The 115343-nt window shown below is 51.9% G+C and carries 97 protein-coding genes, 2 tRNA genes and 3 rRNA genes (2 of these 102 running past the window's edge); 73 read left to right on the top strand and 29 right to left on the bottom strand.

Annotated features, from left to right (window positions below; translation table 11 throughout):
* The 9 genes from ATY27_RS16135 to acpS form a co-directional block, all read left to right on the top strand.
* On the top strand, positions 1–812 hold the 3' portion of the coding sequence (locus ATY27_RS16135) for a MucB/RseB C-terminal domain-containing protein (protein ID WP_244151340.1). The gene continues 145 nt to the left of window position 1, outside the view; only the last 812 of its 957 coding nucleotides appear in the window; its start codon lies off the left edge, out of view; it ends in the stop codon at positions 810–812.
* A 99-nt stretch (positions 813–911) separates the two neighbouring features.
* Positions 912–1445, top strand: a complete 534-nt coding sequence (locus ATY27_RS16130) for a SoxR reducing system RseC family protein (protein WP_208931627.1) — start codon at positions 912–914, stop codon at positions 1443–1445.
* Positions 1446–1572: 127 nt separating this feature from the next.
* Positions 1573–3372 (top strand): translation elongation factor 4, encoded by a 1800-nt coding sequence (lepA, locus tag ATY27_RS16125; RefSeq protein WP_208931626.1) that lies wholly within the window; start codon positions 1573–1575, stop codon positions 3370–3372.
* A gap of 137 nt (positions 3373–3509) precedes the next feature.
* Positions 3510–4373, top strand: coding sequence for a signal peptidase I (lepB, locus tag ATY27_RS16120; protein ID WP_208931625.1), 864 nt, complete (start codon positions 3510–3512; stop codon positions 4371–4373).
* 8 nt (positions 4374–4381) lie between these two features.
* Positions 4382–5053: a ribonuclease III gene (gene rnc, locus ATY27_RS16115; protein WP_208931624.1), complete on the top strand. Its 672-nt coding sequence runs from the start codon at positions 4382–4384 to the stop codon at positions 5051–5053.
* The gene (era, locus tag ATY27_RS16110) at positions 5046–5963 is read left to right on the top strand and encodes a GTPase Era (protein ID WP_208931623.1); all 918 of its coding nucleotides are present in this window, start codon (positions 5046–5048) and stop codon (positions 5961–5963) included. The genes rnc and era overlap by 8 nt, the downstream gene beginning before the upstream one ends.
* Positions 5963–6667 carry a DNA repair protein RecO C-terminal domain-containing protein gene (locus tag ATY27_RS16105; protein ID WP_208931622.1) on the top strand — a complete coding sequence of 235 codons (705 nt, stop codon included), beginning with the start codon at positions 5963–5965 and terminating at the stop codon, positions 6665–6667. Before era ends, ATY27_RS16105 begins: the two co-directional genes overlap by 1 nt.
* Positions 6668–6705: 38 nt before the next feature.
* Complete coding sequence (gene pdxJ, locus ATY27_RS16100) at positions 6706–7437, top strand: pyridoxine 5'-phosphate synthase (protein WP_208931621.1); 732 nt, start codon at positions 6706–6708, stop codon at positions 7435–7437.
* Complete coding sequence (gene acpS, locus ATY27_RS16095; RefSeq protein WP_208931620.1) at positions 7437–7814, top strand: holo-ACP synthase; 378 nt, start codon at positions 7437–7439, stop codon at positions 7812–7814. Before pdxJ ends, acpS begins: the two co-directional genes overlap by 1 nt.
* 40 nt (positions 7815–7854) lie before the next feature.
* Here the strand turns inward: acpS and barA are convergent, their stop codons facing one another.
* Positions 7855–10665: a two-component sensor histidine kinase BarA gene (gene barA / locus ATY27_RS16090; RefSeq protein WP_208931619.1), complete on the bottom strand. Its 2811-nt coding sequence runs from the start codon at positions 10663–10665 to the stop codon at positions 7855–7857.
* A gap of 123 nt (positions 10666–10788) precedes the next feature.
* Here barA and rlmD point away from each other — a divergent pair, with 123 nt between their 5' ends.
* The 3 genes from rlmD (at position 10789) to mazG (ending at position 15228) form a co-directional block, all read left to right on the top strand.
* Positions 10789–12111: a 23S rRNA (uracil(1939)-C(5))-methyltransferase RlmD gene (gene rlmD / locus ATY27_RS16085; RefSeq protein WP_208931618.1), complete on the top strand. Its 1323-nt coding sequence runs from the start codon at positions 10789–10791 to the stop codon at positions 12109–12111.
* Positions 12112–12136: 25 nt separating this feature from the next.
* A complete protein-coding gene (gene relA, locus ATY27_RS16080; protein ID WP_208931617.1) occupies positions 12137–14326 on the top strand; it encodes a GTP diphosphokinase in 2190 nt (729 codons plus the stop codon).
* Between the two features lie 80 nt (positions 14327–14406).
* The gene (gene mazG, locus ATY27_RS16075; protein ID WP_208931616.1) at positions 14407–15228 is read left to right on the top strand and encodes a nucleoside triphosphate pyrophosphohydrolase; all 822 of its coding nucleotides are present in this window, start codon (positions 14407–14409) and stop codon (positions 15226–15228) included.
* Between the two features lie 22 nt (positions 15229–15250).
* On the opposite strand, the gene ATY27_RS16070 is transcribed toward mazG, so the two are convergent.
* A complete protein-coding gene (locus tag ATY27_RS16070; RefSeq protein ID WP_208931615.1) occupies positions 15251–16453 on the bottom strand; it encodes a nuclear transport factor 2 family protein in 1203 nt (400 codons plus the stop codon).
* A 69-nt stretch (positions 16454–16522) separates the two neighbouring features.
* Complete coding sequence (locus tag ATY27_RS16065) at positions 16523–17596, bottom strand: AraC family transcriptional regulator (protein ID WP_208931614.1); 1074 nt, start codon at positions 17594–17596, stop codon at positions 16523–16525.
* 240 nt (positions 17597–17836) lie between these two features.
* Between ATY27_RS16065 and ATY27_RS16060 the strand changes: the two genes are divergently transcribed.
* The 16 genes from ATY27_RS16060 (at position 17837) to ATY27_RS15985 (ending at position 34261) form a co-directional block, all read left to right on the top strand.
* Positions 17837–19477 carry a CTP synthase gene (locus ATY27_RS16060; protein ID WP_208931613.1) on the top strand — a complete coding sequence of 547 codons (1641 nt, stop codon included), beginning with the start codon at positions 17837–17839 and terminating at the stop codon, positions 19475–19477.
* A 56-nt stretch (positions 19478–19533) separates the two neighbouring features.
* A complete protein-coding gene (gene eno, locus ATY27_RS16055; protein ID WP_208931612.1) occupies positions 19534–20826 on the top strand; it encodes a phosphopyruvate hydratase in 1293 nt (430 codons plus the stop codon).
* A 164-nt stretch (positions 20827–20990) separates the two neighbouring features.
* On the top strand, positions 20991–21668 hold the full coding sequence (locus ATY27_RS16050; protein ID WP_244151339.1) for a hypothetical protein: 678 nt from the start codon (positions 20991–20993) through the stop codon (positions 21666–21668).
* A gap of 68 nt (positions 21669–21736) precedes the next feature.
* Positions 21737–22021, top strand: a complete 285-nt coding sequence (ftsB, locus tag ATY27_RS16045; protein ID WP_208931610.1) for a cell division protein FtsB — start codon at positions 21737–21739, stop codon at positions 22019–22021.
* On the top strand, positions 22018–22710 hold the full coding sequence (gene ispD, locus ATY27_RS16040) for a 2-C-methyl-D-erythritol 4-phosphate cytidylyltransferase (RefSeq protein WP_208931609.1): 693 nt from the start codon (positions 22018–22020) through the stop codon (positions 22708–22710). Before ftsB ends, ispD begins: the two co-directional genes overlap by 4 nt.
* Positions 22707–23192 (top strand): 2-C-methyl-D-erythritol 2,4-cyclodiphosphate synthase, encoded by a 486-nt coding sequence (gene ispF / locus ATY27_RS16035; RefSeq protein ID WP_208931608.1) that lies wholly within the window; start codon positions 22707–22709, stop codon positions 23190–23192. Before ispD ends, ispF begins: the two co-directional genes overlap by 4 nt.
* The gene (locus tag ATY27_RS16030; RefSeq protein ID WP_208931607.1) at positions 23189–24253 is read left to right on the top strand and encodes a tRNA pseudouridine(13) synthase TruD; all 1065 of its coding nucleotides are present in this window, start codon (positions 23189–23191) and stop codon (positions 24251–24253) included. Before ispF ends, ATY27_RS16030 begins: the two co-directional genes overlap by 4 nt.
* Positions 24254–25006: a 5'/3'-nucleotidase SurE gene (gene surE, locus ATY27_RS16025; protein WP_208931606.1), complete on the top strand. Its 753-nt coding sequence runs from the start codon at positions 24254–24256 to the stop codon at positions 25004–25006.
* Positions 25006–25662, top strand: a complete 657-nt coding sequence (locus ATY27_RS16020; protein ID WP_208931605.1) for a protein-L-isoaspartate(D-aspartate) O-methyltransferase — start codon at positions 25006–25008, stop codon at positions 25660–25662. The genes surE and ATY27_RS16020 overlap by 1 nt, the downstream gene beginning before the upstream one ends.
* Positions 25663–25683: 21 nt before the next feature.
* Positions 25684–26262 (top strand): YqaA family protein, encoded by a 579-nt coding sequence (locus ATY27_RS16015; protein WP_208931604.1) that lies wholly within the window; start codon positions 25684–25686, stop codon positions 26260–26262.
* The gene (locus tag ATY27_RS16010) at positions 26255–27139 is read left to right on the top strand and encodes a peptidoglycan DD-metalloendopeptidase family protein (RefSeq protein ID WP_244151338.1); all 885 of its coding nucleotides are present in this window, start codon (positions 26255–26257) and stop codon (positions 27137–27139) included. The genes ATY27_RS16015 and ATY27_RS16010 overlap by 8 nt, the downstream gene beginning before the upstream one ends.
* A 77-nt stretch (positions 27140–27216) precedes the next feature.
* On the top strand, positions 27217–28215 hold the full coding sequence (rpoS, locus tag ATY27_RS16005) for an RNA polymerase sigma factor RpoS (protein WP_208931603.1): 999 nt from the start codon (positions 27217–27219) through the stop codon (positions 28213–28215).
* Between the two features lie 271 nt (positions 28216–28486).
* Positions 28487–29935 carry a circularly permuted type 2 ATP-grasp protein gene (locus ATY27_RS16000; protein ID WP_208933522.1) on the top strand — a complete coding sequence of 483 codons (1449 nt, stop codon included), beginning with the start codon at positions 28487–28489 and terminating at the stop codon, positions 29933–29935.
* 3 nt (positions 29936–29938) lie between these two features.
* A complete protein-coding gene (locus ATY27_RS15995; RefSeq protein ID WP_208931602.1) occupies positions 29939–30907 on the top strand; it encodes an alpha-E domain-containing protein in 969 nt (322 codons plus the stop codon).
* Between the two features lie 23 nt (positions 30908–30930).
* On the top strand, positions 30931–33360 hold the full coding sequence (locus ATY27_RS15990; RefSeq protein ID WP_208931601.1) for a circularly permuted type 2 ATP-grasp protein: 2430 nt from the start codon (positions 30931–30933) through the stop codon (positions 33358–33360).
* A gap of 34 nt (positions 33361–33394) precedes the next feature.
* The gene (locus ATY27_RS15985) at positions 33395–34261 is read left to right on the top strand and encodes a transglutaminase family protein (RefSeq protein WP_208931600.1); all 867 of its coding nucleotides are present in this window, start codon (positions 33395–33397) and stop codon (positions 34259–34261) included.
* Positions 34262–34293: 32 nt separating this feature from the next.
* Here the strand turns inward: ATY27_RS15985 and mutS are convergent, their stop codons facing one another.
* Positions 34294–36870, bottom strand: coding sequence for a DNA mismatch repair protein MutS (mutS, locus tag ATY27_RS15980; RefSeq protein WP_208931599.1), 2577 nt, complete (start codon positions 36868–36870; stop codon positions 34294–34296).
* Between the two features lie 34 nt (positions 36871–36904).
* Between mutS and ATY27_RS15975 the strand changes: the two genes are divergently transcribed.
* From ATY27_RS15975 to rrf, 10 genes are all read left to right on the top strand, one after another.
* Complete coding sequence (locus ATY27_RS15975; protein ID WP_208931598.1) at positions 36905–37417, top strand: CinA family protein; 513 nt, start codon at positions 36905–36907, stop codon at positions 37415–37417.
* A 43-nt stretch (positions 37418–37460) separates the two neighbouring features.
* Positions 37461–38519: a recombinase RecA gene (gene recA / locus ATY27_RS15970; protein ID WP_208931597.1), complete on the top strand. Its 1059-nt coding sequence runs from the start codon at positions 37461–37463 to the stop codon at positions 38517–38519.
* A gap of 253 nt (positions 38520–38772) precedes the next feature.
* On the top strand, positions 38773–39705 hold the full coding sequence (metA, locus tag ATY27_RS15965) for a homoserine O-succinyltransferase (protein ID WP_208931596.1): 933 nt from the start codon (positions 38773–38775) through the stop codon (positions 39703–39705).
* Positions 39702–40769 carry a homocysteine S-methyltransferase family protein gene (locus tag ATY27_RS20065; protein WP_347876411.1) on the top strand — a complete coding sequence of 356 codons (1068 nt, stop codon included), beginning with the start codon at positions 39702–39704 and terminating at the stop codon, positions 40767–40769. The genes metA and ATY27_RS20065 overlap by 4 nt, the downstream gene beginning before the upstream one ends.
* Complete coding sequence (gene metH / locus ATY27_RS15960) at positions 40769–43396, top strand: methionine synthase (protein WP_347876410.1); 2628 nt, start codon at positions 40769–40771, stop codon at positions 43394–43396. The genes ATY27_RS20065 and metH overlap by 1 nt, the downstream gene beginning before the upstream one ends.
* Before the next feature lie 608 nt (positions 43397–44004).
* Positions 44005–45529: ribosomal RNA gene (locus tag ATY27_RS15955) — 16S ribosomal RNA — on the top strand.
* A gap of 86 nt (positions 45530–45615) precedes the next feature.
* Positions 45616–45692: transfer RNA gene (locus ATY27_RS15950), tRNA-Ile, on the top strand.
* A gap of 13 nt (positions 45693–45705) precedes the next feature.
* Positions 45706–45781: transfer RNA gene (locus tag ATY27_RS15945), tRNA-Ala, on the top strand.
* 212 nt (positions 45782–45993) lie between these two features.
* A 23S ribosomal RNA gene (locus tag ATY27_RS15940) occupies positions 45994–48876 on the top strand.
* Between the two features lie 85 nt (positions 48877–48961).
* Positions 48962–49076 (top strand): 5S ribosomal RNA (gene rrf / locus ATY27_RS15935).
* The 16S, 23S and 5S rRNA genes sit together here with 2 tRNA genes alongside, the layout of an rRNA operon.
* Positions 49077–49709: 633 nt before the next feature.
* Here the strand turns inward: rrf and ATY27_RS15930 are convergent.
* Positions 49710–50537 (bottom strand): MipA/OmpV family protein, encoded by an 828-nt coding sequence (locus ATY27_RS15930; RefSeq protein WP_208931595.1) that lies wholly within the window; start codon positions 50535–50537, stop codon positions 49710–49712.
* Between the two features lie 630 nt (positions 50538–51167).
* Here ATY27_RS15930 and ATY27_RS15925 point away from each other — a divergent pair.
* Entirely contained in the window at positions 51168–52562 is a 1395-nt protein-coding gene (locus ATY27_RS15925) for an alpha/beta fold hydrolase (protein ID WP_208931594.1), read from the top strand.
* Here the strand turns inward: ATY27_RS15925 and ATY27_RS15920 are convergent.
* Together ATY27_RS15920 and ATY27_RS15915 are read right to left on the bottom strand one after the other, a co-directional pair.
* Positions 52513–53184: a transglycosylase SLT domain-containing protein gene (locus ATY27_RS15920; protein WP_208931593.1), complete on the bottom strand. Its 672-nt coding sequence runs from the start codon at positions 53182–53184 to the stop codon at positions 52513–52515. The two genes, ATY27_RS15925 and ATY27_RS15920, sit on opposite strands and share 50 nt — an antisense overlap.
* A 23-nt stretch (positions 53185–53207) precedes the next feature.
* Entirely contained in the window at positions 53208–54335 is a 1128-nt protein-coding gene (locus ATY27_RS15915; RefSeq protein ID WP_208931592.1) for a hypothetical protein, read from the bottom strand.
* A gap of 198 nt (positions 54336–54533) precedes the next feature.
* On the opposite strand from ATY27_RS15915, the gene ATY27_RS15910 reads away from it, so the two are divergent.
* Entirely contained in the window at positions 54534–55556 is a 1023-nt protein-coding gene (locus tag ATY27_RS15910; RefSeq protein ID WP_244151337.1) for a cation diffusion facilitator family transporter, read from the top strand.
* Positions 55557–55631: 75 nt separating this feature from the next.
* Here ATY27_RS15910 and yfbR read toward each other — a convergent pair whose 3' ends face one another.
* Together yfbR and ATY27_RS15900 are read right to left on the bottom strand one after the other, a co-directional pair.
* Positions 55632–56240, bottom strand: coding sequence for a 5'-deoxynucleotidase (gene yfbR, locus ATY27_RS15905; protein WP_208931591.1), 609 nt, complete (start codon positions 56238–56240; stop codon positions 55632–55634).
* A gap of 25 nt (positions 56241–56265) precedes the next feature.
* Positions 56266–57483 (bottom strand): pyridoxal phosphate-dependent aminotransferase, encoded by a 1218-nt coding sequence (locus tag ATY27_RS15900; RefSeq protein WP_208931590.1) that lies wholly within the window; start codon positions 57481–57483, stop codon positions 56266–56268.
* A 131-nt stretch (positions 57484–57614) separates the two neighbouring features.
* Between ATY27_RS15900 and ATY27_RS15895 the strand changes: the two genes are divergently transcribed.
* The 4 genes from ATY27_RS15895 to ATY27_RS15880 all read left to right on the top strand — a co-directional run bounded on the left by ATY27_RS15895 (position 57615) and on the right by ATY27_RS15880 (position 60313).
* Positions 57615–58043, top strand: a complete 429-nt coding sequence (locus ATY27_RS15895) for a lecithin retinol acyltransferase family protein (protein ID WP_244151336.1) — start codon at positions 57615–57617, stop codon at positions 58041–58043.
* 198 nt (positions 58044–58241) lie between these two features.
* Positions 58242–59114, top strand: coding sequence for a glucosaminidase domain-containing protein (locus tag ATY27_RS15890; RefSeq protein WP_208931588.1), 873 nt, complete (start codon positions 58242–58244; stop codon positions 59112–59114).
* Between the two features lies 1 nt (position 59115).
* Positions 59116–59775: a DUF2987 domain-containing protein gene (locus ATY27_RS15885; protein WP_208931587.1), complete on the top strand. Its 660-nt coding sequence runs from the start codon at positions 59116–59118 to the stop codon at positions 59773–59775.
* Between the two features lie 4 nt (positions 59776–59779).
* Positions 59780–60313: a DTW domain-containing protein gene (locus tag ATY27_RS15880; protein ID WP_208931586.1), complete on the top strand. Its 534-nt coding sequence runs from the start codon at positions 59780–59782 to the stop codon at positions 60311–60313.
* Between the two features lie 22 nt (positions 60314–60335).
* Here ATY27_RS15880 and ATY27_RS15875 read toward each other — a convergent pair whose 3' ends face one another.
* The 4 genes from ATY27_RS15875 to ATY27_RS15860 all read right to left on the bottom strand — a co-directional run bounded on the left by ATY27_RS15875 (position 60336) and on the right by ATY27_RS15860 (position 65000).
* A complete protein-coding gene (locus tag ATY27_RS15875) occupies positions 60336–61673 on the bottom strand; it encodes an O-antigen ligase family protein (RefSeq protein WP_208931585.1) in 1338 nt (445 codons plus the stop codon).
* Positions 61674–61753: 80 nt separating this feature from the next.
* Positions 61754–62218 carry a hypothetical protein gene (locus ATY27_RS15870; RefSeq protein ID WP_208931584.1) on the bottom strand — a complete coding sequence of 155 codons (465 nt, stop codon included), beginning with the start codon at positions 62216–62218 and terminating at the stop codon, positions 61754–61756.
* A 37-nt stretch (positions 62219–62255) separates the two neighbouring features.
* Positions 62256–64346 carry an EAL domain-containing protein gene (locus tag ATY27_RS15865; protein ID WP_208931583.1) on the bottom strand — a complete coding sequence of 697 codons (2091 nt, stop codon included), beginning with the start codon at positions 64344–64346 and terminating at the stop codon, positions 62256–62258.
* 81 nt (positions 64347–64427) lie between these two features.
* Positions 64428–65000 carry a transglutaminase-like cysteine peptidase gene (locus ATY27_RS15860; RefSeq protein WP_244151335.1) on the bottom strand — a complete coding sequence of 191 codons (573 nt, stop codon included), beginning with the start codon at positions 64998–65000 and terminating at the stop codon, positions 64428–64430.
* 466 nt (positions 65001–65466) lie between these two features.
* Between ATY27_RS15860 and galU the strand changes: the two genes are divergently transcribed.
* The 11 genes from galU (at position 65467) to ATY27_RS15805 (ending at position 76431) form a co-directional block, all read left to right on the top strand.
* The gene (galU, locus tag ATY27_RS15855) at positions 65467–66405 is read left to right on the top strand and encodes a UTP--glucose-1-phosphate uridylyltransferase GalU (RefSeq protein ID WP_208931582.1); all 939 of its coding nucleotides are present in this window, start codon (positions 65467–65469) and stop codon (positions 66403–66405) included.
* Positions 66406–66408: 3 nt separating this feature from the next.
* A complete protein-coding gene (locus ATY27_RS15850; RefSeq protein WP_208931581.1) occupies positions 66409–67749 on the top strand; it encodes a UDP-glucose/GDP-mannose dehydrogenase family protein in 1341 nt (446 codons plus the stop codon).
* A 103-nt stretch (positions 67750–67852) separates the two neighbouring features.
* Positions 67853–68875, top strand: a complete 1023-nt coding sequence (locus ATY27_RS15845) for an NAD-dependent epimerase (RefSeq protein ID WP_208931580.1) — start codon at positions 67853–67855, stop codon at positions 68873–68875.
* Positions 68876–68919: 44 nt separating this feature from the next.
* On the top strand, positions 68920–70101 hold the full coding sequence (locus ATY27_RS15840; RefSeq protein ID WP_208931579.1) for a hypothetical protein: 1182 nt from the start codon (positions 68920–68922) through the stop codon (positions 70099–70101).
* Complete coding sequence (locus tag ATY27_RS15835) at positions 70098–71261, top strand: hypothetical protein (protein WP_208931578.1); 1164 nt, start codon at positions 70098–70100, stop codon at positions 71259–71261. Before ATY27_RS15840 ends, ATY27_RS15835 begins: the two co-directional genes overlap by 4 nt.
* Before the next feature lie 6 nt (positions 71262–71267).
* Positions 71268–71699 (top strand): serine O-acetyltransferase, encoded by a 432-nt coding sequence (locus ATY27_RS15830; RefSeq protein WP_208931577.1) that lies wholly within the window; start codon positions 71268–71270, stop codon positions 71697–71699.
* Positions 71700–71704: 5 nt separating this feature from the next.
* Positions 71705–72895, top strand: coding sequence for a phenylacetate--CoA ligase family protein (locus ATY27_RS15825; RefSeq protein WP_208931576.1), 1191 nt, complete (start codon positions 71705–71707; stop codon positions 72893–72895).
* Positions 72882–73955, top strand: coding sequence for a glycosyltransferase family 4 protein (locus ATY27_RS15820; RefSeq protein WP_208931575.1), 1074 nt, complete (start codon positions 72882–72884; stop codon positions 73953–73955). Before ATY27_RS15825 ends, ATY27_RS15820 begins: the two co-directional genes overlap by 14 nt.
* The gene (locus ATY27_RS15815) at positions 73948–75171 is read left to right on the top strand and encodes a hypothetical protein (protein ID WP_208931574.1); all 1224 of its coding nucleotides are present in this window, start codon (positions 73948–73950) and stop codon (positions 75169–75171) included. The genes ATY27_RS15820 and ATY27_RS15815 overlap by 8 nt, the downstream gene beginning before the upstream one ends.
* A gap of 4 nt (positions 75172–75175) precedes the next feature.
* A complete protein-coding gene (locus ATY27_RS15810) occupies positions 75176–75907 on the top strand; it encodes a WecB/TagA/CpsF family glycosyltransferase (protein WP_279614564.1) in 732 nt (243 codons plus the stop codon).
* Between the two features lie 134 nt (positions 75908–76041).
* Positions 76042–76431: a hypothetical protein gene (locus ATY27_RS15805; RefSeq protein WP_208931572.1), complete on the top strand. Its 390-nt coding sequence runs from the start codon at positions 76042–76044 to the stop codon at positions 76429–76431.
* 36 nt (positions 76432–76467) lie between these two features.
* Here ATY27_RS15805 and ATY27_RS15800 read toward each other — a convergent pair whose 3' ends face one another.
* Positions 76468–77502, bottom strand: coding sequence for an acyltransferase family protein (locus ATY27_RS15800; protein WP_208931571.1), 1035 nt, complete (start codon positions 77500–77502; stop codon positions 76468–76470).
* A gap of 142 nt (positions 77503–77644) precedes the next feature.
* Here ATY27_RS15800 and ATY27_RS15795 point away from each other — a divergent pair, with 142 nt between their 5' ends.
* Positions 77645–78895, top strand: a complete 1251-nt coding sequence (locus ATY27_RS15795) for a hypothetical protein (RefSeq protein ID WP_208931570.1) — start codon at positions 77645–77647, stop codon at positions 78893–78895.
* A gap of 37 nt (positions 78896–78932) precedes the next feature.
* A complete protein-coding gene (locus tag ATY27_RS15790) occupies positions 78933–82109 on the top strand; it encodes a glycosyltransferase (RefSeq protein ID WP_208931569.1) in 3177 nt (1058 codons plus the stop codon).
* A gap of 88 nt (positions 82110–82197) precedes the next feature.
* Here the strand turns inward: ATY27_RS15790 and ATY27_RS15785 are convergent, their stop codons facing one another.
* A complete protein-coding gene (locus tag ATY27_RS15785) occupies positions 82198–82992 on the bottom strand; it encodes a DUF642 domain-containing protein (protein WP_208933520.1) in 795 nt (264 codons plus the stop codon).
* A 228-nt stretch (positions 82993–83220) separates the two neighbouring features.
* Positions 83221–84123: a hypothetical protein gene (locus ATY27_RS15780; protein ID WP_208931568.1), complete on the bottom strand. Its 903-nt coding sequence runs from the start codon at positions 84121–84123 to the stop codon at positions 83221–83223.
* A 188-nt stretch (positions 84124–84311) separates the two neighbouring features.
* Between ATY27_RS15780 and ATY27_RS15775 the strand changes: the two genes are divergently transcribed.
* The 12 genes from ATY27_RS15775 (at position 84312) to ATY27_RS15720 (ending at position 97384) form a co-directional block, all read left to right on the top strand.
* The gene (locus ATY27_RS15775; RefSeq protein WP_208931567.1) at positions 84312–85712 is read left to right on the top strand and encodes an undecaprenyl-phosphate glucose phosphotransferase; all 1401 of its coding nucleotides are present in this window, start codon (positions 84312–84314) and stop codon (positions 85710–85712) included.
* 16 nt (positions 85713–85728) lie between these two features.
* The gene (locus tag ATY27_RS15770) at positions 85729–86955 is read left to right on the top strand and encodes an outer membrane beta-barrel protein (protein ID WP_208931566.1); all 1227 of its coding nucleotides are present in this window, start codon (positions 85729–85731) and stop codon (positions 86953–86955) included.
* A 10-nt stretch (positions 86956–86965) separates the two neighbouring features.
* Entirely contained in the window at positions 86966–87532 is a 567-nt protein-coding gene (locus tag ATY27_RS15765) for a polysaccharide biosynthesis/export family protein (RefSeq protein ID WP_244151334.1), read from the top strand.
* Positions 87532–89712, top strand: a complete 2181-nt coding sequence (locus ATY27_RS15760; protein WP_208931565.1) for a polysaccharide biosynthesis tyrosine autokinase — start codon at positions 87532–87534, stop codon at positions 89710–89712. Before ATY27_RS15765 ends, ATY27_RS15760 begins: the two co-directional genes overlap by 1 nt.
* Complete coding sequence (locus tag ATY27_RS15755) at positions 89709–90446, top strand: CpsB/CapC family capsule biosynthesis tyrosine phosphatase (protein ID WP_208931564.1); 738 nt, start codon at positions 89709–89711, stop codon at positions 90444–90446. Before ATY27_RS15760 ends, ATY27_RS15755 begins: the two co-directional genes overlap by 4 nt.
* Entirely contained in the window at positions 90443–91144 is a 702-nt protein-coding gene (locus ATY27_RS15750) for a hypothetical protein (RefSeq protein ID WP_208931563.1), read from the top strand. Before ATY27_RS15755 ends, ATY27_RS15750 begins: the two co-directional genes overlap by 4 nt.
* 10 nt (positions 91145–91154) lie before the next feature.
* Positions 91155–91919 (top strand): WecB/TagA/CpsF family glycosyltransferase, encoded by a 765-nt coding sequence (locus tag ATY27_RS15745; RefSeq protein WP_208931562.1) that lies wholly within the window; start codon positions 91155–91157, stop codon positions 91917–91919.
* 22 nt (positions 91920–91941) lie between these two features.
* The gene (gene gmd, locus ATY27_RS15740) at positions 91942–93042 is read left to right on the top strand and encodes a GDP-mannose 4,6-dehydratase (protein WP_208931561.1); all 1101 of its coding nucleotides are present in this window, start codon (positions 91942–91944) and stop codon (positions 93040–93042) included.
* A complete protein-coding gene (locus ATY27_RS15735; RefSeq protein ID WP_208931560.1) occupies positions 93032–94060 on the top strand; it encodes a GDP-L-fucose synthase in 1029 nt (342 codons plus the stop codon). The genes gmd and ATY27_RS15735 overlap by 11 nt, the downstream gene beginning before the upstream one ends.
* Positions 94061–94174: 114 nt before the next feature.
* Positions 94175–95593 carry a mannose-1-phosphate guanylyltransferase/mannose-6-phosphate isomerase gene (locus ATY27_RS15730; protein ID WP_208931559.1) on the top strand — a complete coding sequence of 473 codons (1419 nt, stop codon included), beginning with the start codon at positions 94175–94177 and terminating at the stop codon, positions 95591–95593.
* Position 95594: 1 nt separating this feature from the next.
* The gene (locus tag ATY27_RS15725; protein WP_208931558.1) at positions 95595–96965 is read left to right on the top strand and encodes a phosphomannomutase; all 1371 of its coding nucleotides are present in this window, start codon (positions 95595–95597) and stop codon (positions 96963–96965) included.
* A gap of 5 nt (positions 96966–96970) precedes the next feature.
* Entirely contained in the window at positions 96971–97384 is a 414-nt protein-coding gene (locus tag ATY27_RS15720) for a 3-phosphoshikimate 1-carboxyvinyltransferase (protein ID WP_244151333.1), read from the top strand.
* A 59-nt stretch (positions 97385–97443) separates the two neighbouring features.
* Here the strand turns inward: ATY27_RS15720 and ttcA are convergent, their stop codons facing one another.
* The 11 genes from ttcA to ccoN form a co-directional block, all read right to left on the bottom strand.
* Complete coding sequence (gene ttcA, locus ATY27_RS15715) at positions 97444–98379, bottom strand: tRNA 2-thiocytidine(32) synthetase TtcA (protein ID WP_208931557.1); 936 nt, start codon at positions 98377–98379, stop codon at positions 97444–97446.
* Positions 98380–98476: 97 nt separating this feature from the next.
* On the bottom strand, positions 98477–99397 hold the full coding sequence (gene uspE / locus ATY27_RS15710) for a universal stress protein UspE (protein ID WP_244151332.1): 921 nt from the start codon (positions 99395–99397) through the stop codon (positions 98477–98479).
* 161 nt (positions 99398–99558) lie between these two features.
* On the bottom strand, positions 99559–100278 hold the full coding sequence (gene fnr / locus ATY27_RS15705) for a fumarate/nitrate reduction transcriptional regulator Fnr (protein WP_208931556.1): 720 nt from the start codon (positions 100276–100278) through the stop codon (positions 99559–99561).
* A 36-nt stretch (positions 100279–100314) separates the two neighbouring features.
* Positions 100315–100986, bottom strand: coding sequence for a sulfite exporter TauE/SafE family protein (locus ATY27_RS15700; RefSeq protein WP_208931555.1), 672 nt, complete (start codon positions 100984–100986; stop codon positions 100315–100317).
* Positions 100976–101167 (bottom strand): cbb3-type cytochrome oxidase assembly protein CcoS, encoded by a 192-nt coding sequence (ccoS, locus tag ATY27_RS15695; protein WP_208931554.1) that lies wholly within the window; start codon positions 101165–101167, stop codon positions 100976–100978. The genes ATY27_RS15700 and ccoS overlap by 11 nt, the downstream gene beginning before the upstream one ends.
* Positions 101164–103557: a heavy metal translocating P-type ATPase gene (locus ATY27_RS15690; RefSeq protein WP_208931553.1), complete on the bottom strand. Its 2394-nt coding sequence runs from the start codon at positions 103555–103557 to the stop codon at positions 101164–101166. The genes ccoS and ATY27_RS15690 overlap by 4 nt, the downstream gene beginning before the upstream one ends.
* 16 nt (positions 103558–103573) lie before the next feature.
* The gene (locus tag ATY27_RS15685; protein WP_208931552.1) at positions 103574–104050 is read right to left on the bottom strand and encodes a FixH family protein; all 477 of its coding nucleotides are present in this window, start codon (positions 104048–104050) and stop codon (positions 103574–103576) included.
* 82 nt (positions 104051–104132) lie between these two features.
* Positions 104133–105107, bottom strand: a complete 975-nt coding sequence (gene ccoP / locus ATY27_RS15680; RefSeq protein ID WP_208931551.1) for a cytochrome-c oxidase, cbb3-type subunit III — start codon at positions 105105–105107, stop codon at positions 104133–104135.
* The gene (locus ATY27_RS15675; protein WP_031564280.1) at positions 105100–105279 is read right to left on the bottom strand and encodes a CcoQ/FixQ family Cbb3-type cytochrome c oxidase assembly chaperone; all 180 of its coding nucleotides are present in this window, start codon (positions 105277–105279) and stop codon (positions 105100–105102) included. Before ATY27_RS15675 ends, ccoP begins: the two co-directional genes overlap by 8 nt.
* Positions 105280–105284: 5 nt before the next feature.
* Positions 105285–105926: a cytochrome-c oxidase, cbb3-type subunit II gene (gene ccoO / locus ATY27_RS15670; RefSeq protein WP_208931550.1), complete on the bottom strand. Its 642-nt coding sequence runs from the start codon at positions 105924–105926 to the stop codon at positions 105285–105287.
* Positions 105927–105936: 10 nt separating this feature from the next.
* A complete protein-coding gene (gene ccoN / locus ATY27_RS15665) occupies positions 105937–107364 on the bottom strand; it encodes a cytochrome-c oxidase, cbb3-type subunit I (RefSeq protein ID WP_208931549.1) in 1428 nt (475 codons plus the stop codon).
* 288 nt (positions 107365–107652) lie between these two features.
* Between ccoN and ATY27_RS15660 the strand changes: the two genes are divergently transcribed.
* Positions 107653–108063, top strand: a complete 411-nt coding sequence (locus tag ATY27_RS15660) for a hypothetical protein (RefSeq protein ID WP_208931548.1) — start codon at positions 107653–107655, stop codon at positions 108061–108063.
* Between the two features lie 17 nt (positions 108064–108080).
* On the opposite strand, the gene ATY27_RS15655 is transcribed toward ATY27_RS15660, so the two are convergent.
* Both ATY27_RS15655 and gap read right to left on the bottom strand, forming a co-directional pair.
* Entirely contained in the window at positions 108081–108902 is an 822-nt protein-coding gene (locus tag ATY27_RS15655) for a D-hexose-6-phosphate mutarotase (RefSeq protein WP_208931547.1), read from the bottom strand.
* A gap of 212 nt (positions 108903–109114) precedes the next feature.
* Entirely contained in the window at positions 109115–110122 is a 1008-nt protein-coding gene (gene gap / locus ATY27_RS15650; protein ID WP_208931546.1) for a type I glyceraldehyde-3-phosphate dehydrogenase, read from the bottom strand.
* Between the two features lie 231 nt (positions 110123–110353).
* Here gap and malQ point away from each other — a divergent pair, with 231 nt between their 5' ends.
* The 3 genes from malQ to glgX all read left to right on the top strand — a co-directional run.
* Positions 110354–112555 (top strand): 4-alpha-glucanotransferase, encoded by a 2202-nt coding sequence (malQ, locus tag ATY27_RS15645; RefSeq protein ID WP_208931545.1) that lies wholly within the window; start codon positions 110354–110356, stop codon positions 112553–112555.
* Positions 112556–112630: 75 nt separating this feature from the next.
* On the top strand, positions 112631–114790 hold the full coding sequence (glgB, locus tag ATY27_RS15640) for a 1,4-alpha-glucan branching protein GlgB (RefSeq protein ID WP_208931544.1): 2160 nt from the start codon (positions 112631–112633) through the stop codon (positions 114788–114790).
* A gap of 12 nt (positions 114791–114802) precedes the next feature.
* Positions 114803–115343, top strand: partial view of a glycogen debranching protein GlgX gene (glgX, locus tag ATY27_RS15635; protein WP_208931543.1) — the 5' portion only. The gene runs 1574 nt beyond the window's last position; the window shows 541 of its 2115 coding nt (coding positions 1–541); its start codon is at positions 114803–114805; its stop codon lies beyond the right edge, outside the window.

Here is a 115343-nt window from a genome sequence, read left to right as displayed (position 1 = left end):
AGGTTCGGCCGAACCAACTGATCACTTACCGCTGGTTACATGGTCTGCATGAACAATCTGGTGCCTTGTCTGTGCCACTTGAACTGGAGCGGTTATTGCTGCAAGACGGCGTCGGTACCGATACGTTCCGCCGCGGCGACAAAGTCTATTACGCCGCGCCGGATGCGCCGGTCATAGTCACGCAAAACGACTCGATCAAAGAACTGCCGGCGATATTGTTTGAACCTCTGGCCGTGATCAAACAGCTTTATGACATAGTGCCAGGCAGCAGTGTACCGCTGTCGGGGCGTACCGCGCAGTTATTACGCCTCAGCGCACGGGATGCCAGCCGCTACAGCTATTGGTTGTGGCAGGATGCTGAAACCGGCTTTCCGCTGCGGGTCGATACCGTCGACGAGCAAAATGAAGTGCTGGACCGTTGGATGGTGGTGCACCTGCAATTAAAAACCAGCTTGCCACCTGAACTGCAAAGCCTGATCAGCGCACAGCTGCCGGAACAACCTCACGCACTGGTCAGCCGCCCGGCGCCACAGGATCAGTTTAAATTAAACTGGATCCCACCCGGTTATCAGTTATTGGCTGAGCAGGCGCCGATCAGCACGCGCAGTGTGCCGGTGCTGGCGAACTGGCTGCTCAGTGATGGCTTGCATCAAATCTCCGTGTTTGTGCAGCCCACCGCACGGTTACCACAGCAACAGCTGCGCGACGGCGCTGTGACCATTCTGGTGACGACGCAACAAAATCTTGATGTGACAGTGATTGGACCATTACGACCAGAACTGGCGGCGAAGCTGGCTGCGTCTGTCGAATAATCATCTATGACTGCAATGCTATGGCTTTATTGGCCATAGCATTGAGTTCAGCCTGTCACTGCTCTAAAATCGACAGCCTATCCTGCGCCGGTGTAAGTCATGACAAATTCCCCAGAAGACAAATCCTGCCACAGTCCGCAGCAAAACGATGAGTCGGCGTCACAACGGCTGATAGTCAAAGCAACCGTTGTACGTCAGGATGCGGGCGGTGTCTGGCTGTCGACACCGGTCTCAACCAGCTGCAGCGGTTGTCAGCAACAAGACAGTTGCAGCAGTGGTCTGGTGGCAAAAGCGTTGCCCGTACGTCAGCAACAGTTGTTTTTAGCGCAGAGCCCCGACTTATTACCCGGACAGCAAGTGGAGATCTGTGTAGAGCCTGGCGCTGTATTAAGGTCGGCGTTGATGGTGTATCTGCTGCCTCTCAGTGTTTTTATCGCTGCACTGGCGCTTGGACATCTGCAGTCGTGGCACGAACTGCTGCAGCTTGGCTGTGCTGTGGTCAGCACAGCGCTGACATTGTGGTGCGTCCGGCGGGTTGAGCTGGGGCGTGCTGATCAACTCAGTGTGCAGTTAGTGCGGGTCCTGCCAGACATCAGTGTATTGCAACAGCCGGCAGACGGCGCGCCGGCTTGAAGAACACAGTGCAAGCATTTGGGAATTAGAGTACAATTCGCGGCAATTTTAATCTGCCGCAAGGGGCAGCGGCATTGTCGCCTGCCATATCTCTTGCTGCTTTACAGCTCAGTTTTGATTGGAAAAAATGTCTAAAATATCTCATATCCGTAACTTCTCGGTCATTGCACACATCGACCATGGTAAATCGACTTTATCAGATCGGCTGATCCAATTCTGCGGCGGTCTGTCTGACCGTGAAATGCAGGAGCAGGTGCTGGATTCCATGGACCTGGAACGTGAGCGTGGCATCACGATCAAAGCGCAAAGCGTGACGCTGAATTACAAAGCCAAAGATGGCGAAACTTATCAGCTGAACTTTATCGATACACCGGGTCACGTCGACTTCACTTATGAAGTCAGCCGCTCGCTGGCCGCCTGTGAAGGCGCCTTACTGGTTGTAGACGCCGGTCAGGGCGTAGAAGCGCAGACAGTCGCGAACTGCTACACCGCGCTGGAAATGAATCTTGAAGTATTACCAGTCCTGAACAAAATCGACTTACCGCAGGCTGAGCCTGAGCGCGTGGCCGAAGAAATTGAAGATATTATTGGCATTGAAGCCATCGGCGCTGTGCAATGTTCAGCCAAAACCGGCCTCGGTATTGAAGATGTGCTGGAAACTATTGTCAAAGGCATTCCATGCCCGGAAGGCGATGTGGACGCGCCAACGCAGGCGTTGATCATCGATTCCTGGTTTGACCCGTACCAGGGCGTAGTCTCACTGGTCCGCGTCAAACACGGTAAAATTCAGGCCAAAGACAAAATCAAAATTATGTCGAGTGGTGCTGTGTATGAAGTCGACAAAGTCGGTATCTTCACGCCAAAAGCCACCAATACCGGCATTCTGAGCACCGGCGAAGTCGGGTTTATCATTGCCGGTATCAAAGAAATCAAAGGTGCACCGGTTGGCGACACGCTGACGCTGGCGAAAAACGCCGCGACAGAGCCGTTACCTGGCTTTAAACGCATCAAGCCACAGGTTTATGCCGGCGTGTTCCCGGTATCATCAGACGATTACGAAGATTTCCGTGACGCTTTGGAAAAACTCAGCTTAAACGACTCTTCATTGTTTTATGAACCAGAAAGTTCCGGCGCCCTAGGCTTTGGTTTTCGCATTGGTTTCCTTGGCATGTTGCACATGGAGATCATCCAGGAACGACTGGAACGCGAATACGATCTGGATTTGATCACGACTGCGCCAACAGTAGTGTACGAAGTGCTGACCAAAGGCGGTGAGCTGGTGATGGTCGACAATCCAAGCGACCTGCCACCGGTTGGCAACATCGATGAAATTCGCGAGCCGATCGTCGAAGCACACATTCTGGTGCCACAGGAATACCTGGGTAACGTGATTAACCTGTGTATCGAAAAACGCGGCGTACAGATGAATATGACGTACCACGGTCGTCAGGTTGCGGTGGTTTATGAACTGCCGATGGCCGAAGTAGTGATGGATTTCTTCGACCGGTTAAAATCAACCAGTCGTGGTTATGCCTCGCTGGATTACGCTTTCAAGCGTTTCCAGGTATCTGATATGTCACGGGTTGATATCTTGATCAACGGCGAGCGCGTCGATGCACTGGCGATTATCAGTCACCGTGATTTTGCTCAGGGCCGTGGCCGTGAGCTGGCGGAAAAACTGAAAGAGCTGATCCCACGGCAGATGTTTGATATCGCTATCCAGGCCGCGATTGGCGCGCACGTCATTGCCCGGACCACGGTTAAACAATTGCGGAAAAACGTACTGGCCAAGTGTTATGGCGGCGATATCAGCCGGAAGAAAAAGCTGTTACAGAAACAGAAAGACGGTAAAAAGCGGATGAAGCAAGTAGGGAACGTGGAAGTTCCACAAGAAGCCTTCCTCGCTATTCTGAAAGTCGGGAAATAAGCAGCCCAGCCCGGAGCCAGCCCAGGCCGCGCTCCGGGTCTTACAGCTGGTAACAATAAAGTCCATCACGGCGCTCGCCAGCGCCCTGCAATTTTCAGTAAGCTCAGAACGTTTTCTGAACGAGGAACCTTAATCTCATGGCTGGATATTTTGCAATTCTGTTAGTAGTCCTGACGCTGGTGTCAGGTCTGATTTGGTTAATTGACACGTTGTTGTTCAAACCAAAACGTGAAAAAGATGCACCGCTGCCTTATGCCGCGGAAACCGCGCGGGATATTTTCCCGTTAATTGCCATCATCACTATTTTCCGTTCATTCATTTACGAACCATTCCAAATTCCATCCGGTTCGATGATGCCGACGTTATTGGTTGGCGATTTTATTCTGGTCGAAAAGTTTTCTTATGACGTCAAAGATCCGGTCTGGCGCAGTACTTTGCTGGAAACCGGTAAACCTGAACATGGTGATATTGCTGTGTTTAAATATCCGGAAGATCCAACTTCAGATTTTATCAAACGGGTCATTGGTCTGCCGGGCGACAAAATTATTTATAAAAACAAGCAGCTGTTTATCCAGCGCGCTTGTGACAAAGCCAGCAACCAGCCGTGCCCGACGGTAGAACCGCTGCGGCAGGAATTTAACAATGAAGGTGAGTTTTTCTTAGGACCATACCCGCTGAAACGCTTTACCGAGCAGAATCTGACGAAGTCCTATGACATCCTGCAAAATGCGATGTTGCCGGAACCGATCCATAATTACTACCGTCAGCCAGGCGTGGCGAGTAACGAATTTGTCGTCCCGGATGGCCATTATTTCGTCATGGGCGATAATCGTGATAACAGCCGTGACAGTCGGTATTGGGGTTTTGTACCGGAGCAGAATCTGGTCGGCAAAGCGGTGTTTATCTGGATGAGTTTTGAATTCAGTGAAGATCCGAATCACTGGTTACCCAGCTGGGTACCGGTTGGCGTGCGGTTTGAACGCCTTGGCACTATTGAATAAGGTCGGGAATGTTACCTCCTTTAAGTAAACTTGAGAAAAAGCTCGGTTATCAGTTCAGCAACAGCGCTCTGCTCGAGCAGGCGCTGACGCACCGCAGTTGTAAAGGCCAGCACAATGAGCGGCTGGAGTTTCTTGGCGATGCCATATTAGGTTTGGTCATCGCTGAGGCGTTGTTTCAGAATTTCCCGAAAACCCGTGAAGGCGATTTAACCCGGATGCGGGCGTCGTTGGTCAAAGGCGTGACGCTGGCTGAGATCGCGAAAGAAATGGAAATTGCCCAGCATTTGCGGCTTGGCCCCGGCGAGCTGAAAAGCGGTGGTTCGCGGCGTGAGTCAATCCAGGCTGATGCGGTGGAAGCCGTGTTAGGGGCGATTTACCTCGATGCCGGTGTCGAAGCCTGTAAAGAACGGATTCTGCATTGGTTCGGCAGCCGGTTACACAGCATCGAACCCGGCGTACAAAAAGATTCAAAAACCTTGTTGCAGGAATACCTGCAAGGCCGGCGTCTGGCGCTGCCGCAGTATGATGTGGTGGCGGTGGAAGGCGATGCCCATGATCAGACCTTTACAGTGCGCTGCACTGTGGCCGGACGTGAGGCGGTGCAAGCCAGCGGCAGTTCAAGACGCAAAGCCGAGCAGGATTGTGCTCAGGCCATCCTGGAGCAATTAAAACATGAATGATCTGTTACAAGAAACCGCTGGCGATACCTTCGCCGGCCTGGTCGCCATTGTTGGCCGGCCAAATGTGGGTAAATCGACATTGCTCAATCAGTTGATTGGCCAGAAAGTCAGTATCACGTCGAAAAAACCACAAACCACCCGCCACCGTATTGTCGGTATTGATACCGTTGGCAAATATCAGACGGTGTATGTCGACACACCAGGTCTGCACAGTGAAGAAAAACGTGCCATTAACCGTCTGATGAATAAAGCGGCTGCCACCTCGATTCTGGATGTCGAGCTGGTGGTGTTCGTGGTGGAAGGGACGCGCTGGACCGACGATGATCAGATGGTATTAAACCGTTTAATTGTGGCGAAAAAGCCGGTGATCCTGGCAGTGAATAAAGTCGATTTATACAAAGACAAAGAAGAGCTGTTGCCACATCTGCAATGGCTTGGCACACAACTGCAATTTCTGGAAATTGTGCCGTTGTCGGCAGAAAAAGGCACTAACGTCAGTAAATTGCGCGAGATCGTGCACACGCAGTTGCCACCTTGTGAGTTCTTTTTCCCGGAAGACTATATTACGGACCGCTCGCAACGTTTTATGGCCTCGGAAATCGTCCGCGAAAAACTGATGCGTTTTCTTGGTGATGAATTACCGTATTCGGTCACGGTGGAAATTGAACGTTTTAAGTGGGAAGAAAAACACTACCACATTGCAGCGTTGATCCTGGTTGAGCGGGACACGCAAAAACGCATGGTGATCGGCAAAGGCGGCGAGCGCATTAAAACCATTGCATCTGAAGCCCGTAAAGACATGGAAGACTTGTTTGAGCAGCCGGTGTTTTTACAAATGTGGGTCAAAGTGAAATCCGGCTGGGCCGACGATGAACGCGCGTTGCGTAGTCTCGGTTACGGCGAAGATTAATGGCAGAAGGCGCAGTCTCAGCATATTTGCTGCACAGTACTGCGTTCCAGGACCAGAAACTGATCCTGGATTTATTGCTACCGAATCAAGGCAGAGTGCGGGCAGTTGCCCGCCGGCCAGCAAAAAAACACAGCGGCCGCAGCACATGGCCGCTGTTTTGTTTGTGCTGGGTTGAACTCAGTGGTCAGGGCGAATTACGCACAGTACGCCGCATTGAAGAGCAACAGGCCGCACTGGCATTGCAAGGCGAATGGCTGTTCAGTGCTTTGTACCTGAATGAACTGATTTGCCGGTTGTTTCCTGCCAATGCGCAGGCCGATGCGTTATTCGAGATTTATCAGCACAGTGTGCAAGCACTGTGGCAGTTGCAACTGCAAGGCAATGGTCAAACCGCCAGGCCTTTGTTGGAGCAGTTGCTGCGTGAAGCTGAACTGGCATTGTTGCAGGAACTGGGCATTCCGGTGGATTGCAGCGTCGATGCCGAAGGGACGCCACTGCAACACGATGGCTGTTATCAGTGGCAGCATGAATATGGGTTTGTCGCGGCGCTGCAAGGCTGGTCCGGCGCCGATTTGCTGGCCATCAGCCAAGCCGACTGGCAGAGCAGCAGTCTGCGCTGCGCTAAACAATTAAACCGCCAGCTGTTGCGACCATTATTGGGTCAGGCACCGTTGCACAGCCGACAATTATTCCGTCAGGATTAACGCATTTAAACCACGCCTGCAGGCGTCAGGGAGATCTCATGCAACCAATTTATTTAGGCGTTAACATCGATCACGTCGCCACCGTCCGTCAGGCGCGCGGCAGTCAATATCCGGAGCCGGTGCATGCGGCATTATTGGCAGAACAATATGGTGCCGATGGTATCACCGTGCATTTACGCGAAGATCGCCGGCATATTCAGGATCGGGATGTGTTTTTATTGCGCCAGACCATCCAGACCCGGCTGAATTTTGAAATGGGCCTGACCGATGAAATGCTGCGCATTGCGCTCGAACTGAAACCACACTTTTGTTGTCTGGTGCCGGAAAAACGCCAGGAACTGACGACTGAAGGTGGTCTTGAGATCGCCGGTCAGTTTGACCGCATCAAAACTGCTGTTGATGAGCTCAGCAACAACAATATTCTGGTGTCGTTATTCATTGACGCTGACCAGCGTCAGATTGAAGCCGCTGCCCGCAGTGGCGCGCCTTATATCGAAATTCATACCGGCGCTTACGCCGACGCCACGTGCCCGAAACAGCAGAAAGCCGAGCTGGAACGCATCCGTGTGGCAGCTGAATATGCGGCATCATTGGGGTTAATCGTTAACGCCGGTCACGGCCTGCATGTGCACAATGTGCAGCCGATTGCAGCGATCCCGCAAATGCATGAGCTGAATATTGGCCATGCCTTAATTGCGCAGGCGATTTTTACTGGTCTGGGTCCGGCGGTGGCAGAGATGAAACGCCTGATGGTGGAGGCGCGCCGCTAATGGCGATCCTCGGTCTTGGTACTGATATTGTTGAGATTAGCCGGATTGAGCAAAGTCTGGCGCGCTCGCCGCGGCTGATTGAGCGGGTGCTGACGGCGGACGAGCAGGTCATTTACCAGGCTCATGCGCAGCCGGCCCGCTATTTTGCCAAACGCTTTGCCGCCAAAGAAGCGGCGGCGAAAGCGCTCGGGACCGGCATCGGCCGTGGAATTTCTTTTCAGCATTTTAATATCCGCAATGACGAGTTTGGTCGTCCGATGCTGGAATTACAGGGCGCGGCGGCTGAGTTAGCGGCGAAATTGGGCCTGCGTCAGACCTGGTTGTCAATCAGTGACGAGCAGGCCTTTGCCATGGCCACAGTGATTTTCGAATCCTGAGGCTGTGTTTTACAGGGCTCTGTTTTACTACAACCCTGTTTTATTGTGACCACTGCAGTGATTCGGCCAGTAAATCCTGCAACTGATCAGTCAGATCAAAGAGTTCCGGCTCCAGCTGTAACAGGCTGGCGCCGGTTTTTAACTGGGTTTCAATGGTTTCGCTCAGCGCTTTGATATGCGGCACGCCGGTATAACAAGTGGCGCCGTGTAGTTTATGCACCAGCTGGATCAGCGCATCACGCTGATTACTTTCCCGATACTTTTCTAAGTCTGCCAATGTCTGCGGCAGACTGGCCAGCAATAGTTGCAACATTTCCCGCGCCAGCTCGGTTTTACCGGCTGCGCGCTGCAATGCCAGCTCCCAATCGACATGCCGGCTTTGCGGCAAGGCCGGAACTTCGGCGACAGGCGCTGCTGTCGCATAAACTGGCTGCATGCTGGCCTGACTGAAAGCCGGGCAACATTCCTTCAGCGCATACTGCAGCATTTGTTCGTCCAGCGGCTTACTTAAAAACTCACAGAAACCCAGTCCCAGCAGCCGTTCGCGCTCACCCGGCAAGGTATGGGCAGTCACTGCGATGATCGGTGTATCCTCATTTAACGAGCTTTGCTGGATACGTTGGCAGGCACTGATACCGTCCATGACCGGCATGTTAATGTCCATAAAAATAATGTCGTAATGGACATGCGAAGCCAGTTGCCAGGCTTCTGCACCCTGACTGGCGGAATCGACGGATTCGACCAACTCACCAAGCAAGGTATTAATCAGTTTCAGATTGGCTTCGTTATCATCGACCGTCAGTACCCGTAAACGTGCTTTGGGTGCCGTCGGTGAGGGCAGTGCTACCGCCTGATGTTGGTTATAAGGCCGCGCCAAAGTGGCTGCGAGCTTACGCTGATGCGCCGGCTTGGCCAGACACGCCATAGCGCCGCTTTGTAGCAAGGCTTCCCGCAGGTTTGGTGACAACGAATTCACCAGCAGATACAGATATTGGCAATGTGGTTTAATTTGCCGGATCAGTTCGATGATTGGATTGAGCTGGTCCAGTGACACAGTGCGGCCAATCAGCGCGATATCAAACTGGTCCTGCTGCGCCAGCGCCTGTTGTAACTGGGCTGGTGTGGCACAGGCAGAGACCTGCATGCCCCAACTGTTTAATAAACTTAATGTTGATTCGCGCGAATATTGCTGCGGTTCAATGTACAACACGGTTTTGCCGGTTAACAATGCGACCGGTAAGGGTTCGCTGGCACTGAGCGGATGCGCTGGTAATGACAGGCTGAACCAGAACGTTGAGCCTTCGCTGGCTTTACTGTGAAAGCCAATCTGGCCGCCCATCGCTGCGACTAAGCGCTGCGAAATAATCAGGCCAAGACCAGTGCCGCCATAGCGTCGGCCAATGCTACCGTCAGCCTGGGCAAAACCATGAAACAACTGCTCCTGCTGCGCCGGTGCGATGCCAATGCCAGTATCCTGCACTTCAAAATGCAATAAAACCGCATCGTCTGTGCTGGACTGATGCTGCAGCCGGATCACGATGCTGCCGTGTTCAGTGAATTTAATCGCGTTGCCGGCAATATTCATCAGGATCTGATTAATCCGCAATGGATCGCCGATCAGCGAATCCGGCACATCGGCATCGATTTGCAGCGCCAGTTCCAGCTGCTTATCAAATGCATTGACTGATAACAGCTCGACCGCATCGTAGACCAGGTCGCGGATTGAAAAAGGCTCCGGATTGATTGGCATCCGGCCTTCTTCGAGCTTGGCATAATCCAGCACATCGTTCACCAGCGACAACAGGCTGTTGGCTGATTTCTGAATAGTATTCAGATAATCCTGCTGATGATGGGTCAGCTGGGTTTTTAATAATTGCCGGGTAAAGCCAAGCACACCATTGAGCGGGGTGCGCAGCTCGTGACTCATCTTGGCGAGGAATTCGGATTTAAGCCGGTTATCGTCCTGCGCTTTTCGTCTTGCCATATCCAGCGCGACGTTTTGCATTTCCAGCTGTTCCATGGTCTGTACCAGATCACTGGTCGACTGGTCGACTGCATGCTGCATCTCATCTTTATAATGTTTCAGCTCATTGGCCAGCTGATTGACACCAAGGCGCATCAGATCAAATTCGCCGATAAAAGGCTGATCCAGATGTTTTTCAAACCGGCCTTCGGCCAGGCGTTCAATTTGCAATATAAGCTGTTGCAGCGGCTGACTAAGCCGGCTCAGCAAGCGCAGGCTCAGCACTAATGCCAGGCTGAGTGCCAGCAATACCAATAAGATGGTCACCAGCATAGAACTTTGCTGCGCCAGCATCACCTTGTCTTTGTCGACCTGCACCAGCACATAACCGAGCCGGCCTTCGCTGGCCAGCAACCGGCTGGTTTGGGCGTCATTGCTGCGCGCGTTGAGTGCCAGCGCCTGGATCTCACTGATCTCCAGCTGGATTGGTGCCCGGATCAGTAAATAGCTGTCCTGCTGCACAATCTGCGGCTGGTCAGGTAACAGGGTTGTTGCCGGCAAACGTAAATCTGCGAAATCTTTATGTAAATTAGAGCTGGCGACCAGCTGATGCTGGTGGTCGAACACGGCAATGGTGCGCACCCGCGGCGAGTTTTTACGATGGCTGATATTTACTAATCGTTGCAGGTAGGCTTTGTCGTCGGCCAACAGGCCATAGGCCGCCGCGATGGCCAGCGGTTCGGCGATATTGCTCGCCTGATCGGCCAGATCACGCGATAAATCGGCGAAGCGCATATAACTGAAATACCCGCCAAGACCGGCGCTGGCCAGTAAGGTTGGTAATAAGGTGATTAGCAGGATCCAATCGCGTAAAGCAATTTTCGTCATCTGGGGCGCTGCTTGCTACAATGGGCTATCAATCATTTATCATGACATAAGCCCCGGCAAAATCCTATGGTGTTTTGTGCAGGAACTGGTGTCAATATCCTAGGCTGAGCCCGACCCGAAATTATGGTAAGCATCTATCAAACAAAGAAAAAATCCAATTTGCCACAACATGGTGCTGTGACGATCCAACGCTGGGATCACGAAGCGCAGGGCATCAGTACGCATCAGGGCAATATCTGCTTTGTCGATGGTGCTTTGCCGGGGGAACAAGTACAGGTCCGCTTCACCGAACAGAAAAAAGACTATAGCCGTGCTGTGGTACAAAAAGTATTACAGCCCTCAACGCTGCGGATCAAAGCTTTGTGTCCTTCGGCCGCACACTGTGGCGGTTGTCAGTTGCAATATCTGGCGCCGGAGTCAGCGCTGGCGCTGAAACAAGACGCGGTCGCTGCGCTGTTACAACATCAGCTGAAGCAAAGTGAATTGCCGTGGCAACCTGCGTTGTCGGCGGACGCTGCCGGCTACCGGCGTAAAGCCCGTATCGGCGTCTGGTTTGATAAAACCACTCAGCAATTTCAGGTTGGCTTTCGCCGGGCCGGCAGTAAAGAGATCCTGGACGTCCCCGAGTGTATGGTGCTCAGTCCGGCCATTGCCAGAGTGTTACCGGTGTTGCGCCAGACGCTGCCATCACTGAAACAGGGTAGTGCTGTGACGCATGCCGAAGTGCTGGATGCGGATGGTCAGGCCTTTGTGGTGATCCGCCATATCCGGCCGCTACCAGATACCGACAAAGCGTTGTTGATCGCCGCCTGGCCCGGGGCATTCTGGCTCGGCGAAGCAGAATCAAATCAGTTTGAAGCCTGGCAAGCCGATACGCCGGTGCCGCAGTATCAATTGGCTGCGGGTCAGGTCCTGCAATTTGATCCAACCGATTTTATTCAGGTGAACAGCCGGATTAATCAAGCCATGGTGACGCAGGCACTGGCATGGCTTATGCCAGAAAAGTCTGATCAAGTGCTTGATTTGTATTGCGGTATCGGTAACTTTAGTCTGGCGTTATCGCCACTGGTGGCGACAGTGACCGGCATCGAAGGGATCACCACAATGGTGCAGCGTGCCCGCGAAAATGCCACACTGAATGGCTATAGCAATTGCACCTTTGCCCAAGCTGATTTACATCTGCCGTGGAAAGGACACAGCTGGAATAAACCGGTTTACCAGAAAGTGCTGCTCGATCCGGCGCGTGCCGGCGCCGCCGGTGCAGTGGACGAACTGGTGAAGCTGAAACCGGCACAGATTTTGTACGTATCCTGCAACCCGGTGACATTCGCCAGAGACGCCCGTGTGTTGCTGGCAAATCGCTATCGCATCAGTAAAATCGGCGTGATGGATATGTTTCCGTATACCAGTCATCTGGAACTGATGGCTTTATTTGAACAGTCTTAACCGCTGTTAACGTTTCGAGGTACAGATGGTCACGGTCCGGCATTCGCACAGCACTGAATACAATGCGGGGGAAACCTCGGCCTGGTTGATTTCACTGGGACTGTCCGAGAAAAAAATAGCCTGTTTACTGGCCGCTGGCGATTGGCTGAATCAGCACGATTTGACCGAAGCCAGCTGCCCGCAGCTGCGCACCGGCTGGGAAATGGTCGAGATCCTGGCTGATTTGCGCATGGACAAAGATGCGCTGACGGCGGCGCTGCTGTTCCCGCTGGTCGAAGCCCAGTTGCTGGAATGCGAAGCGCTGGACACGCATTTTGATCCACCGGTGATCACGATGCTGACCGCCGTCAAACAGATGGAAGCGATCCGCACTATTCCGGTTGGACCCAATCAGACACCAAACACACAACAAGCCGACAATCTGCGCAAAATGCTGCTGACGATGGTTGAAGATGTGCGCGCGGTGGTGATTAAACTGGCAGCACAAATCTGTTATCTGCGTGATGTGAAAAACGCCGATGAAGAAACCCGCGTGCTGGCGGCCAAACAAACCAATGCTATTTTCGCGCCGCTGGCCAACCGTTTGGGGATTGGTCAACTGAAATGGGAACTGGAAGATTTAGCCTTTCGGTATCTGCACCCGCAAATCTATAAAAAAATCGCCAGCCAGCTGGAAGAAAAGCGCCTCGACCGTGAGCAGTACATGCGTGATTTTGTCCAGGCTGTGCGCGACCAGATGGTAGTGGAAAAGCTGGACTGCGAAGTCTACGGCCGGCCGAAACATATTTTCAGTATCTGGAAAAAGATGCAGAAAAAGCATCTGGCTTTTGATCAGTTATACGATATCCGCGCGGTGCGGATAGTGACCGATCGGGTACAGGATTGTTACGCGGCGCTGGGGGTAGTGCACACCAGCTGGCAGCATCTGCCGAAAGAGTTTGATGATTACATCGCTACGCCAAAACAAAACGGCTATCAGTCAATTCATACCGTTGTGCTAGGTCCACAGGGCCGGCCGATTGAGATCCAGATCCGCACCCAACAAATGCACGATGATGCTGAATTGGGGGTGGCGGCACACTGGCGTTACAAAGAAGGCGGTCCAGCCGGTCGAGAAGGCGCGCTGGACGAAAAAATTGGCTGGCTGCGTAAAATTCTGGCCTGGCAAGAAGAAGTGGTGGATTCATCACTGGCCGAGGAATTACGTAATCAGGTCAGCGAAGATCGGGTCTATGTGTTTACCCCCAAAGGCGATATCGTCGACTTACCAGTGGGTTCGACTCCGCTTGATTTTGCTTATTACGTGCATTCAAATGTCGGTAACCGTTGCATTGGCGCGAAAATCTCCGGCCGGATTGTGCCATTTACCTATCAGCTGAAGACCGGTGATCAGGTCGAGATCCTGACCGGGCGCGAACCGAATCCAAGCCGTGACTGGCTCAACCCAAATCTGGGTTATCTGAAATCGAGCCGGGCCCGCTCTAAAGTTCAATATTGGTTCCGCTTGCAGGATCGCGATAAGAATTATGCAGCCGGCAAAGAGTTACTGGATACCGAACTGGCCCGGCTGAATGTGCCGCTGGATCAGCCGGTGAAGCTGCTGCAGCGCTTTAATGTCAATTCGATGGAAGAGTTGCTGGTCGGTATTGGCGGCGGCGAGATCAAAGTCACGCAAGTGATTAATTACATTCAAAGCCTGCACAATAAACACGACGTACCTGAAATTGACCCGCGGCTGATCTCCAAGCCGATGCAGACCCAAAGCAAAAGCCATGTCGTGGTACAGGGCGTCGGCAACCTGTTAACGCATATGGCGGGCTGTTGCCAGCCGTTGCCCGGTGACGCCATCATCGGTTATATCACCCAGGGCCGCGGTATCGCCGTGCACCGCGATGACTGTGATCAGTTCAAAAACTTGCAGGAACAACATCCTGAGCGGGTGGTTGAGGCGGCCTGGGGCGATCAATATGCGTCGGGTTATGAAGCCAGCATTCGCATCGTGGCACATGATCGAAACGGTTTGCTGCGCGACATCACCAGCATTCTGGCCAATGAAAAAGCCAACGTGTTGCGGATGAGCAGTAACTCTGACGTCGCGCGCCAGACCGCGACCATTTATATGACGCTGGAGCTGTACAACCTCGACTCACTGAACAAACTGCTGACCAAAGTTAGTCAGATTGACGATGTGATTGAGGCCAAACGCTCGCAGTAACCCAACAGCTGTAGCTTTTGCCCTTGCTGATAGCGGACGGGGCAAGAGCCGCTCGCGCGAAGCTCCCGGAAACGAATCTGATGTCAAAAAATATCAACGACTTACTCGCTATTATGGCGACTCTACGTGACCCGCAGCGCGGCTGTGCCTGGGACCAGGCGCAGACCTATCAGAGCATAGTGCCTTACACACTGGAAGAAGCCTATGAAGTGGCTGACACCATTGAGCGCGGCGCTATCGATGAGTTACCCGATGAACTGGGTGATTTGCTGTTTCAGGTGGTGTTTTACAGCCAAATTGGCAAAGAACAAGGCCGTTTTGGCTTTGACGACTGTGTCAGCGCCATTTGCGACAAGCTGATCCGCCGTCATCCGCATGTATTTCCGGATACTTCGGCAAAAACCACCAGTGCAGCGCCAGCCGATGCCACCAGCGCGTTACAAGGCTGGGAAGCGATCAAAGCAGCTGAACGTGGTGATCAGGGACAGCACAGTGTGCTGGACAATGTGCCCGGCGGTCTGCCGGCACTGACCCGGGCTTATAAGTTACAAAAACGCTGTGCCAGTGTCGGTTTTGACTGGCCGGATTTAACCGGTTGCTGGGACAAAGTGCGCGAAGAGATGGCTGAAGTCGAAGCAGAAATGGCCGCGCCACAACAAGATCAGGCGGCGCTCGCTGAAGAGCTTGGCGACCTGATGTTTGCGCTGGTGAACGTGGTGCGTAAAGCCGGATTTCAGCCGGAAACTTTACTCAGAAGTGCCAATCAGAAATTTGAACGGCGCTTTCGCCAGGTTGAAACCATCATGGCAACACAAGCTGAGCCAGTTGGTGTTGCGACCTTGACACAAATGGACGCGGCCTGGGAGCAGGTAAAGCAGTCAGAGCGGGAGCGCTCTGACTGATAGGGACTATTTCCGCCAGTTTTTAATGAACCGGTGTTGCAGCGCGTTGGTCCTGCTGCAGTAACGCAATGATCGCTTTGGCAACGCCTGCAGATGATTGAAAGTTAGTGCCGGTAATTAAACGGCCATCGACTTCGACATAAGCCGCCCCTGCTTTGCCATGGCGAAACAGGCCGCCACGCGATTCAATGGTTTGCTGGATCTTAAATGGTAATTGCTGGTAATAAGCCGCATCCTGCTTTTCAAAGGCGTCCGGGTAGCCGGAGACGCGTTTGCCTTTCACCAGATAGTGCCCGTCGGCAGTTTTCAGGTGAACAATCCCCGCAGTGCCGTGACACACTGCAGAGATAATGCCTTGATGTTGCTGATAAATATCCATCACCAGCTTGGCAATATGGCTATCTTCCGCGACACCGTACATGGCACTGCTGCCGCCAATGTAATGCACAGCACGATAGTCGGCGGCGTTTAATTCAGCAGCTGTACGCGTATGTTTCAGCGCCTGCATAAAGTCTTGGCTGTACAAATGAGCTTTTTGCAGCGGATCAGAGGTATCGATATAAGCGAGCGGCACAGCGCCACCAGCCGGGCTGATAAAATCGACGGTAAAGCCGGCTTGTTTAAACTCGGCATACGCATTGACGATCTCTGAAAAGCTGGCACCGGCCGGCAGCTTACTGCTGCCATGAAAGTGGGCGCTGGATAATATAAACAAAATGCGCTGGCCGGACTGCACCGACTGTTGTTGCGTCGCGGCTTTGCTGATGATTTGCCACTGCTGATTGATACGCTTGAGCAGGAACACATCGACATAACGTTGCTGCTTCTGTGGCAACAAAATTTCCGCTTTGGCGGTGGCGATATCACCATCGACTTCGATACTGAGGATCTCACCAATCCGGCCATTAAACTGGCCGGCTTTCGCCGCGGGGAACCAGGATAAATAGTCGCTTAGCGGCACTTTCCAAAATGGTTGATTGGCTTTTGCCAGCAGCAGGTCGGCTTGTGGGTGAAACGCCTGACTAATTCGGCTCTGCTGATTGTATGAGGTGCCTTGCAGATAATGTTCTAAGGTCTGGCGGATCGCCAGGTGATCCTGGCTGGTCGATGCAGCGGGTACCACTACAGCGCTACTCTGCGCCGCGACGAGGGGCACTGCCGGCCCGGCAAAAACAGCCACCGTCGTCAGCAACAACAGCAATAAATAAAAACAGATATTTCGCATAACTTCTCCGTAAAAACAGGGTGATAAACAGCCTGCTCAGGGTAACGGTCAAAGTGTGCTGCGACAGCCTCAGGACATAGTTCCGGATTCCGGATTGATAGTTTCGGAAGTCAAATCCGGCAGGGATTGTTTGTAGCGCGCCGGCGTGATGCCGGTAAACTTCTTAAATGCGGCATAAAAAGTCGACAGTGAATTAAAACCGGATTGCTCCGCCAGCGTTTGCATCTTCATCACCGGCTCAACGGCCATCAGGGTTTTGGCATGCTGGATCCGCCAGTGATTGACATAGTCCGGGAAGGTTTGCGCCAGATTGTCATTGAGTAACTGCGATAAACGGCTACTGGGCCAACTCAGTTGTTTTGCCAGTTTGGGCATCGTCAGATCTGCGTTCAGGTATGGCTGGCGGTGTTGCATCCATTCCTCCAGCTGACTAATCAATGGCCCGGCGTCGGCAGGCAATAGTTTTTTATTGGCATAAGCTTCTGTTGTCTGCGGCATTGGCTTATCGCGATAAAATACGGTCAGGACACTGAAACACAACAGCACGCTGAAGGTCAGGGCACCGCTGATGTAAGACGTATAAGATGCGAAATAAAATGCCGACCAAATCAGCCCATTGCTCAGAATCATCAACAGCAGTGGCCGGTATTTTGCCGAGGTCAGAACTAGCGAGTTGCCGCTTCGTTGCTGTGTTCGCCATACCAACAAGACAGTCAGTCCGATATAGAACAACCAGCTGTAGTTAATCACGCGGTAGATAAGACCACCCCATAACTGCGGGTTGTCGTGGTAAGGCCATAACACTCCGGTTATGACGACAACAAAAAAAGGCAACGTGAGTTGCCATTGCAGGCCGCGCCATGAGGCGTCAGGCCGGCAGATACTCTGGCAGTAACAATACAAGACAGGGCCAATCATCCAGCAGGCTGACAGGCCCAGCTGCAGAATTTGTTTACCAATATCCGGATTAAAATAGAACAACACCGATTTCAGCACCCGGACACTGAGCATCAACAGCAGCAGCGCCAGCAGCCGATAAGTTAACCGGTCTGTGCGGTGGCAGAAAAAATAAGTCGCCAACAGCAAACCATTCAGGCCGCCGATCGCGCTGCACATCAGTAAAAGTTGGTCGGAAATCGTCATACAAATCGCTTTGAAATAACCCGCCGCATTTTTATCACAGTTTAATGGCGTTGTTGCGGTTTTGTAATGCCCGGACCGGGCAAAGAAGCAATCTGGCATTTTGATTGAGCAGACTGCCGGTCTTTGTTATACTTTCCGCCCGTCCTGATACCAATAATCTTACCGTCCGGAACAAGCTGCTTTGCTGCCGGTGTGTATTGGCTATTGGTCCATTAAATTCAACGTTGTCTCAGGGGTCTCATGACTACAAGATACATCTTCGTGACGGGTGGGGTTGTCTCATCTTTAGGTAAAGGCATTGCAGCTGCATCATTAGCGGCAATTTTAGAAGCACGTGGCCTGAAGGTAACGATCCTGAAACTGGATCCGTATATCAACGTCGATCCGGGCACCATGAGCCCTATCCAGCACGGTGAAGTGTTTGTCACCGAAGACGGCGCCGAAACCGACTTAGACTTAGGTCACTACGAGCGTTTCATCCGCACCAAGATGACCAAGCTCAACAATTTCACCCAAGGTAAGATTTATTCTGAAGTGCTGCGCCGCGAGCGCCGTGGCGATTATCTGGGCGCGACTATTCAGGTCATTCCGCATATCACCAATGAAATCAAAGCCCGGGTTGTGGCTGGTGGTGAAGGTTATGACATTGCCATCGTTGAGATTGGCGGCACTGTCGGTGATATTGAATCACTGCCGTTCCTGGAAGCTATTCGCCAGCTCGGCACTGAAATCGGCCGTGAGCGCGCGCTGTTTATGCATTTAACGCTGGTACCATATTTAGGTACTGCCGGCGAAATCAAAACCAAACCAACCCAGCATTCGGTCAAAGAATTACGTTCGATTGGCATCCAGCCGGATATTCTGGTATGCCGTTCCGACCGGGCTATTCCGACCAATGAAAAAGCCAAAATTGCGCTGTTCACCAACGTGGAAGAGCGTGCGGTCATTTCATTAAAAGACGTGTCCAGCATTTACCAAATCCCGGCGCTGCTGAAATCTCAGGGCCTCGACGATTTAGTGGTTCGGCGTTTCTACTTAAATTGCCCGGAAGCAGACCTGACCGAATGGGAACAGGTGCTGTATCAGGAAAGCAATCCGACCGGCGAAGTCACCATTGGTATGGTTGGCAAGTATGTCGAATTAAAAGACGCGTACAAGTCAGTGAACGAAGCATTAAATCACGCCGGGCTGAAAAACCGTTTAACGGTCACGATCAAATATATCGATTCACAGGATGTTGAAACCAAAGGCCCGGCTATTCTGGCTGGTCTCGACGGTATTCTGGTACCGGGCGGTTTCGGCGAACGTGGTGTCGAAGGCAAAATTATTGCAGCGAAATATGCCCGCGAAAGCAAAATTCCATACCTTGGCATTTGCCTGGGCATGCAAGTGGCACTGATTGAGTTTGCCCGCAACGTGGCAGGCCTTAAAGGTGCTCACTCAACCGAGTTTAATAAGGACACGCCTTACCCGGTGGTTGGTTTAATCACCGAGTGGCTGGACAGCGCAGGTCAGGTCGAACTTCGTACTGACGATTCCGACTTAGGCGGAACTATGCGTCTGGGCAGCCAAAACTGTAACCTCAAGGCCAATACCAAAGCCCGCGAAACTTATGGTGCGGACATCATCAGTGAACGTCACCGCCACCGGTATGAAGTGAACAATCACTTTATTCCGAAACTTGAAGAGGCTGGCCTGATTATTTCTGGTTTATCTGCGGATAATCAGTTAGTGGAAATGATTGAACTGCCGAACCATCCCTGGTTTGTCGCCGGGCAATTCCATCCGGAATTTAACTCGACGCCACGCGACGGTCATCCGTTGTTCCAGGGGTTTGTCGCCGCAGCATATAAATATCAGAAGCAACAAACGACCAAATAATCATGAAGCCGCGACCTCGATCGCGGCTTTTTTGCTTTGGTCTACAGGGGAATAACATGTCTGAAATTATCAATATCGTCGCCCGTGAAATTCTGGACTCGCGTGGCAATCCGACCGTCGAAGCCGATGTATTTCTGGCCAGTGGCGTGATGGGCCGTGGTTGTGCGCCGTCAGGTGCTTCAACCGGTACCCGCGAAGCGTTAGAACTGCGTGATGGCGATAAAAGCCGTTATTTAGGTAAAGGCGTCCGTACTGCGGTGGCCAATATCGATGGTCCAATCAAAGCGGCATTAATCGGTCAGTCTGCTTATGAGCAGGCAAAAGTCGACCAGATCATGATCGATCTGGATGGCACTGAATCGAAGTCTAAATTAGGTGCCAATGCGATTCTGGCAGTGTCTTTAGCAGTGGCCCGCGCAGCCGCAGCTGATAAAAAAATCCCGTTGTATCAGCATATTGCTGACCTGAACGGCACGCCAGGCGTCTACTCTATGCCGGTTCCGATGATGAACATCATCAACGGTGGTGAGCATGCCGACAATAACGTCGACATTCAGGAATTTATGGTGCAGCCAGTGGGCGCGAAGTCATTTGCTGAAGCACTGCGCATGGGCGCTGAAATCTTCCACCAACTGAAAAAAGAACTGCACGCGCAGGGCTTAAACACTGCTGTTGGTGATGAAGGTGGTTTTGCACCGGATTTAAAATCAAACGAAGAAGCGTTAACCGTGATCTCTAAAGCCGTGACTGCTGCTGGTTATGAGCTGAATAAAGACATCACACTGGCGTTAGATTGTGCCGCCTCTGAGTTTTACCATGACGGCAAATACAAACTGACCGGCGAAGGCAAAGAGTTCACGTCGTATGAATTCAACGACTTCCTGGCAGGTTTAGCTGAAAAATTCCCGATTATCTCAATTGAAGATGGTCTGGATGAATCAGACTGGGATGGTTGGAAAGACCTGACCAACAAAATTGGCGATAAAGTCCAGCTGGTCGGTGACGACCTGTTTGTCACCAACACCAAAATCCTGACCCGTGGTATTGAGCAGGGCATCGGCAACTCAATTCTGATCAAGTTCAACCAAATCGGTTCTCTGACGGAAACTTTAGCGGCGATCAAAATGGCGAAAGACGCGGGTTTCACTGCGGTGATTTCCCACCGGTCTGGCGAAACTGAAGATGCCTTTATTGCCGATTTAGCGGTAGGTACTGCCGCCGGTCAAATCAAAACTGGTTCATTATGCCGTTCTGACCGCGTATCGAAGTACAACCAGTTACTGCGGATTGAGCAGGAACTGGGCACAAAAGCACCGTACCGTGGCCGTTCTGAAATCAAAGGCCAGTGATCCACTGACTGAGTCACAGAGCCGGCAATTGCCGGCTCTTTGCTTGTTGGACCTGTGATCCGGGCGACTGTTTTTGCGTTTAACGATCGGGCAAAGCGCGAGTCAGATCGCTGGTCAAAGCGCTGGTCAAAGTGCAGAGGGTTGGTTAACATTCAGTCATGACGATGCAAAATCAGCTTTGGTTTAATCCGGAGCAATCCCTGACCTATGCTGAGCTGTGCAATACCTTGTACGAGCGCGAATTGGCACGTCTGGCACTTTCGCCGCCAGAACAACTGGCATTTTTGCCACGCCGACTGAAAAGCCTGCCGTTTTATGTACGCGAAGCCGCCACGTTAATCCTGCAATATCCTTCGCCGCTGACACTCGACAGTCAGAATGCCTGCTGGTTACACAGCCAGAGCAAACAATGTCCGGTGCCGCATGTCGACGAATCTGCCAGTATTTTCAGTTATTACAGTAAATCGGCGAAGTTAGGTTTGTTAGTGCCGGTTTATGTGCAGCCACATGGCGCGCAGCAGCAAGGCGTGCAACAGATTGTGCTGGATTCCGTAGATGAAATAGACCGTGAAGGTCAACGTATTCATTGCAATGAACATGGCTGGTTTGCCTTGGCTGGCTGGCCACAAGAACCTGATAATCAACATAAATTATTGTTAAAACCCAGTAAGGCGGTGCTGACTGCGGTTTGTTGTGGCCACCAGTGGCGCAACGGAGAACGGAAAACTCCACGGCTGTTAAGCCTGCGCGAAATGCTGCTGGCGAGCCGACTGAACTGGCAGAATTTCGCTAAACCCCATGCCTCCAGACCGGACGAACTGCGTCCAGCCCGCGTAAAATAAGCCATCAGGGCTTTTCAGCCGGATCTCAAGCCTGCATAATACCAACAGAGTGCGTCTTTGGATTTGTTATGAGACTGTTAATCATAATGCTGTTTGCGTTGGTGTGTGCGCTGCAATACCGTCTGTGGTTTGGCCCGCACAGCGTGAAAGAGTATTTTAAACATCAGGAAGAGCTGAAAGTGCATTTAGCCAGCAACTCAGAGCTGGAAAAGCGCAATAAAATGCTGATGGCTGATGTCGCAGATTTACAAAGCGGGCTGGACTCCATCGAGGAGCGTTCGCGCAACGAACTGGGCCTGATCAAACAAGACGAAGTGTTTTTCCGTCTGGTGGCACAGCAGGACAAAAAATGACCATAGCCATGCTGATCCCGGCGGCCGGCGTAGGTAGCCGGATGCAGGCTGACCGGCCAAAACAATATCTGACACTGGCAAACCAAACGGTGCTCGAGCATACCGCCGGAAAATTACTGGCGTTGCCGCAAACCTCCCGCTTATTTCTCGCGTTGTCGCCGCATGATCCTTATTTTGATGCCTTGCCGCTTGCGGCCGATGCGCGGGTTTGCCGGGTCAACGGCGGTGCAGAGCGCGCTGATTCGGTGCTGGCCGGCCTTGATGCGATAGATGCTGCGCTATTTCCCTGGACTCTGGTGCACGATGCGGCAAGACCGCTGGTCCAACTCAGCGATATCCAGCAGTTGATTGAAATCTGCCTGAGCAGTGGGCTGGGTGGCATTCTGGCCAGTCCGGTGCGCGACACGATGAAACGCGGACATGTACCCGGCCATGGCCCGAGCCTGGTCGAACATACCGTTGAGCGGCGCCAGCTCTGGCATGCATTAACGCCACAATTATTTCCGACAATATTATTACGTGACGCATTGCGCCGCGCCCTGGCGGCCGGAGTCGCTATCACTGACGAAGCTTCTGCGATGGAGTGGGCGGGTCATCCGGTGCAGTTGATCGCGGGGCGCGCAGACAACCTCAAAATTACTCAGCCAGAAGATTTAGCTCTGGCTCGCTTTTATCTGGAGCAGGCATGATCCCTTTTCGAATTGGCCACGGTTTTGATGTGCACGCTTTTGGCGGCGAAGGCCCGGTGACGCTGGGTGGCGTCAAGATTGATTATCCACAGGGCTTGCTGGCGCATTCAGACGGTGATGTGGTGCTGCATGCGGTTTCTGATGCTTTGTTAGGTGCGGTGGCGCTGGGCGATATTGGTCATCATTTTCCTGACACTGATGCCGCATTTAAAGGTATCGACAGCCGGATTTTGCTGCGTAAAGTTTTTGCTGATGTCAAAGCGATGGGATATGCCATTGGCAACCTGGACGTGACTATTATGGCGCAGGCACCAAAAATGGCACCGCATATCAATGCGATGCGTGCGGTGCTGGCGACAGATCTCGACACTGAACTGTCACAAGTCAACGTCAAAGCCACCACCACCGAAAAACTGGGTTTTGTTGGCCGAAAAGAAGGCATCGCGGTTGAAGCCGTAGTGCTGCTGGTGAAAACTGTATGACCGGTCAAAGCGAAAAAATCCAGTTTCCACCTTTGGCCTACCTGTACGGTGAACCCAGTTGTCGCGCGTTATTGCGTAGTAGCCCGGAAGATTTCATCGTCGATGAAGAACTCAGTTTCACCCCGACCGGTGCCGGTGAGCATTTATTGCTGCAAGTCGAAAAAATCGGCCAGAACACGCAATATGTCGGCAAACAAATCGCGGAAGCCGCTGGTATCAAGTCCCGACTGGTTAGTTACGCCGGCTTAAAAGACCGCCACGCTATTACACGCCAATGGTTTTGTTTGCCGGTGCCAATCAAACAGGAACTGGATTACAGCCAATGGCAGATTGAAGGTGTGCGCATTTTGCAGTCGGTGCGTCATCAGCGCCGGTTAAAAATTGGCTCGATTAAACAGAATCACTTCCGTTTGCGGCTGCGGAATGTTTCTGATGTCGCCGAGCTGGAACAGCGGCTGCAATTCATCAGTGCCGGGGTGCCGAATTATTATGGCGAACAGCGCTTTGGCCGTGAGGGTGGCAATCTGCAGCTGGCCGAGCATCTGTTCAGTGGCGGCAATATCAGTGACCGGCAACTGCGCGGTCTGGCGTTATCAGCCAGCCGTTCGATGTTGTTTAATCAGCAAGTGTCGCAGCGTTTGCAACAGTTGGGTTTCCTGACGTTATTGCCCGGCAGTGTCGTCCAACTCGACGGTTCCGGCTCGGTGTTTCAGGTCGACCCGGCAGATCAGGACATTCAGCGCCGCCTCAGTGAACACGACATTCATCCGACCGCCATCTTGCCAGGCATTGGTAAAGTGTTGGAGCAAGGCGAAGCGCTCGACTGGCAACTACAGCAATTAATGCCATGGCAGCACTGGGTTGATGGGCTGGTCGCGCTGAACGTCAATACCGAACGTCGTGCGGTGCGCTTGGTGCCAAAAGCGCTGAGTTATCAGTGGCTGCATGATACACTCGAACTCAGTTTTGCCCTGCCAGCCGGCTGTTTTGCCACGTCGGTGCTGCGGGAACTGGTGAATTATCAGGATATCCGTCGGGATATCGCAGTTCTGGAGTCCTAAATGCGGATATTGCTCAGTAATGACGATGGCGTCTATGCCAAAGGCATTTTGGTGCTGCAACAGGCATTGGCCGAGATTGCCACAGTCACCACGGTCGGTCCTGACCGAAATTGTAGTGGTGCCAGTAATTCGCTGACTTTGCTCAATCCGCTGCGTACGCAGCAACTGGATAATGGCTTTATTGCCGTAAACGGCACGCCAACGGATTGTGTGCATCTGGCGATCAGTCAGCTCTGTGACAAAGCGCCGGATTTAGTGGTTGCCGGCATTAATCACGGCGCCAATTTAGGTGACGATGTGTTGTATTCCGGCACTGTCGCCGCGGCCACTGAAGGCCGGCATCTGGGACTACCCGCCATCGCAGTGTCGCTGGCCAGCCGGGATGAGGAGCATTTCGCGACCGCTGCTTACGTCACCGTCAAAGTCATTCAGCAGTTAAAATCGCATCCGCTGCCGGCCGACCAAATTCTTAATATTAATGTACCAGGCGTGCCACTGAGCGAACTCAAAGGCATCCAGGTGACGCGGCTGGGCCGGCGCCACAAAGCCGAGACCATGACCAGTACCACAGATCCGTGGGGTCGGCGTATTTTTTGGTATGGCTCTTTGGGGCCTGAACTCGATGCGGGCGAAGGCACCGATTTTTATGCCATTGCCAATGGGTATGCCTCAGTCACGCCGCTGCAAATCGACATGACCGCCTACCGCAGTTTGCAACCTCTGCAGCAATGGCTGGAAGGGATCCGACTCTGATGGCCGTGGCAACTTCCAGAAGTGCGCAGGTTTTAGCGCAAAAATTACACACGGATGGGATTAAATCTGCTGAAGTGCTGCAGGCGATAGCTCAAACGCCGCGCCATCATTTTGTTGAAATGGTTTTGGCGCATAAAGCATATGAGAATACTGCGCTGCCAATAGGTCAGGGCCAGACTATTTCCCAACCTTATATAGTGGCGCGGATGACTGAGTTGCTATTGCAGGGCAATAGTGACGGCACGCCGTGGCAGCCGAAAAAAGTGTTAGAGATTGGCACTGGTTCCGGTTATCAGACCGCTATTTTGGCGCGATTGTTTCCGCAGGTCTGTACGGTGGAACGGATTAAATCTTTGCAGTTCCAGGCCAAGCGCCGTTTACATCAGCTGGATTTGCACAATGTCGCGATGAAACATGGTGACGGTTGGCTGGGCTGGCACAGCAAAGCCCCGTTTGACTGCATCATTGTGACCGCAGCACCGACCCAGGTACCGGATGCGCTGTTACATCAGCTGGTCGATGGTGGCCGCCTGGTGATCCCGGTTGGCGCGCAGGAGCAGATGCTCAGAGTCTATACCCGGGTGCAGGACAGTTATCCGTCGACCGATGTTGAAGCGGTGCGTTTTGTGCCACTAGTGCCAGGCGAACTGGCCTGATCGTTTTTAAGGAGTTCATTTTTGCGGATTTTTCAGTGGATGTACGACAAAGCGCTGGTTTGGGCCAAGCATCGCCACGCCGAGCGTTATTTGTTTGGTTTAAGTTTCACTGAGTCAGTGATTTTCCCGATCCCGCCGGATGTGATGTTAGCGCCAATGGCCCTGGCGCGGCCGGAGCGGGCCTGGCGGCTGGCCTGGCTGACCACTTTCGCCTCATTGCTCGGCGGTATCCTCGGTTATTGGCTTGGATATCTGTTATATGATCCGGTGGTATTGCCGTTTATCCAATATATGGGCTATCAGGACACTTTTGCCCTGGTCGAGCGTTGGTTTAATGAATACGGCGTCTGGGTGGTGTTTATCGCCGGCTTCTCGCCGATCCCTTATAAGTTGTTTACGGTCGGCGCCGGTTTGATGCATATGGCGTTTTTGCCTTTTGTGATCGCGTCTTTTATTGGCCGGGCCAGCCGGTTTTTTCTGGTCGCGGGTCTGATGTATTGGGGCGGCGAAAAGATGCAGGCAAAACTGCGGGAAATCGTCGATATCCTTGGCTGGGGCACTGTAGCTTTGGCGGGTCTGGCTTATCTGGTTTATGGCTGATTTGATGATGCACCGGGCGATGCCGAAACAAAAAACGGCAACGGGACTGTGGGCACACCAGGCCATACTGTTATGCCTGTTGCTGACTGTGAGTGGCTGTGGCACGAACAGCAGTCCGGCACCAGTCGATAGCTGGCAAAGCCGGAAAAAAGCCGGAACCCCGTTGCAGGCGGACACCTATCAGGTCAAAAGCGGGGATACGTTATTTTCTATCGCATTTCGCAATGGCATGGATTATCGCAGTCTGGCCAGGCTGAATCGTATCGCTGAGCCGTACAAGATTTATGTCGGTCAGGTGCTGGTGGTTTCAAACAATAACAATGATGTTGCAGTTGTTCAGAAGTCAGGTCCAACACGCCTTCGACCAAATAAGAATCATTCAATTTCAAACAGTTCGGGTGCTGCATCAAAAAGCGCTAAAGTAGTTGCACCGCAAAATCAAAAGCGTTATGGTCAAAATGAACGGGTCGCAGAACCCGAAAAAACCGAGAACAGTACCATTAATGGGAACGTTCGGCAATGGCATTGGCCAGTGAAAGGCCCGATATTGGCGAAATTTTCCAGTCAGGAACACGGTAACAAAGGTCTTGATATTGGTGGTGCACTTGGTACACCGGTTAAAGCGGCAGCGGCAGGTCAGGTGGTATACGCCGGCAATGCACTGCGGGGTTATGGCAACTTAATTATCATCAAACACAATGACGATTTTTTAAGCGCCTACGCTCACAATCACCGTTTATTGGTGAAAGAACGCGAATCGGTGGCAGCAGGGCAGACCATCGCTGAAATGGGTAATTCCGATGCAGACCGTATACAACTGCATTTCGAAATCCGCTATCGGGGAAAATCTGTTGATCCGCTGCGTTATCTGAAATAAATAACAGCACACATCGCATCACTCAAGAATGGACTTCTGGCATTGAGGCGTGACCCTTGTAGATCTGGGAGACGGATATGGGACAAAAAGACGAAGATGAAGTAGTTGATTTCAAGGAAGCGGAATTAACCGAAGACGTGGCGATGCTGGACGATGAAGCCGCAGAACCGGATATGGCAAATCTTGCCACCGAAGAAGAAAGCACGCCTGATGATGTGTTCACCCGTGACGACAGTCAACGCGCGATGGACGCCACGCAAATTTACCTCGGCGAGATTGGTTTTTCCCCATTGCTGAGTGCTGAAGAAGAAGTTTATTTTTCCCGTTTGGCCCTCAAAGGTGATGCTGCTGCCCGCAAACGCATGATCGAAAGTAACTTGCGGCTGGTCGTGAAGATCGCCCGGCGTTATATTAATCGGGGGCTGGCGCTGCTGGATCTGATTGAAGAAGGCAATCTGGGTCTGATCCGCGCCGTCGAGAAGTTTGACCCGGAACGGGGCTTCCGCTTCTCAACCTATGCCACCTGGTGGATCCGCCAGACTATCGAACGCGCCATTATGAATCAGACCCGGACTATCCGGTTGCCGATCCATGTGGTGAAAGAACTGAATATTTATCTGCGTGCGGCCCGTGAATTGTCACAGCGGCTGGATCATGAACCTACGCCGGAAGAAATTGCTGCTGCGCTGGACCGACCGGTCGAAGAAGTACGCAAGATGTTGAAACTGAATGAAAAAATTACATCAGTGGATACTCCTGTTGCCGGTTCTTCAGAAAAGCAGTTATTGGATATTCTGGCTGATGAAAAAGAGCTGGGTCCGGAAACTGAGCTACAAGATGCTGACATCCGGCAACATCTGGTGCTTTGGCTGGAAGAGCTGAATCCAAAACAACGCGAAGTACTGGCTCGGCGCTTTGGTTTGCTCGGATATGAGCCGTCAACGCTGGAAGATGTTGGCCGTGAAATTGGTCTGACCCGCGAGCGGGTCCGGCAAATTCAGGTCGAGGCATTACGACGGCTGCGTGAAATTGTCACGCACCAAGGCCTGAACATTGAGACTTTGTTTCAGGAATAGCCATTGTGCACTGAGATGAAAAAGCGGGAAAATTGCCCGCTTTTTTTCTGCCTGTAACTTCCCTTTTTATCGCTACTGATACACGACCTGTCCCCTGTCTTTTTGCCGACTGATACCTGATTAAATCTCCGCCTGCCGACTGGCACAAGCCTTGCTGCTCCATGGATACCTTATGCCTGTTTGCACCAAAACAGCTCACGACACGGTGGTGAACAATCAGACGAAGCTGATCGGCCGTGAACAGGCAGTGAACACAAAGCGGGGACGCGTGATGGGGCAAAGTTTCAGCGGATATCCGCATTTAGCAAATTGTTTTGACGAGCTGGTGACGCCACAAGGCACTGCACGGGCGCCGGCCAGTGCGATTGCCCGTTTTATCAGGCAGCATGGCACGACGGAGCTGTTGCGCCGCCAACAGCAGCTGGACCAGACCATCCGCAGTATGGGGGTTTGTTTTACCTTATATAGCGAAGGTCAGAATATCGATCGGGCCTGGCCATTAGATGTGATGCCGCGCACTATTCCATTGAGCGAATGGCGCCGCACCAGTGCCGGTCTGATGCAGCGCTTGCAGGCGTTAAACCTGTTTATCGACGATTTGTACCACGATCAACGTATTTTACGCGCCGGCATCGTGCCGGCAGATCTGGTACTGCAGTCAAAAAACTTCCTTGCACCATGTCGGGGCGTATCGCCCCCTTTTGGCGTCTGGTCCCATATCTGCGGCACCGATTTGGTTCGGGACGAGCAAGGCCGTTTTCTGGTATTGGAAGATAACCTGCGGGTACCAAGTGGCGTCTCCTACATGCTGGAGAACCGCACTGTGATGAAGCGGGTATTCCCGGAGTTGTTTGCCGACTCGACGATCGTGCCGGTAGACGACTACCCGCACCAGCTTTGGAAAATGCTGGCATCGTTATCACCAAGACCCGGTGATGTGCCTTGTATCGTGCTGTTGACGCCCGGCATTTATAATTCTGCGTACTTTGAACACAGTTTTCTGGCCCAGCAAATGGGCATTGAACTGGCAGAAAACACCGATTTGCAGGTCGAGGCTGATGGTGTTTATTTGCGTACGCTGGATGGTCTGCGCCGTGTCGATGTGATCTACCGGCGGGTTGACGATGTCTTTCTGGATCCGACCGTGTTCCGGCCCGATTCAGTATTAGGCGTGCCGGGTTTGTTTCACGCCTGGGCCAAAGGGCAGGTGGCAATAGCCAATGCGCCGGGTTCCGGTGTGGCAGATGACAAAGTCATTTATGCCTATGTGCCGCAGATTATTGAATATTACCTCGGTGAAAAGCCGCTGATCGACAACGTCCCGACTTATCTGTGTTCCGACGAACAACAACGCGCTTATGTGCTGGCCAATCTGGACAAGCTGGTGGTGAAGCCAGCGAATGAGTCCGGTGGTTACGGCATTCTGATTGGTCCGCGCGCGACGGAAGCTGAACGCGCCGGGATGGCTCAGGCGATAGTGGCAGATCCGCGCAATTTTGTCGCGCAGCCGACTTTGCAGCTCTCCACAGCGCCGACCCTGTGCGATGGCGTGCTGGAGCCGCGTCATCTCGATTTACGGCCCTTTGTTTTGCAAGGCCGTGATTTGTATTGCAGTACCGGCGGTTTAAGCCGGGTCGCGCTGCGTCGTGGATCGCTGGTGGTCAATTCGTCGCAGGGCGGTGGCAGCAAAGATACCTGGATCATCAATGATGAGGTGTGACTTATGTTATTGAAATCGGTAAATCATCTGTTTTGGCTGGGTCGTTATCTGGAACGGCTGGATGACACGGCCCGTCTGATTAACGCGACCAGCCATGTGCTGATCGACAGTCATCAGGATACCCAATTCGGCTGGCCTATTTTGCTGGAAGTACTGGGTCAGGACAGCGTGGAGTTATTACAGAAATTTCAGCAAGGTGAGACGGCTTTATCGCTGGCAGAAACAGAGCGTGCGGTGATGGCATGCCTTATTAATGCCAGCGATAGTCCGGTGTCGATCCGGGCGACCAGTACTGCGCTGAAACACAATGCCCGCACTATCCGGCCTTTGATCCCGCGCGATATGTGGGAAGAGCTGAATGCTCTGGACTTGTTTTTACAACAACATTGCAGTACAGCGGTCAGCCGGCAGCAGCGTTATCAGCTGATGGCCGAAGTCAGCCGGCGTTGTCAGATGGTGGTCGGTGTATTGGATGGCACCATGTTACGCGGTGATGCTTTTGATTTATTTAACATTGGCCGCCATCTGGAACGCGCCGATATGACCACCCGCATTATGGATGTGATGGTATTGCAGCAGTTACAACCCACGCAAATCAAAAGACCGAAGTTTCGCTGGTTGTCGGTATTGAATGCACTTGGCGGGATGGAATCCTACCAATATTATCTGGCACGCCAAAAAGGCGATGTGGATGCGATTGATTATCTGCTGACCTATGCGGATTTCCCGCGTTCGATCAGTTATTGTCTGAACCGGGTCGCGGCATCGGCAAAAGCGCTACCGCATGCTGCGGAGATTTTGCAGGAACTGCATCAGGTACAGGCATTGCTGCGGCCTCAGGCGTTGTCTGAGTTGTCGACGGTGCAACTGCATACACTGATTGACCAATTACAGGCTGGCATCATTGCGCTGCATCAAGCGATCCTGGCGCCGTGCCAGCAACCATTGACGGTGACTCAGCGCTCTGCCTGAGAACGATAAACCTGAGGCTTTTGGTGACAGACCACAATTTCCCTGCAAGTACAGATCTCAGTCACTGGCTGCACGCTTCCCAAGCCCGGTTACCGGCATTGTTTCGCGAGTTACAGCAGCAGTTACGCGAAAATGCGGCGGGTTTTGGCACGCATATCGCGCCGCAGCGTCAGCTGGACCCGCTGCCTCTGGTGATCGCAGCAGATGACTGGCAGCTGCTGGAGGCGGGCATGCTGCAGCGCCAGCGCTTGCTGCAGCTGGTGCTGAATGATGTGTATGGTGCACAGCAAACGGTGCGGGATAATTTGTTACCGGCAGAGGCGCTGTTTCGTGCCGCTGATTATTTGCTGCCAGCCGCTGGTTTATTAGCACAGCCGATGGACTGGCTGCCACTGCTGAGTCTGGATTTGGCCAAAGATGCCGCCGGTCAGTGGCAGGTTTTGGCGGACCATGCGGTGGTCCCGGCCGGCCTTGGACATCTGGTCGAGCACCGGCTGGCGTTTAATCATGCTGGGCCTTTGCAGGGATTGTTGCTTTCCAAAGCACAAATCGCCGGCTTTTATCGCCAGCTGCTGCAGTTGCTGCAACCGGTGTCGGCAGAGACCGACAACAACGCCTTGGCCGGGCTTTGGATCACCTCAATACGCAACGCGGATTATTTTGAGCAGGCGTATTTAGCTAATTATCTGGATATCGCCCTGGTGCATGGCGCTGATCTGACTTTTCGTGATGGGGCGCTCTGGTTAAAGACTTTGACCGGTCTGCAAAGTGTCGGCGCATTATTAAGGTTTTTGCCGGATCCGCAGTCTGATCCGCTCGAACTGGAGCCTGGCACCGGTGGTTGCGCTGGCTTATTGCAAAGTATCCGGCAACAACAGCTTTGTTGTGTGAACCCGCCAGGCAGTAGCTTGATCGATAGCGGGGTTCTGGCGCCATTTTTGCCGCAGTTATGTCAGGCGTTACTGGGAGAAGCGCTGTTATTGCCGCAGGCCACGGCGTTGTGGCTCGGTGAAGCGGACCATTGCGCTATGGTCCTGGCAAACCTCACTGCCTACCGTTTGCAGCGAATCAGCAGCAAGCAACACTATTTACCAGCGCAGCTGAACGCTACCTCACTGGTGCAATTGTCAGCGCAAATTGGCGCAGCTCCGGCCGATCACATTGCCATCGTATTGGCGGACATATCGACCGAAACATGCTGGCAGCCTGATACTGGTCAGTTTACAGCGGCCTGCACGTTGCGATTATTCAGTCTCATATCCAAAGGCCAGTCCGGCACTGTGTTGCCAGGCGGATATGCCCGGCTCAGCACTGACGGGTTGTTGCTGCAGATGCCTCAGCAGGAAACTGCAAATCCGGCGAGGGGGCCGCAATTGGTCAAAGATGTTTGGGTGCTGGCAGACCGCGGCGTCACGACCAGTCTGCTACATAGCAGTAGCGGCGCACTCGAGCTGTCGCGCCACAGCGGTCTGGTCACCAGTCGGGTCGCTGATCATTTATTCTGGCTGGGTCGTTACAATGAACGCTTGAACCAAATCTGCCGGGCGCTGCGGGCCGCATTAGGGCTGGCCAGTCAGCACCATGCGGATCCTCTGGCCGCACAGGCTGATATGACGCCGCTATTGCGCTTTTGTTTACAGGCCAATGGCCATGCAGGCACGCTCGATTTGCCGCAGGTGCTGCATCAGTTGTTTGATCCGGCCCAGCCGGGTGGCTTGTTTGCCATTTTGCAATCGTTATTATTAAACGCGCAGTCTGCCCGCGAATTTTTTGCCGCCGATACCTGGCTGGTGCTGGACAAGTTGCAACAAGCCCTGCGGCAATGGCCGCAACAATCGCTGCAACAATTGACAGTACCGGGCGCCGCCGGCCAGTACCTGCGCCAGCTCGATGAGATTATCCTGCTGCAAACTGCATTGTATGGCCTGAACAATGAAACCATGAGTCGCACCCAGGCGCTGCGTCTGATGGATCTGGGTCAGCATATTGAACGCGGCATGCAAACTGCGGCATTGCTGCAAATCGTGTTTGTGCCGTCGCACGGTGAAGCAAAGCCATCAGCAGCGCTGATGGAAGCAGTACTGCGGCTGGCCGATACGGTCAACACTTACCGGCGCCGTTATCGCAGTCAATTGCATCCGCTGGCAGTGATTGATTTGCTGGTATTTGATGACAGCACACCGCGATCTGTAGGTTATCAGTGCCTGCGAATTCAGCGCCAGTGCGCCGGGTTGCCGGTGCTGACGCCAACCCCGGGTCTGTCGGCCGGACAGCGGCTGGCGTTGGAGCTGGTGACTTTGTTGCAGTTAACTGAACCGCAATCGCTGTTTGACGCTGAACAAGGTGCCACGCCGGCGCTTGGCTTGTTACTGAGTCAAATCCAGCATCGCCTCAAGCTGTTATCCGACAGCATCACCTTAGCGTATTTTAATCACGCGCCACGGGGCTATTGATGATGAGTATGTATTTTGCCGGCGCGGAGGTGCGATGCGATATCAGCTGAGTCATCTGACCCGTTATGGTTATCAGCGGATTATTGCCAACAGTTATAATCTGACCTGTTTGCGTCCGCTTGATTTACCCTGGCAGCAGTTATTGCAGTACCGGTTGACGGTCGAACCCGCGACTTGTGCTGACTATGCGCACCAGGATTATTTTGGCAATAGTCGTCAGTTACTGCATGTGTTGGCTCCGCATCAGCAGCTGGAAGTGCGGGTGGAGGCTGAACTGTCGGTCAGTCCACGGTTGCTGGCAACACAGCTGGCGGATGGTGCCAGTCTGTTGCAGGCTCGCGATAGCCGCACTGTCAGTGATGCCAAAGTTGCATTATGTCGTCAGGCCAGCCGGAATATTCCTTATTTGCCAGCAACCGCAGCATTATGGCAGCAGGTTTATCGGTCAGATCTGACCATGCTGCAAAATGTCGCGCAGCTTAATCAATTGATTTATGAAGAATTTCAGTACGATCCAGAGTTCAGTACTGTGGTAACACCTATCGCTGATGTCTTAGCCCATCAGCGCGGTGTCTGTCAGGATTTTGCTCAACTGGCGATCAGCTGCCTGCGCAGTCAGGGGCTGGCGGCGCGTTATGTCAGCGGTTATCTGGAAACCCGGCCGCCGCCGGGACAACCACGCTTACAAGGTGCTGATGCATCGCATGCCTGGTTTGCCGTGTATGACCCTGTGCTGGGTTGGGTCGATTTTGATCCAACCAACAATGTGTTGGCCGATGTGCAACACCTGACACTGGCCTTTGGCCGTGATTATGCCGATGTAGTCCCACTGAAAGGTGTATTGCAGGGCAGTGGTGAACATCTGCTTGATGTGGCTGTCGACGTGGTGGCGCTGGACTGAATCTCAGTCCGGCACCAGCAGCGTCACAGTCTTTATAACTGCCGTTTCAGCGCAAACAATAACTCCAATGCCTGGCGTGGTGACAGATCGTCCGGATCCAGCCGCGTCAGCTGCTCCAGCACCGGATGTGGCGCCGGCTCTGCAAACAGCTCGGCCTGTGCCGGCAGTGTTGCCGGACGAGGTTTGTCAGCCACCGGATGTTGTTGTTCCAGCGCCTGTAGCTTGCGACGCGCCTGCTGGATCACCACTTTCGGCACGCCGGCCAGCTGGGCAACCTGTAAGCCATAACTCTTGCTGGCGGCACCGTCCTGTACCTGATGCATGAACACGATATGTTCGTCGTGTTCGACTGCATCCAGATGGATGTTGGCAACCCCCGGCAATAAGGATGGTAGATCGGTCAGTTCAAAATAATGGGTGGCAAACAGCGTCAATGCTTTGAGTTTGTTGGCCAGATATTCCGCACAGGCCCAGGCCAATGACAAGCCATCATAGGTACTGGTACCACGGCCAATTTCATCCATCAGCACCAGACTTTGTGCCGTGGCGTGATGCAAAATGGTCGCGGTTTCGGTCATTTCCACCATAAAAGTCGAACGGCCGGAAGCCAGATCATCGGACGCGCCGACGCGGGTGAAGATCCGGTCCACCGGTCCGAGCGTAGCCGCTGCGGCTGGCACAAAACTGCCGATATACGCCATCAGCACAATCAGCGCGGCCTGACGCATATACGTCGATTTACCGCCCATGTTAGGGCCGGTCACCACCAGTAAATGCCGCGCGGGAGTTAACATCAGCGGGTTGGCGATAAAAGGCTCGCTGGTCATTTGCTCAACAACCGGATGGCGACCCTGCTGAATGTTGATACCAATCTCGCTGCAAAGCACCGGCTGGCAATAGTGCAGCCGTACCGCACGTTCCGCAAAGTTGGTCAGGACGTCTAATTCAGACAAACTGGCTGCCAGTTGCTGCAGCGCTGCCAGCTGTGGCGCGACCAAATCAAATAGCTGGTCGTACAGCTGCTTTTCCAGTGCTAAGGCTTTGCTTTCGCTGCCGAGTACTTTGTCTTCGTATTCTTTTAATTCCGGGATGATGTAGCGTTCGTTATTTTTCAGCGTCTGGCGGCGGATATAATCGGCAGGGACCGCATCTGCGGCGGCGCGACCGGTTTCGATGTAATAACCGGCGACTTTATTAAAACCGACTTTCAGTGAGGCAATACCGGTACGGGCTTTTTCGCGTTGTTCCAGCTGTTCCAGATAATCAGTCGCGCCTCTGGCTAAGGCCCGCCATTGATCTAACTCCGCATGATAACCCTCGGCGATGACACCGCCGTCACGGATCAGCACCGGTGGATTATCGATAATGGCGCGTTCGAGCAACGCGGTCAGCGCCGGCATTGGTTCGCAATCTGCGCCAAGTTGTTGCAGCCGTGGGCTTTGCAATTGACTCAGGATCGGCGTCAGTTCAGGGAGCTGCTGCAGCGCCTGGCGCAAGCGGGCAAAGTCACGTGGTCGCGCACTTCGAAGTGCCAGCCGGGCGACGATCCGCTCAATATCGCCAATCTGTTTCAGCAGCGGCTGCAGTTCCACATCAAATTGTTGCAATTCAGCCACGGCCTGATGGCGTTGACCCACCGCCACCTGATCACGCAGTGGCGCGTGGATCCAGCGTTTCAGCAGCCGGCTGCCCATCGCAGTCTGACACTGGTCCAGTACAGCCGCCAGTGAATGGGCATATTGGCCGTTTAGCGTCTGTGTCAGTTCAAGATTGCGCCGGGTCGCAGCGTCCAGCACGATGTGGTCACTGTGCTTTTCCAGTGAAATACTGCGTAAATGCGGCAGATTGGCGCGTTGGGTATCTTTGACATATTGCAACAGGCAGCCTGCCGCCATCAGCCCGAACCGGGCGTCCTGTACGCCAAAACTATTCAGATCGCGCGTACCAAATTGCTGGCACAACGCGCGTTCAGCGCTGCTTTGTTCAAAATCCCAAACCGGCCGCCGGCGCGCGCCTTTGCGGTCCAGGATCAGTGACGGCAGCAACTGGTCTTCACAATACAACAGCTCTGCCGGGTGCAGACGTTGTAATAAAGCCGCCAGATCTTCTTCGCCCGGCAGTTCGGTCAGCACAAAACGACCGGCGCTCAAATCGAGATATGCCACACCAAATTGTTGTTTATGCTGATAAACGGCGGCGAGCAAAGTGTCCTGCCGCTCTTGTAATAATGCTTCATCGGTGACAGTGCCGGGAGTGACGACCCGCACGACTTTGCGGTCAACCGGGCCTTTGCTGGTCGCCGGATCGCCGACCTGCTCGCAAATTGCAACCGATTCGCCCAGTTGTACCAGTCGCGCCAGATAATTTTCTACTGCGTGGTGGGGAACGCCGGCCATTGGGATTGGGGCACCGGCGGACTGTCCGCGTTTGGTCAGCGAGATATCCAGCAGCGCCGCCGCCTTTTTTGCGTCGTCATAAAACAGCTCATAAAAATCGCCCATCCGGTAAAACAGCAAAATGTCCGGATTTTCGGCTTTTAAAGCCAGATATTGTTGCATCATCGGGGTGTGGGCACTCTGCGCTTGCCCGGTCTGGTTATCTGACGGCATAATTGAAGTTCTGATTTCCCAAAATGGTATGAAAATGACAGTTCCGGCGCACACCGAGACACTGGCCTCGGCATTGGGGCAGCTATTATTGCGGAAAAAGCTGACTATCACCACCGCCGAATCCTGTACAGGTGGCGGTATAGCTTACGCGTTGACCGCGATCCCCGGTAGTTCAGCTTATCTGGATCGCAGTTTTATCACTTACAGCAACAAAGCCAAACAACAATTGCTCAGTGTGAAAAGCGCCACTTTATTACAGTTTGGTGCTGTCAGCGAAGAAACGGTCGCTGAAATGGCGAGTGGTGCAGCACTTGCAGCTGCTGCCGACTGCGCGATTGCGGTCTCAGGGATCGCTGGTCCCGATGGCGGCAGCGCAACAAAACCAGTTGGTACCGTTTGCCTGGGGTTTTATCTGCAGGGAAAAGTTGCCTCAGTGCGGATCCTGCTGCATGGCGACCGCGCAGCTGTCCGGCAACAAAGTATCGATTTTGCCTTACAGCAAATGATTCAGTTGTTGACAGCACAAATTGATTCAACTACTGTATGAGCATACAGCATTTCAAGCGAAACCATCTTTCCCGGAGTTCACAATGGACGACAATAAACAAAAAGCCCTCAGTGCAGCCTTAAGCCAAATCGAACGTCAGTTTGGTAAAGGCTCGATCATGAAGCTGGGCGACAACACCTCGCTGGAAATTGACGCAATCTCCACTGGCTCGCTGGGACTGGATATCGCTTTAGGTATCGGCGGTTTACCATGTGGTCGTATCGTCGAGATCTATGGTCCTGAATCTTCAGGTAAAACTACTTTAACCTTACAAGTGATTGCTGAAGCGCAGAAGCTGGGTAAGACCTGTGCCTTCATCGATGCTGAACACGCGCTGGACCCGATTTATGCCGGCAAGCTTGGTGTGAAAGTCGACGAGTTACTGGTGTCGCAGCCGGATACCGGTGAACAGGCGCTGGAAATTTGTGACATGTTAGTCCGGTCTGCAGCTGTTGATGTGATCATCGTCGACTCTGTGGCGGCACTGACACCAAAAGCCGAAATCGAAGGTGACATGGGCGACAGCCATGTTGGTTTGCAAGCCCGTCTGATGTCACAGGCTTTGCGTAAGCTGACCGGTAATATTAAGCGCTCGAACACTTTATGTATCTTCATTAACCAAATCCGGATGAAAATCGGCGTGATGTTCGGCAATCCGGAAACCACCACCGGTGGTAACGCGCTGAAGTTTTATGCGTCAGTCCGTTTGGATATCCGCCGCATTGGTTCAGTCAAGGAAGGCGAAGAAGTTGTCGGTAACGAAACGCGCGTCAAAGTGGTGAAAAACAAAGTTGCACCACCGTTCCGTCAGGCTGAATTTATTATCCAGTATGGCGCGGGTATCAGCAAAACCGGTGAGTTGATTGATTTAGGTGTGGCCGAGAAACTTGTTGATAAAGCCGGTGCCTGGTATGCCTATAAAGGTAATAAAATTGGTCAGGGCAAGTCCAACGCGATGAAGTACCTGGTGGAGAATCCGGCGATCGCACTGGAGATCGAAACCGAGCTGCGTAAACGCTTATTACTGCAACCTACTAAAGGCGCTGCAGCTGTAGAAGAAGCGGTGCTCGCTGAACCGGCAGAATTGGATGAAGAGTTCTAAACTCAGTCAGCACGGCTCGATGGCAGCATAGCGCTGGCTAAATCTTGCGACATCGTTTTATAAACACAAAGGCCCCAATGGGGCCTTTGTGTTTTTAACGTGCTATTGCGCGCCACTGATGAGAGTAAATTCAAACAGCCGACTTCATGGTTTTATTATTTCTGACTTGTTTGGACGTCTAAACGTATAGAAGTTGACAATAAACGGTAATTTCGGCACAGTGACGCATCTTTTATGGTGATGTGGAGTAAGTATGCCGATTAAAGTGGTTGATCAGTTGCCGGCCGTAGAAGCCTTGTCGGCTGAGAACGTTTTTGTCATCACAGAAAGTCGTGCCCGCATGCAGGATATCCGCCCGCTGCGTATTGCTATTCTGAATCTGATGCCAAATAAAGTTGCCACCGAAATCCAGTTGCTGCGCTTATTGGCTAACAGTCCATTACAAGTTGATGTGGAGCTGATCAGACTCGACAATCATGTCAGCAAACATACGCCTGAAAGTCATCTGAACTGTTTTTATCGTTATTTTTCCGATGTCCAACAACAAAATTATGATGGCCTGATTATCACCGGCGCACCACTTGGTTTAGTCGACTACGAAGATGTCAGCTACTGGCCGCAGTTGTCCGAAATCCTGGCCTGGGCCGATCGTCATGTGACTTCAACGTTGTTTTTGTGCTGGGCTGCACATGCCGCGCTGTACTATTACTACGGACTGCAACGTGAGATCCGTGGCGACAAACTTTCTGGTGTGTACTGGCAAAACGTCGTACAGCCTTTATGTCCATTAGTCCGTGGCTTTGATGACAGCTTTCTGGTTCCGCACTCGCGTTACGCACAGGTGCCAAAACAAAAATACCAACAACATGCCGATATTCATGTGCTGGCCGAAGCCGATGTCACTGGTGCCTATCTATTGCAGAATTCCAGCGGCAGTCGCATCTTTGTTACGGGCCATCCGGAATACGACTTAACCACACTGAATGACGAATATACACGTGATGTGGCGGCCGGACTTGATCCAAAAGTGCCGGAGAATTATTTCCGCGACAATGATCCGGCCAAAGGTCCGATGAAGCTTTGGCAAAGTCACGCTTTTCTATTGTTCAGCAACTGGCTGAATTATTATGTTTACCAGGCCACCCCATTTGATTTAAGCCGGGTTGGTGAAGGGAGAGACGCATGACAACTGGCCGTCTGACTGCGACGCAGTTTAAGCAACTGTTGGCGGAACGTATTTTGGTGCTGGATGGTGCGATGGGCACGATGATCCAGAATTTTCAGCTGCAGGAAGCGGACTACCGCGGTACTGAATTTGCCGATTGGCCGTCTGATCTGAAAGGCAATAACGACTTATTGGTCATCACCAAAGCTGACATTATTCTGTCTATCCACCGGCAGTATTTAGCCGCCGGTGCCGACATCATTGAAACCAACAGTTTTAATGCCACCACCATAGCTATGGCCGACTACGATATGTCGCACTTAGCCGCCCGGATTAATCGCGAAGCAGCCCGGCTGGCACGAAAAGCCTGTGATGAATTTACCGAGCAAAACCCGGCCAAGCCGCGTTTTGTTGCCGGCGTGCTTGGTCCAACCAACCGGACCGCGTCAATCTCACCGGATGTGAATGACCCGGGTTACCGGAATGTCAGCTTTGACCAGTTAGTCGACGCCTATAGCGAAGCAACCCATGCGCTGATTGAAGGCGGCGCTGATCTGATTATGCTCGAAACCATTTTTGATACGCTCAATGCAAAAGCGGCGGCATTTGCGGTGCTTAAAGTATTTGACGAGCTTGGGTTTAAATTACCAGTGATGATCTCTGGCACTATTACTGATGCGTCGGGTCGCACACTATCGGGTCAGACTACTGAAGCATTTTATCATTCGCTGGCACATGTCGAGCCGGTTAGTTTTGGTCTGAACTGCGCGCTGGGTCCGGACTTACTGCGGCCTTATGTGGAGACTATGGCGGGGATCGCAGAATGTGCAACTTCGGTGCACCCCAATGCCGGGTTACCCAATGAATTCGGTGAATATGATCTGGGTGCTGTCGAGATGGCGGCCGAGATTAAAGACTGGGCGACGCATGGCTTTATCAATATCGTCGGTGGTTGTTGTGGCACCACGCCGGAACATATCCGTGTCATTGCTGACGTGGTTGCGGGTTTACCACCACGTCAGCCAAAACCGGTTAGTCACAGTTTTAACCTGGCCGGCCTCGAAGCCTTTTCTCTGGAGTGGTGATGCAACAACAAGCCCGATTTATTAACATTGGTGAGCGTACCAACGTCACGGGATCTGCCCGCTTCAAAAAGCTGATTATGGACGGCAAGTACGAGGCTGCTTTAGATGTGGCGCGCCAGCAGGTCGTCAGCGGTGCGCAGATCATCGATATCAATATGGATGAAGCGATGCTCGACAGCAAAGCCGCCATGGTGCGTTATCTGAATCTGTTAGCCAGCGAACCGGATATCGCCCGGGTGCCGATCATGGTCGACTCCTCCAAATGGGAAGTGATCGAAGCGGCACTGAAATGCATTCAGGGCAAGGCCGTGGTGAACTCAATTTCACTAAAAGAAGGCGAAGCGCCATTTATCCAGCAAGCGAAGTTATTACGTCGTTATGGTGCTGCCGTTGTAGTGATGGCGTTTGATGAAGTCGGCCAGGCTGACACTAAAGCCCGTAAGGTGGAGATTTGTCAGCGCGCCTATAAAATTCTGGTCGAACAAATAGGATTTCCGCCGCAGGACATAATTTTTGACCCGAACATCTTTGCGGTTGCCACCGGTATTGAAGAACACAACAACTATGCGGTCGATTTTATCGAAGCAACACGCGAGATTAAACGGTTGTGCCCGCATGCCAAAATCTCCGGCGGTGTCTCCAACGTGTCATTTTCATTTCGCGGCAATGATCCGGTCCGTGAAGCCATCCATTCGGTGTTTTTATATCACGCTATAAAAGCGGGTATGGATATGGGGATTGTCAATGCCGGGCAGTTGGCGGTGTACGACGATATTCCTGAATTGCTGAAAGAACGCGTAGAAGATGTCGTGCTAAACCGGCGTGATGATGCAACCGAACGTTTGCTCGAAGTCGCAGCCCAGTTCCACGGCAAAGGCACGGTTGCAGTCAAAGAAGATAATGCCTGGCGCAGCTGGCCTGTCACTAAGCGGCTTGAGCATGCACTGGTCAAAGGTATCACCGATTTTATTGACGAAGATACTGAAGAAGCCCGGCAGAGTGTCGAGCGTCCGCTGCATGTGATTGAAGGTCCGCTGATGGATGGCATGAATGTCGTTGGCGATTTGTTTGGCGAAGGCAAGATGTTCCTGCCACAGGTGGTGAAGTCGGCCCGCGTGATGAAAAAAGCAGTGGCGTATTTGCAGCCTTATATAGAAGCAGAAAAAGCCGGCACAGGCGCGACTACACAGGGCAAAGTACTGATGGCGACGGTCAAAGGTGACGTGCATGACATCGGTAAGAACATCGTCGGCGTAGTCCTGCAATGCAACAACTATGAAGTGATCGATCTTGGCGTAATGGTGCCCTGTGCGACCTTGTTGCAAAAGGCTAAAGAGCTGAATGTCGATGTGATAGGTCTGTCGGGTCTTATCACGCCGTCGTTGGACGAAATGGTGCATGTGGCCAAAGAAATGACACGGTTAGGATTTACCGTGCCGCTGTTAATCGGCGGCGCGACTACGTCCAAGGCCCATACTGCAATCAAAATCGCCCCGCACTACGCTCATGGCGTGGTGTATGTGCCAAACGCCTCGCGCAGTGTCTCTGTGGTGCAGTCATTGATTAGTGCCGAACATAAACCGGATTATCTGGCGCGTGTACAGGATGAATATGTTCGTGTGATTGAACAGCATCAACGCAGTCGTAAACACGAAGAAATGCTGTCATTGGAACAGGCTCGGGCCAATCGCTTTTCACTGGACCTTAATAAAGTGGCCGCGGCGCCGCAGCAACCTGGTGTCCATGTCTGGCACGACGTTGACCTGCAAGTGTTGCGGGATTATATCGATTGGACGCCATTTTTCCTGACCTGGCAGTTATCCGGTAAATTCCCAGCCATCCTGAATCATGCAGAAGTGGGGCTGGAAGCACGCCGGGTTTATCAGGATGCTAATGCGCTGTTGGACCGGATGATTGCAGAACGCCGGATCTCCGGCAAAGCGGTATTTGGTTTGTTTCCGGCGAACAGCGACGGTGACGACATTATTGTCTGGACAGATGAGAGTCGTAGCACAGAACGGTGCCGCTTATATAATCTGCGTCAGCAAGTCGCTCTGCGTAACAATGCGCCGAATTGTTGTATGGCCGATTTTGTCGCGCCGGCAGATTCGGGGATTGCCGATTATATCGGGGCTTTTGCCGTCAGCACCGGTTATGGTGCAGATGAGTACGCAGCAGAGTTTGCCCATGCGCATGATGATTACAACAGTATTATGGTGAAAGCGCTGGCCGATCGCCTGGCCGAAGCGTTAGCTGAGTATCTGCATATGAAAGTTCGGAAAGAATACTGGGGTTATGCGGCAAATGAGCAACTGGATAACGAGCAGCTGATTCGTGAAGCTTATCAGGGGATCCGGCCGGCGCCTGGATATCCGGCTTGTCCCGAACACACAGAAAAAGGTACGTTGTTCTCGTTATTAGATGCAGAAGCGCAAATCGGCATGTTATTGACCGAAAGCTATGCAATGTGGCCAGGTGCAGCAGTATCTGGCTGGTACCTGTCTCATCCGGATAGCAAATACTTCGCGGTCAGTAAAATTGGTGAAGACCAGCTGGAACAATATGCGGCCAAGAAAGGTTGGAACCGACAAGAAGCAGAAAGCTGGTTAGCGCCCAATCTGCGTTAACGTCAATTTACTGCTATATATAGTAGACATAAGAAGCCAGTCGTTGCCGCGATTGGCTTCTTTGTCTGGTAAAGCTGAAATTATCGACAGTTTCTTATCATAAAAACAGCGGTTCGCACAAAAAGCGTGCGAACGATCGCAAAAGTGTAACTTTTCTCAAATTTAGTCTTGCGCGAGTTTTAAAACGACCTATAATGCGCGCCATGCCGACGGGGTGAAGCGAAACGCGAAACGCCGGGTGAGTTTGAAAAGTGAAAAATAGTCGATAAAAAGACGCTTGACACGAATTAAAAACTGACTAAAATGGCCGCCTCGCAGCGAGGTTGGGGTGAAAGCCTTGAAATCGCAAGTGAGGTAAGTAAGTAGGTTGAGCAGCGTAGTTTATTTAAATAGTAAATTTCTCTGCTTGACTTAAAATCTGGGAAGTGTAAGATACGCCTCCCGCTTCGAAGTCGAAGCACGCTCTTTAACAATTAGCAATCAATCATCTGTGTGGGCACTCGTTGAAGATGTATCGCATGATACGAATAAAATCTTCAGTTGAGTGACTATATAGTCAATTTATTTAGTCAGTAAACTGAGCAGCTGTTTCGRCAGCAAAAAACTTTTAATTGAAGAGTTTGATCATGGCTCAGATTGAACGCTGGCGGCAGGCCTAACACATGCAAGTCGAGCGGGGTTTTCGGACCTAGCGGCGGACGGGTGAGTAATGCGTAGGAAGCTACCCGATAGAGGGGGATACCAGTTGGAAACGACTGTTAATACCGCATAATGTCTACGGACCAAAGTGTGGGACCTTCGGGCCACATGCTATCGGATGCGCCTACGTGGGATTAGCTAGTTGGTGGGGTAATGGCTCACCAAGGCGACGATCCCTAGCTGGTTTGAGAGGATGATCAGCCACACTGGAACTGAGACACGGTCCAGACTCCTACGGGAGGCAGCAGTGGGGAATATTGGACAATGGGCGCAAGCCTGATCCAGCCATGCCGCGTGTGTGAAGAAGGCCTTCGGGTTGTAAAGCACTTTCAGCGAGGAGGAAGGGAGTTGTGTTAATAGCACAGCTTCTTGACGTTACTCGCAGAAGAAGCACCGGCTAACTCTGTGCCAGCAGCCGCGGTAATACAGAGGGTGCAAGCGTTAATCGGAATTACTGGGCGTAAAGCGCACGTAGGCGGTTTTTTAAGTCAGATGTGAAAGCCCCGGGCTCAACCTGGGAATTGCATTTGAAACTGGAAAACTAGAGTGTGTGAGAGGGGGGTAGAATTCCAAGTGTAGCGGTGAAATGCGTAGAGATTTGGAGGAATACCAGTGGCGAAGGCGGCCCCCTGGCACAACACTGACGCTCAGGTGCGAAAGCGTGGGGAGCAAACAGGATTAGATACCCTGGTAGTCCACGCCGTAAACGATGTCTACTAGCTGTTCGTGACCTTGTGTCGTGAGTAGCGCAGCTAACGCATTAAGTAGACCGCCTGGGGAGTACGGTCGCAAGATTAAAACTCAAATGAATTGACGGGGGCCCGCACAAGCGGTGGAGCATGTGGTTTAATTCGACGCAACGCGAAGAACCTTACCTACTCTTGACATCTACAGAAGACTGCAGAGATGCGGTTGTGCCTTCGGGAACTGTAAGACAGGTGCTGCATGGCTGTCGTCAGCTCGTGTTGTGAAATGTTGGGTTAAGTCCCGCAACGAGCGCAACCCTTATCCTTAGTTGCCAGCGAGTTATGTCGGGAACTCTAGGGAGACTGCCGGTGATAAACCGGAGGAAGGTGGGGACGACGTCAAGTCATCATGGCCCTTACGAGTAGGGCTACACACGTGCTACAATGGTATGTACAGAGGGAGGCAAGCCAGCGATGGTGAGCGGATCTCTTAAAGCATATCGTAGTCCGGATCGCAGTCTGCAACTCGACTGCGTGAAGTCGGAATCGCTAGTAATCGCAAATCAGAATGTTGCGGTGAATACGTTCCCGGGCCTTGTACACACCGCCCGTCACACCATGGGAGTGGGTTGCAAAAGAAGTAGGTAGCTTAACCTTCGGGAGGGCGCTTACCACTTTGTGATTCATGACTGGGGTGAAGTCGTAACAAGGTAACCCTAGGGGAACCTGGGGTTGGATCACCTCCTTACCAAAAGCGAACAGATTTAACGAAGTGTCCACACAGATGATTGATTGTCATGTAGAGCAAACAGTAAGACCCATTGCGGTTACGGCTGGTCTGTAGCTCAGGTGGTTAGAGCGCACCCCTGATAAGGGTGAGGTCGGTAGTTCGAGTCTACTCAGACCAACCAATATCGCCTGTATGGGGTTATAGCTCAGCTGGGAGAGCGCCTGCCTTGCACGCAGGAGGTCAGCGGTTCGATCCCGCTTAACTCCACCATTCCTTGTGAATCAAGTGAAATCATAAGCGAAGAAAATAACTGTTTGAGTTCAAATCAGAATGCACTGCGGTGTGTTGTGATTTGAGCTTTACGCTCATACTGCTCTTTAACAATTAGGTAAGCTGATAGAAAGTAATAAATAAGGTCAACAATTTTATTGTGAACCTTACTCACAACAACGTACGACGTCAAAGACAATTTGGGGTTGTATGGTTAAGTGACTAAGCGTACACGGTGGATGCCTTGGCAGTCAGAGGCGATGAAGGACGTGCTAACCTGCGAAAAGCTGTGAGAAGTCGGTAAGAGACGTTAGACTCACAGATGTCCGAATGGGGAAACCCAGTGTGTTTACACACTATCGTATGATGAATACATAGTCATACGAGGCGAACCGGGAGAACTGAAACATCTAAGTACCCCGAGGAAAAGAAATCAACCGAGATCCCCTTAGTAGCGGCGAGCGAAAGGGGGCTAGCCCTTAAGTTGATAGCAATGCAGTGGAATCATCTGGAAATATGAGCGATACAGGGTGATAGCCCCGTACACGAAGCGTTGTTATCAATGAAAACGAGTAGGACGGGACACGAGACATCCTGTTTGAACATGGGGGGACCATCCTCCAAGGCTAAATACTCCTGACTGACCGATAGTGAACCAGTACCGTGAGGGAAAGGCGAAAAGAACCCCTGTTAGGGGAGTGAAATAGAACCTGAAACCGTGTACGTACAAGCAGTGGGAGCCTCCTTGTGGGGTGACTGCGTACCTTTTGTATAATGGGTCAGCGACTTACGTTTTGTAGCGAGGTTAACCGAATAGGGGAGCCGTAGGGAAACCGAGTCTTAACTGGGCGAATAGTTGCAAGGCGTAGACCCGAAACCCGGCGATCTATCCATGTGCAGGTTGAAGGTTGGGTAACACTAACTGGAGGACCGAACCCACTAATGTTGAAAAATTAGGGGATGACGTGTGGATAGGGGTGAAAGGCTAATCAAGCCGGGAGATATCTGGTTCTCCTCGAAAGCTATTTAGGTAGCGCCTCGAGCGAATACCATTGGGGGTAGAGCACTGTTAAGGCTAGGGGGTCATCCCGACTTACCAACCCTTTGCAAACTCCGAATACCAATGAGTACTACTCGGGAGACACACGACGGGTGCTAACGTCCGCCGTGAAAAGGGAAACAACCCAGACCACCAGCTAAGGTCCCAAAGTCATGGTTAAGTGGAAAACGATGTGGAAAGGCATAGACAGCTAGGAGGTTGGCTTAGAAGCAGCCACCCTTTAAAGAAAGCGTAATAGCTCACTAGTCGAGTCGGTCTGCGCGGAAGATGTAACGGGGCTCAAACCATGCACCGAAGCTGTGGACTTGCATTATGTGCAAGTGGTAGAGGAGCGTTCTGTAAGCCTGCGAAGGTAGATTGTGAAGTCTGCTGGAGGTATCAGAAGTGCGAATGCTGACATAAGTAACGATAAGGGGAGTGAAAAACTCCCCCGCCGGAAGACCAAGGGTTCCTATCCCATGCTAATCAGGGTAGGGTAAGTCGGCCCCTAAGGCGAGGGCGAAAGCCGTAGTCGATGGGAAACGGGTTAATATTCCCGTACCGACAGTACTGCGATGGGGGGACGGAGAAAGCTAGGCAAGCATGGCGTTGGTAGTCCATGTGAAAGTACGTAGGCAGAGGGATTAGGTAAATCCGGTTCCTTAATGCTGAGATACGAGACGAGCCACTACGGTGGTGAAGTTGCTGATGCTACGCTTCCAGGAAAAGCCTCTAAGCTTCAGGTACTGTTGACCGTACTCGAAACCGACACAGGTGGTCAGGTAGAGAATACCAAGGCGCTTGAGAGAACTCTGGTGAAGGAACTAGGCAAAATAGTACCGTAACTTCGGGAGAAGGTACGCTCTCTAATGTGAAAGACTTGCTCTGTAAGCATCGGAGAGTCGCAGTGACCAGCTGGCTGCAACTGTTTATTAAAAACACAGCACTCTGCAAACTCGAGAGAGGACGTATAGGGTGTGACACCTGCCCGGTGCCGGAAGGTTAATTGATGGGGTTAGCGCAAGCGAAGCTCTTGATCGAAGCCCCGGTAAACGGCGGCCGTAACTATAACGGTCCTAAGGTAGCGAAATTCCTTGTCGGGTAAGTTCCGACCTGCACGAATGGTGTAATGATGGCCAGGCTGTCTCCACCAGAGACTCAGTGAAATTGAAATTGCGGTGAAGATGCCGTATACCCGCGGCTAGACGGAAAGACCCCGTGAACCTTTACTATAGCTTGGCACTGAACATTGACCCTACATGTGTAGGATAGGTGGGAGACTATGAAGTTGGAACGCCAGTTCTGATGGAGTCGTCCTTGAAATACCACCCTTGTATGTTTGATGTTCTAACGTAGGTCCCTTATCGGGACTGCGGACAGTGTCTGGTGGGTAGTTTGACTGGGGCGGTCTCCTCCTAAAGAGTAACGGAGGAGCACGAAGGTTGGCTAAGTACGGTCGGACATCGTACGGTTAGTGCAAAGGCAGAAGCCAGCTTAACTGCGAGACAGACACGTCGAGCAGGTACGAAAGTAGGTCTTAGTGATCCGGTGGTTCTGTATGGAAGGGCCATCGCTCAACGGATAAAAGGTACTCCGGGGATAACAGGCTGATACCGCCCAAGAGTTCATATCGACGGCGGTGTTTGGCACCTCGATGTCGGCTCATCACATCCTGGGGCTGAAGTCGGTCCCAAGGGTATGGCTGTTCGCCATTTAAAGTGGTACGCGAGCTGGGTTTAGAACGTCGTGAGACAGTTCGGTCCCTATCTGCCGTGGGCGTTGGATGATTGATTGGAGTTGCTCCTAGTACGAGAGGACCGGAGTGAACGAACCGCTGGTGTTCGGGTTGTCATGCCAATGGCACTGCCCGGTAGCTACGTTCGGAACGGATAACCGCTGAAAGCATCTAAGCGGGAAGCCGGCCAAGAGATGAGTCATCCCTTGTGCCTTGAGCACACATAAGGGTCGTTGGAGACCACAACGTTGATAGGTGAGGTGTGGAAGCGTGGTGACACGTTAAGCTAACTCATACTAATTGCCCGAGAGGCTTAACCATACAACGCCCAAGTTGTTTTGAGTGCGTGTGTTGTTGTGAAACGAATTATCAGCTTACTTAGTTAAAGACAGACAAACAGTTTTTGCCTGGTGGCAATAGCGCTGTGGAACCACCTGAATCCATTCCGAACTCAGAAGTGAAACGCAGCTGCGACGATGGTAGTGTGGCAGTTGCCATGCGAGAGTAGTACACCGCCAGGCTCCCAATACACAAAACCCCGCTCAGTGAGCGGGGTTTTTTGTATTTAGACCCTAGCGGTTTGCTGCGCGTAGAGTAGTACAGTGAAGCCGGGGTTTAAGAACGCAACCAATGTTGCGTTCTTCCGGCTGAACACACCCGAAGCTCTGCGAGGGTGCAGACTCCCACGAAGCCGCGGTATTGAATTGCAGGACGCAAACAGTTTTGCAGCTCTGGCCGTCACACAGCTGATGAGCACACCCGAAGCTCCGCGAGGGTGCAGACTCCCACGAAGCCACCCGCACTTCATCATGCCAACCGAACCATTAGTGGGCAGGGGTTTAAGAACGCGAACAGTTTGGCGCTTCTGGCTGTCACACGCGGGCTGAGCACACCCGAGCTCCGCGAGGGATATGAAGGCTCTCAATAAAGCAAAAGGCCCACTCAGTCGAGTGGGCCTTTTGCTTTATGATGTTGGTGAGTAAGAAAATAGACCACCAGATCTGCGAAAACTTGTGAAGCACGATGGGATTCGGTGGGAAATGGTATTACAGCATTAGAAATACTTTTTCAGAATAAACAGGTGCTAAGTACTACTTAGTTCAGAACAAGCGTTTTGCTGTGTATAGAATGGCTCTGTTAACTCACCAAACTGGTTAGAATAAGTATATAAAACCGACACCTATTTCAGCCTCATAGTCACTTCGGGCAATCGGGCTCTCCCGAACCTCACTACTAAAATATTCAAAAAGTGCTTCACCATAGATCTGCCCGTTCTGGTGGACTTGATTACGGAAATTGTAATTGATGCCAACAGATCGTATGCCACCGCTCAGATTTGTTTCATTTAAGCCGGAGGCCATCGCTTGGGCTGAATTGATGCCGAAGCCTTTGTTGGCGTATTCGTCGTCGTGAACTACCACAACAACATTAACTTCAGAGCCTGTGCCATCCACATGATTGCCGAAGCGGCGACCTACGCCAAACAGGCCAAGGCTTCCGTCGCCTCCCGTCACGATACGTCCAACCAGCCAATAGCGCCAATCGGCATCAAATGCGCGACGTGCTTGTAACACCAGTTCAGCACCTTCTTTTTGCTCGCCCAGCCCGAACAAATGGCCGTCATCCGAATCACTTTCCTTGCGTCCTTCGTCAAAGCCTATCAGTGCTTCGAACAGCCAGGTCTCGCCACGAACACCACGCCAGCCAAGCGCTTCGCCAGCAAAAAAGTAGATGTTGTCACCACTTCGCCACTGCAGACCACCTGCAGGCTCGATTTCCAAGCCAAATTCATCTGAGCCTTCGTAGGCTGTTTCATATTCAATACCAAAACCGAGTCCTAAGCTCCAACCATCCTTGCCTCTGGAGAAGTCGTCGACTGAGGGTAACGGCACCAAAGCGGATTTTCCCTCTTGTGCAAAGGATGATTGGCTAAAAGTCGCCTGTAATAACAACGCGATTAGTACACTTGTGAATTTATTCATCTAAGTTTTCCTTCGTACCATGGACTAATTTAGTACTTCATCAGGATTATCTACTTTATTGTCTATAGTACAGATCACTTGCAACCACTCTTTAATATTGCGCCGGTGTTAAATGGCGCAAGGACGTTGACCGGTTTATTGGTGGGTGATGTTTTGACATACCGGCGTTTGAAAGAACTGTTGGATTTTCAGTTTTGCCAGATCTTCGCTTTGGCAAAAATCCCGCAATAACCGATAGATACAGGCAAAAAACTGCGGGCTTATTTGTTTCGGCGTTGAAGTCTGGCTGTTCGGGCAAGCTTATGGCATAAAGATATTCTGTTTTTACAGATTGTTGTCTTCATGCAAATGACCCTGAGCCGGACTAGTATTGCTGTCGCTGTTTTTTGCTGTATCGCAGGCTGTCAGCAAAGTCCGGTTGCGGTTGTCCCTGCGACGACGCAAGACATAGCTGTGTCTATTGAATTGATTAAGCGCATCAATTCAGCTAGTGACTCACAATGTCCGCCTGTGGAATCAGAGCTGCTAATTAAACTTTTTTGTACTCACCAGGCTTTAAAAAAGCCTGTCGCGGATGCCGGGCTATTTCAACGATTATTGCGCGAACAGCAGTCTGCGCTGCATCAATTCGTGCAGCATCATCTGGTGGCGGGCCAATGGCAGCTCAAAGGCAAAGGTTATCACCTGAAGTTAGACCTTCCGATCGACGAACATGGTATGCCGTTTAGTCACTATACCCCGGTGCAGCAACTCAGGTTTGCAGATCCCTATTATCAGCCACCTTTACCAGACCCGGATGCTTACGGCGTGGCCTTAGTTGCGGAGCGCAGACATAGCCGGGCGCCATTTGATCAGTATTATCCGCGTGAAGGCATTTTTCGTAGTGTGACGATGACACTTGAGGCAATAAAAATCGTCAACAATGAACTGACAATCAGCTTAAAAGGCCATTATCTGACCGCGCCGCAGCAGATGCAGCTTGCGGGCAGGCAAGTGCCGCTGAGTTATGATCCGGCCAGCGCGACTCTTTTGTTATTGCGGGATGCCCGCATCGACCAGTCTGCGTTTTCTGCACTACTGGATGGAAACAAGCCTGGGTATGATTTTGGCATCTTTAGCCCGGGCCCGGTCCGCGCGGATCGTATGCCCATTTTGATGATCCATGGGCTGAATTCCAGCCCGATGATATGGCTCAAACTCAGCCATGCGATTTACCGCGATCCACAATTATCTGCCCATTATCAGGTTTGGCATGCGTTTTATCCAAGCGGTGCGCCTCCATTTTTTAATGCGATGCGCTTACGCAACGACGTAGACCAAATGCGAAATCAGCTGCAGCAAAGCGTTGGCTTGTCCAAACAAACGCCAATGGTGGTGATAGGTCATAGCATGGGGGGGATAATCGCCAAGACTTTTATCATCAACAGCGGCATGGCGCTGTGGGATGAAACCTTTTTATTCCGGCCTGAGGCCTGGCCGGGGAAAGATAAAGATTTACAACGTTATCGCGAAGTCTTTTTGTTTAAAGCGCGGCAAGATGTTGATTCGGTGTTCTTTTTAGACACACCGCATCACGGCGCTGAGCTCGCAGAAGCCTGGTACAGCCGGCTGGCGAGTGAACTCATTACGATTCCGGATATGTTTGCCCGGTTGAATCGAAAACTGTTTCAACGCATCCGGCTGGAAACAGTCACACCGCAAATGCAGCCTTATTTATCAGACGGCGGGCCGAATAGTGTGCAGGTATTATCACCGCAACACCCGTTGCTGCAAAAAATCGCGACCTTGCCTTATCAAAGACCGGTGTATTCGGTGGTTGGCAGTGATGATAAACCTTATTGTTATGATGAGGGGGCGTGCGCGCGTCTATCGGATTCGGTTGTGCCATTTTTCAGCGCACATGAACCGCGCGCTGAAGCGCAGATCATCGTGTCATCACAACATGATTCTTATCAGAACCCGGAAGCGATAGCGTTTATTTTGCAGCAGTTGCGCGTACGGCTGGACGCAGGCGGATCCCATTAAAACGTTGTTGCTGGCGTGGACCACAAAACGGCAAGCCGCGGGTGAATTCTGCGATTGCGCTTACTTTGCCGTTTTGTGCCCGTAGCGTTGACCAATAACGACCACCACCTTGATGTTGTTGCGTATTACGACTGGCAATCACCCCATCAGTACTGACCCATTTCGACAGAATGCGCACACCGCAAGCCAGATTAATCACCGGATCATGTAGCAGCGCGGGGCTGCGGATGTCACAGTCGTACCGTTTTTGGTTAGCACTTTCAATCGAAATTTGCAGTAAGCCGCGTGACACCACTGGTTTGCCTTTGCCGTCACGGAAACGTTCACGGTAGGTGGCTTCCGGCTTAAAATTGCTTTCTGGTTTGCTCATGGCAGAGATTAAACCGACCCAAAATTTACGTCGGTCAGGTTTAGCTAACTTCGGGTAATTGGGGCAAAATTGAGTGATATCTGCCGGATTTAAGCGGATCAGCGGCGAATTAGCGACGGCTGATTCTGCGGCACGGGTCCAGCTGCCGTCTTGGTTTTTCTGCGCCCAGGCGGCATAGTCCAACGACGCTAAACAGGCTGGCGCGAACAAGCTCAGGCATACAATCAACAAAAAATGATGGCGCGGCTGCATCGGCAGTCGGGTCTCCGGTTCAGTTATTTTTTCAGTAACAGATAAGCCTGGCTGTAATCACCACGGTGTTTATTGGCTGCGAAATAATCGGGCCAGCCCCGATAATAACCGCTTAACCAGTCCAGTTGAAACAGATTATTGGCAAAAGCACCACCGGTGTCGGCCAGGATCGTCAGTCGATAATGCATTACTCCGGATTCTGGTGTTGCCAGCAGGATTAACTTGCCAAGGCCAAGCTGCGGAATATCGCCGGCTACTGTCACTTCAGGTTTAATCGGAATTTTATAATCGGCGTCTTTGCCATAGCCCAACACACTTTGCACTTCTTTGAAGTACCAGTACCGTTGTTGTTGTTCCGGGGTTTTGCTGCGGTCATATGGAATGCCGTTGGTCCGATGGACATTGTAATAGCGGTAACCCTGACCCGATGGCACCACCGCAGTCCCCTGCAATAAGGCACCTTCGAGGCCTTCACGGCTTAACCAGAACAAAACCGGCGCACGCAGTGGCGTTTTTTCCAGCGCGCCCCGGACTATATCCTGCTTGCCCAACTGAAAACGAGTGATTTGTTTACCCAAAGCATCGGCAGTCGCGAGGTCGAGTTTGGCCTCGTCATAAGGTAACCCATACAGCGCCTGATCCTTTTCGGTGGTTTTGACCGGGCTGCCATCAGCAATTTTGACAAAATATTTGGTTTGCAGAATTTTGTCGGCAGGCAATTTTTGTAACAAAGGCTTGTTCTTCGAGAGCTTTGCGGCACCCGCCTGATCTGGCAGCCAACGCACAAAACTAAAATGCTGTGCAATGAATGCCGGATCTGTCAGGCGTGATTTGCGGCCCGCAGCCTGATCTTCATTGGCGATTTGGCAGATATAAAGCAGGGTAGCGCGAATGTCGGCGACAGGTACTGTCGCGCCGGGAATTTTACCGCCGTGGATCGCAACCGGGTCATAACTCTGGCCTTTATCAATGTATTTCAGCGTTTCAGTTGCCACTTGGCACAAATCGCTACTCCGATCCGGCCATTGTCCGGCGACGAATTGCGGTTGCTGTGGCTTAAATTTGGCAGATGCCTGCGCTGCAGATAACGGATACAAGGCAAAGACGCTACCAATCAACACAGTTCCGATGCGCCCGACAAAACCTGACATAACAACACTCGCTTAAACTAATTGGCTGCAGACTAGCGCAGTGAACGCCAGCGCTCAAGCAAGATGCGGCCTGTCGCGGTTTAATTGCTGAAATGACAGGCAAATTTGCTTGTGTTCCAGCTTGGCAGCTTTTATCGTGACTGCTATTGCGCTGCACCTGTCTGTCACAGGCTGCAGTGATCCGCACCGGAGAATGGCATGCCGCACGACCATCACCACCATCATCATGAAAGTCAGAATATCGCCACCGCGTTTTGGCTGAACTTCAGTTTTACGTTGATTGAGATTGTCGGCGGTTTGCTGACCAATAGCGTGGCGATCCTGGCCGATGCCGTACATGACCTCGGTGATAGTCTGGCGATTGGGTTTGCCTGGGCGGCCAGTAAAATTGCCGGGAAAGAGGCGAACAGCCGGTACAGTTATGGCTATCGGCGCTGGTCTTTGTTAAGCGCGCTTGTCACAGGTGTGGTGTTAGTCGTTGGTTCCATATTGGTCCTCGTCACCGCAATCCCACGTTTGTGGGAGCCGGTGTTGCCACATGCACCCGGCATGATTGCGCTGGCGGTGCTTGGTGTGCTGGTCAATGGCGCTGCCGTACTGAAGCTCAAGCATGGCAAAACGCAAAACGAACAGGTTCTAAGCTGGCATTTGCTGGAAGACGTGTTGGGCTGGGCTGTAGTCCTCGTTGGCAGCGTGCTGATTTATTTCACCGGCTGGGCCTTCCTCGACCCGCTGCTGTCGATTGGGTTCACCTTATTTATCTTGCTGAATGTCTGGCGCAGCCTGAAACGTACCATTGCGCTGTTTTTACAGGTCACGCCGGATGCGGCTTTAACAACCGCGCTGGAACAGGCGCTGACCGCTTTACCATTTGTCGAAAGTGCACATCATCTGCATTTGTGGTCGCTGGACGGCGAGCAGCACGTGCTGACCGTGCATTTGCGCTTGAAAAACGATGCAGATAGTCACCAGCTCAGTCATTACAAAGAAGAAGTCCGACTGGTATTGGAGCCGTATCAACTGGCGCATACGACGGTAGAATTTGAAGGGCCGGCGGAGCTGTGTCGCGACGAGAAGGGAAGCCGGGATGACAAAGCCGCGGGCACGTTGAAAACTGTTCACGACCACGACCACGACCACGACCACGACCATGACCACGACCACGACGAGCATCAAGGCTGCAACCAGCAGCAAGGCGCACTGGATCCGCACCGGCATTAATGCCGTTGCCAGCCAGAGGCTGAAATGAAGCAGGGCACCGAAGTGCCCTGCCAATCCAGCTAATTTCAATTAGCCTTACAACAAACCTTCCTGATCCAAACTGATTTCATCGAGTGATAACGCGAAGCTCGGCACAAAGGTATCCAGAAAGTACTGCACTGCCGGCGACTGCGCGGCCGCGAGCATTTTCTCGAGCCGGCGGCGGGCGATAGTAAATTCGCGATTGCCAGCGGTAATTTCTTCCAGCGTTTTTAAGTACGCGCAGAGATTATCTGCGGCTTTTACCAACAGCTTTTCGGTCGGACTGTAACATTCACCAAGCAGATAGTCGCGATACACAGTCTGTAACTCAGGCGGCAACATCGACAATAGTTTTTGCTCAGCGATGGCTTCAATCTTTTTGTACTCGTCAGCAATTTGCGGATTGAAGTATTTGACCGGCGTGGGTAAATCACCGGTCAGCACTTCGCTGGCGTCATGAAACAACGCCAGTGTCGCGACCCGTTCCGGGTCCAGATTACCGCCGAAATACTGCCGTTCAATCACAGCGAGCATATGCGCCACCAGTGCGACCTGATGGCTATGCTCGGCGACGTTTTCAGTGTTGATGTTACGCATCAGCGGCCAGCGGTTAATCAGCTTCATCCGAAACAGATGGGCGAAAAAATGGCTATGGCTGGTCATTCATCACTCCTGACTAATTGCGTATTCAAAGCTGATGATAGCCGGGCAGGAACTGCGCCAGTTTGCCGATCGCCTGTTCCAGCACTTCTTTGTGCGGCAGCAGGACAATGCGGAAGTGGTCGGGTTCCGGCCAGTTAAATGCGCGGCCATGTACCAGCAACACTTTGTGCTGACGCAGGAAATCCAGCACCATCAGTTCATCGTCTTTGATTGGGAATTTTTTCCGGTCAATTTTCGGGAACAAATACATCGCCCCTTTCGGTCTTACGCAGCTCAGACCGTCAATTTCATTGACCAGACGGTGTGCGACATCCATCTGGTCGTATAAGCGACCGCCAGGGACCACCAACTCATTGATACTCTGATAGCCGCCTAACGCGGTTTGTACGGCATGTTGCACCGGCACGTTGGCACAAAGCCGCATCGACGCCAGAATGTTCAGACCTTCGATGAAAGGACGTGCGCGCTGTTTAGCGCCGGAGATAAACAACCAGCCAACGCGGAAACCGGCGATGCGGTAGTTTTTCGACAGACCACCAAAGGTCAGTACCACTAAATCATCGGCTAATGAAGCGGTTGGTGTATGCGTCGCGCCGTCGTACAGAATTTTATCGTAGATTTCGTCAGCAAGGACGACTAAGCCATGTTCACGCGCGATGCTCAGAATATCCAGCAGCAACGCGTCGTTGTAGACCGCACCAGTAGGGTTATTCGGGTTGATCAGGACAATAGCTTTGGTATTCGAGGTAATTTTGGCGCGGATATCGGCCGTGTCCGGATACCAGTCGGCCAATTCATCACAGCGATAATGCACGGCTTTGCCACCGGCCAGATTCACGGCTGCTGTCCATAATGGATAATCCGGTGATGGGATCAACACTTCGTCGCCGTTATTAAGCAAGCCCTGCAGCGCCATCAAAATAAGTTCTGACACGCCATTACCAATATAAACGTCGTCCGCGTCGGCACCACGAATGCCACGCGACTGATAATACTGCGCAACCGCAACCCGGGCCGGATAAATGCCCTGAGAATCGCTGTAACCTTGCGCGGTCGGCAGGTTATGGATCACATGCTTGAGGATCTCGTCCGGCGCCTCAAAACCAAAAGGGGCGGGATTACCGATATTGAGCTTTAAAATGCGATGGCCTTCTTCTTCCATCCGTTTCGCTTCGCGAGCTACCGGGCCGCGAATGTCATAACAAACTCCATCTAACTTTTTCGATCGCTCAATTGGTTTCATAACCCTTCCTTTACAGCCTCCGTATGATGAGTCTAAATATTGTCTCTGGTAGTGTTTGCTTACACCTGGTAACAGCGTGCACAGGCATCCATCTCCATACTGCCAGAAAAAATCAGCATTCGGGAGTCTGGATGGTTAAATTGTCAGAAGTTCCGCTGGGTGCGCTGGTGGTCTGTGAAATTTTCCACCTGTTTGAGCATACCGGCATTTATATAGGCGAAGGTCAGATTGTTGAACTGCAAGGCACTGGGCTGGTACGCAGTGTCTCCGTCGCCCGCTTTATGGATAACCGCAGTGGCGAAGAGTTGATGGTGGCCTGTGACAGCCGTGGTAATCCTATCGGCAATACAGCTGCTGCCGAACGCGCCGCCAGTCAGATTTTTACCTACCAGACCTACGATCTGATCAGTAACAATTGCCACCGGTTTTGTTGTAATTGTCTCAGTGGCAGGCACTGGCCAGTCACCAGTTTTTTTGATTTACGACAAGTGCTGGAGCAGCAGCTGGGGCATAAAATCTTGTTTAAAACTATCCAAACAGAGCCGAATTGTTTTCGATAAAAACCATTAAAAACAATGTGATAAAATTTTTTGAAGTTTTTTGAATCGCACTTTACGGAATTTTTAGTCGAAAAAATCGTCGGAAGCAGCTAGAATACGCCCCCTTTGCGTCAGTGCTTTGTAAAATGCGTTGTTATGCGCAGGCGCCTGTTACCAGAGTTTTTTTCTGGTCAGACCCGTAAAGACGAGGAACTACCAATGAACAACTTGCTTAAACTGAGCGGCCTCGGCCTGGCCACCTTATTGGTGGGCTGTGCTGCGGTTTATCCCTTTATGCAGGCTGATCCGCGTGCTGAAGCACAACAACTGGCCGACTGGCAGATGCCTAGCAAACTGTCTGCGCTGGAGTCGGAAGATCAGTTGAAGCTGCTATCGCGCCTGACTTATCCGGATCTGATGCCGGAATTAAAACCAGTACCGGATTTCTCCGCGATTAAAGATACCGACAGCCGGAAAAAGGCTTTTTTTGCCTATCTGACGCCATATATCGAGCGTGAAAATGCCCGGATCCTGAAACTGCGCCGGCAAATCGACGAGTTGGCCGGCAAATTACAGCAGCAACAACAGCTGACGGTTGAAGAATACGCTTTTATCTATAGTCTGTTTGACGAATTTAAAATTGATATGATGGACGCTGATTTAGATGGTGTCCGCGAGCTGCTGGCGCGCGTTGACGTATTGCCGGTCAGCCTGGTGTTAACGCAGGCTGCAAAAGAGTCGGGCTGGGGCAGTAGCCGCTTTACCACGGAAGGCTATAACTTTTTTGGCCAGTGGTGCTTTAAAACCGGCTGCGGTGTGGTGCCGTCCAAACGTGGTCAGGGTAAATATCATGAAGTCGCAGTGTTCGCCCATGCTGCCGAAAGTGTGAATGCCTACTTTTATAACCTCAATACCTTTTATGTCTACGAAGAATTACGCGCGATCCGCGCCAAAGCCCGGGCGCAGGATGGTCACGTTGCAGCGGAAAAGCTCGCAGTGGGGCTGGCGCGTTATTCTGAGCGGGGCCAACAATATGTGGAAGAGATCAGCGCGATGATCATCGCAACCAGCAAAATAATTGGACAAAGTTAAGTTGAAACTGTACCAAGCGAAAACCCTGCTTCTGAGCTGTCTGCTGCTGACGTTGGTGCCACTGCATGCGGATACAGTGTTTAACTACGACGGCTTTTATGCGCGGATGAAAAAAAGCGAAAAAGCCGAATACAGCGACATTACCTTGGCGTTTTTGTTGCAAAAAGCCGGAAGCAGTGAACGCTGTGTGATTGATTCGGCTGCAATCACGACCGATATCAGTTCGGAGCCACTGACCTTTGCCGCCAATGGCGAGTTGATCCTGCCTTATAATGAATTATTGAATAGCCGCAAAGCGTTGATTCTGCTTAAACAACAAGCGGATGCGGTGCCATGTGATTTGAATTTCCGCCTGCGTAGCCGGATGCCTTTGGACAAGACCTTGCAACTGGCGCAATTGCAGAAAACGCATCTGCAGTTTCAGGGCTTATTAAAAGACCTTGCGGGTCTTGGCAAATATTTCCTGCCCGAGATGACCGGTGTGACAGTGCTGTTTGCTGAAGATGCGCTGGTGACTGATGTGCCGGCGACCTTGCGCAGTCGCGTGAATTGTACCGCCAAACAATGCCAGGTCGACCTGACCGGTTTAGCTGAGTCTGCGGGCGGTGCGCTGACGTTCAGTAAAACACCTGAATATCTGGTGCCTTGGCTACAGCGCTGAAGCCGTGCCTGAACTGGTTCTGCTGACCCATAGTACCGAACTCGAGCGGCCGACAAATACCGGCCGGTTGCTGCTGGGATCGCCACAAACTGCTTTGCGTGACCGTTCTGATTGGTCTGTCCGCCAGCTAAGTTGGCAACGCAAAGCGCCAGACCCTTTGCTGTTGCAGCAACTTGCTATGTCTGATTATGTCCTGTTGTTTCCCGCGCCTACAGCTCACCAAATTGACGTTGATAGCCCGGTCAGCACAACGTTCTCAATGCCTGCCGGTTTTATCCTGCTCGACGCAACCTGGCAACAAGCGCAGAAAATGTATAACCAAAGCCCTTATTTGCACTCATTGCCTAAGTGGCAAATTCAGTCGGCGACGCCGTCCCGCTATATTCTCCGGCGTAACCAGCGGCAACAGGGGTGGTGCACGGCGGAATTAGTTGTATTGCTGTGGCGTCATCTTGGAGCAGTGGAACAAGCGGCAGAGCTGGACGAACGTTTTTCAGCGTTTAACCAGCGGCAGGGCGCTAACGTCACCTGCGACTAAAACTTCAGCGGCAGACTTTCGGTCAGGCTCTGGACGCTGTGTGCCTGCCATAATTTGGGCTGTGGCTTGCCACCACCACGATGGCGAGAATGCTTAAAAATAACAAGGCGTTGGCCGGCGCCTGCAGATTAAAATCGACCGTACAGTGCAATGCCATATGGCAAAGTGCCATCAGGCTACCAAAACACAAACCGCGCAGTAATTTATCTTCATGCCGGCGCATCACCTGCAAGGCACTCCAGCCCAAATACAACAGCCATAGCAGCAATAGCGCAGTCAGCGGTACACCTAATTCGATAGCAAATTGCAGATAATCATTATGGGCATGGTCATAGAACCCGCTGTACGGCGCCGGTTGTACGGCCGGAAACACGGTGTAAAAACTGCCACCGCCGCTACCAGTCCAAAAATGCTGTTGCAACAACGGGATTGAATCGAGGATCACATTATCCCGCGCTTCGCTGGCAAATGAGGTGTCCTGATAGCGCTGCTGCAGTTTTTCCAGCCCGAACATCGAACCAATCAGCACCGTGTCCAGCAGTAGGATACTGATCACCAGCGGTTTTAATAGTGCTGGTGGTCTTTTGTAAAACCATAAGGCGGCCAGAGCCATCACAATTAACGCGGTAAAAAATGCGGCATTGCCCATGCGGGATCGGCTCATCACCAGTCCGACTACCATCAGCACCATCGCCAGACGCAGCATAAATTTGGCACTTAAGATACTGCTCAATACTTCTCGGCTGAGCTGACGCCAGTCACGATGGCGGCGTTGGCTGGATAACTGGGACAATAACAACCCCATTGCTACCGATAATGCCAAGGCCAGATAGTTGGCAAAGTGATTTTGATAAACAAAAGTTCCGCGCGCTTTATGATTTTCATCCATGCCGATAACCGGCGACAACTCCTGACCGGATAACTGCAGCACGACGCCATAAAACGCCTGTAATGCACCGGCGATCACAATGGCTAATGCCAGCAGCCGCAGCCGTTTATGACCTTGTGCATAGCTGAGCAGCAGCACAAACCACAGAACAAAGAAGATAGTTTTCAGCAACATGACTTGCGTCTGGTAGGGGTCAACAGAGGCAAATTGCGGCCATGGACTAAAACTTTGCAGCATGAGCCATAGTGTCAGCAGCAGCAGGGGGGCGACGGCCAGCCAATAACGGCGCTGTAATAGTTCAAATTGCGCTGTGCGCCAACATTGCAGCAGATGTAGCAGGAAGGCTGTGCCGATCAGGAGTTCGAGTAACGCCCATGACCATGGCCGGTTTGACCCCAGCGGGATAGGGGCCCAAATCAAAATGCAACAAAGCAGAATAAAAATCAAACGGTTCAGAGTGCCCGGCTGCATGCGATGAGGTCCTGGAATGTGCTGATTTGCCTGGAACAAAAAAGCCCCAATCAAAGGGGCTTTTTCCGGAAAAATGCGATTTAACTGCCGCTGGCGAGGCTGGTATCACCAGTGCCGGTGCCACCACCTGCGCCAACACCACCAGGTGTTGCTGCAATGGCCGGAGCCGGAGCTGCTGTGGTCGGGCCTGCCGCTGCTGCGGTTTGCAATGCATTGGTGATTAAAGTTGGATCGATATTGGCCGCGATTGCCAAAGTGGTCAGCGTATCCTGGTCAATACACTGGTTATTCACCGCTTTCAGTACTTCTTCAACCAGTACCGGGTCGTTACCGGCTTGCTCCAGCGCATAATCAATCACTTGTTCAGCAAGTTTTGGATTACAGGTTTTTAATTCAGTCATTTTGGCGACAAAACCACCCATCGAAAGACCTTCAGTCTGCGCCTGCGCATACATAGTAGCCATATCTGCGGGTGCTTGTTGTGCGGTGGTGTTTGCTGCTGCGAATACAGCCAACGACATCAGCGCTATTTTTACGATTTTCATCTGTGGTCCTCGCATAAAAACTGAACAAAAAATGCAATTAGTTTGATGATAACTGATTGTCGCTGAATTTGCAGTCATTTTTCTCGGCAATTTGCAGAAAACTTACTGGCGCGTGCAATGCGCGACCTTGCAATGCATCAACATGTAATTGCTGACAAATCTCGGCCTGACTTCTGAGTTCTACTTGTGCGGCAATAACCCGAATACCAATACCGTGGCAAATTTGCGTCATTGTCTCGACAAAAAACCTGGTATCCGGCGATTCCAGAGCATGAATATAACTGCCATCGATTTTGATAAAGTCAATATTCAGGCCCTGCAAGTAACGGAACGAACTGAAACTGGCACCAAAGCGCTCGATGGTAATGGCAGCACCGGCCTGTTTTAACGCACCAAAAAATTGATTGGCCGATGCGATAGCGCCGAGCGTGGCCTGTTCGTTCACTTCAAACACCAGCTTCGGCAGCCAGGCCCGGTTGGCTTCCAGTGTATTCACCAGCCAGCGTGTGAACTGGCTGTCGTGCAATGCACTTTTACTCAGGTTGATAGCAAAACTATGACTGCTTTGGCCACGCAGCTGGCTCAGAATATAAGTGACCAGCGCTTTATCCAGCAGCAATGACACGCCAAGGCGCTCTGCCATGGCAAATACATCGGCCGATGCCAGCTGTTCTCCGCGCGCATTAAAACGCACGAACGTTTCGGCATAGAGCACCTGTGTGCCCTGAAACACCGGCTGTACTTCCAGGTTAAACATCGCTGCCATCTCATTGGAGATCTGCAAAGAGGTATCGCTGAAACCAGCCGTGGTATCTGACACTACAGAGCGGGTGAATTCATGCAGAATTTCCTGCCAATGGCTGCGGCTGAGCGGATTGATCAGTGCTTCGGCAGGGTTTTGCGTTGCTGGTGCCGGATGATTCAACTGACGCGCCTGCAAACCATCCAGCCTTGCCAGTACCGAACTCAGCTCTTCAGCGCCCTGTAACGGCGCCATCACAACGGCGGCAAAGCCATGCGGATATTGCTCGCTGTTCGCTATTTCAAAGGTTTGTTGTAATTGCAGCTGAAAGGTACTGGCGCTGCCTTCGCCAAATTGCGTCAGGATGGCAAATTCAGAGCCGGAGATGCGAAACACTTGCGCCAGTTCCTGGGTACGCGCCTGTTGTTGCAATAAGCCGGCGGCTTTTTCCACATATTGGTCGCCAGCCGCATAACCTTGCTGGTCATTAACCTGCTTTAACGAAGTCAAAGCAATCAGGGTCAGATAAGGCCGGTTAGCATCTGCAGCCGGCGTCTGTGGCAAACTGCTGAAAGACTGTAACAAAGCCCGGCGATTTGGCAGGCCAGTTAGCGGATCGAGATAAACCTGTTGGTTTAGCTGCTCGGCGCGGTCGGTCATTTCACTGAAATTACGTTTTACGTTACTGACCATATGGTTCAGCGCCCGCACCACAGCGCGCAGCTCTTTGGTCAGCGGCATGTAGTTCAGCAGTTCAAAGCGTTTTTCCGCCAGATGTTGCGCCAGTTTTTCGATATCTTTTAATGGCTTTAACACATACCACAGCAACACATGGACCGCACCGAGCGCCAGCAGGCAAATCAATAAACTGGTCCAGAACACTGCTTTGGTGTGTTGCCATAAACTTTTAAAAGCATAACCCGGATGCGCTTGTACGCTCAGTGCCCCAGCAATGCGCCAGCCATCGTTGACTTCACTTTGCATCACTGGTGGTTCAAGCGGGAACAGGGCGAGAAACCAGACCGGTACCCCATCCACTTTTAATTCATTCTGCCGTTCCAGCAGTGGTTGTTTTTTCTGGTCGACAAAGCGGATTTGTAAGTAAGCCCCCGAATCAAAAATCGCCGACACCATCGTATCCGCCACCGTCATATCGTCGTTGCCGACATAAGGTGAGATGGCAAGCCCGAGGCTGTTGGCCGTGTCCTGTGCCGTTTGGGCTAACTGGGAATCGAGGTAATTGCGCATATTGCTGGTACTGACCAGCACAGTGGCAGCAAAGGTCAGCAATGCGAGACAAATGAGCAGGATACTGAGCTGGGTACTCAGCGCGACGCCGCGTGGGTCCGCCGCGGTTGCCGAACGGGAATTGCTGTGTTCAGTCATTATTATTCTGCTCTGTCAGGGCGGCATCAGCCGTCGTTAATCTTGTTATATCAATAAGATGTCAGGGTTTAAACCCTTTTCTTACTGACCTTGTTCAATTTTGTCCAATACGGCCGTCCACTGGCTGTTCCCCCGGCCGTTATTGACCTTTTTGCCCAATCCACTGGCTTTTGCCAGCCACAGACCGCTGGCATTAAAACTGTAAATTGGTTTCAGATCGGATCGATCCCGGGCTGAACGGATCTGGCCGTCCATATTGTCCAGCACCAGCGGATAGGCATCGGGTGTTTCAAAATAAATCAGCACCATGTGCGGCTCGTTGCGTGACAGCGCCCGTACGTACATCAGCCTGAGCTTTTCATCAGCAACGCCCATCGCGCGCAAACTGAAATATTTGCTGATAGCGTAATCTTCACAGTCGCCGGCGCCAGTACCCAGACTTTCCAGCGGCGTGGCCCAATAATCGTTTTTACCCCAATGTTCGAGGTCGGAACTGTAGCGGATATGGCGATTGGCAAAATCGTTGGCGAGGTGCAGCCGTTGCCAGTCAGATTCAGTCCGGCCATCTTCAATCATCGCCTGAAAATCCTGCAGCCGTTTGCGGCCGTCTGCGTCGTACTGACTCATTGCTTCTTGTAAATAGCTGGGTGGCAACGCTTGCTCCGGCGCGGGCTTTGGCGTCAGAGTTAAATACAGCAGGGGGAGCCATAATGCGCTGCGGCTGATAACGAATTCCTTCTGGCCGGTACTGAGGGCTAATGTGTGGTGGTGAGATGGCACATTCGCGAATTAAATCAAGGGTATCACAGCGGGTTGCCGCGCTCAAACCGCCAACTGTTTTTCCGCATTGCAACTGCTCCGGTTGCGCAAATTTGCGGCCCGTCGTGCGGATAAAAGCGGCAAATGGCTGACGCTGTTCACATTTAAAGTGTAACGGCAGTTGATTCGATTGCGTGGCACTGGCAAAAACGGTATAAAACGGCGACATTCAGGCAAGTAAACACTGCTGTTTTGCAGCCGGTTGACCGTGGTGTTTGTTGTCGTTTCTGCTGCAGATCAGCCAGAGGCTAGACTGCTTGCCCGCACTTGACCTTATTTAAACCGGACAGATGAGTCGCACATGGAACCTAAACTCGTAAGAAAGGCCGCTGCGCCTGTGGTCTCTGATCGCGCTGTAACCCGTGCGGTGATCCCGGTGGCAGGTCTTGGCACCCGGATGTTGCCTGCGACCAAAGCGATGCCAAAAGAAATGCTGCCAATAGTCGACAAGCCGCTGATCCAATATGTGGTGCAGGAAGCGGTGGCCGCTGGCATCACCGAAATCGTACTGGTCACGCACTCGTCGAAAAACAGCATTGAAAACCATTTTGATACTTCATTTGAGCTTGAAGCCACGCTGGAACGGCGGGTGAAACGGCAGTTACTCGACGAAGTGCGCAATATCACGCCAAAAAATGTCACCATCATTTCTGTGCGTCAGCCGCATGCCTTAGGGCTGGGGCATGCGATTTTATGCGCGCGGCCGGTGGTGCGGAACCATCCATTTGCCGTGTTGCTTCCAGACGTCATCATCGATCAGTACCGGGCCAATCTGAAAAAAGACAATCTGGCCGAAATGATCAAACGCTATGAACAAACCGGTCACAGCCAGATCATGGTTGAACCTGTGCCGGCTGCGCTGGTGAATCAGTACGGTGTGGTTGATTTAGGTGGCCAGAGCCTCAGCGAAGGCCAGAGTGTCGCGGTCAGCGATATGGTGGAAAAACCAGATATTGACGAAGCGCCGAGCAACTTCGCCATTACCGGTCGTTATGTGTTGTCGCCGACGATTTGGGATCTGCTGGAATATACACCGCCTGGGGCTGGTGATGAGATTCAGCTGACAGACGGTTTACATCAGTTACGGTTGCTCGAAACCATCGAAGCTTATCACCTGAAGGGCAAGTCCCACGACTGTGGCAGCAAGATTGGGTATGCACTGGCCAATGCCGAATACGCACTGCGCGCTTCATTCGGCGCTGAATTTAAAGAAAAACTGCTGCAATTGCTGAAGGATTAAGCTGTGAAAGTAACAATCTTCGGAACGGGTTATGTTGGGCTGGTCACCGGGACTTGCCTGGCGGACATGGGACACCATGTGATGTGCGTCGACATCGACGAGCAAAAGATTACCAATTTGCGCAATGGCGTGATCCCCATTTATGAACCCGGCCTCGAAAGTCTGGTGAAATCCAATGTGGCCAACGGCCAGCTGTGTTTTACCGCTAATGCCGAAGAAGGCGTGGCGCATGCTGAAATTCAGTTTATCGCCGTTGGCACGCCACCGGACGAAGACGGTTCCGCCGATTTAAAATACGTGCTGGCGGTGGCGCGCAGTATTGCCAGCCATATGCAAAGTCACAAAGTTATTGTGAACAAATCCACAGTGCCGGTCGGTACCGCAGATAAAGTCAGCGCTTTGGTCAGCCAGGTGCTGGCGGCGCGCTCTTCGACGCTAGGTTTTGATGTGGTATCAAACCCGGAGTTTTTAAAAGAAGGTGCGGCAGTCAACGACTGCATGAAGCCGGACCGTATCGTGATCGGCAGCCAGTCGGCCCATGCCATCAGCGTAATGAAAGAGTTGTATGCGCCATTTAACCGTAATCACGACCGGATGATTGTGATGGACGTACGCTCCAGCGAGCTGACCAAATACGCCGCCAACTGTATGCTGGCGACTAAAATCAGTTTTATGAATGAAATGGCCAACCTCGCTGAACGGCTCGGTGCTGACATCGAACAAGTCCGGCTGGGTATCGGCTCGGATCCGCGCATTGGTTATCACTTTATTTATCCTGGTTGTGGCTACGGCGGCAGTTGTTTCCCCAAAGACGTGCAGGCATTGATCCAAACCGCCGACAGCATCGGCTTTGATTCTGCCATTTTAAAAGCGGTCGAAACCATTAACGAGCGGCAAAAGTCGGTGCTGGTTAACCGGGTGCAACAGCATTTTGGTGCTGATTTACAGGGCAAAACTTTTGCGCTATGGGGCCTGAGCTTTAAACCAAATACTGACGATATGCGCGAAGCGCCGGCGCGGGTAGTGATGGAGGCCTTGTGGCTGGCTGGTGCCAAAGTGCAGGCGTTTGACCCGGAAGCGATGGAAGAAACCCAGCGCATTTATGGCCAGCGCGCTGATTTAGTGTTGTGTGGCACTAAAGAAGCAGCGTTAAAAGACGCCGATGCTTTGATTATCTGCACCGAATGGAAAAACTTCCGCGCCCCGGATTTTGACAGCCTGAAACAGACCTTACGCCACGCGGTGATTTTTGACGGCCGCAATCTGTATGATCCGGATGTGGTGCGCCGTTATGGCTTTACCTATTACGCCATCGGCCGCGGCGACAGTATCAAAACTTATTGACGCGAAGGGCCTGTGCGCTGCACAGTTGCACACAAGACAGATACGATAAAGCCTGCCTGCGCAGGCTTTATGTTTAGATGGATCTGACTACAAGGATCTGACCATGAAGTTTTTGGTAACAGGCGCTGCCGGTTTTATTGGCAGCAAAGTCGCAGAAGAGCTGGCGCTGCAGGGCCACCAGGTTGTTGGCATCGACAACCTGAATGACTATTACGATCCGGCGTTAAAACAAGCCAGGCTTGAGCGCATTGCCGCGCGTCTGGCTGAGACCGGCCAGCAGTCGTGTTTTCGGTTTATCCGCCTTGATATCGCCGATCGCCAGGCGATGGCGGACTTATTTGCCACTGAGCAGTTCGAGCGCGTGATCCATCTGGCGGCACAGGCCGGTGTGCGCTATTCCATCGATAATCCAATGGCTTATGTTGATTCCAACTTAGTCGGCATGATGACAGTGCTGGAAGGTTGCCGTCACAATAAAGTGCAGCATCTGGTGTATGCCAGCTCCAGCTCGGTGTATGGCAATCAGCAAAAAGTGCCATTTAGCGAGACCGATCCGGTCGACACGCCAATCTCGCTATACGCGGCCACGAAGAAAGCCAATGAGCTGATGGCGCATACTTATAGCCATTTATATCAGTTACCGACCACTGGTCTGCGTTTCTTTACCGTGTATGGTCCCTGGGGCCGGCCAGATATGGCACCGTGGAAATTTACCAAAGCCATTCTCGAAGGCAAAACCATCGACGTCTACAACCACGGCCAACTGCAACGCGATTTCACCTATATCGACGATATCGTCGAAGGGGTGCTGCGCATTCAGGACCAGGTACCAGGCAGCACGCACTACCCAACACAGCTTGCCGACAATCCGCATTACGCCATCTACAACATCGGCAATAACCAACCTGTTGCATTAGAAGACTTTATCGCCGCGATAGAACAAGCCGCAGGCGTCAAAGCACAGAAGGACTATCTGCCCATGCAGGCGGGGGATGTGTATCAGACTTATGCGGATGTGGCTTCACTGAATAAATTGGTAGGTTTTAAACCGAAAACTGCTCTAAATACTGGTATGGCGCAATTTGTCGGCTGGTTTAAAAGACAAATTGTCTCTGATTTTTTATGAGTTCTGTTTGGCGGGTTCATTAGATAAGGCTGAGGTGATATTTGTTGAAAGGTGATAAATTTAACTTCGCAACTTTTTTTGTTTATCTTGGAATCGCATCTTTAATCATCAAATTATTGATATCTCCGAATTTTGATGATGTTGAAGGTGATGTTTATGAAGATAAAAGCATATCTTACATTTGTGATTTTGTGATTTTGTGTTGTTGTTTTTTTAATGTAAGACTGGTTCATAAGAATTTTTATTTTATTTTCCAAATGTTTTTTATTTTGCTCTTTACGTTCACTATTGCGACCGTTGCTGCCGACGGAAATATTCTAGATTCATTAAAGAGTCTTCTTAGGCTATTTATACCACTTTTGTTTTTTAGTGTTGTATGCTCATATTTTTATCATCGCAGATCAGATTTGATTGTTGTGTGTAAGGTTCTTCTTGTTATTATCGTTACATTAACTATCGTGGGCCTAGCACTACTGCCGCCATCGGTAAATAGATTCCAGGGCGATAATGATGGGCTTTGGTGGCCGGCATATTTCAATGGTGTTCACACAACAACTTATATTGTTATTGCCGCCTGCTTTATCGTTTTTTCTATGTATAGGATTGGTGCAGTTTCGCGCGCCTTTGCAATTATCTCAATGCTCGTGAGTTTCTTTGCGGTTGCGTTTGGTTGGGGGGTTAGAACTACCACGCTCTCAATGATTGTATTGGTTTTAACTAGCCTGTTCTACAGTTATGTTGCTCATAGTTATTACGGGAAAAGTTCTGTCAAAGTTTCTCTTGTACTGATATCGATACTATATGGATATCTAATTTTTGATTGGGATACGGTCAATGCATTGTCATCCGGTCGATTGAGTATGTATGAATTTAAATACTACCAATTAATGGACAATAGCCTTATAAGTTGGCTAATAGGAAATGGAGCAGGTAGCGATCTGGTCGAAACGGATTTCTGGTGGTGGGAGGCTAAAGGCGCACATAGCGACGTAATTACCTTTTTAGTTGAAGGTGGAATTGTGTTTTTTATAGCATTTATTTTCATGCTTAAAAATCTGTCCTTGCTGGTTCCCGACGATTCCGGTCGTTCAATTGTGCTTGCTCTTTTTGTTACAAGTTTATTTAGTAACGGTTTTTTTGTAAGACCGTTGGCGCTGTATTTTGTTTTGTTCTCCATAGCGTTGCTTTATGTAAAAGAAGATTTGCGTTCAAGAGTTGTATCATGATAAGTGACACAATTGAAAATAAATTCTATGTATTTTTTTCTGCATCATTTTCAGGTGGCTTCAAGATAATTGCAGTTTCACTTATAACCTATTTATTCTCTAGTGAAATCGTTGTTGATTTTAACACGGCTTATTTTATTGTAATGCTATGTGTGTCATTTGGTGTAATACCATTGGCTTCATTGATGACAACAAAAGATTTTTCACTGTCGATTGTGGGTAAATTTTTCTGGTTATTTATTTTATCTACCTTTTCGTGTGCATTACTTTATTTGTTTGCTAATTTACTTGATTTTAGCATCAACATCCAAAACATATACTTATATGCTTGCGTGATTTTGTTGGGGGCGTATGAGATTGTGCGTAGAGAACTATCGAATAATTCATTTTTTAAGAAAATATTCCAAGGCGGTATGCTTTCTGTAGCGTTTTTTTTGCCCATTTTTTTTGTTAAAGATTTAGCTTTTTTTTCAGCTCAAGTGATTTTGCTGTTTTTTTCAATGTGCTTTACGTTGCCAGTTATTTTTGGATTGTTTCAACAGTCTGCGTCTGCAAGTATATGTGGAGGGGGGAGTGCAAAGGAGTTTCTTAAAAATTACGGGGCGGCATCAGTTTCAAATGCGACTTCAACTTTAGTGTCTTTTTTGTTGCCACTATTACTGATTTACTTGTTAAAAGGTGATGTTTCCCACTATTTAGGATTGGTCTTCTCCTTAGCTTCTTTTTTTATGCTCATTCCAAGATTTATGGCAGAAAAAAATATACCAGCAATGAGGCGTGGCGGAGATTTCAGAGCTATATCAATGGGGGCTTTTAAGGTCACGTTTCTATATTTTATTTTTTTAGCTGGGACTTCTTTTGTAGCATTTTACTTCTCTGCTATTGGAGATAATTACCTGCTCTACTTTTTGCTTTTTTTATCGTTGCAAATAACGCAGCTCTCACTCCCATTTTCTAACGTGCTGATGGTGAAGGGGAATTTTAGAGATCTTTTAAATATAAATATATGTGGTATTACGCCATTTTTATTTCTTCCTTTAGCAATTGCTTCAAATTTTGACGGTGTTTTTCTAAGTTATTTAACTGTATTTTTGTATATTTTTAGTAATGTATTGAAAGTTATTTTGAGTTGGCGCTGTTGTCATTTGATAAATAATTGAGGGTGTATGCATCTTTATCGTATCGGTAACTTTCTGTATCAGAAGAAAATACCAGCGCTTCCTAATCTATTTAACCTTTTGATTAGGATAATCCATAATTGTGCGGTGTATTCCGAAACATCAATTGGCGAAGGAACCGTGTTTGGCTATGGTGGTATTGGAGTAGTGATTCACAAGAGAGCAGTGATCGGCAAAAACTGTATTATTGGTTCAAATGTCACCATTGGCGGTCGTTCTAGAAGCCGCGATGTGCCCTTAATAGGCGACAATGTCTATATTGCTACCGGCGCGAAAATTCTTGGTGCAATAAAAATTGGCAACAATGTTGTTATTGGAGCCAACGCGGTCGTTATTCAGGATGTTCCGGATAATTGTGTAGTCGCAGGTGTTCCGGCGAAGGTAATAAAAGAGAATATTAATCCGCAGGATTACTACTGAGAGTTATGTTTGTGAAAGATTTTTTGTGGTTGCTGTTCAAAGAGAACCTGCTGATTAATTGGGTTTACCGGCATTTACTAGGTTCTGTATTTCCGGTGTTGCAGCAGCAGGTTCCTGCCTGCGACCTGTCGAATAAGGACACTTATAAAACTACCAAGTTGAAAAAACCAATGTTCTCTGTGACTGGTTATACCAGTGGCACCACCAATCAACCGATGACAGTTTATCGTTCAGTAAAGTCTATTTTACTGGAAGAATATATGGTGAAGACTTTTCTGGCCCTTCATCGGGTACAGTTAAAGGCTAAAATTGCAGTGCTGCGTGGTGATATGATCAAAGCCAGCACCGATAACACCCCACCTTTTTGGCGATTTGCACCTTTTACAGGCCGTGTATTTTTTTCGTCATTTCATTTATCACCAGAGAATGTTCCGGCCTATTTGCAGCAACTGTCGAAGGAAAAGCCAGATATCATCATGGCTTATCCTAGTTCAATTACATTTTTAGCTAAGCAGGCCAAATTACTTGGCTGGGTGCCTGATTGGCCTTTTTCAGGCGTTTTTACCAGTAGCGAAACTTTTACTCCGGAAAACCAGCAAATTTGCCGTGAAGTCTTTGGCAAGGTATTTGATCATTATGGCCAGGCAGAGCGGGTTGCCGCACTCCAGCAATGTGCCTTTGGCCATTACCATGTCAGAGAAGACTATTCGGTGGTTGAATTTGTTGACGACGAGCACGGTACCAAAATTGTTGGAACTAATGCGCATAACAGTGCGATGCCACTTCGACGTTATGACACCGGTGATTATGTGGAAGGACTAAACAAGCTGGGAAATTGTCCTTGTGGCAATCATTCTCCTTATGTAACCCGCATCCTTGGGCGGGATGATGATTATCTGATTCTGACAGATGGGCGCCATATCGGTCGGATGGACGTTGCATTTAAGGGGGTTGAAGGTTTGCTTGAATGTCAGCTGGTCCAGACCGATGGCAAGACTCTGGAGGTCCATTTTGTCACTCAGCCCGGTTATTCCAATAGCCAGTTGGAACAAGATTTGGCGGCTGTGTTGCAACAACGATTAGGCGACAATCTTCAGCTGAAATTTATTCAACAACTTTCAATAGCCAGAACTAAGGCTGGTAAATTCCGCTCTGTCATTCGTCTTAATGTCGGGAATTCAAGTGTCAGTAACTAATCGCGTGAATGTGATGATTTCGACTGACCCGGCGGGTCAGGGGGGGGTTGCGTCGGTGGTGAAGTCCATGCTGGCGGATTCTTTTTCTGCAGACTGGCAAATTCGCCATATTGTTAGCCATCGAGCAGGCTCGAAGCTCTCGATGATATGGATACTTCTACTGGCACTTTGCAAGCTGACGTTGCTGCGCTTATTGCATAAGCCAGGCATTGCGCATATTCATCTCGCATCGCGTGGTAGTTTTACTCGTAAATATATTATTGGATGCTGGGCAAGTAGGCTGGGGTTTAAGATAATTCTTCATTTACATGGCGGAGAGTTTGATCAGTTCTATCAAAGAGAATGTTCTTCAGCGAAACGACTTAAAGTGAGTTATCTGTTTGAAAAAGCTAGAACAGTGGTCGTGTTGGGCGACAAATGGAGAACATGGGTAGTCAGTACTTTCCCTCAAACTCGGGACGTTCAAATAATATACAACTCTGGGCCGGGAGTTGTGAAATGTCATCAAGTGGAGGCCCGATCGGGAATCGTTTTTTTAGGCAAGTTGGCAGACAGTAAAGGTGTGCCCGACTTGATTAAGTCATTTTCTGCGGTAATTAAAGAATTTCCTGAAGTAAAGCTTATTTTGGGCGGCGAAGGCAAAGTCTCTGAATATAACCAACTCGCCAGCTCACTTGCAGTTGATTCGAATATCACTTTTGCAGGCTGGATAGAGCCAGATGAGAAATTTGCTCTTTTGAGTTCGGCTGCAGTGTTTGTATTGCCCAGCTACAACGAAGGTTTTCCAATCAGCATTTTGGAAGCAATGGCTTGTGGTTGCACCATTATCGCAACTGATGTTGGAGGAATACCGGAAGCCATTAGTCATGATGTTGAAGGAATATTAGTTGCTCCTGGAGCAATTTCCGCGTTGTCAGATGCGATCATCAAAATTCTTGATGACCCTGTTTATGCAAACAAATTGTCTGACAATGCCAAACACAAGTACGACATGTACTTCAGTAGTCAGGCAATTATGCCGCTCTGGCAGCAACTCTATACGGAAATTTCAAATGACTGAAACGCCAGTACAATCAGAGTCCGTTTCGGCTATTTGTACAGTGCGGCAGGCGTTACTCCAACACGCCAAAGCCAGTGATTTTGCCGGCTATGACCCGTTTGACGGGCTCAACAGCCGCTTGTTTACCTGGTTGCCGGCGCTGAAAAAAGGCTTGTTTGGTTTGGCGTGGATCCAGCTGCATAAACGTTCGCCTGTTAACTTCCGCCCTTTGTGTGGTATTCCGAAAAGCCGTAATCCTAAAGGGGTTGCCTTGTTTATCCTTGGGATGCTGGAAGATTATCGCCGTACTGGTGATGAAAATCTGTTGGCGCAGTGTGCGGAGTTGGCGGACTGGCTCCTGACGCAACAAAGTGATAAAACGCAATGGTCACATAGCTGCTGGGGTTATCATTTTGACTGGAATGCCCGCGCGTTTTTTGTGCCCAAAGGCAAGCCGAATGTGATCACCACAATCTATGTGGCGCAGGCGCTTTATGCGTTGAGTCAGCTGTCGGCGCGGCCAGCGAACTGGCAGCAATACCGCGATGTGGCGTTTGATGCGGCGCACTTTATCGTCAACAGCCTTTATACCGAACATGACGGCCGGGCTTTTTTTGCCTACATCCCCGGTGAAACTGCTTTTGTTCATAATGCCAGCTTGTGGGGCGCGGCCTGGGTGGCTGTGGTGGCCAGTCAGACGGCTAATCAACAATATGCCGATTTGGCGTTGCAGGTGGCCTGGCAAAGCGTGCGGGAACAAGGGCAGGACGGTAGCTGGGTATATGGTGCACGGCATCACCACCAGTTTATTGATGGCTTTCATACCGGTTATAACCTTGAGGCGCTGCAGATGATCGGCCAGGCGTTACAGACCGATGAATTTGCCGATGCGATAACGCAAGGTCTGCAATTTTACAAAACCGAATTATTTGAAGCCGATGGTACCGCCAGGTATTACCACAATAATCGTTACCCGCTGGATATGCATTCGGTGGCGCAGGCCGTGTTTACGTTGTGTCGGGTCGGCGGCACACCAGACGATTTTGCGCTGGCGGATAAAGTGATCCAATGGTCGTTGCGTGAGTTGTATCTGCCGGCGTCTGGCCAGTTTTACTATCAGAAACAACCAGGCTTTAGTAATAAAATCAACTATATCCGTTGGACTCAGGCCTGGGTCTATTATGCATTTGCCTATTTTGGCCGCGTCAGCCCAATCCAGCCGGAACCCAAGGAATAACAGCATGCAAAGTATCCGCTTTCTGCATACCGACATGCACACTGCGTCGATGGCGCAAACGGTGGCGCTGATTGAGCAGCGGCTGGAAGCACGGCAATTTACCCAGCATGTCGTGGTGAACGTCGCCAAACTGGTGCATATGCAAACTGATATCGAGCTCGCGGATTCAGTCAAAAGCTGCGACATCGTCAACATCGATGGCATGGGCGTAGTCTGGGGAGCGCGTTTTTGTGGTCATCAGGTACCAGAGCGCGTGGCTGGGGTGGATTTGTTTTATCAGCTGCTGGCGCTCAGTAACCGCAATGCTTATCCGGTGTATTTGCTTGGCGCGACGGCTGAAGTCGTCGAAAAGACGGCCGAAGTGGTCCAGGCGCAGAATCCAGGAATCAAAATCGCCGGTTATCATCATGGGTATTTCTGGGACGACGAACAGGCGGTGGTGGATGCGATCCGCGCATCTGGTGCCCGGTTGTTATTTGTCGCGATCACCTCGCCTAAAAAAGAAAATTTTATCAATCAATGGCGCGAGCAGCTCGGCGTCGATTTTGTCATGGGTGTTGGCGGTACTTTTGATGTGGTGGCCGGTAAGGTCCGCCGTGCGCCTGTGTGGATGCAAAACGCCGGGCTGGAATGGTTTTACCGGGTGTTGCAGGAGCCTGGCCGGATGTGGCAGCGGTATCTGCTAACCAACAGCCAATTTGCTTGGTTATTACTGAAAGAAAAATTCAGGCGTTGATCCGATGGAACTTACATCAAACAATAGCAGTTTGCTGGCTACGGAGTTGTTATGTCGCGTTGGCCGTACATGTACAGTGGCCTGTATCGATATACCGGCAAGTATTTGTTGGAGATCCCGGAAAAGTCCGTCTGATGATTAAACTTGGCCTGCGTTTGTCGATGCTATTGGCGTTATTTGCCATGCTGTTGTTGATCCTGGCGCTTTATCTGCCACACACGGCGATGCAGGCAAAACAGCTTGAACGCGCCCTGGGTGGCGATGCAGTATTGCATGTCGTGGTCGGTGCTTTATTGCCGCTGACTTTGGGTATTCTGCTCAGGATCTACCGGTTGCCGTGGCGGCGGCAGATCATCTATTGGTGTGGTTGTCTGCTGTTGTTTGCCCTGGATGAACTGGCGCAAGGCTTGTCGCCGCTACGTGCACCTGCCGCGACCGATTTTGCTTTATCCACATTGGGTTGGCTAATTAGCGGTAGTGGCTGGGCGCTGTGGCTCATTGTTCGCCGCCGGCTGCGCTCTTAGCAGTACAAGTTGTTGCAGTGAGCACTTAGCTTGAGCTCAGCGTTGGTGTTGCTGCCAGCTGCGTTTCGTGTATTGATAACACAAACAAAGGCCTAAACTTGCACCCAACACCAGGCTGACCTGCAACAGCAGTTGGCCGGCATAAGGCAACGTCAGTGGCACTCCGGCTTGTGCCAGTTGTTGGCGGCCAAATTCGGTCAGATCTAAAAACAGTGGGTGAGCGCAATAGATGCCAAGGCTATGCCGGCGAATGGCTTGCAGCAGGCGACTGCGCAGCGGCGGTAATGGTTGCAGCAGTTGCCATAACAGCAGCGCAGACAGCAGAACCGGCAGACTCATGCGGTGGTAACTGTAATAAAAGGGTTCGCTGAGGCCGGCTTCACGCTGCCAATAATACAGCAGCGCGCTGGCACTGATCAGCAGCAGTAAAGCTGCACCGTACAGCAGCGGAGATCTGGCTGCAGCAGCTTGCTGCGGCCGGGTCAGCCAGGCGCCTAATAGCAGATAAGGCAGATAGCCAATTGCCCACAGCGGCCAGGGCGGTTCCGGCAGCGCCAGCAGAAAATACAAGCCATGCAGGCTTTGTTGCAGGATCACGGCCAGCCAACAAAACTGCGTTTGTTGGGACGGTGTCAGCTGTTGCCAGAAATTTCGCAGCAGAGGTAGCAGCAGGTAAACACCAGCCAGCATATAAATAAACCACAGATGAAAATACGGTGTGCCGGCCAGTAGTTGGTTCACCGCGGTCTCAAGGCCATAAGGTTGATGTTTGACTTGCGCTTTCAGCGCGCTCCACAGCAGGTAAAATAGGCTCCACAGCAATAACGGCAGCGCTAATTTGTGCAGGCGGTTGTGATAAAACTGCGTGGCAGTCTGATGGCTGCGGTTGAGCAGTAGGGCGCCGCTTAGCATTAAAAACAGCGGCACGCCAGCGCGGCAGGCGGTATCCAGCACATTGGCCAGCCACCAGTCGGGGCCGCCCGGCGGCAACCGGTTCACGCCATTCGCGGCGGTATGCAGTAATACTATTGCGACAGTTGCAAAGAGCCTGATAGCATCAAAATTCGGCATAACGCATGTAGGATCAAATGGATAAGTTCGCACTGAGCCTAACACAAGCCATGACAGCCGACGAGTGGCCGCTGCAGTTTCTATTGCACGGCGCTGCAGCAGAAGCCTGGCAGTTGCTTGCATTGTCGGGCGATCACTGTTGATGTTGCGGTTATTGCACGGCATCGCCGGCACCGCTACTGCACAGGCTGCGCTGGCCTTTGTCACGGCGTTACAGGCGTTTTTATTACTGCACAGCGCGGCTGACGGTGCCAACGATGTGAACAGTGTGCTGGCTTTTGGTCAGTTCAGTCTGACGTTATTGTGGCTTGGCTCGGCGTTGTCATTGAGTTCCGCGTTATTTGGTGCACCGCTGTTGATCCGGCAGACCCGGCGCGCCAGCGCATTGTTCTGGCAGTTGCAGCTGTATTTTGCCGTTGGCTGCGCTCTGCTGAGCGCTTTGTTGCTGTGGCTCTGGCAGGCGCCACTGGTGGCGCAAATTGGCTTTGCGCTGGCGCATGGCCTCGCATTAGCCCGCAGTCTGTTAAAACAACTGCAGCAACAACGGCACCAGTTTCGCCGGGTTGCCCTGCAGGATTTGAGCTATGCCACGCTGGTTTGCATGCTGACGCTGTGGCTGTTTGTCAGCGAAAGGTTGACGTTGTCTGCGCTGGGCTGGTTAAACGCACTGGTGCTGGCGGGGCTGCTGCTGTGTGATCGGCAACTGATCCGGCAATTGCAGCGGTTGGCGTCGCAGCGCTGGCACCGGGCTTTGTGGTGGCGGGCCTGGCAACAGCAAGGCAAAGCTGCCTGTGCTGGCGTGCTGGCCGTTGAACTGCTGGCGAATAGTTATCTGTATTTGCTTGGCGCCTGGCATGGCGCAGCAGCAGTGGCGCCGGTTGCTGCGGCCGCTTTATTGTTCCGTCCGGTTGCTGTGCTGTTGCAGGGGATGCAGCAGCAGTGGCGGCCACAGTTGCGACAAGCGGTAGTCACAGGCGGGGTGAACGCCCCGATGCTACAAAGGATGCAACGGTTAAATCTGGCTGCAGTGCTGGCGAATGTGTTGCTGGCGGCATTGTTGTTAGGCTGTTGGCCAGCGCTGATCTGGCCGGCGGGTGTTAATCAGCCGTTTCTGTTGCTCTGCTTGCTGATGGCGATCCTCACCGCGCTCCGCGCGGCGCGCCAGACGCCGGTGTTGGTGTTGCAGGCAGAAGACAGGTTTGCCGCACTGGCACGGGCGCAGTGGCCATTTGCGGCAGGCACTGCGGCTCTGGTGTTGTTGTTGCTGACGAGTGGCCATGTATCGGAGACGCAGTCATACCGGCTGTTGTTGTTATTAATTGTCGCTGAAGCAGGTCTGTATCTGCGATTACAGCGGCTTTGTGTCAATAAGCCGGAGGCAGCGAAAGCCTGATGCACACTGTCTTCATTTTACTGCAGATCTCACGCTGATGTCGGCCGCCACCCTGGTCGTTTTAATGTGTAGCTACAACCGTCAAGCACGGACGCTGGCGGCGCTTGGCGCTTTATTTGCGCAGCAGGTACCGGCGCCTTATCAGCTGCAGGTGTTTCTGCTTGACGATGGCAGCAGCGACGGCACGGCCGACGCAGTCACCACCTTATATCCGCAAGTGTGTTTACTGCACGGTAATGGCCAGTTGTACTGGAATGGCGCTATGCGTCTGGCCTGGCAACACGCGCTGACAAAGTTTCCCGATGCTTCCGCCTTTGTCTGGCTGAACGATGATGTCTTGCTCGATGACGACGCGCTGCTGCGGTTGGTGCAGGCATGGCAATTGGCCACGCGCCAAAATGATAAGCCGGTCGGCGCTGTGGTCGGCGCGATGCGCGAGCCTGGCACCGTGCGGCTGTCGTATGGCGGCAGATGTCGTCACAGCGTTTTGCAGCCACTGCGCCAAAGCCCCGTGCTGGCGGCTTCCGATCAGTTGCAGCGCTGCGATTTTATTAACGGCAACTGGTGTCTGATCCCAGCCGATGTGGTGGCCCAGATTGGTATCTTAAGCCCACAGTTTACCCATAGCATGGGCGATTACGATTATGGTCTGCGCGCGTTGCAGGCAGGTTTCCAGCTCTATCAGGCGCCCGGCAGTTTTGGCGAATGCGCAGTGAACAGTGGCCGCGGTGGAGTGTTAGATGCGGCGCTGCCGATGGCGCAGCGTCTGCAAATGCTGAACCGGCCGAATCGCTGGCCGCCGGCCGAAGAATGGCGTGGGTTTGTTCGGACGCATGGTGGCCCGCTGCGCGGACTGAGTCAGCTCAGAGTCTTATTGCGGCAATATTGTCCGCGTTTATTTTTATGGCTGCGACAACGCCATTTTCCGCCAGTAGCTGCAGCGGCGCCGCAGTTGTTGCCAAGGCGGCAGGTGGTTATCGTGCAACAGGTACTGAAGCAATACCGGGTGGCTTATTTTGATCAGCTGGCGGCGGCGCTGGCGCAGCAGCAGATTGAGCTCACGGTGTTGTTTGGTGTGGCAGACGGCGCTGAGGCACAAAAAGGCGATAATATCAGCGTGGCGCCGGCAGCGCATTATCAGGCAATCAGCGTTAAAAAGTTTGGGCCTTGGGTCTGGCAATGGCATGAAGTGCTGGAGCAGGCCGATGTGGTGATTGTCGAGCAGGCGAACCGGCATCTGCTGAATTATTGGCTGCTGTGGCGCCGGAAACGCCGCGATTTTCGTCTGGTGTTTTGGGGCCATGGTTATGATCATCAGGCGAACAACACTTTACGCGCGCGCTGGAAGCAGTTCTGGCTGAGACGCTGCGACCATTTTCTGGCGTATACCGCGGCTGTGGGCGATTGGCTTGTGGCGCACGGCATGCCAGCAGCACAAATCACGGTGTTGAATAACAGTCTGGATACCAAACCGTTACTGGCGCTGCCTGATCCGGTGTCGGAGGTTAGTCCCCGGCCTCTGGTGTTGTTATATTGCGGCGCTTTGTACCCGGCAAAACAACTGCCATTGCTGCTGCAAAGCTGTGCCGCGCTGTATCAGGCGCAGGTCATAAGCCAGTTAATTGTGCTCGGTGATGGGCCGCAGCGTGACCTGCTGGTGCAAACTGCGGCCAGCGCGCCCTGGCTGGATTATCGTGGTGCTTGTTTTGGCGCGGACAAAGTTCAGGCCTATCAGGCGGCAGATCTGGTGCTGAATCCCGGCCTGACCGGACTTGCGATCCTCGACGCTTTTTCCGCTGGCTTGCCTTATCTGACGACCCAACAACCTGATCACAGCCCGGAGATCAGTTATCTGCAGCATGGCTATAACGGCTATCTGCTGGCGGCCGAAGTAACGGCGATTGTTACCGCAGTGACCAGACTGCAGCAGGATCCGGAACTGCTGCAGCAGTTAGGTCAACAGGCCCGATACACTGCTGGCTTGTATAGTCTGGATAACATGGTTGCTGCGGCCAGTCAGGCGATCCTTAGCCAGTTACCGGCGCTGGCTGACCGGCAGTATCGGTTATTGCATCAGGCCTATCGGCAACAAGGTGGTGAGGATCAGGTGGTGGCGCGGGAGCAAGCGTTGTTCGCTTCGAATGGCGTTGCTCTGTCTGCTGTGGTCCGGCAAACACCACCAGCGCTTAGCGTTGTGGCTCAGCTCAGAGCTGTTGCCGGCTGGTTTGGTCTGTCGGTTGATACCGCGCCGTTGCTGGGGTTAAGTCGCGGCGATGTACTGCTGGTGCATAATCTGTTTCCGCTGTTATCGCCATTTTTGCTAAGCGCCGCCCGCCGGCGCGGGATCCGGACTGTGTTGTATCTGCATAATTTCCGCTTGCTGACACCGGCGGCCAGTCTGTTGCCGGGCGAAAGTGCGCGGGCGCCGGGCTGGTCTCTGCTGCTGCAGCAGTGGCGCCAGCCCGGCCGGCCGGAAGGGCGGGTCGTCAGTGTGCTGTTGGCGTTGGCGCTGTGGTGGCAATATCGATGTCAGGTATGGCAGCAAGCGGATGTGCTGGTGTGTCCGTCAGAATTTGTCCGTAAGCAATTTCAGGCGGCCGGTGTCGCAGCGGCAAAGCTGCTGGTTAAACCGCATTATGCAGCGGCCCCCGGGCAGTGGCTGGGAGTCACTCAAGCGCCGGCAGAAACGCCGGTGCCGCCTTTTATCTTGTTTGTGGGCCGCGCTGAACCCGCCAAAGGCCTGCCATTTTTATTACAGATTTGGCGCGACGTGCCGGGGTTGCCCGAACTATGGGTAGCGGGCGCCGGCACTGAGCAACTGGCGCCTGTGCCGGGTGTCCGGGTGCTTGGGCGACAAGATCAGAGCGCGCTGGGCCGGCTCTATCAGCAAGCCTGTCTGGTTGTTGTGCCTTCAATGGTGGCGGAAACTTTTGGCAACGTAGTGACTGAAGCTTATGCCTATGGTACCCCAGTCTTGGTCGCCAATAGTGGCGCATTGGCGGAACTGGTACAGCCAGCTGTGACTGGCCTCATGTTCCAAACTGGTGATCGCGCTGATTTTCTGGCGAAACTGCAACAGTTGCTGGCCGAACCGCAAACTACAGCGCGGATGGGAGAGCAGGCGCGGCAACGCTATCAGCAGCTTTATAGCAGCGCTGCGCAAAGGCGTTTCTATCACGTGTTTCCGCAAAGCGATGAAGCAGCTGATCGATAAAAGGGGGGCGTGTTATCACGATAAAAAAAGCCGCCAGATTCAGGCGGCTTTTTGTGTCAGTCAGAGCCAGGCGGGTTGTCGTGAGTGCTTAGGCCTGACGACGACGCAGCGCGATACCGGTTAAACCCAAACCTAATAACAGCACTGTGGCCGGGACCGGGACTTCCTTCAGCGCTACGTTATCCAGGTTGGCACCTTGTTTGTTGCCGTTGGTGCTGGTCAGACCGTTCCATTTCCATTCTTTGTCACCGGCGGCGCCAAAACCAACAGTCATATTGGTTGACGTCGCGACCAGCTTCACTTTGTATTCGACCCAACCGCTGTGGTTAGCCAACGAAGTGTCAACAGTCGACACTTTAAAGTCCGCATAAGTTGGCAGATTGTCAGTTGGCAGCCAGAACACGTTCATGGTGTTGTCATTGGCGGCGTTGGTACGGCTGTGATACCAGAAACTCAGTTCATAGCTCTTGCCGATTTTAAGGCCTGTCAGGTTTTGTGAAATACCGGCGTTGGATTGATTAGAGATTTGGCCGTTGACGACGTTGAAGTGGGTGTCCAGCTCGACGAAGTTATTGCCATCCTGTGCATTAAAACCAACGATTTGGCCGTTGACGTCATATTGCACGCCGCTGATTGACAGCTCGACCTGGTCGCCGTACAGGCTGTTCCAACCTGGCAGGGTGGCAAAGATACCCCATTTATCACTGGCGGCAAGTTGATCGTAAGTTCTTGATTGATATTGAAAACCAGCGTGCTGGTAGAATTTTGACATGTCGGATGGCTTGGTTTCAAAACTGCCGTTTTGGATCAGCGCGGCATGTGCAGCGGAAGTACCGATGAGAGCGAACAGAGCAACAGCTCCTGCAAAAAACTGCTTAGACATTTTAACTCCTGATGACCTGGCACTTGCATTCTTCCGTGTAATGCATGTCTCATGCCACAACGCAAGGTGTTGAATTTCAAAGGATTTAATTCTTAATTTACATGTCGTGTAAAATAAACAGACAGTAAATCAGTTAGTTAAATCACACTCTTTAGCTATCAATCTGATTATATTCTAACGATAAAAGTGCTTCTGGCAAAAGGCTTTTCGTTTAAATTTGTATCAATGTCACTTGGCCGCGCGCAGTTGCGCTAATGCAGTTTCTACGAGCTGTTCCCGCCACAGCCGGGCCGGTGAATGTTGGCTTTGTTCCTGGCTCAGCCAGATTTGTCCATCGCGTGCACAAATGCCTTCCAGTTGACCAGCTTCGGGCAACGGGATGACAAGCTGCAACTGAAACTGGCGATCCGTCACGGCAACAAAAGCATTAAACTCACTGTGTAAGGCAAACTGCAGCAGGTTGTGCTGATAATTCTGATAGCCGGTCAGCACAAATTGTGCGGTATCGGGTAAATATACCGCATCAGTCACCAGTCCCGGCAGACCGGCAATTTGCGCCTGCGCAGTCAGGACCTGCAGGTCGGGTGCCTGTGTGTCCAGCTGATAGACCTGACTGATACCGCTGTCCCAGCTTTTACTGAACAGCCACAAACTGCCGTCGGCATAAGCCAGCGCTTCAGCGTCAAAATCGTGCCGGTACGGCTCGGGAGCCGTGGCCGGATAGCTGGCAAAACGGTAGGACAGGCTGGGCAAAACTTCGACTTTGGCCTGGTCAGGTGCGTAATGTAGTCGGTGAATGAAACCGTTACTGCGTTGCCCGCGATTATTACCACTGTCGGCGATATAGAGCTGATCGCCGTCAGCAGCCAGCGCTTCCCAGTCGATGTTGTCCAGCGCCAGTGGCAGTCTAGTCAGCCGCAGTGCGCCATCCAATCGCTGCAGCTCAGCGCTGTTGCCGGAATCATTGACTGAAATAAATCCATCGGCTGTGCAAACCAGGCCTGATGTTTCCCGGCTCTCGGCCGGTAACAGGCCGGTGTCAGCTGTCGGCTCTGCAGTGGGAACGGTATGGCAGCCGCTTGTCAGCACAGTGGCAACGATAAAAACAATCCGCTTTAACAGACCAGGCATTGCGATCCTCAATAAGTAGATTAGAAAAAACTGTATGTTGTTGATGTTACCACGACAAAATGCCGTTCATTTACAAAGCGCAACATTGCGTGGCTCCGGGGTTATCAGTAGAATGCCATGAGTCGCTGATTTTCTAAACGAAACAAGGGGCCAGTGGTGCTGTTTCAAATATTTCAGGGAAATGTTGTTTGAAGAAGTCCAGTCCAATCGAAGTCAGCGGAAGCGGTTATGCCGCTCTTTATCGTTTCATTGATTACGCCATCCTGATGTTTGTGTTGTTATTGAGCTGTTTTTTGTACGGCGTCAGTTTCGACAAAAACTATCTGATCTTATTACTCGCTGAAGTCCTATTGTTTTCTTACCTGGCTGAGGGTATGTCGCTGTACCGTTCCTGGCGCTTATCCGCATTTCGTCAGATGATCCGGCGTGCGGTTGCGGTGCTGGTTATTTCCTTTGCTATTCAGCTTATCTCATTGTTTTTATTAAAAGTCGGTGCCAGTTATTCACGGGTGATCATGACGGCGTGGTTCAGTGGTTCCATCTTATTGATGGTGGGCTGGCGACTGGCGCAGCGCATTGTGCGCAAAGTACAGCTGGAACGTGGCATCCACCTGCAGAAAGTTGCGGTTGTTGGCCTGACAGCCCGCGGTATACAGCTGAGCCAGCAGTTTACCGAGGAACGTGAACTCGGATTTGAATGTATCGGATTTTTTGACGACCGGGACGCCGCGCGGATGCCGGAAGAGTATCAGCATCTGCTGCTCGGTACCGTGAACGACGCAGTGATGCGCGGTCAGCATGGCGAGTTTTCCCGCTTATATATTTGTCTGCCGATGCACGCGGAAGCGCGGATCCAGCATATTGTCAGTCAATTGGGTGATACTACGCTCGACGTCTATCTGGTGCCGGACATGCTGACCTTAAAAATGATGCAGGGGCGCCTCAGTACGGTCGGTGATATTGATACCATCAGTGTGTTTGAGTCCCCGCATTTAGGGCTGCAGAGTCACTTCAAACGCACTTTTGATGTGCTGTTCAGTGCCGCCGCGTTAGTGTTGCTGAGTCCTTTGTTGATATTACTGGCCTGTGGCGTCAAGCTGACCTCGCGCGGACCCGTGTTATTCCGTCAGGATCGCTATGGTCTGGATGGCAAAAAAATTGGTGTACTGAAGTTTCGCAGTATGAAAGTACAGGAAAATGCCGAATTGGTGGTGCAGGCCACCCGTAACGATCCGCGCGTCACCTGGTTTGGCGCCTGGTTACGACGTACTTCACTCGATGAGTTACCGCAATTTATCAACGTGTTGCATGGCGAAATGTCGGTTGTTGGGCCAAGACCGCACGCGGTGGCACACAATGAACAATACCGTAATCAAGTGGCGTTTTATATGCTGCGACACAAAGTTAAACCGGGTATTACTGGCTGGGCCCAGGTCAATGGCTGGCGCGGTGAAACCGATACCCTGGATAAAATGGCAAAAAGAGTGGAGTTTGATCTGTATTACATCCGCCATTGGTCTTTGTGGTTTGATATCAAAATTATCGTCAGAACAATTTTTAAAGGGTTTAGTGGCAAACATGTGTATTAACAAGGGAAGCAATGACATGGGTAAGCTGAAGTTAACGCACCTGACAGGGATGCTGTTTTGTGGGGTCGTTAGCGTGGCTCAGGCGCAGGAACCGGAAGGGATGATTCGTACCGAATCCGGTATAGATTTGATCCCTGGACTGGTGACTTCGTTGCGCCATGATGACAACGTGATCCGGGATAAACAGAAAAGCGTGTCGAGCTGGCTCAGTACGATTGCACCGTCATTAAAAGCCAATCTGGTCGACGGTGTGAACAGCTATACACTGAGCAGCGCACTGCGTAACGGCAAATATTTCAGCAGTAGTGCGGATAATTACACCGACGGATATCTGGATGCCGAAGCCCGTTTATCGCCAGGCAGCGCGCATCAGCTGAAATTTAAAGGCACTGGCAGCTGGCTGCATGAAGATCGCGGCACCGGGGTGTCAGAAGGTCGTGGTTTAGTGCAGGACGAAGTGACGCGCTACAACAGTCAGAACGGTGAAGTCGAATATGAATATGGCAACCCGGGTTCTACCGGCAAACTGCGCGCCAACGCGCGGTATTATGCTAAAGACTACGACAATTTCCGTGATGTGACGCAATATCGTGACCACGATTTACGTCAGCTCGGTGGCGGTTTTGTCTATCAGACCGGCGGGGCCTTTAAGCTGGTGGCGGAAATCGCGAGTGCAGACATTAACTTCAAGTCAGTTGATTTAAGTGGTGCGCGTGATAATCAGGACACCAACTACCGCCTCGGGACTGAATGGGAATTGAGTGCTATCACCACCGGGATCCTGAAGCTGGGTTACCAGAAAAAAGACTTTGAACTGGACCAGCGGGAAAATTTCAGTGGTTTTGCCTGGGAAACTATCGTGCAGTGGCAGCCATTGACCTATTCAGGTTTTGATTTGGCCGCTGGCCGGCGGGCCAAAGACGTCGATGCGTTGAATATTAACTCGGACTATATTGTCGAAACCAGTTACAGCATCGGCTGGAACCACCAGTGGTCCGAAACCCTGACGTCAAAACTGGCGTATGAATATCAAACCGACGCTTACAACCTGCTGCAGACCAGTGCGAATAGTTTGCTTCGCCGCCAAGATACGAATAAGGTGATCACTGCAGAATTAACCGCAAAACCAAAGCGTTGGTTGCAGATCACCGGTTTTATCAATCTGGAAGATCGCAGTTCTACCTTGGGTATCATTGAGTTTGACCGTACTGTCTATGGTGTTGAATTCAAAGTGACGTTGTAAGGATAAACAGATGTTGGGCAAATGCTTGGGCAGATTTATCGGCAGATTTTTCGCTTTGTCGGTGTTGCTGTGCGCCAGTGTAATGGCACAAACCACTACAGCGTCGGCGTCGCAAAGCGCAGATGATTATGTGTTGGGGCCAGGCGATATCATCAAAATTAAAGTGTTTGGCGAGCCTGAGTTAGATCTGGAAACCCAGCTAACTAACAGCGGTACGTTGAATTACCCGTTTTTGGGTACTATTAAAGTCACCGGCATGACGCTGAAACAAGTGGAACAACATCTGTATCAGGGTCTCAAAGGTGATTATTTTGTCGAGCCCAATGTGTTTGTCGGCATGGTGCAATACCGGCCGTTTTATATTCATGGGGAAGTGAAAAAGCCCGGTGGTTATCCGTATCAGCCGGGGATGACGGTTGATCAGGCTGTCGCGTTAGCCGGTGGCATGACCGAGCGGGCGTCCCGCGAAGACATCATTATCTCGCGGGAAGGCGACAAAGCCACCAAACAAAAAGGCAATCTGAATACCCAAATCAGTGCCGGCGATACCATCACAATTGAACAGAGATTTTTCTGATGGCGATTTCAGCTGAAAATCACGCAGCACCTGATGAAGTGATTGATTTACGTAAATATTTCATGGTGATCAACCGCGCAAAATGGCGGATTTTATTATTGGCAGTGTTGGTCTCAGCGCTGACGGTGTTTGTCGTGCTGAACATGAAACAAATCTACAGCAGCAAAGCCACGTTACTGATTGAATCCCAGCAGGCCAAAGCCGTAAAAATAGATGAAGTGTATGGCATCAATTCAGCACAACAGGAATATTACCTGACGCAGTTTGAGATCCTGAAATCACGTACCATCGCCGAATCGGTGATCGACCGGCTGCAGCTGGCCAGTCATGCCGAATTTGTTGGGCAGCCTGGTTTGCTGGATGACCTGCGCACGTTATTGCCGTTTTTAGCTGCCGGCACGCCGCAGATCTCAGCAGAAGGCCAGGCCGCGCGTGATCGGGAGAAACTGGTGCAGGCTTTTATCGAACGGTTGTCGATAGAACCAGTGCGTAAAACTCAGCTGGTTAGCATTGTGTTTGAAGCACAGGATCCGAAACTGGCGGCTGAAGTCGCCAATGCAATTGGCGAAGCTTATATCGATGGTCAGCTGGCTGCCAAAATGGGCATCACGCAAAAAGCCAGTACCTGGCTGGGTGGACGCTTGGGTGAGCTGCGGTTAAAACTGGACCAATCTGAACAGTCGTTACAAGAATTCCGCTTGCGTGAAGGGTTGGTTGATGTGGCCGGTGTACGCAGTCTTGGCAGTCAGGAACTGGAGCGGTTAGGGGAGCAAATCACCCAGGCCCGGTCGAAAAAAGCCCAGATCGATGGTTTTGTCCGCGTGGTAAAACAATACGGCATCGACCAAATTGAAAAGCTGGAAACCTTGCCGGAAATTACTGCGCATCCGGGTGTACAGAGCGTGAAAATGGAAGCCGTATCGGCCGAACGTAAAGTATCAGAACTCAGCAAAATCTACGGGCCAAAACATCCGAAGTTGCTGGCGGCCAAATCTGAGCTGGCGTCGGTACAGGACAGTCTGCGCGAACAAATCCGTAAACTGTTGTCGGGGATCACTAACGAAGCCGACACCCTGAGTCAGAATCTGAGTTCACTGGAAACCGAAATGCAGCGTGCCAAAGGTCAATATCAGGACCTGAGTGGCAAAGAAGCCGAATATCAGCGTTTACAACGTGAGGTCGAAACTAATCGCCAGTTGTTTGATACTTTTATGGCACGGCAAAAAGAAACCGAAGTTACCGGCGATTTTAACTCGGCCGTAGCCCGTTTTACTGATCGCGCCATGCCAGCAGTAGACCCGATTAAACCAAAACGTAAGCTGATTGTGATCCTGGCATTTGTCGCTGCCATTGGCTTTGGCATCATTGTGGCTTTTGTGATGGAGTCGCTCAATGACACCATCAAAACGACACAGGAAGTGGAAGCCGTACTGCAACAACGGGCACTGGGTGTGGTGCCAAAAATTGCCGGTAAACAGCAACTGGTGACGTTAAACCGCACCTTCTTCTCCACCGATGCGCGTTTGTTCAGCGAATCGATCCGCTCGATCCGGACCAGCCTGTCGTTGCTTGGGCTGGAGCGGCCCATGCAAGTACTGGCAGTGACCTCATCAATCCCGGAAGAGGGCAAATCGACGGTGTCGAGTAATCTGTCTTTTGCCTGCCGTCAGCTTGAAACTGTGTTGCTGATCGATGCGGATATGCGCAAACCGACCATCGCCAAACGTTTTGGTCTGCCGGCGTTTCAACCGGGCCTGGCCAACTATCTGGCCGAAACGGAGACGCTGGAAGATTGTATTGTGCATGATGAACAAAGTGGCATTGACATCATGCCGGCCGGCACAATTCCGCTGAATCCGCTGGAGTTGTTGTCCAGCCCACGCGTAGCAGCGCTGCTGACTGAACTGCGCGGCCGTTATCAGAAAATCATCATCGATACACCGCCGGTGCATGCAGTCAGCGATGCATTAGTGCTGTCGCGCTTATCGGATGCGGTGGTGATGGTGGTGAAAGCCGACAATACCCGCTCTGGTCTGGTGCAGTTGTCGTTGTCAAAACTGATTAACGCCCACGCCCGCGTTGTTGGCGTGGTGCTCAATGATCTCGACCTGAAAAACGCCGAGCGCTACGGCAGCTATGGCTATTACCAATATTATGCGCAGTCACCTGAATCGACATGATTGACCTGCACAGCCATATCCTGCCCGGTATTGATGATGGCGCTGTGGATGCGGGCGAAACGCTGGCGTTGCTGCGTCTCGCCGCTGCGGATGGTATCCGTCGGATGGTGGCGACACCACACATCAATCCGGGGTATTTCGACAATGACCGCGCCACGATCAACACCGCCTTAGCGGTCGCCCGTGCGCTGGTGTTCGAGCATCAAATCCCCATTCAGCTGGCAGCCGCAGCCGAAGTGCGGCTGACCGATCAACTGATGAGTGCGATTGAGCAACAACAGTTGCCGTTTTTGGGCGTGTGGCAAACGCAGCAGGTGCTATTGCTGGAACTGCCGCATAGCCATGTGCCGGCAGGTACCGATAAATTACTGAAATGGCTGGGTAAAAAGCAGATCATTGCGATGATTGCCCATCCGGAACGCAACCGTGAAATTCAGGCCAATCCCCAATTATTGCAACGCCTGCAAAGCGCCGGCTGTTTATTCCAGCTGACCGCCAGCTCATTGCTCGGTGATTTGGGCGACCGGCACCAACAATGTGCTGAACTGCTGGTGCGCCAGCGCATCTATCAGGTGATGGCCAGCGATTGTCATAATCTGCAGCGGCGTCCGCCCAAATTACAGCAGGCGCGGCAACAACTGGCGCGGCTGACTGATGACCAATACGCCGCGGCAATGGTAACTGAGCATCCGGCCCTCATTACGGCAAGTCTCGATTTTGGCGGTATGCAATGAGTCCATTGTTGCGTCGTCGCATCTTATTAACGGTGTTAGTGCTGCCACTGGCGGCTTTGATGTGGTTAGCGGGACAGGCTGGGATCGCCAGCCTGTATTATTTCCAGGCAGCATTTGCACTTGATCAGTGGCAACAACAACCGCCTTTAGCTGAAGATTATCAGCAGGCTGCAACAGCGATCAGTCAGGCCACCACGCTGCAGCCGGGCAATCCGCATTATTTACTGATGCAGGCCAAAATTAACGAATGGGGCTGGCACAGTGGTTACCTCAATACGGAGGCACTGGTTGGCAACGAAGCCTTGTACCAACAAGCGATCGCACTTCGGCCTAACTGGCCGGTCGCTTATGCCGACTATGGTTATTTCCTCGGTTTTACCCAGTTCCGGCTGACCGATGCCTGGGCGCAGATGACGTTGGCGCGTCAACACGGTGCTTATCTACCACAAGTACAGCAGAAGTTTTTAACGCTGAGTTTTCAATACTGGTCTTATTGGTCGGCAGGGCAAAAAGCAGAGATTTTCAGGTATTTACAGCAAACATTGTTTGGTCATCTGAGTGGGCAGGCGATAGCTCTGGTCCGGCAATTTAAGCTGGAGCGCCAGTCTTGTCTGTATTTGCGCCGGCGCGCAGCAACAGAACCACAGTGGCCACAGGTCGAACGCCAGTTGTGTACTGAGGCGAGTCCGGCACCATGACGGGGCCGCGATGACAGGGCAGTTCAGCACAGGTCTGGTGCTGCACAGTCAGGTGCGGGCACAGTCCATGCCGTCGTTGCTCAGCGAACTGGTGAGCCGGGCAAAACGTCGCTTACCGACCCGGCTGTATTTAGCCAATGTGCATATGTTGATGGAAGCTGTTGACGATGCCGCTTTTGCCGCAGTGTTGGCCCGCAGCGATTTTGTGCTGGCGGACGGCAAACCGCTGTGTTGGTGGCAACGACTGGTTAATGGCATCAATTGTCCGCAGCTGCGGGGTATCGATTTGGTGTTATCGTTATGCCGTCGTGCCGCTGCGGAAGGCTTGAGGGTCGGCATTTATGGCGGTCATTCTCAGGCTGATTTGCAGGTTGCAGTGAAACGGCTGCAACAACTGGTACCGGGTTTGCTGGTTTGTTATCAGCATGCGCCAGCGTGGCAACCACGGCCAGCCAGTGCCGAACCACAGCAACTGCAGCTGATGCTGCAAGCAGAGCTGGACATTATCCTGGTGGCGCTGGGGTGTCCCAAACAAGAAATCTGGATCGATCAGTACAGTGCGCAGTTGCCGCCGTTGCAGCTTGGCATCGGGGCGGTGATCGATTTTCTCAGCGGCCGCCGGCAGCAGGCACCACGTTGGGTGCAACGGCTGGCACTGGAATGGTTGTTTCGCTGGTTACAGGAACCACGGCGGCTGGCGCCCCGATACCTGAAACATAATCCGCGGTTTTTAATCAGTTTGTGCCGGGCCTGGTGGCAGCAACGCAGCCGGTGATTGAGTGTCTGGAGACTAGTGTTTGAACACAAAAGTGGCGTTTATTACCGGGATCACCGGACAAGATGGTTCTTATTTAGCAGAGTTGTTACTTGCTAAAGGTTATCAGGTGCACGGTCTGAAACGGCGGGCGTCGTCACTGAATACCAGTCGGATTGACCATATTTATCAGGATCCACATCAGCAGGACCGGCCATTGTTCCTGCATTATGGTGATATGACCGATAGCTTTGCTTTGTGCGGGTTGCTACAAAAAATTCAGCCTGACGAGATCTACCATCTGGCCGCGCAAAGCCATGTCGCTGTGTCGTTTGAAGCGGCTGAATACACCGCCAATGTGGTGGCACTCGGCACGATCCGCTTGTTAGAGGCGGTGCGTTTGTCCGGCCTGACCTGTCGGTTTTTTCAGGCGGCGACGTCAGAAATGTATGGCAATGTCACGAGCGCAGTGCAAAACGAAGATACGCCATTCCGGCCCTGTTCGCCTTATGCGATCGCCAAAGTCGGCGCGTACTGGACTACAGTCAATTACCGCGAAGCTTATGGCTTGTTCGCCGTCAACGGCATTATGTTTAACCATGAATCACCACGACGTGGTGAGACTTTTGTGACCCGTAAAATTACCCGGGCCATAGCAGCGATTGCCTTGGGTCAACAACAATGCCTGTATCTGGGCAATCTGGACGCCCGGCGTGACTGGGGTTTTGCCGCCGATTATATGGACGCAGCCTGGCGCATGTTACAGCAGGCCACACCAGCTGATTATGTGATTGCGACCGGCGTGCAGCATACGGTGCGCGAATTTTTGCAGTGTTGCGCGGCCAACCTCGGTATCAGCCTGAGTTTTAGTGGCACTGGCCTGGCGGAGATCGCCACAGTACAGCATTGTGATCCGTTGCGCACACCGGGATTAAAGCCCGGCACTGTGATCCTTCGCGTCGACCCGCGCTATCTGCGCCCAAGTGAAGTGCCGTCGTTATGCGGCGATGCAACGCGGGCCAGAGCAGCGCTGCACTGGCAACCCGAGACTGACTTTTCGGCACTGTGCCAGATGATGATGGAACATGACCTGATTCAGGCGCGACGTCAGGCCTTACTGGAGGCCAATGGTTATGCCCGCTGAAGTAGTATCTGCCAGCCCTGATGGCCAAAAACCAATCCGGGTGTTTATCGCTGGTCATCAGGGTATGGTCGGGCAGGCATTGTATCGCGAGTTCAGCCAGGCGTCCGATCGACCAGCTAAATATCAGCTGATCACCGCAGGGCGCAGCACGCTGGATTTAACCCGGCAGGCAGACGTTGAGGCTTTTATCCGGCAGCAACAACCAGACTGGATCCTGGTGGCGGCGGCACGGGTTGGTGGCATTGCGGCCAATCAACAATATCCGGCCGAATTTATTCTGCAGAACCTGCAAATTGCTGCCAATTTAGTGGCGGCCGCCCAGCAGAGTGGTGTCTGCCGTTTGTTGTATCTGGGTTCGAGCTGCATTTATCCGAAGTTTGCCGACCAGCCGATCAGCGAAAACGCGCTGTTAAGCGGCGTGCTGGAGCCAACAAATGACGCGTACGCCATCGCAAAAATTGCAGGTCTAAAGCTATGCAGCAGTTTTCACCGTCAGTATGGCGCCGATTTTCGTGCGCTGATGCCAACCAATTTGTATGGGCCCGGCGATAATTTTGATTTAGAGCAGGCACATGTGATCCCGGCTTTAATGCGTCGGATGCAGTTGGCGAAAGATACGCAGAGCCCCATGCAAATTTGGGGCTCCGGCATGGCACTGCGCGAGTTTTTGCATGTCGACGATCTGGCTAAAGCATGCCGCCTGGTGATGGAGCTGCCCGCTGACGTTTATTGGCAGACCTGTGCCGATACACCGGGTTTCCTCAATGTCGGCAGTGGCGAAGAAATTAGTATTGCAACGCTGGCGTCGCTACTGCGTGACATTATCGGCTATCCTCAGGCGCTGAGCTTTGACACGGGCCGGCCCGATGGCACGCCACGCAAACTGGTCGATAGCAGCCGCTTGCGCCAGCTGGGCTGGGCCCCACAGATTTCGTTAACAGCAGGTCTGACCCAGACTTGGCGCTGGTATCAACAACATCAGCAGCAGCTGCGTGGCGCTGCCAATCGTGGGCGTTGAATACAACATAAATGTGTTCAGCAATGCTGGCCAGCCGCAGACTGAGCCGCAATTGACAGCGGCGCAGTGCTCCATCAGACTAACCCAAATCAGTGATTTGACAGGATTTCAGTAATGTTCACACCCGTAATTATGGCCGGTGGCTCAGGCACAAGGTTATGGCCACTTTCCCGTGGTAATTATCCGAAGCAATTTTTGGCGCTGACCGGTGACACTACCATGTTGCAGAAGACCTTGTTGCGGCTTAAAGGTCTGGCGCATCAGGCGCCTTTGCTGATCTGTAACGAAGACCACCGCTTTATTGCCGCCGAGCAGGTGCGTCAGCTGGGTGTGCAGGGTGCATCGATTCTGCTGGAACCGGTTGGGCGCAATACAGCGCCGGCGATTGCACTGGCCGCGTTGCAGGCAGTCGCGACAATGCCGGATGCAGTGTTACTGGTGCTGGCGGCAGATCATGTCATTGACGATGAAGCGGCGTTCCGTGCTGCGGTCCAGCAAGCCGAACCACTGGCTGCGGCAGGCAAATTGGTCACTTTTGGTATAGTGCCGACGGCGCCGGAAACGGGTTATGGTTATATCCGCCGTGGGGTAGCCTCTGGTCTTGGTTTTCAGGTCGATGCTTTTGTCGAAAAACCTAATCTGGCGACGGCTGAACAGTACCTGCAAAGCGGCGACTATTACTGGAACAGCGGGATGTTTATGTTCCGCGCCGACCGCTACCTAAAGTTGTTAGATCAATATCAGCCAGCGATGCTGGCGGCTTGTCAGGCAGCGATGGCTGAACTGAGCCCGGATTTGGATTTTGTCCGGGTGAAAAAGGCCGCATTTGAAGCCTGTCCGGATAATTCTATCGATTATGCCATCATGGAGCCATTAAGCCGGGACGAACCGGCCAGTGTGGTGGTATTGCCTCTAGCGGCCGGCTGGAATGATGTTGGTGGTTTTGCGGCATTATGGCAGGTTAGCGCCAAAGATCTGCACGGGAGTGTGCATCATGGCGACGTGTGGTCGCATAACAGCCAAAACTGCTATGTGCGAACGGAACAACAGCTTGTCGCCACTGTAGGCGTGCAGGATTTAGTCGTGATCAGCACCAAAGATGCGGTATTGGTGGCGCACAAAGATCAGGCACAAGACGTTAAACATATCGTTGCACAGCTTAAAGCCAAGCAACGGCCCGAAGTTACTTTTCATCGTGAAGTGTATCGGCCCTGGGGTAAATACGATTCAGTTGACCACGGTGAACGCTTCCAGGTAAAACGCATTACGGTGAAACCCGGCGCGAAATTATCGGTGCAGATGCATCATCACCGCGCTGAGCATTGGATTGTCGTATCCGGGACCGCCAAAGTGACTATCGATGGTCAGGATCAATACCTGACGGAAAACCAGTCCGTCTATATCCCGATCACTGCCGTGCATGCGCTGGAGAACCCGGGCAAGGTTGAGCTGGAACTGATTGAAGTTCAATCTGGTTCGTACCTTGGCGAAGATGACATTGTGCGGTTTGAAGACCGTTATGGGCGGGCCTGAGATGTACCGGAAAATTAGTTGCGTCAAAGCTTATGACATCCGCGGCCGACTTGGTGATGAACTGGATGAAGATGTTGCTTACCGGATCGGCCGCGCTTTTGGGCAATATCAACAGGCTAAAACAGTTGTTGTCGGCGGCGACGTGCGCGCAACCTCAGAAAGCCTGAAGCTGGCATTGGCGAATGGTTTGATGGATGCCGGCGTCGATGTCATTGATATCGGCATGACCGGTACCGAAGAAGTCTATTTTGCTACTTTTCATTTAGGCGTCTGTGGCGGCATCGAAGTCACGGCCAGCCATAATCCACTCGATTACAACGGCATGAAGCTGGTACAACAAGGTGCCAGACCGATCAGCGGTGATAGTGGTTTATTTGACATCAAAGCCCTTGCCGAACAAGGCGATTTTGTCGCCGTTGCCACTCGTGGCAGCTACCGGCAGCAGTCAGTGCTGGCCGATTTTGTCACGCATCTGCTTGGTTACATTCGTCCGTCACTGTTTAAGCCGATGAAAGTTGTGGTGAATTCGGGCAATGGCGCCGCCGGCCATGTTATTGATGAGCTCGAAAGTCGCTGTGCAGCATTAGGCTTGCCGCTGCAGTTTATCAAAGTCCATCACGAGCCGGATGCGACTTTCCCAAATGGTATTCCCAACCCATTGTTGCCGGAAAACCGCGCCGATACCTCAAAAGCGGTGTTGGCGCATCAGGCTGATTTTGGCGTAGCCTGGGATGGCGACTTTGACCGTTGTTTCCTGTTTGATGAGCAGGGGCAGTTTATCGAAGGTTATTACATTGTCGGTTTGTTGGCCGAAGCGTTTTTACAGCAGCACGCCGGGGCCCGTATTATTCACGACCCGCGCTTAACCTGGAATACCATCGATTTAGTCACGCAGGCGGGCGGTGAAGCCATTCAGTCCAAAACCGGCCACGCCTTTATCAAAGAGCGGATGCGGCTGGAAGATGCGGTCTATGGCGGTGAGATGAGTGCGCATCATTATTTCCGTGATTTTGCTTACTGTGACAGTGGCATGATCCCGTGGTTGCTGGTGGCGGAGCTAATGTGCGTCAAGCAAAAGCCGTTGTCAGCGTTAGTCGCTGAGCGCATCGCCGCCTTCCCATCCAGTGGTGAAATCAACTTCACTATTGCCGAGCCTAAAGCCAAATTAGCGGAAATTCTGGCGTTGTATCAGCCATCCGCCGACAAGCTTGATACCACCGACGGGATTAGCCTGGAGTTTGCTGACTGGCGTTTTAATCTGCGTAGTTCCAATACAGAGCCGCTGGTAAGGCTCAATGTAGAAAGCCGCGGTGATATCGCGCTGATGCAGGCGAAAACGGCGGAGTTGTCCGCTTTATTGCAGCAAGGCTGATTGATATGACTGCAGCATCTCCCGACGACATCCGCCAGGATCCGGCCATACAGAAACTGCTGGAACGGATGCCTGAGGATGTGCAGCAGAGTTTTACCGAAGCCCAGCTGAGCTATCTGCGCGTCGCGTTAGGCGCGCGGCAGTGGGGCAAACACCGGCTGGATTTACGCGGTACTGTCGGCCTGGGGCGCTGGCGTTATTATTATGTGCTGGTGGCCGGGCGTAACCATCGCGGTGATCCGCGCCATGGTCAGCTCAGCCGGCTGATGCAAAGTGTCGTGATCAGTGTGTTTTTGTTGGCAGCAGGCCTGATTGGTTTGTTGCTGCTGTACCTGCTGAAATCGGCGCTGGGGATTGATTTATTCGACGACTATTCGTTTGGCATCTGGCATTGGTTTAAAGCGTTGTTTGCCGGCTGATAGCCGTGTCATCCTGAAGCGCAGGGTAGCCGCTGCGCTTCAGTCTGATATCCGCCAGGTCAGAGGCTAATCTCGAGCCGTTGCACCACCACGCCATTCTGCGGTTCTTCTTCATCGTCTTCTGCCAATAAGCCGACCGGCTTTGCCGGTACTGCTTCTTTGTCAAAGGCGGTGTCTCCGGCAAATTCGCCCGCGCGGGCTTTACTGACGGCGGCAAAATCAAACAGATGTTTATCGACCATATGTGATGGCACAATGTTTTGCATGGCCTGGAACATGGTTTCAATCCGGCCCGGGAAGCGTTTATCCCAGTCCTGCAGCATTTCTTTCACCACCTGACGCTGCAAGCCATCCTGCGAGCCACACAGATTGCACGGAATAATCGGGAATTCACGGGCGGTGGCGTATTTTTCGATGTCTTTTTCGCGGCAGTAAGCCAGCGGCCGGATCACGATATGTTCGCCATTGTCGCTGATTAGCTTCGGTGGCATCGATTTCATTTTGCCGCCGTAGAACATGTTCAGAAACATCGTTTCAATCATGTCGTCCCGGTGGTGACCCAGCGCGATTTTGGTGGCGCCCAGCTCTTTGGCGGTGCGATATAAAATGCCGCGGCGTAACCGGCTGCACAACGAGCAGGTGGTTTTGCCTTCGGGGATTTTTTCTTTGACAATCGAGTAGGTGTCTTCAGTGACAATCTGATAATCCACGCCGATGCCATCTAAGTAGTTGGGCAACACGTGTGCCGGAAAGCCAGGTTGTTTCTGGTCCAGATTGACTGCCACGATGCTGAAGTTGATCGGTGCGGATTGTTGCAGATTCAGCAAAATGTCCAGCAAGGTATAACTGTCTTTGCCGCCAGACAGGCAGACCATGATTTTGTCGCCTTCTTCGATCATGCCAAAATCAGCAATGGCCTGGCCGACGCCCCGACGCAGTCTTTTATGCAGTTTATTCAGATTGTATTGCGCTTTGGCTTCAGCGGAGTGTGACATGATGCTACCCAGACAGTAAAAAAGGCGCACATTATAGCGGATCACGCCCGCTTGCCAATTCCAATTCTTGGTTACGGGCGTGGAACATCAGCTGTGATCAGACCGGCGCGTCCGGTTTCAGAGCCAGCACATCGCAATCGAGCCGGTCAATCACGTGTTCGGCGGTATTGCCAATAATGGCCGCTGACAAACCGGTGCGACCAATAGTGCCGATAATCACCATCTCGGCGTCGAGTTCTTTCGCCACCCGTGGGATCACATCTTCCGGCATGCCTTCCCGGACATGCACGGCTTCACTGGTCAGATCAAACTGGCCCGCCAGCGCATTGGCAGCATCCACATGGTGATGGCGCATGCTGTCGTTGTATTCAACCGGATTAAACTCCGGGATCTCAATTGCCACATGAATAGGCGTGCCCGGGTAAGCGTTGACCAGATGTACTTTGGCGTGCAGCATCGCGGCCATCGCCTGGGCCTGGCGAATAATGATGTGATTCAGTGCCTTATGATGGGGTTTTTCACTACCGGCATTGACCGCCGCCAGAATATTGCCTTGCGCCGGCCAGGCATGTTCTTTGACCAGTAACACCGGGCAGGGGCATTTACGCAGGATGTGCCAGTCGGTTGGGGTAAAGATCATCGATTTAAGCACATCGTGGTCATGGGTACCTTTAATCACCAAATCATAGCCATGTTCGGTGACGGTCTGCACTATGGCCTCAAACGGGCGGTTGTGCCAGACCACTTTGGCACTGCAGGTAATGCCTTTGGAGCGGGCGGGGTGCAATAACTCCTGGATCCAAATCTCGCGGTCAGTGATCACAGCCTGGCGCATCGATTCGCGCTCTTCACCGGATAACATGGTGGTCATTTCATAAGAGAAATCGTAGATGGATAAAAAAGCAGTGAGTTTACATGCGGTGTGTTCGGCCAGTTCTATGGCCCTTGCCAGCGCTTTTTGCTGGTCCGTACTGGGATCAAGCACCACCAGCACATCCTGATATGTCGCCATCATCATTCTCCTTTGCAGTCACAGGTACAGAATCAGTGTAGCTAAGTTAAATCGCTTCGTGCTTTGGCATGTTGTGTTGGATCAAGCAAGTGCCGATTGGTTCCCTGGCGTTTGCCTGGACATAAAAAAACCGCCGGAAGGCGGTTTTGTCTGTGCATAGCGCTAAATCAGCGGCCGATTTGCGCCATACCCGCAACCCGACTTAATTCTTCAAAATTCGCAATGGTGATCAGTTTACCATCGACGTGGATTAACTCGTCTTTGTGGAAGCGCCCCAGCAGGCGACTGATGGTTTCGACGGTTAAACCCAGATAGTTGCCGATCTCACCTCGGGTCATGGTCAGGCGAAATTCTTTGCGCGAAAAACCGCGGCTGCCAAAGCGTTGTGCCAGATTGGTTAAAAAGGCGGCCAGTTTTTCTTCAGCAGTTTTGCGGTTCAGCAATAACATCATCTGCTGGTCACCGTGGATATCCTGACTCATCAGACGCATCAGTTGCTGGCGCAGTTTCGGTACCTGGTCTAACAAATGATCGAGGTTATTAAACGGGATCTCACAGACCATGGCGGTTTCCAGCGCCTGCGCGTAGCTTGGGTGTTGCTGATCACCAATGGCGTCAAAGCCAATCACGTCGCCCGGCAAATGGAAACCGGTGATTTGTTCTTCACCCTGTTCGGACAAAGTGTAGGTTTTAAAAGAACCGGTGCGTACTGCGTACAGTGCCTGTAACGGTTTACCGGCTTCGAATAAATGGTCGCCTTTGTGTGACGGCCGCTTACGCTGGATGATTTGATCAAGCTTATCCAGCTCTGAGTCATTTAGGGTGAATGGCAGACACAGCTGGCTGAAGCCACAGTGCTGGCAGTTGATACTTGAAGGTGAACTCATCGCAGGTTTCCAAACTCCATCCAAAGTATGCCCAGCTTAAAAAACCAGAGCCCGAAGTGCAAGGTAAATTGTCTGTAACGCATAAGCAGCTAACACCGCTGCCAGACCATATCGCACCCATTGCTGTTGTTGTAATTGCCGCAGCGCGTCGGCAGTCTGACCCGCCAATAACACCGCAGGCAAAGTACCCAGACCAAACAGTGCCATCCACAATGCGCCCTGTGTGGCGCTACCACTGCCGAGGCTCCAGCTCAGTGCGGAATAAACCAGACCACAAGGCAGATAACCCCAACACAGGCCATAGGCATAAGCTTTAACAGCTGAATCCAGCGGTAACAACCTCTGGCTGATTGGTTGGACCCGGCGCCAAAGCATTTGTCCTGCGCGTTCCAGTTTCAGCAAGCCAAACCATAACCGGCTGATATACAGCGCCATCGCTAATAACATCAAACCTGCCAATAGTTGCAGCCACTGCGGCATCAGGCCGCTACTGCCAACCATGGTTGCACCGATGCCGCCAAATAAGGCGCCGGTCAGTGCATAACTGCTGATCCGGCCAAGCCCCAGCATCAGTTGCAGCCAGCCCCGGCGAGTCCGTGATGGCGGCATCAGCATCTGCAGCGCACCGGCCATGCCGCCACACATCAGCAGACAATGCGCACTGCCAAACAGGCCAACAAAAAAAGCGGCGAAAATATCAGGGCTCACGGGATGATGACGTGCTGTCGGCTGGTGGCGTTGAAGAAGCAGGCTTTTCGTTAAACAGAATACTGAAACCTTCTTTATCCAGGTCGTCAAACTGTTTAGAGCGTACCGCCCAAAAGAACACCGCAATGCCAATCATCACAAAGATGATAGCAATCGGGATCAACACATAGATGATACTCATGCTTTGAGCAACCGTAATGAATTAGAGACCACTAACAATGAACTGCAGGACATGCCGATCACCGCGACATAAGGCGAGACAAAACCGCAGACCGCCAATGGGATAATAACCAGATTGTATCCGGCTGCCCACCACAGATTTTGCCGCACCACGCGATGGGCGCGACGCGCACCGTCAATCAGGGTTTGCAGCTGTTGCAGGTCATTATGCAGCAATACGACGTCGGCCTGGTTCTTTGACAATTCAGTACCGCTGTCGAGCGCAACGGACACATGCGCAGCATGGAAACAAGGACTGTCGTTGATGCCATCGCCGACCATCACCACCGTTTCACCGGCTTGCACCGACTGCTGAATGGCGCTGACTTTTTGCTCTGGACTGCAGCCTTGCCACAATTCATCAATATGCAGCTGCTGCGCGACAGCAGGAGCTGCGGCAGATCCATCACCGGTCAGGATGGCTAGCTTTAACTGACGTTGTAGCAGCGCAGGGATCAGCGTCGTGACTTCAGGCCTGAGTTGGTCAGCCAGCTGCACAGTCGCAGCTAACTCGCCGTTGATGGTGAAACAAACCTGCGTTCCAGCCAGACGTGGGTCTTGCACATCCAGCCCACAGAAATCCGGCCGGCCAATACGGAGTTGTTGCTGCTGATACACGCCTGCCAATCCGGCACCAACACTGAGGCTGACCTGCTCCAGTGGCAACGCTTGCACAAAGTACGGGCTAAAAGCCCGGGCGATCGGATGCTCAGATTGTTGCTCCAGATTGGCCATCAGATTCAGCAATTGTATTTTGTCAAAGCGTGGCGTGAAGATTTGCACATCGGTCAGGCTAAACCGGCCTTGTGTCAGCGTGCCGGTTTTGTCGAAGAAAATCTTACTGAGTTTTGGCAGCACATCCAGCACATGCTGGTTCTTAATCAGAATGCCTTTGCGGTTCAGCTGGGCCAGCGCACAGGTTACTGCCGTCGGTGTGGCGAGACTTAACGCGCAAGGGCAGGTGGCAACCAGCACAGATAAAGTCACCCAGAATGCGCGATCAGCGTCGATCCAGAAATACCAGGCACAGAAGGTACCGGTGGCAATTACCAGCAGACGCTGCACGAAAAAACGCGCGATGCGGTCGGTTTTTTCCAGAATGGCCGGTTTCTGATGTAGCGTTTGTTGCTGCAATGCAATAATTTGGCCGAGGCGGGACTCAGTCAGAGCGCTTCGGACCTGCACCACCAGAATGCCGTCGTGGTTCATACTACCGGCCAGTACCAAATCACCGGCTTGTTTGCTGATGGCTTTGTATTCGCCGGTTAACATTGATTCATCAACAGAGCTGACGCCGCTTTCGACCAGACCGTCGGCAGGAATGGTCTCACCGGCTTTTACCAGAATATGGTCGCCGCTTTGTAACCGTCTGGCTGATGTGGCAGTGCCATTTTCGCCGTCCCATAAGGTCGCACTGACAGGCATCACTTTAAGCAAATTACTGGTGGCGTCACGCGCTTGTTTGCGGGCGCGGAATTCAAAAAATTTGCCGAGCTGTAACAGAAACACGAACATACAAACGGATTCAAAATAGACTTCGCCAGTATCAAAGATGGTGGCGTATAACGAGGCGATAAAGGTGTAATACAGTGCCAATGTGATCGGTACATCCATATTCAGCTGACGGGCCTTTAATGCGCGCCAGGCGCTGCTGCTAAAGGGCAGGGCCGCATACGCCATCACAGGCAGGGTTAACAACAGGCTAACCCAGCGCAGATAGCCTTCGTATTGCGCCTCTATGCCGCTGAATTCACCAAAATACAGCCCAAACGCCAGCATCATCACTTGCATCGTCATAATGCCGGATACGGCGAGGCGTTTCAGATAGGCATTTAATTCCTGCTGGAAGTGTTGTTCTTCGACATCAGCCACAAATGGGCTGGCCTGATAACCCAGCTCGTTGATTTGATTCAAGACTTCACTCAACGGGGCCGCTTTTGCATCCCAGATCAGTTCACAACGGGCTGTGCCTGAGTTGACACTGACGCGCCGAACGGCGCTGTTTTGCTGCAGTTGACGTTCAATCAGCCAGGCGCAGGCTGCACAGCTCATGCCATTGATTGACAGCTCAATGCGCTGGGCATCACCGATTTGTTGGGTCAGATCCTGCAATACTTCGGCACTGTCGTAGCTAAGGAGTTGTGCTTTAAGTTCGGCCGGCACCGCATTGGCTTTGCTGGCGGCTTTGCTGCGGAATTTATAGTAGTCGCTGAGACCTTGCGTCACGATGGTTTCGGCGACGGCCTGACAGCCGGCACAACAAAAAATTTGCGACTCACCCAGCACTTCGCAGCGAAAATCGGTACTTGACGGGACAGGTTCGTGGCAATGAAAACAGCAGAGTTGCAACATGGGGCAGTTTGAGGCCTCAGTAAGTCAGTTGAATGGCATCTATGGCCGGCAAGCTCAACGACGCACGCAGTTTCCATTGGTTGGCGTTATCGTGCACTACCAGACTCCATTTGCCGGTCGGCGTCAGCGGCAGTTCTGCGATGTACATCGATTCACCGCTGCGATGCGCGATGACTTTAAAATCCTTGGCAGCAAGCGTGTTGTGGACGAAATCCAGCGTCACACTCGTCTCCAGAATACTGTTGGCATCAAAGGTCAGAATGGCTTTATTGCCGGCCAATAACACTGTTGCATGTAAATTGCGTGCAGCAGCTTCGCGGTAGCGGGATAAGTTCTGGTTGACGGCTTTGCCTTCGGCATAGTAGTCGTCGACGACCAGATCCGGACTTTGCTGGTTCATGATGTACACGGTATGGACCGCTTTCAGCACCGAAAACACCGGCAGGCTGATCAGGATCCAGGGCCAGGCTTGTTTGTACCAGGGTTTTGACATCACAACTTTATTCCTCGAATAACTTCAGACAGATAAAAAGAAGCCCCTCGAGGGGGCTTCAATATTGTTCCGGCTGCCGCGGTTACTTCGCTTCGTCCGGACGTGATAAGCGGTATACGTATGCCGCGATCACGTGGATTTTATCTTCACCCAGTGTGTCTTTGAACGCCGGCATCTGACCGTTACGGCCCTGACGCAGAGTCTGTTCAATAGTCCCGGCCGAACCACCGTACAACCAGGTGCTGTCGGTCAGGTTAGGCGCACCGAATGGCAGGTTGTGGGCCAAAGAGCCTTTACCGTCCATACCGTGACAGGCCGCACACATGCCGAACTTGGCTTTACCGGCAGCAGCTTCGTTGTCGTTGACTTTCCGGCCAGACAAGCTCAGCACATAAGCGGTCATTTCTTTCACGCCTTGATCACCCAGTGCTTCACCCCAGGCTGGCATTGCGGCTTTACGGCCATGGCGCAAGGTTTCAACGATTTTGTCTGCAGTGCCACCATATAACCAATCATTATCGGTCAGGTTCGGGAAACCACGCTGACCGCGGGCATCTGAGCCGTGACACTGCGAGCAGTTTTGCAGGAACAGACGTTGACCGACTTTTAATGCCTCTTTGTCAAACGCCAGCTCTTCCACCGGACGACTGGTGTATTTGGCGAACTCTTTGGCAAAAGTGCCTTCCGCTTTGATGTACTCCGCATCCAGCTGTGACGGTGTACCTGCCGCTTTTTGCGCTTCAATGGCTGCTTTTGATTCAGCCAGCGATTTCACGCCCTGGTTCGAACTGGTCCAGCCAAACAGGCCTTTCCAGCTACCCAGACCAGGGTAGGCCGCAAAGTAATACACCGACCAGGCGAAGGTGGCGTAAAACATGATGGTCCACCATTTTGGCAGCGGGTTATTGATTTCTGAGATCCCGTCAAATTCATGACCGGTGGTTTCGTTTTCGGCAACGCCAACATGGTTTTTCAGGTTCCATGTCAGCAACACAAAGCACACAACCAGACATGCCAGTGTTAATACAATGATCCAAGCACTCCAAAAGCTACTCATGATCCGACTCCTGTTGTTGTTTTTGTTGTGGCTTTTTATCGTCGGCAAATATCACATTTGCTACCTGGTCGAAGTCGGGCTTGCGTTTAAACGCAAACAACCAGACCACAAGACCAATAAAAGCCACAAAAATAATCACGGTGAAAATGCTGTGTACTGTCACGAAGTCCATGGCAATTACTTCAATGCTGTGCCCAATGATTGCAGATAGGCAATCAGGGCCTGCATTTCAGTTTTACCTTTTACGGCTTCTTGTGCAGCGGCAATTTCTTCCGCTGAGTACATCACACCGTCTGCGTCGTCTTTGTGCATTTTGCCTTTGGTCAGCATGTTAAATGTTGCCATTTTCTTCGCTGTCAGCTGACCGTCAAGCACTGTGCTGTCCAACCACGGATATCCAGGCATATTGGACTGTGGTACCACAGAACGTGGATCCATCAGGTGAGCATAATGCCAGTCGTCGCTGTAACGACCACCAACACGGGCCAGATCCGGACCTGTCCGTTTAGAGCCCCACAGGAACGGGTGTTCCCAGACACTTTCACCGGCAACAGAGTAGTGACCGTAACGTTCCACTTCATGACGGAATGGGCGGATCATCTGGCTGTGGCAGTTGGTACAACCTTCGCGGATAAACACGTCCCGGCCTTCCAGCTGCAGTGCAGTGTAAGGCTTCAGGCCATCTACAGGCTCGGTTGTTTCGTTGAGAAACATCAGCGGTGTGATCTCAACCATGGTACCGAAGCTGATAGCGACAACCGTCATGATGCCGAGCCAGCCAGCGTTTTTCTCAATAAATTCGTGGTAATTCTTAGACATGACTGACTCCTTATGCCGCTTCTGCGATTGGCTCTAACGTACCTTGTTTGGCACGCACAGTTTTAATCACGTTGTAAGCCATTACCAGCATACCGGCGACGACGAAACAACCACCGATGAAGCGCATCAGGTAGAACGGATATGAAGCTTCCAGCGACTGGACGAAGCTGTAGGTCAGAGTGCCGTCAGTATTCACTGCACGCCACATCATGCCTTGCATAATACCGCTGATCCACAGGGCGACGATATACAGCACAACACCAGTGGTGTGTAACCAGAAGTGGGTGTTAATCAGTTTGACGCTGTACATACGACCTTGCGCGAATACAGCAGGGATCAGGTGATACAGTGCGCCGATAGAGACCATCGCAACCCAGCCTAAAGCACCAGAGTGAACGTGACCAACGGTCCAGTCTGTGTAGTGAGACAGTGCATTTACTGATTTGATTGCCATCATCGGGCCTTCAAATGTCGACATGCCGTAGAAAGACAGAGAAACAATCAGGAAACGTAAGATCGGGTCAGTTTTCAGTTTATGCCAGGCACCTGATAACGTCATGATACCGTTGATCATGCCGCCCCAGCTTGGTACAAACAGAATAACCGACATCACCATACCAACAGACTGAGTCCAGTCTGGCAGGGCGGTGTAGTGTAAGTGGTGTGGACCTGCCCAGATGTACAGTGCGATCAGGGCCCAGAAGTGCACAACTGACAGGCGGTATGAATAGACTGGACGGCCAGCCTGTTTTGGCACGAAGTAGTACATCATACCGAGGAAACCGGCGGTGAGCAGGAAGCCTACGGCGTTGTGACCGTACCACCATTGCACCATCGCATCGACGGCACCGGCGTAAATCGAATATGATTTAGTCAGCGAAACAGGGATCACCATGCTGTTTACTACATGCAACGCGGCCACAGTGATAATAAAACCACCATAGAACCAGTTCGCGACATAGATGTGGCTGGTTTTGCGTTTGATTAAAGTACCGAAGAAGACGATGGCGTAACTAACCCAGACCACAGTGATCAGTAAGTCGATTGGCCATTCCAGTTCGGCATATTCTTTGCTCTGGCTGATACCCATAGGTAAGGTAATTGCTGCGGCGAGAATCACAACCTGCCAGCCAACAAAGGTGAACATGGCAAGCTTTTCGGCAAACAAACGCACCTGACAGGTACGCTGTACGACGTAATAAGACGTGGCGAATAACGCGCTGGTACCAAACGCGAAAATCACCGCGTTGGTGTGGAGAGGACGAAGACGGCTATAAGTTAACCAGGCAGTATCAAAGTTCAGTGCTGGCCAGTAAAGTTGTGCCGCAATTAAAACACCCACGCTCATGCCGACTATGCCCCACAACACGGTTGTGAGTGCAAATAGGCGGACAACTGTGTAGTTGTAGTCAACATTTAACGATTGTGTATGGCTCATGTTGAGTTCCGCTGCAGTTTTTTGCTAGTTAGTAAATGAAAACACCCGAGGGCGACCTTTCTTATTTTAGATTTGCCGTAACTGCCGCCAAACCACTGACTCAGCTCGCTTTCACAGCTCATCTTTGCGGCGGATCATACGAGCTTTACCCCTAAAAAGATAGGCAGATACGCCGGTTTTATGATTTAGAACAATGTTGCTGCTCAGAAAATATTCAATTGAAGCAACAATTTCCGAAGCAGTGCGAATAGGATAGAATAACGGTTCGCGCTGTAAAGGAAATGACCGATGTCTGTGGAAAAATGGCTGTTGCTGTCGTTGCTTGTCTGTTGTGTGTCCTGTACGCCACAGGGTGGGCAGCAGTCAGATGAGCATCTGGTACAAAAAGGCGCAGCGCAGCTCAGCTATCAGCCGGCGCATCTGCAGACAGAATCGCCGCTGAGTTTAGCGATTCGTACGCCAGCAGGCTGGCAGTTGCATAAAGCGACCCTGGTCGGACTGAGTATGGAGATGCCCCGCATGCCGCTGTTTTTCACACAGACCAACGCTGCGACACAGTCAGAAGCAAACTGGCAAACGCAATTTTTGATCGGCGCTTGTGCCGACGCGCAAATGACCTGGCGTCTCGAACTGCTGTTTATTGATGATAAAGGCGCTGAGCAGCGCCTGTCGGATGAGTTTGTTGTGTACCGGCGCTAATCTGTCTGCCTCGGCCTTTAATTTCTGCCAATCGTCATTTGCAAGTCCAGTGCCCGGGTATCCAGCAGCGATAAGCGGGCAGTTTCAGCGCAGACAAACTTGGTCCATTGCTGCGGGCCAATCTCTTTGGCGGCGCTGCCTTTGGCCTGTCCCGGGTTCCAAATCACCGACGCATCATGGCCGGCCTGTTGCAACAGCAATGTCGCCGGGGTCTGCAGGGTCAATGCTGCAGCGGTATCCTGATAAATCCGATCGATTTCATCGCCAAAACTTAGTGCTGCAGAGGTCTCGGCCGGTAGCACTTTGTTGATAAAGGTCGCAGGTAATGGCGACACTGTCGCTTGGCGAACATCATCACAGGCAAAATAAGTGTGTAGTGCGGCCTGTTGCTGCGTTAAATCGTCGCAGTGCAGATGCAAATGCAGGCCTTTGTGGTTCAGCAGATATTGGCATTGCAGCCGGACTTTACCGGCGTGCCACGGAATATTGTCAAATTCAGCCTGCAAAATCAGCAGCGCATGGTCGCTGCAACTTTCATCGGCGACTTGTTGCCACAAATGGGTACGGGCCAGACCATGATTAGGCACCTGCTGTTGTGTCAATGCTGGATCTACCGGACCAAACCAAGGCCAGCACACTGGCACACCACCGCGGATCGGGTGTTGGTTTTGCCAATCTGTAGTGGGTGACAACCAGAGTAATTCTTCGCCTTTAAGCGTTAATGACAGAACCTGCCCACCATACAGCGACACAACAGCGGTGTAATCAGCAAAACTAAAGCGGATGCAGGGCAAAGCATTGAGATGCGCGAAACCGTCCAGATGAACAAAATTAGCCATAAATTGAAGCTCTTAGAAGAAAAAGTCGGTTTGATTGTGTGCCGGTCAACCCTGAGAAGCAAGCTGAGCGTCAGGACTTTTTCACTGGTCAGCGCTGAATGGAGGGTTCAGGCCGCCGAAATGTCCGTTGTTCTGGTGTCGCAAATTGCTATTGCAGTTACTACGGCATAAAAAAAGGCGACCGAAGCCGCCTTAGTCTGCAAGCAAACAGCTTACGATTTCATCAGTTCAACGGTGTTATCGAGCATCCGGTTAGAGAAACCCCACTCGTTGTCGTACCAGGCCATGACTTTGACCAGACGGCCATTGACCCGAGTTTCAGTGGCATCAAAAATCGACGACATCGGATTGTGGTTAAAGTCGACTGATACCAGCGGCAGGTCGTTTACGGCAAGGACCTGATTCATCGGGAACTGCGCCGCAGCGTCACGGATGATTTGGTTTACTTCTTCAATCGTCGTTTCACGACCGGCGATAAAAGTTAAGTCGACCAGCGAGACGTTGATCGTTGGTACACGCACCGCCAGACCATCGAATTTGCCTTTTAATGCCGGAACTACCAGACCTACCGCAGCGGCTGCGCCGGTTTTGGTTGGGATCATCGACATGGCGGCAGCACGGGCACGGCGCACATCGGTGTGATACACATCAGACAAACGCTGGTCGTTGGTATAAGCATGGATAGTGGTCATCAGGCCAGACTCAATGCCAAGAATATCGTTCAGCGGCTTGGCAATCGGTGACAGACAGTTCGTGGTGCAGCTGGCATTAGAGATGATGGTCATTTCCGGGGTGATCACGTCATGGTTAACGCCGTAAACAACAGTGGCGTCGACATCTTTCGCCGGTGCAGAGATGATGACTTTTTTCGCACCCGCAGACAGGTGAGCGCCGGCTGACTGACGGTCAGTGAACAGACCGGTACATTCCAGCACGACATCAACTTTTAAATCAGCCCAGGGCAGGTTGGCCGGGTTGCGTTCGCTCAGGGTCAGGATCTCGTCCTGATTGACATAAATCGCATTGTCAGAATGCTCAACATTAGCAAAGAAAATGCCGTGCGCGGTGTCGTACTTCAGCAGGTGTGCGTTAATCGATGCGTCACCTAAATCGTTAATAGCGACGACTTTGATGTCGTATGACTTCTTACTTTCATATAAAGCACGTAAAACATTGCGGCCGATACGGCCAAAACCATTGATCGCGACACGAATTGTCATAAGGCACCCCTGATGCGGACGAATTGTGTAGTAAAATTACATGTTTTTCCGCCATTTTCAAGCGGAAATTTGTTATGCAATCGTATTTATGTAATTTAATGACGTAATCTGCGATTTTGCCATCGACGCTGTTTTTTAAAGTCTTATACTGCTTGCCATAGCCGGTTGCGGGCACAGAACCCAATTGTAAATCCGGCATGGACAGAGCGACGAAACCGAGTTGGAGCCTTTATGGACAAAACACTGCTGGCCGAACTGATCGGCTTTAATGGCATTGAAACGCAATTTACCGATGCCTGGGGCAAACCTGCCGAAGTGGCAGAAAAAGATCAGTTACGCATGCTTTCAGCATTGGGTTTCGACGTCAGTGACAATACCAAGGCGGCCGCACAGCTGCGTGAACGTCAGTTGTTGCATTGGGCCGAACCGATAGATCCGGTGTCGGTGCAAAACCGGGCCGAACAATTGAAGTTAGAATTGCGCCTGCCGCTGGCGCTGGTGCATCAGACTCTGACAGTGACGGTTATCAGCGAAGCAGGGCAGTCTCAGCAGTTTAAACTGGTCGCAGTCGACGACGGTGAGCTGACGCAGGTCTCCGTCTTTGATGAAGTGGAATACCAGCAATATGAATTTATGCTGCCGCTGGCACTGCCTTATGGTTATCACCGGCTGGAATTACAGATCGACGGCGACGATGACGATTTCAGTCAGTCATTGATCGTAGTGCCGGAGCGCTGTTATCAGCCAGAAGCGTTTGCGCAGCAAAAGCAGTGGGGTATTTCGGTTCAGCTGTATGCCGTTAAGTCGGAGCAGAACTGGGGTGTCGGCGATTTTGCAGATTTAGGCGAGCTGGTGAATTATCTGGCGGCGCAGGGCGCAGATTTTGTTGGTCTAAACCCAATTCATGCTTTGTACCCGGCGATGCCGGAGTCCGCCAGCCCATACAGCCCATCGAGCCGGCGCTGGCTCAATATGATTTACCTGAGCGTGGCGCAGATGCCGGGCTTCAGTCAGTGCGGTGCTTTGCAGCAACAGCTGGTGCAGGCAGATTTCCAGGCGCAATTACAGGCACAGCGTGACAAACACTGGGTTGACTATAGCGGCGTGATGCAACTGAAATTGCCGGCGCTGCGCGCGTTGTATCAGTGGTATCTCGATCAGGGCCAAAAAGATGTCGCGCTGACTGCTGAATTTAACCGTTTTGTTGCTGAAGGCGGCGACAGCCTGCGTCAACTGGCGCTTTATGACGCGCTGCACTTACATCTGATTGCCAAAGACCCTCACGCCTGGGGCTGGCCAAACTGGCCGGAACAATACCGCAGTGCAGACAGCGAGACGGTGCAGGCATTTGCTGCGGCCAATCAGCACGACATCGGCTTTTTCAGCTATTTGCAATTCTGTGCACAGCAACAGCTGGCCAAAGTGCAGCAGCAAGCTAAAGATCATGGCATGTTACTGGGCCTGTATCGCGATTTAGCGGTCGGCGTCAGTGAAGCCTCGACTGAAATTTGGGCCAATCCGGATTTGTATTGCCGCGATGCCAGCGTTGGTGCGCCGCCGGATATTCTCGGGCCAAAAGGCCAGAACTGGGGCCTGCCGCCGATGTATCCTTACGAACTGTTCCGTCAGGCCTATCAGCCGATGATTGACCTGTTCCGCGCCAATATGCGCGATTCCGGTGCACTGCGGATTGACCATGTGATGGCGCTCCTGCGGTTATGGTGGGTGCCAAAAGGTTCGGTGTCCGCTGGTGAAGGAGCCTATCTGTATTATCCAATCATGGATTTACTTGGCATTTTGGCGCTGGAAAGTCAGCGGCAGCAGGCGGTGGTGATTGGTGAAGATCTTGGTACGGTACCGGATGGGATCTTTGAGCTACTGCAGCAGTTTGGCATGTATTCATATCGGATCTTCTTCTTCGAACAGGCTGAAGATGGTGGTTACATCTCGACGGCGCATTACCCGGTGCAGGCGATGTCGGCACTGACCACCCACGATATGCCGACCCTGATTGGTTTCTGGCACTGTTCAGACCTGAAATTAGGTTTACAGCTCGGGCTGTACACTGAAGAGATCTTGCCAGGCTTGTATCAGGACCGGCATCAAGCCAAGCAACGGATCCTTGATTCACTGCATGGCCACAATATGCTGCCAGCCGATTATCCGCGCACGGTTGAACATCTTGGTATGGACCGCACCTTAAGTTTTGCTTTGCAACAGCATCTGGCGCGCGGCAGTTGTCAGTTATTATGTTTGCAACTGGAAGACTGGATGGAGATGACTGAGCCGGTGAATGTGCCGGGTACCAGTGATGAATATCCGAACTGGCGGCGCAAATTGAGTATGACGCTGGAGCAGCTGGCGCAACAGGAACATATCAAATCTCACCTGAAGCAATTGACAGCCAACCGCAGAACAGGCTTATATTCATAATCTTAATGCATATAGCTCCGGTACTTTGGTACCGGAGCTCCCGCAATTCCCGCTTTTAATGACACAGGATTTGTTATGCCAGACCATCAGTTACAAGCTTTACACGATGTGCGTTGCGCGCAGCCATTTGCCGTACTGGGCTGGCAAACTGCAGAAAAAGGCCTGTTGATCCGGGCCTTTTTGCCATCTGCAGTGCAGGTGGACGTCGTGGCTCTCGACGATGGCAAATCGCTTGGCGTGATGACGCCGGTTGCGGCCATCGCTGGATTATTTGAACTGACGCTGCCGCGGCGGAAAAACCCGCTGCCATATCGCCTGGAAGTGCAGACTGCGCATCACAGCTACAGTGTGATTGACCCTTATCAGTTTAAAGATGAAGCGTTTTTCGCCGTGCATCACGTCAATACCCGGCCGGAAAACCTGTATCAGCAACTGGGTGCGCAGCTGGTCGATGTCAAAGCAGGCAAGCAGAGCATTCAGGGCACCCGCTTTGCGGTGTATGCACCACATGCCAGTGCCGTCAGCCTGATTGGCGATATGAACAACTGGGATGGCCGTTGTCATCCGATGGAACGCACGGCTTGTGGTCACTGGGTACTTTATGTGCCGGAAGTGGCGGCTGGTGTGCGTTACAAATTTGAAATTAAAGATGCTGCCGGGCATTTATTACCGCATAAAGCCGACCCAATGGCCTTTGCCGCCGAACAATTCCCGTCACATGCCTCTTTAGTGTTTGATCACAGCCGCTATCAGTGGCAGGACAGTGCCTGGCAACAGCGTGAACACAATCCGTACCAAAGCCCAATGAGCATTTATGAAGTGCATTTAGGCAGCTGGCGCACGCATGCCGATGGCAGTTTCCTGACTTATCCGGAACTGGCAGAGCAGCTCATTCCGTATGTGCTGGATATGGGCTATACCCACATTGAATTGTTACCGGTGCTGGAGCACCCCTATACCGGCTCCTGGGGCTATCAGCCTCTTGGCATGTTTGCGGTCACGTCGCGGTTTGGCACGCCTGATCAGTTTAAGGCCTTTGTCGATGCCTGCCATGCCGCAGGGATTGGCGTGTTGCTCGACTGGGTGCCGGCGCATTTCCCGGAAGACGGTCATGGCCTGGCCCGATTTGACGGCGGACACCTGTATGAATATGCCGATCCGCGTCGCGGCTGGCATCCGGACTGGAATTCCTGCATTTATGACTTCGGTAAAGACTACGTCCGGCAATTTTTAGTGGCGAGCGCCTTGTTCTGGTTGGATAAGTTTCATATCGACGGCCTGCGTGTTGATGCTGTGGCGTCGATGCTGTACCTCGATTATTCGCGTGAACATGGCGAATGGATCCCGAATATCGATGGCGGTAACCATAACTATGAAGCCATCAGTTTGCTGAAATGGCTGAATCAGGAGGTTTACAGTAAACATCCACGCGCGATGACCATCGCTGAAGAATCGACCTCTTTTGCCGGCGTCAGCCGTCCAGTGGATATGGGCGGTCTGGGCTTTGGCTTTAAATGGAATATGGGCTGGATGAACGATACGCTGCGCTATATCAGCAAAGACCCGGCGTATCGCAAATATCATCACAATGACCTGACATTTTCGATGGTCTACGCCTATAACGAGAATTTTATCCTGCCACTGTCGCATGATGAAGTGGTGCACGGTAAAGGCAGTATTCTGAATAAAATGCCCGGCGATGAATGGCAACAAGCCGCCAATTTACGCGCCTATTACGCTTTTATGTTTGCGCACCCCGGCAAAAAACTGAACTTTATGGGTAATGAATTCGGCCAGGGCACTGAGTGGAATCATAATCTGGCTTTGCCGTGGTTCTTGCTCGATTTTGATAAACATCGCGGTATTTCACAGCTGTTCCGCGATCTCAATCATACTTACCAGCGTTGTAAGCCTCTGTACGAGCTGGATCACCAAGGGGCCGGGTTTGCCTGGATTGATCATCAGGATGCAGACCACAGCACAGTATCGTTTCGCCGTCTCGATAGCAGCGGCGACGTGGTCTACGTGGTCAGCAATTTTACCCCGGTCGCGCGCACACAATTCCGTTTGCCGGTCTTGCTTGCCGGCGCTTACGAAGTGATCCTGAACTCCGATTCTGCTTATTATTGGGGCAGTAATTACCCGGTCGGGCCACATTTGCATGCTGGTGATGACTTGCAGCTGGCGCTGGAATTACCACCACTGTCGACTTTGTATTTACGTCGTTGCCGTTAACATGAGTTTGTTATGAACGCTGAATTGCTTACGGATTTTGGTCATGCCGCGCCACTAGGGGCAGTTTGTACCGATATCACCATTGGTCGCTGGAATTTTGCTGTGTACGCGCCCGACGCCAGCAGTCTGACATTGTGCCTGTTTTGTCCTGATACCGAAGAACCGCTGGCTGAACTACCGTTTACCGCCAGAACCGGCGATATCTGGCATGTCCAGGTCCAGCAAATTCCAGCAGGAAGTTTGTATCTGCTGCGCGCCGAAGGCGCAGATCGGCCGGCAGAAGGGTTCACCTTTACCAGCAACCATTTGTTGATTGACCCCTATGCACGCAAGCTGAACCGGGCCGTGGTATTTAACGAGCGACTTTATCAGAGTGACAGTCATTACATGCTGGCCAAAGGCGTGCTCGACGCTAATGATTTTGACTGGCAGGGCAGCCAGAAGCCGCAGATCCCACGGGAAAAAACCATCATTTACGAAGCGCATGTCAAAGGCATGACGATGTTGCATCCGCTAGTGCCGGCAGAACTGCGCGGCACCTATGCCGGCATGA

The sequence above is a fragment of the Rheinheimera sp. F8 genome, from assembly GCF_001518915.1.
This window is presented reverse-complemented; position numbering and strand designations above follow the sequence as displayed.

Coding starts and splice junctions, on each gene's coding strand:
- acpS (WP_208931620.1), top strand. CDS start 7,437: ATGGCGATCCTCGGTCTTGGTACTGATATTGTTGAGATTAGCCGGATT.
- ccoN (WP_208931549.1), bottom strand. CDS start 107,364: ATGAGCCATACACAATCGTTAAATGTTGACTACAACTACACAGTTGTC.
- ATY27_RS15780 (WP_208931568.1), bottom strand. CDS start 84,123: ATGCCTGGTCTGTTAAAGCGGATTGTTTTTATCGTTGCCACTGTGCTG.
- metH (WP_347876410.1), top strand. CDS start 40,769: ATGCAACAACAAGCCCGATTTATTAACATTGGTGAGCGTACCAACGTC.
- gap (WP_208931546.1), bottom strand. CDS start 110,122: ATGACAATTCGTGTCGCGATCAATGGTTTTGGCCGTATCGGCCGCAAT.
- ATY27_RS15915 (WP_208931592.1), bottom strand. CDS start 54,335: ATGTCAGGTTTTGTCGGGCGCATCGGAACTGTGTTGATTGGTAGCGTC.
- ATY27_RS15875 (WP_208931585.1), bottom strand. CDS start 61,673: ATGCAGCCGGGCACTCTGAACCGTTTGATTTTTATTCTGCTTTGTTGC.
- ATY27_RS15760 (WP_208931565.1), top strand. CDS start 87,532: ATGGCGATTTCAGCTGAAAATCACGCAGCACCTGATGAAGTGATTGAT.
- ATY27_RS16070 (WP_208931615.1), bottom strand. CDS start 16,453: ATGCGAAATATCTGTTTTTATTTATTGCTGTTGTTGCTGACGACGGTG.
- ATY27_RS15745 (WP_208931562.1), top strand. CDS start 91,155: ATGACAGGGCAGTTCAGCACAGGTCTGGTGCTGCACAGTCAGGTGCGG.
- ATY27_RS15835 (WP_208931578.1), top strand. CDS start 70,098: ATGATAAGTGACACAATTGAAAATAAATTCTATGTATTTTTTTCTGCA.
- ATY27_RS15770 (WP_208931566.1), top strand. CDS start 85,729: ATGGGTAAGCTGAAGTTAACGCACCTGACAGGGATGCTGTTTTGTGGG.
- ATY27_RS15685 (WP_208931552.1), bottom strand. CDS start 104,050: ATGTCAAAACCCTGGTACAAACAAGCCTGGCCCTGGATCCTGATCAGC.
- malQ (WP_208931545.1), top strand. CDS start 110,354: ATGGACAAAACACTGCTGGCCGAACTGATCGGCTTTAATGGCATTGAA.
- mazG (WP_208931616.1), top strand. CDS start 14,407: ATGTCAAAAAATATCAACGACTTACTCGCTATTATGGCGACTCTACGT.
- ATY27_RS15720 (WP_244151333.1), top strand. CDS start 96,971: ATGACTGCAGCATCTCCCGACGACATCCGCCAGGATCCGGCCATACAG.
- ATY27_RS16030 (WP_208931607.1), top strand. CDS start 23,189: ATGACCGGTCAAAGCGAAAAAATCCAGTTTCCACCTTTGGCCTACCTG.
- ATY27_RS15930 (WP_208931595.1), bottom strand. CDS start 50,537: ATGAATAAATTCACAAGTGTACTAATCGCGTTGTTATTACAGGCGACT.
- ccoS (WP_208931554.1), bottom strand. CDS start 101,167: ATGAGTATCATCTATGTGTTGATCCCGATTGCTATCATCTTTGTGATG.
- ATY27_RS15800 (WP_208931571.1), bottom strand. CDS start 77,502: ATGCCGAATTTTGATGCTATCAGGCTCTTTGCAACTGTCGCAATAGTA.
- yfbR (WP_208931591.1), bottom strand. CDS start 56,240: ATGACCAGCCATAGCCATTTTTTCGCCCATCTGTTTCGGATGAAGCTG.
- lepA (WP_208931626.1), top strand. CDS start 1,573: ATGTCTAAAATATCTCATATCCGTAACTTCTCGGTCATTGCACACATC.
- ATY27_RS16105 (WP_208931622.1), top strand. CDS start 5,963: ATGGCAGAAGGCGCAGTCTCAGCATATTTGCTGCACAGTACTGCGTTC.
- ATY27_RS15735 (WP_208931560.1), top strand. CDS start 93,032: ATGCCCGCTGAAGTAGTATCTGCCAGCCCTGATGGCCAAAAACCAATC.
- ATY27_RS15750 (WP_208931563.1), top strand. CDS start 90,443: ATGAGTCCATTGTTGCGTCGTCGCATCTTATTAACGGTGTTAGTGCTG.
- ATY27_RS16010 (WP_244151338.1), top strand. CDS start 26,255: ATGGCTGATTTGATGATGCACCGGGCGATGCCGAAACAAAAAACGGCA.
- ccoP (WP_208931551.1), bottom strand. CDS start 105,107: ATGAGTAGCTTTTGGAGTGCTTGGATCATTGTATTAACACTGGCATGT.
- ATY27_RS16050 (WP_244151339.1), top strand. CDS start 20,991: ATGCAAAATCAGCTTTGGTTTAATCCGGAGCAATCCCTGACCTATGCT.
- ATY27_RS16060 (WP_208931613.1), top strand. CDS start 17,837: ATGACTACAAGATACATCTTCGTGACGGGTGGGGTTGTCTCATCTTTA.
- ATY27_RS16000 (WP_208933522.1), top strand. CDS start 28,487: ATGGGGCAAAGTTTCAGCGGATATCCGCATTTAGCAAATTGTTTTGAC.
- ATY27_RS15655 (WP_208931547.1), bottom strand. CDS start 108,902: ATGGCTAATTTTGTTCATCTGGACGGTTTCGCGCATCTCAATGCTTTG.
- ATY27_RS15995 (WP_208931602.1), top strand. CDS start 29,939: ATGTTATTGAAATCGGTAAATCATCTGTTTTGGCTGGGTCGTTATCTG.
- ATY27_RS15765 (WP_244151334.1), top strand. CDS start 86,966: ATGTTGGGCAAATGCTTGGGCAGATTTATCGGCAGATTTTTCGCTTTG.
- ATY27_RS16130 (WP_208931627.1), top strand. CDS start 912: ATGACAAATTCCCCAGAAGACAAATCCTGCCACAGTCCGCAGCAAAAC.
- eno (WP_208931612.1), top strand. CDS start 19,534: ATGTCTGAAATTATCAATATCGTCGCCCGTGAAATTCTGGACTCGCGT.
- ispD (WP_208931609.1), top strand. CDS start 22,018: ATGACCATAGCCATGCTGATCCCGGCGGCCGGCGTAGGTAGCCGGATG.
- ATY27_RS15825 (WP_208931576.1), top strand. CDS start 71,705: ATGTTTGTGAAAGATTTTTTGTGGTTGCTGTTCAAAGAGAACCTGCTG.
- ATY27_RS15845 (WP_208931580.1), top strand. CDS start 67,853: ATGAAGTTTTTGGTAACAGGCGCTGCCGGTTTTATTGGCAGCAAAGTC.
- ATY27_RS15675 (WP_031564280.1), bottom strand. CDS start 105,279: ATGGACTTCGTGACAGTACACAGCATTTTCACCGTGATTATTTTTGTG.
- ATY27_RS16020 (WP_208931605.1), top strand. CDS start 25,006: ATGGCCGTGGCAACTTCCAGAAGTGCGCAGGTTTTAGCGCAAAAATTA.
- pdxJ (WP_208931621.1), top strand. CDS start 6,706: ATGCAACCAATTTATTTAGGCGTTAACATCGATCACGTCGCCACCGTC.
- ispF (WP_208931608.1), top strand. CDS start 22,707: ATGATCCCTTTTCGAATTGGCCACGGTTTTGATGTGCACGCTTTTGGC.
- mutS (WP_208931599.1), bottom strand. CDS start 36,870: ATGCCGTCAGATAACCAGACCGGGCAAGCGCAGAGTGCCCACACCCCG.
- surE (WP_208931606.1), top strand. CDS start 24,254: ATGCGGATATTGCTCAGTAATGACGATGGCGTCTATGCCAAAGGCATT.
- ATY27_RS15795 (WP_208931570.1), top strand. CDS start 77,645: ATGTTGCGGTTATTGCACGGCATCGCCGGCACCGCTACTGCACAGGCT.
- ATY27_RS15755 (WP_208931564.1), top strand. CDS start 89,709: ATGATTGACCTGCACAGCCATATCCTGCCCGGTATTGATGATGGCGCT.
- ccoO (WP_208931550.1), bottom strand. CDS start 105,926: ATGTCTAAGAATTACCACGAATTTATTGAGAAAAACGCTGGCTGGCTC.
- ATY27_RS15830 (WP_208931577.1), top strand. CDS start 71,268: ATGCATCTTTATCGTATCGGTAACTTTCTGTATCAGAAGAAAATACCA.
- uspE (WP_244151332.1), bottom strand. CDS start 99,397: ATGATGATGGCGACATATCAGGATGTGCTGGTGGTGCTTGATCCCAGT.
- ATY27_RS15730 (WP_208931559.1), top strand. CDS start 94,175: ATGTTCACACCCGTAATTATGGCCGGTGGCTCAGGCACAAGGTTATGG.
- ATY27_RS15865 (WP_208931583.1), bottom strand. CDS start 64,346: ATGACTGAACACAGCAATTCCCGTTCGGCAACCGCGGCGGACCCACGC.
- ATY27_RS15890 (WP_208931588.1), top strand. CDS start 58,242: ATGAACAACTTGCTTAAACTGAGCGGCCTCGGCCTGGCCACCTTATTG.
- metA (WP_208931596.1), top strand. CDS start 38,773: ATGCCGATTAAAGTGGTTGATCAGTTGCCGGCCGTAGAAGCCTTGTCG.
- galU (WP_208931582.1), top strand. CDS start 65,467: ATGGAACCTAAACTCGTAAGAAAGGCCGCTGCGCCTGTGGTCTCTGAT.
- ATY27_RS15870 (WP_208931584.1), bottom strand. CDS start 62,218: ATGAAAATCGTAAAAATAGCGCTGATGTCGTTGGCTGTATTCGCAGCA.
- ATY27_RS15895 (WP_244151336.1), top strand. CDS start 57,615: ATGGTTAAATTGTCAGAAGTTCCGCTGGGTGCGCTGGTGGTCTGTGAA.
- ATY27_RS15900 (WP_208931590.1), bottom strand. CDS start 57,483: ATGAAACCAATTGAGCGATCGAAAAAGTTAGATGGAGTTTGTTATGAC.
- ATY27_RS15920 (WP_208931593.1), bottom strand. CDS start 53,184: ATGCAGCCGCGCCATCATTTTTTGTTGATTGTATGCCTGAGCTTGTTC.
- ATY27_RS15660 (WP_208931548.1), top strand. CDS start 107,653: ATGTCTGTGGAAAAATGGCTGTTGCTGTCGTTGCTTGTCTGTTGTGTG.
- rlmD (WP_208931618.1), top strand. CDS start 10,789: ATGGTAAGCATCTATCAAACAAAGAAAAAATCCAATTTGCCACAACAT.
- recA (WP_208931597.1), top strand. CDS start 37,461: ATGGACGACAATAAACAAAAAGCCCTCAGTGCAGCCTTAAGCCAAATC.
- glgB (WP_208931544.1), top strand. CDS start 112,631: ATGCCAGACCATCAGTTACAAGCTTTACACGATGTGCGTTGCGCGCAG.
- ttcA (WP_208931557.1), bottom strand. CDS start 98,379: ATGTCACACTCCGCTGAAGCCAAAGCGCAATACAATCTGAATAAACTG.
- ATY27_RS15785 (WP_208933520.1), bottom strand. CDS start 82,992: ATGTCTAAGCAGTTTTTTGCAGGAGCTGTTGCTCTGTTCGCTCTCATC.
- lepB (WP_208931625.1), top strand. CDS start 3,510: ATGGCTGGATATTTTGCAATTCTGTTAGTAGTCCTGACGCTGGTGTCA.
- ATY27_RS15810 (WP_279614564.1), top strand. CDS start 75,176: ATGCAAAGTATCCGCTTTCTGCATACCGACATGCACACTGCGTCGATG.
- relA (WP_208931617.1), top strand. CDS start 12,137: ATGGTCACGGTCCGGCATTCGCACAGCACTGAATACAATGCGGGGGAA.
- ATY27_RS15725 (WP_208931558.1), top strand. CDS start 95,595: ATGTACCGGAAAATTAGTTGCGTCAAAGCTTATGACATCCGCGGCCGA.
- ATY27_RS15690 (WP_208931553.1), bottom strand. CDS start 103,557: ATGTTGCAACTCTGCTGTTTTCATTGCCACGAACCTGTCCCGTCAAGT.
- barA (WP_208931619.1), bottom strand. CDS start 10,665: ATGACGAAAATTGCTTTACGCGATTGGATCCTGCTAATCACCTTATTA.
- ATY27_RS16065 (WP_208931614.1), bottom strand. CDS start 17,596: ATGACGATTTCCGACCAACTTTTACTGATGTGCAGCGCGATCGGCGGC.
- ATY27_RS20065 (WP_347876411.1), top strand. CDS start 39,702: ATGACAACTGGCCGTCTGACTGCGACGCAGTTTAAGCAACTGTTGGCG.
- era (WP_208931623.1), top strand. CDS start 5,046: ATGAATGATCTGTTACAAGAAACCGCTGGCGATACCTTCGCCGGCCTG.
- ftsB (WP_208931610.1), top strand. CDS start 21,737: ATGAGACTGTTAATCATAATGCTGTTTGCGTTGGTGTGTGCGCTGCAA.
- rpoS (WP_208931603.1), top strand. CDS start 27,217: ATGGGACAAAAAGACGAAGATGAAGTAGTTGATTTCAAGGAAGCGGAA.
- ATY27_RS15805 (WP_208931572.1), top strand. CDS start 76,042: ATGATTAAACTTGGCCTGCGTTTGTCGATGCTATTGGCGTTATTTGCC.
- ATY27_RS15985 (WP_208931600.1), top strand. CDS start 33,395: ATGCGATATCAGCTGAGTCATCTGACCCGTTATGGTTATCAGCGGATT.
- fnr (WP_208931556.1), bottom strand. CDS start 100,278: ATGAGTTCACCTTCAAGTATCAACTGCCAGCACTGTGGCTTCAGCCAG.
- ATY27_RS15815 (WP_208931574.1), top strand. CDS start 73,948: ATGACTGAAACGCCAGTACAATCAGAGTCCGTTTCGGCTATTTGTACA.
- ATY27_RS15975 (WP_208931598.1), top strand. CDS start 36,905: ATGACAGTTCCGGCGCACACCGAGACACTGGCCTCGGCATTGGGGCAG.
- rnc (WP_208931624.1), top strand. CDS start 4,382: ATGTTACCTCCTTTAAGTAAACTTGAGAAAAAGCTCGGTTATCAGTTC.
- ATY27_RS15910 (WP_244151337.1), top strand. CDS start 54,534: ATGCCGCACGACCATCACCACCATCATCATGAAAGTCAGAATATCGCC.
- ATY27_RS15790 (WP_208931569.1), top strand. CDS start 78,933: ATGTCGGCCGCCACCCTGGTCGTTTTAATGTGTAGCTACAACCGTCAA.